We start from the raw sequence: 115343 nt of genomic DNA, 5'->3' as shown, positions 1-115343 counted from the left end.
GGAAACTGGGCGCCAATAAAAAAGCCAACGAAGCCAAAACGGAATTTGTAAAGACGAGCAATGCAGGGGAAGTACCCGTACTGGTGGAAAAAGTGGCAAAATCTGATTTCTCTCAAGGCTTTCTGGCCAATGGTAACTTCACGCCTTTCCGTGAACTGACCTATCTCTCCGAAGTAACCGGCCGTATCAATAAACTGTTGGTAGATGAGGGAAGTGTTGTAAGACAAGGGCAGGCAATTGCGAATGTTGATGGTGAAATCCTGGGTACAGATCTGCAGGCGGCTAAAACCAATCTGGAGCAACTGAGAGTGGATAAAGAAAGATATGAAGCGGCCTTTAAAACAGGTGGTGTAACCAAAAAACAGGTAGACGACGCTACGTTGCAATACGACCTGGCAAAAACAAAATATGCGGCTGCCAGCCGTCGTGTGGGTGATACCTATATCAAAGCGCCTATCAGTGGTGTGATCAACAAAAAATACATAGAGCAGGGTGCTTACCTCTCTCCTGGTAATAAAATGTTTGATATCGTGGACGTTTCCCGCCTGAAACTGGCAGTATCTGTTCCGGAATTACAGGTGGTAAACCTGAAAGAAGGTGATAAAGTACGGGTGACTTCCAGCGTATTCCCGGAAGTGAGCTACGATGGTCATGTGACTTTCATCGCTGCAAAAGGTGATAATACCCTCAACTACCCAGTTGAAATGGAAGTGACTAACAACGGTGGCAAACAACTCAGAGCAGGTATGTATGGTACCGCACACTTCGAAATGAAAGACGCGATCCCGACTATCCTGGTAGCGCGTACCGCATTCATCGGTGGAGTGAACAGCAACCAGGTATATGTACTGGAGAATAATACAGCTAAAGTGCGTAAGGTAGTAGCCGGACGTATCTATGGCGACAAAGTGGAAATAAGAGAAGGTCTGAATGAAGGCGAAACCGTTATCACCAGCGGACAAATCAACCTGGTAGACGGATCTAAAGTATCCGTACAAAAATAATCAACTATGAAGATCACAGAAGTATCCATAAAGCGACCCACAATAGTGGTGGTAGTCTTTACCATCCTGACGCTGCTGGGTGTGATGAGCTATAAGTCACTCAACTATGAGCTGCTGCCGAAGTTTACTTCGCCGGTAGTAACCATTGCCACCGTATATCCCGGTGCTTCCCCTAAAGAGGTGGAAAGTACCATCACCAAAAAGATTGAGGATGCGGTAGCATCAATGGAGAAGATCAAAAAAATCATCTCCAAATCTTCAGAGAGTTTATCTACCGTAACGGTTGAATTGAATAACGATGCGAACGTAGACATTGCCCTGCAGGATGCACAGCGTAAAGTGAACGCAATCCTCTCAGACCTGCCTACTGATGCAAAAGCGCCTTCGCTGAACAAATTCTCCCTGGATGACTTACCGATCATGACACTGTCCGCCACTGCCAGTATGGACAGCAAGCAGTTCTATGACCTGATCGATAAAAAATTGCAACCACTCTTATCCCGTTTACCGGGTGTGGCCCAGATCTCCCTGATCGGTGGTCAGGAGCGTGAGATCCAGGTGAACATCGATCCTAAGAAACTGGAAGCATATAAACTGTCCATCCTGCAGGTAAGACAGCTCATTACCAATGCGAATCTGGACTTCCCCACCGGTAAGGTGAAAACCCAGGATCAGCAGATACTGGTACGTCTGGCTGGTAAGTATAAAGACGTGGATCAGCTGCGTAACCTGGTACTGGCTACTACAGCTACCGGTACCCAGATCCGTCTGAAAGATGTAGCGGATGTACAGGATGCACAGAAAGATGTGGATCGTCTGGCCCGTGTGGATGGTACCAGCTCCATTGCATTGATGGTACAGAAACAGAATGATGCGAATGCGGTAACCGTGAGTGAGGAAATGAAGAAAGCCATCGCATCTATCGAAAAAGACTATGTTTCCGCTAACCTGAAGATATTTATTGCAAACGATTCGTCTGACTTTACGCTGGAATCAGCTGATTCCGTGATACATGACCTGATCATTGCGATTGTGCTGGTGGCTGCCGTGATGCTGTTGTTCCTGCACAGTATCCGTAGTGCGATCTTCGTAATGATCTCAATCCCGGCTTCCCTGGTAGCTACATTCATCGGTATGAAGCTATTCGGCTTCTCCCTCAACCTGATGTCCTTACTGGGGCTGTCACTGGTCGTAGGTATCCTGGTGGATGATGCAATCGTGGTACTGGAGAATATTTACCGTCACATGGAAATGGGTAAGAACAGAGTACGTGCGGCATTTGATGGAGTGAAAGAGATCGGATTTACCGTAACCTCTATTACCCTGGTAATCGTGGTGGTGTTCCTGCCTATCTCACTGACCAATGAACTTGTATCAAAGATCCTGCGTGAATTCTGTGTGGTGGTGATGATATCAACCATGCTTAGTTTGCTGTCTTCCTTTATGATCGTACCGCTGCTTTCCTCCCGTTTTGGAAAGCTGGAACATATCACCGGTAAGAATTTCTTCGAAAAATTCATTCTCTGGTTTGAGGCACAGCTGCAGAAATTCACTGACTGGATGACTTCTATCCTGAAATGGGCACTGACGCACAAACGCTATACCCTGATCGTTGCGATCGGTCTGCTGATACTGTCTTTCATGCTGGTAGGTAAAGGTTATATCGGTGGTGAGTTCATTCCGAAAGGCGACCGCGGACAGTTCATTGTTGTACTGGAAATGCCGAAAGATGCATCTGTCGAACAGACGAATCAGGCTACCCGTAAAGCGGAAGCATACCTCTCTAAAAAACCGGAGATCACCCGTCTGATTACAACCGTAGGTCAGACCAGTGAGGATGGTTTTGGTGTGTCCCAGTCTACTGCCTATAAATCAGAAATCACAGTGATGCTGGTAGATGCAGAAGAACGTTTAGATGGTTCTGATATCTATGCTGCAAAGACAAAAGTTGAGCTGAGAAAACTGCTGCCAGGTGTGAAACTGAAAACAATGGACGTGAGTATCCTGGGTACTGCAGAAGCTTCTCCTGTAGAGCTGGTGGTGATGGGTACTGATATGGACAGTGTAATGAGTTATGCGAAATCAGCCATGGGCGTACTGGCGACTATTGATGGTACCAGTGACGTGAAACTGTCAGTAGAAGAAGGTAACCCGGAAATCAATGTACAGGTAGACAGGGATAAGATGTCTGCACTGGGATTGACGCTGGAAGGTGTGGGTGGAACGATGCAAACGGCGTTCAGCGGTACGGCAGATGATTCCAAAGTGAAATTTCGTCAGGGTGACTACGAATATGATATCAATATCCGTTTTGATGATTTCGACCGTAAGAACCTGGATGACGTGTCCAATATTGAGTTTATCAACAGCCAGGGACAACTGATCCGCTTATCACAATTTGCGACGATCACGGAAGGTTCTGGCCCGAGCAGACTGGAAAGAAGGGATAAGAATACATCTATTTCCGTGAAATCGCTGGTAGTAGGACGTCCTTCCGGTTCTGTACAACAGGAATTTGCGCAAAAACTGGAGACATTGCGTAAGCCGGTAGGTATCAGTTACCTGTGGGCAGGTGATGCGGAAAACCAGGGTGATTCCTTTGGAACACTGGGTGCAGCACTGCTGATCTCTATCGTAATGGTATACCTGATCATGGTGGCACTGTATGATAACTACATCTATCCTTTCGTGGTATTGTTCTCTATCCCGCTGGCAATCATTGGTGCATTGCTGGCACTGGCTCTGACAAATAATACACTGAATATCTTCACCATCCTGGGTATGATTATGTTGATTGGTCTGGTGGCGAAGAACGCGATCATTCTTGTGGACTTTACCAACCAGATGAAAGAACAGGGACAGAGTACGATGGAGGCATTGATCCATGCGAACAATGCACGTCTGCGTCCGATCCTGATGACGACTATCGCGATGGTGATCGGTATGTTGCCAATAGCATTGGCTACCGGTGGTGTGGCTGCGACTAAGAATGGTCTGGCCTGGGTAATCATCGGTGGTCTGATCAGTTCCATGTTCCTGACGCTGATCGTGGTACCGGTAGTGTACAAGATTGTGGATGGTATTATGGACCGCTTTGGCTGGAACAAGCCATCTGCTAAACGACTGATCCGTCAGCGACTTGTAGCGCCATATGCGGCCGAAATTGAAGAAGCTTCATTGAATTAATCATAAAGATTTTAGTTACTAATAGTGTAACAGTTGTAGGTTTAAACAATAGGCCGGAGTATTCCTACTCCGGCCTTTTTTATGTATGGGGGCAACAATGAAGATGGTTTAAATAGTTGCGTTCTTTCTGATCTGTTCAAAAGAGTATGCTTTTTTGATCTCTCCGTCTTCGAAGACAGTTACCAGCTGGTCAGCCAGTGCAGGTGCTTCATTTTCAGGTAGAGAAGTATAAATACCGTTTTCTACTACCAGTTTCTGTTTACCGGATTTAGACTTCTTGAAGGATACACGGGTATTACCGTTCGCATCCAGTTCCAGCGGGTTTTTCTGTACGTTGATGGCTTTACCGTTCACCTGTGCAAAAGAGCATTTCAGGGCGTATTCCTGTGTATCTCTGTTTACACGTTGCAGCAAGGCTCCTCCCATACCCAGCACCAGGTTTTCAGCGCTGATACCGGCCTGTTTAAGAGCTTCGAAGATCGGAGGAATGGAAGAATAGCTAATACCATCACCCTGGATCACTCTCACCTGTGGAGGTAATACTTTATAGCCTTTTTCATTGACGGTATAACCGAAGGTTTCCATCAGAATTTCAAATACTTTCAGTAGGGTCTGAATGGCGTCACCGCTGTCGGGACGGATCACCAGGGTACCTTGTCTGCTGAGGATCTGTTCTTTCAGTTCAGTACCCCAGTATTCGCGGCAGGCACGGAGGATATTGTAAGAGTCAGATACACAGGCGATAGTACCGGTAGGGAACGCATTCAGTATGTGACGGAAGATTTCCAGTTCTCCTTCTTCACCCAGCATAGTCACGATAGAGTGTTCTGTAGCGGGGATAGAGAGACCGGGAGCTACCGGCGCCTGGTAATAACGTTTGGCAAAAGTGGAACCGATCAGGGTATCGCTACCGGAGAAGTTGATCAGGTGAGCGCTACCGCCTATACCTGCACTTTCTACAGAGCTGGCGCCACGGAAACCGAAGTCGTTCAGTACGAAATCAATTCCTGCGAAAGCCGCTTCACTGGCCGTCTCGTTATAGTATTGTTTAACAGTTTTTTTGATCTCTCTGGAAAGCGTGGCTACTGTACATGGATACCATATCTGCATCAGGAGCGTTTCCAGGAAGTTGGTCACCCAGTAACAATTAGGATCTGTATTTTCAATGGTCATCAGCACGTTACGTACGCCGGTTACTGTTCCTTCCGGTACTGCTTTGATACGTACAGGGAGGCGGCCTCCGTGTTTCTCGATGATATATTCGAAGCGGGTGCGGTCGAATACATCGTTACGACCGAAGACTTCCAGCAAGGTAGCTTCTGCTTCGTCAAGTTTTTCTTTGGTGATAACAGCACCCTGGAGGTATTCCATCAGGAAATACTGGAGTCCGTAGAAGACGGTTTCATTGAATTTACCGCCTCTGCTTTCGAAATAAGAATAGATATATTCTGTACCGGGGATGTAAAGTTTGTGGTGGGAGTATTTGTAGGCATCAGCTAACAAAATGAGGTTTTCCTTTGTCATGATTCTTCAGTTTAGTCGTTTGTAGAATATTTTTCAGCTAATTTTTTTAACAGTGGGATGTGGGTGCTAACGATTTCACCCTGGGTGATCATAGTGGTGATTGCGTCCACTTTTACCCATTTCATATCGGCCAGGTCATCATCAGCGGCAGGTTCTCCAAACAGCAGGTCGGTGCTGAACAGGGTAGTAATGATCTTATCAACTTCAGAGCGATAGCGCCAGTCGTCCATTTGTAAAGACAGTTCATATTGCATCGGACTGGTCTCTACGGGGCCACATTCTTCCAGTAATTCTCTTTTGGCAGCGATATCGAAGCTCATATCTCCGGGATCGGTAAAGCCACCGGGCAGGCGCCATCCGCTTTCTGCTGATTTACGGCCGAGAAGCAGTTCGCTGCGGTTGTTACGGAATAATGCGATATCAACAGTCGGATATACTTTCGGATACAGGTTATATGTACTGTAGATGATACCGGCACGGAATTCTTCTGTATCAAACACTTTATCGGAGATCGCTTCTCTTTGGGCGGTGGCATTAAAATCCTGAACCGGGGGTAAGTCCGCTGTTGGGAAACGACCGGAATAGAATGGAATGAAACTATCGCGGCTGCCGTACAGGATGAATGTTTCGTTATTGAAGTTATTGCTGAGCATTTCGTCCAGTTTACGAGACCATCCTTTATCAGAAGGCTGATCGCTTAAAGGCAGCACAATTACTTCCGGAAACAACTTTTTGATCATGCGTTCGCGGGTATAATAATCCAGCGGGTTTTTACGGCCACCCTTGATCGGGCTAACGCCAAGTACGATGATCAGCCTGTTATGTTTGGCTTTTACTTCTTTGATCAGTTGCAGATGCCCTTCGTGCAGGGAAGGTGTCTGGAACCTTGCTATTATTACTCCTGTAGGCCTTAGCGTTGTCATAGAATGTTGTTTTGTGTATTTGTTACACAAATGTATGCAAGTTTGTTATATGAGCAAAATATTTTCCGTAATTTTTACACAAATACCCTGTTCAGGGAGGATGAAATGGCACTGGATTCATTTTAAAGGGTTGTTTTTGAGATGCTTGTGAATATAAAATTTTTTTTTGTTTTCTTCTCCTCACCTGAGCTTCTCACTAAAGTAAATTTGAGCTTTATACGAAAACGCCGTGACGGAATAATCTTCAACTTTGTGGTGTGCTTAAACGCCGGATATGGAAAAGCAGATTTATGCGGAGGATAAATTACCAGGAATTCTATACTCTCACCTTGATTGCAAGGAGATGGTGGGGGAACAGTTTGTGATAGAACATGGCGTGTGTTATATGTTTTCCGGTGTGTTTAAGGTCGCAGATGTGATGTCCAGCACCGCCTTCAGAGCGGGTGAGATGCTGTTTTTCCGGAAGAACTTCCTGGCTAAGTTTGTGAAGCATCCTGAAGATGGGGCTGATTTCAGATCTATTGCGGTTGTCTTTGACAGAGACTTTTTACTGGAATTCAGCAAGGAACATGGCTATGTCTTTGAGACGGCCTACCCTACCAATCGTGCGGTGCTGAAACTGGAACCTGATATCCTGATACGGAACTTCTTTGAAACGTTGGCGCATTATTTTGACTCATCTCTGCATGATCATCTTGCCAAACTAAAGAAAAAGGAACTGCTGCTTTTATTACTCCAGCTGCAACCGGAACTGAAGAACGTGTTTTTTGATTTCAGTACACCCGGCAAGATAGACCTGGAAGTTTTTATGCAGCAGAACTATCGTTTTAATGTAGATATGAAAAGGCTGGCTTTCCTGACGGGTAGAAGTCTGGCCACCTTTAAACGCGATTTTCAGAAAGTATTCCATACTACGCCTAATCGCTGGCTGCAGCAGCGAAGGCTGGAAGAGGCGCATTACCTGCTGAAGGAGAAGCAGAAACGCCCGTCGGACGTATACCAGGAAGTCGGCTTTGAAAGCCTCTCCCACTTCTCGTATGCTTTTAAACAGTTTTTTGGCGTCAATCCATCCAGTATTCATTAACTAATCCATCATTAAATAATGGCAGACCTGCCGGGAGATGATCATTTCCCGAATGGAAAAGGTATGCCTGATTCTTTAAAAAATAAGCAGATCACATATGAAAAAGGTCATTTTTATCACCGGTGCATCCACCGGATTAGGAAAGGTAACAGCGCAATTATTTGCAGCAAAAGGTTGGACGGTGATCGCTACTATGCGTGATCCTTCACAGGGCAAAGATCTGGATCATGCGAATATCCAGGTATTACAGCTGGATGTGACAAATCCGGCACAGATTGCAGCAACAGCGAAGAAAGTAGCAGAAAGCGGACCTGTGGACGTTGTATTCAACAATGCCGGTTACGGATTAGTAGGCGCATTAGAGGCATTGACAGATGAACAGATCGTACGACAAATGGACACCAACGCGCTGGGCGTAATAAGGGTAACAAAAGCGTTTGTGCCTTATCTGCGTGCCCAGGGAAGAGGATTGATTATTAATACCACTTCCATCGCCGGATTGACAACATATCCATTGGGCTCCCTGTATCATGCCAGTAAATGGGCAATAGAAGGTTGGAGCGAAAGCATGTCATTTGAACTGGCATCACATAATATCCGCATTAAAACGGTATCTCCGGGCGGTATCACCACCGATTTTATGGGCCGCTCCCTGGACCTGGCGCAGCATGACGCCTATATGCCTTTGTTCAATAAACTTATGGCAGGTATGGACGGCGATAACTCGATCATACATTTCAGTACGCCTGAACAGATCGCAGAAGTTGTGTATGAAGCGGCTACGGATGATAAAGACCAGCTACGATACCTGGCCGGACCAGATGCAAAAGCAGCTTATGCCCGCCGGGTGGAAATCGGTGCTGAAGCATTCAGACAGGAAGTTGCAGAAAGATTTGCCGTTTAATCTTTCTCCATATAGGTATAGCAAGCCGGGACATTGTTCCGGCTTGCTGCATTATATTATATTGCTGTTCGAAACCGAACATGCGTTGTCCGGTAAACGCACATGATCAGCTATCTGTTTAGTTGTATTTTGTTGATAATGAACCAATTTTGTTTTTGACCTGTTTTTTGCACAGTTAGTGGTAATTCCCCTGATTATGATGAACAGCAACTTCAAACTCTCCTTCCGCGCCATTTGGAAGAATAAGTCATTCTCCCTCATTAATATACTGGGATTGGCTGTTGGTATTGCAGCCAGCTTACTCATATTCCTGGTTATTCACTATGAAAAGAGCTATGATACTTATCAGAGCCGGTACGATCGTATTGCCAGAATGGTGACGATAGACCATAACCCTACTACCGGAGAGGTGACGGGCTCGCATAGTATGGCTCCTCGTCCGCTGGCGGATGCTCTACGCCGGGACTTTCCGGGATTGGAGAAGGTTGCTGCGATGCAGGGTGTTGGTTCCGCACAGTTTTATATACCCGTGCAGGGACAGGAAGAAAAGAAATACAAGGTAGACAGAGGCGTCTTTTTCGCTGAACAATCCCTGTATGACATTTTTGATTTCAGCTGGATAGTTGGTAATACAAAAGGGCTGGAAGAACCGAATACCGCTGTGATCAATGAGTCTATCGCCCGGAGGTTTTTTGGTACGCCCGAAAGTGCCATAGGTAAAACCGTTCAGATGTGGTCGTACCGGGTGCCTTTGCGTGTTACCGGCGTCTTTAAAGACCTGCCGGAAAACACGGACGTGCCGGTATGTATTGGCGCTTCTTACCCGACATTCAAAAACTTGATAGGAAAAGATTGGGACAGCTGGCGGAGCCTGGGAGGTGGTACACAGCTGTTTGTATTACTATCCCCCAGCCAGGAGCTTGCTAAGCTACAGGCACAGAGTCCGGCTTTTGTGAAAAGGAATTACCGTGAAGAACAGGAACATGCGCTGACACGTATAGACCTGCGTTTTCAACCGATGCGTGAGGTACACGTGGACAAGCGTTTTGATACACTGAAGAAAGATAATCTGAGTCCGCAGGAATTGTGGGGTATGATGCTGATCGGCGCCTTTCTGCTAATGGTCGCTTGTGTGAATTTTATCAATCTGGCGACTGCGCAATCCATTAATCGTGCAAAAGAGATTGGTGTAAGAAAGGTGCTGGGTAGCGATCGCCCACAGCTGATCAGGCAATTCCTGCAAGAGACAGCACTGATCACAGCATTGGCAGTTGTATTAGGTAGTCTGATCGCCTTGATAGCGACGCCGTATCTGAGTGATCTTATGGGCAAGCAGTTGTCTATGAACGTATTGCATTCCCCGGTTATACTCCTGTTCCTGTTGATCATTGGTCTGGTGGTGACTTTACTGGCAGGCTTCTACCCTGCCCTGGTATTGTCTGGGTTTAATCCGCTGTTAGCGATTAAGAGCAGGATCAGTAACCGGACAGTAGGCGGTATATCCCTGCGTCGCGGACTGGTCGTGTTCCAGTTCGTCATTGCGCAGTTGCTGGTGATCGGTACGCTGGTCGTTATTAAACAGATGTCTTTCTTCCGGAATAAATCCTTGGGATTTGAGAAGGAGGCGGTGGTAATGGTGGATCTCCCCAGTGATAGCTCATTGAAAGTGAGATATCCTTACCTGGTAGCAGAGATGAATAAGCTGAAAGGTGTAGAAGCAACCAGTTTGTGCTGGACGGCGCCTGCCTCCAATGCAATACAGTTAAGTGACTTCTATTTTAACAATGACACCGAGAAACAGCCTTATTCTGCCAAGCGGCTGTATGGCGACTCTGCTTATTATAACCTGTTCAGAATGAGTCTGGCTGTGGGCCGGCTACCGTTCCCGAGTGATACGATCAGGGAGTTGTTGATCAATGAAACACTGGTTAAAAAACTGGGTCTGGGATCATCTGAAGATGCATTGGGTAAAACGATCAGGTTTACCGGAGGGCAAGCCTATCCTATCGTGGGTGTCGTGAAAGATTTTAATGACAATTCCCTACGGGATGGTATTTCGCCTGTGGTGATTGCGCCGGATTTTAACGGTTATGGTACCCTGGCATTGCGTCTTCGTAAGGATGATGTGAATACAACTCTGAAGGCGGTAGAAAAACGATTCAAGGAGATCTACCCGACCTATATGTATGATCTGACATTCGTCGATGATAGTATCAGGAGCTTTTATAGCAATGAAGCGCTGATAGCCAAGCTGTTCCAGATATTCGCGATACTGGCTATTTTCATATCTAGTCTGGGGCTTTATGGGCTGGTATCGTTCATGGCGGTGCAGAAAACGAAGGAGGTGGGTATCCGGAAAGTACTGGGAGCTTCTATTCAAAGTATTCTATACCTGTTTTCCCGGGAGTTTACCATCCTGATAGGAGTTGCATTTCTGATTGCTACACCGGCGGCATACTATTTTATGCATCGCTGGCTGTCAGGATTCCATTATCACACAGATATGGGCTGGGAAATCTTCCTGTTGGCGATTGTAATGTCGCTGGTGATTGCTTGGCTGACAGTAGGATACAAAGCGGTAAGGGCCGCTACGGCCAATCCGGTAAAGAGTCTGAGGGCGGAATAGATCTTTCCTCAGATTTCGAATGTGATACCTTCTTTTTTCAGTTGGAAATAACGCTCTTCATTGAAGCTATAGAGCTTTGCGGGTCTACCGGCAGAAGGGTGTTTCTGCTTCTCATTATGACCTTTCAGGATGCCCAGGTGATTGATCTTTTTCTGGAAATTCCGGCGGTCAATGGGCCTGTCAAGTACTGTTTCGTACAGTTTTTCCAGGTCAGAGATGGGAAATTTATTATCCAGGAGTTCGAAGCCGATAGGTTCGTACCTGATCTTGGCGCGTAGCCTTTGTATGGCGGCATCGACTACGATAGCGTGGTCAAAAGCAAGATCGGGCAGTTTTTTAATATCGAACCAGTTCGCATCTTCTGCATCAGAGCTGGCGGCCAGTTTGAAGTTGGTCGGATTTACAAGACCGAAGTAGGCGACAGAAACGATTCTGCCACGAGGGTCTCTTTCCGGCTGACCAAATGTATAGAGTTGTTCAAGGTAGTTGATGTGCACACCCGCTTCCGTCAGTAATTCACGGGTCACTGCTTCTTCCAGTGTTTCCCCGTCAATGACGAAGCCTCCGGGCAGTGCCCAGCGGTGCATAAATGGTGGAATGGTGCGTTTGATGAGCAGTACGGAAATACTTTCTTTGGCCGTGTAGCCGAAGACCACCGCGTCCACACAGAGTCTTATGTTTTGCTTAGGTTCCAAATCCAGTTCTAAAAATTATCGCCGGTGATAGTAGCCCGGCATAAAAACCTACATATTGATATAGTGTTCCACCTGTGTTGTGTCTCTTTTTAAATTAAGGAACAGGGGATTTTTCATCGGGTCGAAAATGATGATCACATTTGCTGCTGCCGGGGTTGTTGGCTCCGGCATATCGATACTCACCTGCTGCCTGTTATTCCTGCGGAATTGCAGAACGTCTTTATCAGCTACGTGACGCACAAAACCATGACGTTCCAGGTAGGATATCAGCTGTTGTTTACGCACCAGGATCGAGTCTGTTTCCGGATTGCCGGCGACAGGCTTTACCTCGCGCACAACGTAGCATTTTTCTGTAATCACATCGAGTTTGGTTTCATCATTGTTCTCTTCACGCGTACGTGTCTGATTACACGAAAAGCTAAATACTGCCAGACCCAATATGAACAAAACAGGCTTCATACAATGATATTAAGGGCTGCAAGATATTATAAAACGGTCAGAATTGGATATCAAATACTTTTTCGCTGTCTTCCCTCCTGACTTTTACAGTGGTTTTGTCGCCTTTTTTAAAGCCAGACAATGCCTGCATATAATCTTCCAGGTTAACAATCGCATGAGGGCCCAGTTCGATGATCACATCATTTGCAAGTATGCCTGCTTTGCTGGCGGGTTTGTTATCTGACACGCCATCTACTTTTACACCTGGTTTCTGCCAGGTATAATCCGGCATGATACCCAACGTAACAGTAAAACGCGCACTGGTGGAAGTTTGTTTATCGCGGGTTTTGGTAAACGCCAGTTTTTCCATACTGTTCGTTTTTTCTACCAGCTCGTATACAACTTTCAGTACGGTGAGCTCTCCGTCGTAATTGATCTTGGCCGCTTCATCTGAAGGTTTATGGTAGTCGCTGTGCGTACCGGTAAAGAAGAACAGCACAGGGACATTTTTAAGGTAGAAAGAAGTATGATCAGACGGGCCGGTCCCGGAAGAGTCGTAGGTAGTACGGATGCTGGCGGGAATAGTTTGTTGCAGCAGTGCCGGCCATACCGGCGAGGTACCGATCCCTGCTACTTCCAGTCCTTTGGCTGGGTCCAGTCTTCCTATCATATCCATATTGATCATGTAGTTAAAGGAAGATGGCGGTATGGTACTGTGTTCTGTAAAATATTTAGATCCAAAGAGTCCCAGTTCTTCGCCGGAGAAGGCGACAAACAGGTAGTTATACTTTTCGAGTTTTGATGCTTTCAGTTGTCTGGCCAGTTCCAGGAGGGCGGCGGTACCGCTGGCATTGTCATCGGCTCCATGGTGAATGGTCTGGTCATTGGGTGCCAGGGAGTTATGATCTTCACCATGTCCCAGGTGATCGAAGTGTGCGCCAATGACGATGGTGCTGGCTGCCTTGTTGTCTATATGACCGACAACGTTGGTACCTGTACGTCTGCCGGAGGCAAAATCCACCTGCATATCGATTCTGAGATCTTCTGCATCATCCAGCACTTTGCTGATTTCGCTGTTTACCCACATAACGGGAATTTTCAACGGCTCAACAGGGATGGATAACCACTTTTGTACTTCTTTGGGTGTTTCCGTTCCGTTATAAAATATCACCCCTGTAGCGCCCGCTTTTGCTGCTTCTCTTGCGTTCTGTCTGTAGATTTCAAGCGGATCGGCATGAGGAGACATTTCAAAATCTTTTACGTTGAAGAGCCAGATATTATCCGGTTCATTAACATCGGGAAGTACATCGCCTTTCGCGCTCTTTTGTGCACTGAAGGGCAATGGAATGAATTGTTCGCCAGGTGTGAGTGTGGATCTGTTGACGGTCAGATGGGACGTGGTGGCAATCAGTTTGCCTTCACTTACCAGGAATGTCTGGAGATAACCGCTGTCACCAGCGGGCGACAGACCGGCCAGTTTCATCTGACTTGCGATATATTCAGCAGCGAGTTGTTCCCCGGGAGTGCCGGTACGGCGGCCTTCCAGTTTATCGCTGGCGAGATAGGTGATATGTGTTTGTAGGTTGCCTAATGTTTTACGATCGGCCTTTTTCTGGGCGTTAAGCTGCGTAGTAAAGGGTAATAACAGTGCCAACAGGCATGTGGTGTGCTTCACAGTTGTTGATTTTTTAAAGTCCACGGATAGTGCCGGCAGACCTGGTTCCATTTGCAAAGATACGTATCTAAGTAGCTGGTTAGCAACGAACGCTTTGATTTACCGGCAATGCACTGGTTACGGGGAGGCAATTATTGCACCAAAAACACTATTTGCCCGCCGAATTTGGAAAATCAACCTATTTTTGCGGGGCTTAAACAAAACTTGAACCTAAAAGCATACCCAAAACAGAACCGATCATTAGTTTATTTATGAAGAACACACCATTTACACACAAGCACACAGCGCTGGGCGCTAAAATGGCTCCTTTTGCGGGGTATAACATGCCTATTTCCTACACTGGTATTAACGAAGAACACCTGACAGTCAGGAATAATGCAGGGGTGTTTGATGTAAGCCATATGGGTGAGTTCATCCTGAAGGGAGAGCATGCGCTGGACCTTATCCAGCGGGTAACCACCAATGACGCTTCCAAACTGACGGTAGGTAAGGCGCAATACAGCTGTCTGCCTAATGAAGAGGGGGGTATTGTGGATGATTTGCTGGTATATTGTATTGAAGAGAACAATGTATATATGCTGGTCGTGAATGCGAGCAATATAGAAAAGGACTGGAACTGGATAAGCAAGTTCAACACGAAGGGTGTGGAAATGCACAACATTTCTGATAAAACCTGTCTGCTGGCTATACAAGGTCCTAATGCCGCAAGCATTTTACAACCGCTGACAACTGTGGAGCTGGTGAATCTGAAATATTATACTTTCGCCAAAGGCGAATTTGCAGGTGTGCCTAATGTGGTGATCAGTGCAACTGGTTATACTGGTGCAGGTGGTATTGAGATCTATTTTGAAGATAAGGATGGTGCAGCTGATAAGATCTGGGATGCTATTTTTGAGGTAGGTGGTCCAAAGGGCCTGAAGCCGATCGGTCTGGCAGCACGCGACACCCTGCGTCTGGAAATGGGTTTCTGTCTGTATGGTAACGATATCGACGATACCACTTCCCCAATGGAAGCTGGTCTGGGTTGGATCACCAAATTCACCAAGGAATTTACTTCCCGTGAGAAATTCGAACAGCAGAAAGCAGCTGGCGTGACCCGCAAACTGGTTGGTTTTGAAATGGTTGACAAGGGTATTCCGCGTCACGATTACGAAATCAAGGATGCATCAGGTCAGGTGATCGGTAAAGTTACCTCTGGTACACAGTCTCCTTCTATGCAGAAAGCGATTGGTCTGGGATACGTAAATACCGAGTTTGCGGCCCAGGATTCGGAAATTTTTATTGCCGTAAGGGATAAATTACTGAAAGCCAAAGTTGTGAAGGTGCCATTTTTGAGTTAAGTTGGCTAAATTGCAAAAAACCATATCTATTCTATGCCGACAATTCATGTCACAACCGTAATTTATGCTCCTCTGGAGCGGGTCTTTGACCTGAGCCGGAGTATAACTGTGCATAAGCGCAGTATGTCGCATATGCAGGAAGCAGCAATCAAAGGCCGTTCAAACGGACTCATAGAGAAGGATGAAACGGTAACCTGGCAGGCTAAACACCTGGGTAAGCTGCGTCAGCTAACCACCCGTATCACAGAAATGCGTAAAAAAGAGTATTTCTGCGATGAAATGGTGGCTGGTGATTTTACCTATATGAAACATGAGCATCACTTTAAGGAGATAGGGAATGGTACAGTAGCAATTGACATCATGGAATTTGGTTTGCCATATGGCTGGTTCGGAAGATTGTTAGAAAGGTTTTATGTGCATAAGTATATGACCGAACTATTAAGAATACGGAACAGCGTAATAAAAGATTATGCGGAGAGTGAAAAGTGGAGAGTAATATTAGATTAAATTAACAATTAGGAATTAAGAATTAAGAATGGGTTTCAATCGGCGTCAATTCTTAATCCTTAATTCCTAATTCATAATTGAATGAAATGGGAGAGCAGAAACCAGGACTGGAAGTGTGTTTATCACCGGCTTTATTGCATTTGTACGATGTGAAGAACAGTATTGTGGTGATTATTGACGTATTGAGAGCTACGTCTACAATTTGTACGGTATTGTATAATGGCGCGAGCCGTGTAATACCGGTAGCCACTGTACCGGAATGTGTCAGCATTGGCGCACAGCTGGGAGAGAATGCCATTACTGCCGGAGAAAGAGACGGAAAGATTGCGGAAGGTCTGCTGCACGGAAACTCCCCTTTTGAATACCCCAGAGAGTTTATACAGGATAAAACGCTGGTACTGACCACTACAAATGGTACCAAGCTGTTGCATATGGCAAAAGATGCCATAGCTATCATCACTGGATCCTTTCCAAACATTTCTGCTGTTTGTGATTACCTTGTTGCCCAGGGCAAACCAGTCATTCTTGGTTGCGCTGCCTGGAAAGACCGCGTTAATATGGAGGATACTTTATTCGCCGGAGCGGTGGTAAACCGTATCAAGGATCATTTTACGGTGGATTGTGATTCTGCTGTCGCAGCAGAGGCACTTTACATTACTTCAAAAGACAATATCCACGAAGTAATGAAGCAGGCATCCCACTACAAACGTCTCGCAAAATTTGGTCTGGAGAAGGATATCCGGTACTGTCTGACCCCGGATGGCGCCAATGTGCTGCCTATTTACCGGAATGGAGAGCTTGTAGCTGCGGAATAGCCGCAAGATAATTTCTTTTCTTAAAGTGTTTGTTTCTGGAAGTGATGCGATGTAGTGTAGACACTACTCAAGCTGTAGCTTTTTAGGATTTTTCTGCGTACTTTTGTGAATTGCCTTTTCATCAGCTGCTAAATATTTTAGCGTTTAACCCAGGCTGATAAATAAACCGGGCAATTTGAGAAACTATGTCGCTGCCCCAGTTGCTTAAATACGTTTATAATAACGGAACCGATGAGGTGATCCGTAGGGGGAAGCGCATCTTTGCGACTGGTGGTGTGGAATTGTTAGAAGCTGATCCGGTTTTGAAATCAGCCACGTTCCGGGTAAAGAGCGATACCCATGCGAATTATTATCGCGTTTCAATCAGCAAATATCACGAGACGAGCAATATGTCCGTCCGTTGTCAATGTCCTTACAACCTGGGAGACATCTGCAGGCATGAAGCCGCAGCCATGTTCCAGTTGCAGGAAATGCTGGACAAAAATCACTTCGAAAGCTACGATACGCAATATAACCAGCAACATACGCTGGTAAAGATGAAGTTTATTGATCTGAAATCGCTTAAACTGCTGACTTCCAACGAAATATTTGCGGAAGCAGAGAAAATGGCCAAACCGGCTAAAGCGTTTAAGATCGCATCCGCCAAGGATGAAAAGGTGGAAGCCACACTCAAATATGAAGGGCAGGAATATCCGATGATCATACAGCGGAATGAAGAACGCTTTTTCGATACCGCCTGTAACTGTGATGAAACAGAGCATGCCATCTGTAAACACAAGACAGCCCTGTTTCTCAATCTTTTAAATAATCACGGTCCATATTATTTCGATACCCTGCGTAACTGGGACAAGGAAAAGAATAAACTGCTTGCCTTGTACGGGTACTCACTGGATGATAACCTGGAAGGAAAATTTACTTTCACCTACATGGAGGGGAAACCCTACCTGCGTGTACTGGATCCCGCCATCAAAAGAGTGGATGGTGTGGCGATCAGCAAACAGGCAGCTGCTGCGGCTCCTCCCCCTCCAACGGAAGAAACGAATACTATTACCCAGCGTATCGGGGTAGTTTTCAATGCTAACGAACCACTATATCCGTTCTTCCGGATCGACCTGGTAAGTGGTGAAGTAAATGATGAACAACGTGAATTTGTATCATTAGTCAATAAACTGGATCTGACCAAGTATGTTGACTTCTATTTATATAAAGAATCTGACCGTGACCTGATCACGCCTGTGCGTAAGGTACAGGGTATGGAGGTTAGTAAATTCCTTAGTAAGAACTCCCCTTTTGCGGGTATCTGGGAGAATATCACACATGACCATAACGAATCTGACCTGCCAACAGAAACCAAGGAACTGATGCTGGAATACCTGCATCCGAAACTGGCGAAGCTGTTTCCGCAGATGGCAGCGCACGGTTTGTTATTTCTCCTGCCTAACAGACAACAATTCAAGACCAAAAATCTTCAGCAGATACACCTGGCCGGTGACAGATTACAGCCTGTGTTTAAAACACATACCCTGAATGATGCCATCGAGGTGACCTGTCATCTGGAGATCGAAGGTGAACTGGTAAATGTGTCTGAAAATGAATGGGATAGCTCTATCCTCTTCCTGAAGAACAAGGTGTTATACCTTTTCGAAAATCCACAGGATGCACTGCATATCGAATTATTCCGCGAAAGCGGTAAAATCCGTATCCCTGCCGATCAGTGGAGCACTTATTTACAGGATTATCTCTTACCGCTGAGCAAACAGTATCAGATACAGTTTGATAATTCGCTGCTGGCGGAAGTAGATGATATATTACCGGAATGCAGGGTGTTCCTGCGTGAGGTAGGCGAGACATTTATTATCCAACCAGGATTTGCTTACCATGGACAGGAAGTTGAATGGAATGATGACGGTAAGATCACGGTACAGGAGGGTAATAAGGTCCTGATCATCCACAGAAACAAGGAAGCCGAACAGCAATTCGTAGAAAAGCTGAGCGGACTGCATACCAACTTCTCACAGCCCAATACCAATAACTATTTCTACCTGAAGGCAAAAGAAGCGTTGAAGAACAACTGGTTCTTCCTTTTCTTCGATACCCTGAAGGAAATGAATGTGCGTGTATTCGGTTTTGAGAACCTGAAAAACTTTAAGTTCAGCGCTCATAAACCAGTTACCAATCTGCAGATCAGTTCCGGTATTGACTGGTTTGATGCGCAGATCGAAGTGACTTATGGCGATCAGAAAGTAAGTATCAGGGAAATCAAGCAGGCGCTGGCAGGTAAACAGAACTATGTGCAACTGGCTGACGGTTCACTTGGGCTGCTGCCGGAAGAGTGGCTGAAGAAATACTCCCTGTTATTCAAGATCGGGGAAGAAAAAGACAAAGGTGCGCTGAAGCTGAGCAAGTATAATTTCAGCGTGATCGATGAACTGTATGAGTTTATTGACGATGAGGCGGTATTGATGGAACTGGAACAGAAGCGTCGTAAGCTGCTTCAGTTTGACGAGATCCGCAATATATCGTTGCCGCATAACCTCCATGCTACTCTCCGTCCTTACCAGGAAAGTGGTTTCCAGTGGCTGAACTACCTTGATGAAGTGAAGTGGGGAGGTATCCTGGCCGATGATATGGGTCTTGGTAAGACAATTCAGGCGCTGACATTCATCCAGCATTATAAGAATAAGCACGATGATAAATGTCTGGCGCTGGTAGTATGTCCTACGACGCTGATCTATAACTGGGAAAATGAGATCCGCAAGTTTACGCCGAGTATGACGTATCATATTCATCACGGTCCTACCCGTCTGAAAACAGCGGAAGAACTGATGAAGTTTGATATCCTGATCACTACATATGGTACACTACGTAGTGATGTACAGACGCTGATGAAACTGGATCTGGATTATGTGGTACTGGATGAATCGCAGGCGATCAAAAACCCGCAGAGTAAAGTAACCAAAGCGGCGCAATTGCTGAATACCAGGAACAAACTGGCATTGAGTGGTACGCCGATGCAGAATAATACATTTGATATCTACGCGCAGATGAACTTCCTGAACCCGGGTATGCTGGGTAGTGTGGACTTCTTCCGTAATGAATTTGCTACGCCGATAGACAAATTCCAGGATGAAGAACGTAAGGACCATTTGCGTAAGCTGATCTATCCGTTTATCCTGCGCCGTACGAAAGAGCAGGTGGCAAAAGAACTGCCTGAGAAGATCGAAACTGTGATCTTCTGTGAAATGGATGCGGAACAGCGGCATATCTATGACGCATATCGTAACTCTTACCGCTCCAAGATCCTGGGTGTTATTGAAGATCAGGGTATGGAACGTTCGCAGCTGACGATCCTCCAGGGTCTGATGAAACTGCGCCAGATCTGTGACTCTCCGGCCATCCTGAATGAGGCGGAACAGTATCCGAACCATTCTGTGAAGCTGCATGAGCTGACCCGTGAGATGAGTGAGAATATCAGTAACCATAAGGTGTTGATCTTCTCCCAGTTCCTCGGTATGTTGGGGCTGATCCGTGAGAAACTGCAACATATGAAGGTGCCGTTTGAGTATTTTGATGGTAGTACTTCCGCTACTGAGCGTGAACGCGCGATTCAGAATTTCCAGACCAATGATGACTGCAGGGTATTCCTGATCTCGCTGAAAGCGGGGGGGGTGGGTCTGAACCTGACGGCGGCGGACTATGTATATATCGTTGATCCATGGTGGAACCCGGCAGTAGAGCAACAGGCGATTGACCGTACCCACCGTATTGGTCAGACGAAAAACATCTTCGCCTACAGGATGATCTGTAAAGATACAGTAGAGGAAAAGATCCTGCAATTACAGGAGCGTAAGAAATCACTGGTTAAAGAGATCATTGCAGATGATTCCGGATTTGTGAAGAAACTGACGAAAGAGGATGTATTGTATCTCTTCAGTTAGTACAGCATATTATTAAAGCAGCAAGGCGCCCGCTATCAGCGGGCGCCTTGCTGCTTTATGCAAAGTATCTGACAATAAGTATGGGAAGTCCGAATGCAATACCCATTCCATAGGCCAGGTTGAGCCAGACCATAGAACCCAGGGCGCCCAGGTAAATCAGCCCTACAATAGGAAGCGTTACGATCCTTAACCACAACGATACATTTTTTCCCAGCCATAACGTATCCCACAGGACTTTTGCATCGCCGGTACTTGGAAAGGCATGCATGCCGATAGACATGCCCAGGTATAAGAGCAGAAAGTCAAATACGGAGCCATCGTTAAACAGGAATACGGGGATAGCGGCAGGGAATGCGATCAGTAAGGCCAGGATGGTATTGATGAAGAAGGGGCCGGTACCGATAAACAACTGGTGTACGGGATTGCGCACCGGTTCGTGTTGCACATAACCTACCGGATCACCCATCTGAAAATATTTTACATCGAAGATGGCAACGCCAAACAAGCGACAGAAAAACTGGTGTGCAAATTCGTGTACTACTACACCGGGAGCAGTAACAAGCGCTATATAATTACCTTGTACGAGCATTGGAGTAATGGTTTATTCTCTGAAAGGAGCTTTATCTGTAATAATATTATGAAGGGCCGTCAGTTCGCTGCTATCCTGCACCGGATCATTCTTCAGCAGGGCAAAGACTTTGTCAGCATCCGCTTGCCGTTGGTTGAAGTGATAGGCGATACAAAGCATTGGCAGTAATGTCTTGTTATCAGGCGCGAGTGTATGGGCCCGCTGGATAGTCTTCAGCGCAGCTGCGTCCATTTTTAGTTTCAGCTGGAAGGTAGCCAGGGACGAGAGTGCATCAATGGATTCTGTGTTTTGTGTGAGCAGTTGCGCTGTAAGCTGATAGGCTTCCTTATACTTTCCTTGTTGTTTCAGTGCGCTGAGTCGCTGGAACCATGCTGGCCTGAAGGAGGGCGTTTTGCTGTTAATCTTTGCACAGATCGTCTCCACTGCTGCATAGTCATGTAGCTCATAATAGTGATTGGACAACATAATGGCGGCTGCGTAATCGTATGGATGTTCCTGAAGGTAGGTCTCCAGTGCATTACGATAAGCGGCGGTATCATCAGCCAGACCATCAAGATGGATGTCAAATGCTTTATCCTGGATATTATAATACCTGGCGTTATCTGTGAGCATAAGTAATTCTTCGCTCAGGGCATCGCCATATAAAGAAATTTCTGCCAGGTCTAGTAAAGCCAGCAGGCTATCTATTTTCGTGACGTCGTCATTATAGTAGGCGGCAGTGGCCATGTGTACGGCCGTAGCTTTGTGATCGGGAAAGCGTTGAAGTATATCCGCAAATGCTTTTTCTGCAGTAAGGTATTTGCGTTGTTCTGCCGCCTTGATGCCTTTCATGTAACCAATGCCGGCAGTGAAGTAAGCAGGCAGGCGAAACAGGGCGATGATTAATATAACGCCTACCCCTATGGCCGCCCATCTGACTTCTTTTTTGACAGGATAGCGGGACATCCGCTTACGGCAACTTTTGCAGAGGCGTACAGGATAACCAGGTTCAAAATTGGGATCGAAACAGGTTGAACAGCCACCAGAATTGGTATTGAAGTGGCCACTATATTCTCTCATAGGATATAATATATTATGCCAAAAGATATGTATTTAATCTGGAATCTGGAAGGATTAGCGCCTGCAAGGAGGCGGCGACAGATATTTTATAAATATTTTAACCCTTGGTTTTATTCCTATTCCATTAAATTTGCCTAATATTCTTTTTCAAGACTTTATACTTAAACATGAAGAAATTATTCTTTTCGATCGGATTGATGGCGGCTTCTCTCGGTGTTTTTGCACAGGATGCCAAGAATGCAGTTGCTAATAAGGCCATGGGAGCAGCATCACATTCCAAGGATTTCTTAGTGATTCAGTTAGGTTACGTTGGATTGTCAGGAACAGGAGCCAGCAATATTAACACTGGATTTAACCGCCAGCTCAATATTGCTTTCATGTATGATTTCCCGATGCAGAAAACTAATTTCAGTCTTGCCGCAGGTTTGGGAATAGGGTCTGATCACTATATGTTGAAAGACCAGAGTCTGGATCTGAGAAATACATCCGCTACTCCTGATTTCCAGGGAACCGATGCATACAGCAAGTTTAAACTGGCGACTACTTACCTGGAAATTCCATTGGAACTGCGGTATCGTCAGGTGCCTGAGAATGCTAACCATGGTTTCAAAGTGGGATTAGGTCTGAAGATCGGTAACCTGCTCAATGCGCATACCCGTTCTGTTGAGAATATCGCAGGATCTAAGCTGATTGAGAAGGAAGCCAGCAAACGTCAGTTCAATACATGGCGCTTTACAGGTACTGCAAGAGTGGGTTATGGTAACTTCGCGGTGTATGGTACTTATGCCATCACCACCTTATTTAAGGACAATGGTACTTACGATGTAAACCCATATTCTTTCGGATTTATGCTGAGCGGTTTATAAGCTGAGCTGATAATATTGAAAAGGGGCTGTCCGCAATATGCCGGACAGCCCCTTTTGATTTTATAAGGTATTATTTTCTCAGACGCCTTTAAAAACAGGTTTACGTTTCTCCAGAAATGCCTGTATCCCTTCTGTATTATCAGCGGTATTACCTGCTATTTCCTGGCAATAAGCCTCATAATCGAGCACTGCATCCAGGTTTTCTGTCATCCCCTTTGTGAGCATTTTCTTCAAAAGGGCGATTGCTTTCGTAGGTGCGTTGGCATAGAATGCTGCCTCCGCTTTTACAGTGGCTTCCAGTTCTCCGGCAGGGACCACTTTATTGATAAAACCCAGTTGCTGGGCTTCCAGGGCCGTCATTTTACTGGCTTTGGTAGCCAGTTCAAATGCCTTGTGATAGCCTACGGTACGTGGCAGGAAGTAAGAGGAACCTGAATCCAGCACCAGCGCAATGTTGATGAAGATCTCCACCATGGATGCCGTTTCGCTGGCGATGATCATATCACAGGCCAGCGCCAGGGAGCAGCCAGCGCCTGCGGCCACACCGTTTAACTGGCAGATGACAGGCTTCGGCATATTCCGGATGGCCCTGATGATAGGATTATAGCGTTTATGCAGGGATTCACTGAGATTACGTTTTTCGCCATTCATAGCGGCTTTGAGGTCCTGGCCGCTACAGAATGCTTTACCTGCACCAGTCAATACCACTACCCTGACGGCAGCATCTTTCTCTGCCTGTTTGAGGGCATCCTGTAATTCATAGCTCAGTGGATCATTAAATGCGTTGTAAACATCCGGGCGGTTGAGGGTGATCGTAGCAACACTATCCTGGATGTCGAGCAAGAGAGAGGTGAACATAACGTTGGGGAATTTTTATATGAATTGAAGGACCGCATTCAGCACCAATTGCGGTGCTGAATGCGGTTGCTTGATTAAAGTGTTTCTTTTAGCCACTGGAAGAACTCACGTTGCCATACCAGCGCATTCTGCGCTCTCAGTACCCAGTGATTTTCTTCAGGGAAATAGAGCAGTTTGCTCTTGATACCTTTCAGCTGTGCCAGCTGGAAAGCCTGTAAACCCTGCTCGATGCCTACACGGAAGTCGGTACCACCCTGGATGACCATGATAGGAGTATTCCATTTGTTGGCATATTCGCTTGGATTGAATTCTTTGTAGATTTTCGCGTTAGCCGGATCCCAGTAAGCTCCGATATCCCAATTGGCAAACCAGAGTTCTTCGGTAGTACCGTACCAGCTTTTCAGGTCAAACAGACCGTCATGCGCAATGAATGATTTGAAGCGATTGTTGTGAACGCCTGCCAGCATGTAAACAGAGTAACCGCCGTAGCTCGCGCCTACCGCACCAAGACGGTTTTTATCAACATAAGGTTCCTGACTTACGGCGTCAATGGCGCTCAGGTAATCACGGATCGGTTGTCCACCCCAGTCTTTACTGATAGCGGCGTTCCATTCTACGCCATGACCCGGCATACCGCGGCGGTTAGGCGCTACGACGATATATCCCTGGGAAGCCATCAGCTGGAAGTTCCAGCGGTAGGAATAGAACTGGGACAATGCTGACTGCGGACCACCCTGGCAATATAATAGGGTGGGGTATTTCTTTGCAGGATCGAAATCAGGTGGGAAGATCACCCAGGCCAGCATTTCTTTATTATCTGTGGTTTTGATCCAGCGTTTTTCCACTTTACACATACCCGTTTTGTCGTACACTTCTTTATTTACGGTGGTCAGTGGCTGCAGTATACCTTTTGGTAGCTGTACGGTGAAGAGTTCGGCAGCATGGTTCATATCAGTGCGGCTTACAACAAGGGTATTGCCAGACTGTCCGATGATGCCGCTGATATCAAATTCGCCGTCTGTTACCTGGCGGATATGTTTGGCATTGGTAGCAGCTACGTCTTTCTGCAGGGTGATTTCGTGCAGTTGCTCGGTGCCTTTTACTACAGCGAGGAAGAAGAGTTGTTTATTGTCTTTGCTCCAGGAGATAGAGGCTACGGTTCCATCCCAGTCTTTTGTAAGATTGGTACGGGCGCCGGTGGTACGGTTCAGTACAATGATATCGTTTTTATCCGCTTCAAAACCGTCTTTTGCCATACCGAGCCATGCCAGGTATTTACCGTCCGGACTGAATGCAGGGGCTACATTGTAGCCAGCGAGTCCTTCGGACAGGTTTTTGGTTGCATGGGATTCGAGATTGTATTCGTAGACATTGGTATTGGTGCTGGTCGCATACTCTTTACCGAATTTCTTCTTGGTAACGTAGAGGATGCTTTTACCGTCCGGGCTCCAGATGACGTCTTCAGCTCCGCCGAAAGGCATCTGCGGGCTATCATACAGTTCGCCTTCCATGATATCTACAGGTGTTCCAACCTGGCCATTTTCATAGGTGGCAAAGAAGATATGCTGGAAGTTACCGTCTTCCCAGGTGTCCCAATGGCGGTAGTTCAGGTTGTCATAGATCTGTACATTGGATTTTGGCAGGTCAGGGTAATGGTCGCTGCCGCTGATCTTTTTCAATTTCACTTCTTTGGAAAACAGGATATGTTTACCGTCCGGGGAGATACGCATGTTCTGCAGACCGCCTTCCACAGTAGTGATCTGTGTGGCGCCGGAGCCGTCAGCATTCATTTCCCAGCGTTGTCCTTTGAAGACGTAGGCGATTTTCTGGCCGCTGATCGCGCTCACCTCTCCTTCTGCACCTGGTTCTTTCGTGATCTGTATAGCGGTCCCTCCTGCTAATGGTATGGCGAATAGGTCTTTATCGCTCTTATTTTCAGCGATATTGTATTGTGATACGCCATAGATAACTGTCTTTCCGTCTGCCGTAATCGCCTCTCCGCTTACTCTGCCCAATTGCCAGAGCAGCTCGGGCGTCATTTTCTGCTGGGCCACTGCCATAGTTGATATAAAAAGTGATGTTAACAAAAGTGATTTATGCATGTTCAGATTCTGTTTGGACGCTAAAAGTAGGGAAAATAGTGCTATGGACTAATTCCATACCTTTGCAGTAAATTTTTATATACTTTGATTGAAAAGAAACAAGTTGTACAACAGGAAGAACGGGCCGTTATTGTGGGCGTAATCCACAAGGAGCAGTCAGACCGTCAGGTACAGGAGTATCTGGATGAGCTGGTTTTCCTCGCTGAGACGGCTGGTGCTATAACTGTAAAAAAGTTCACCCAAAAACTGGCCCGTCCCGACAGAGCGACCTTCGTTGGAAAGGGTAAGCTGGAAGAGATCAGGGATTTCATTGCAGGAAGAAATATCAATCTGGTCATTTTTGACGATGAACTGACCGGTTCTCAGATAGCGAACATAGAGAAAGTGCTGAATGTGAAGGTGATAGACCGTAGTGACCTCATTCTGGACATCTTTGCCCGCCGTGCCCGTACGGCTCAGGCGAAAGTGCAGGTAGAGCTGGCCCAGTACCAGTATATCCTGCCACGTCTGAAAGGTATGTGGAGTCACCTGGAAAGACAGGGAGGTGGTATCGGTAGCCGTGGTCCGGGTGAAACGGAGATTGAAACAGACCGTCGTATCATTAAGGAAAAGGTAGCCCTGCTCAGGAAAAGGCTGGCGGAAATTGATAAGCAGTCACTTACCCAGCGTAAGGACCGTGGTGAATACATCCGTGTAGCCCTGGTAGGATATACCAACGTGGGTAAGAGTACCATCATGAACCTGATGAGTAAAAGCGAGGTATTTGCCGAAAACAAGCTGTTTGCGACGCTGGATACGACTACCCGTAAGGTGGTATTTGACCAGACCGCATTCCTGCTGAGCGATACCGTAGGGTTTATCCGTAAACTCCCTCACCACCTGGTAGAGAGCTTCAAATCGACCCTGGATGAGGTAAGAGAAAGCGATATTCTGCTGCATGTAGTGGATGTTTCCCATCCACAGTATGAAGACCAGGTAGAGGTGGTAAACCGCACATTGCACGAACTGAAGGCCTTCGATAAGCCTATCATCATGGTCTTCAATAAGATGGACCTGTATGAAGAGCAGACGTTCGACAAATGGCTGACGGAGGATATCAAACAGGATATTCTGAATCAGCTGAAGGAAAACTGGCAGACCAGAACCCAGGGTAACTGTGTGTTTATTTCTGCAACGGAGCGCAAAAATGTCGAAGAACTGCGGGCGACTATCCTCAGTAAGGTAGTGGAACTGTATCGGGTACGTTATCCTTACAAGAGCGAATATTTCTATTAATTCTTAGCATGGCAAAGCAATACAACTGGCATCGTTTATCAGACCTGTACGCAAGAGAAGGTGAGATTGGCGTCCTGGAGGTCCAGGGTAAAAAGATCTGCTATACCAGATATGAAGAGCAGATCTTTGCCTTCGCCTATAAATGTCCTCACGCAAGCGGCATTATGGCGGATGGTTTTATGGATGATGCCGGTAATGTTGTTTGTCCCCTGCACCGTTACCGTTTTAATGTTAAAAACGGTTATAATAGCAGTGGAGAAGGGTTTTACCTCAAGACCTATCCCCTTGAGCAACGGGCAGATGGCCTTTATATCGGATTAGAGAAATCAAGCCTTTTCGGCTGGTAAGCCTGTTAATTTTCTATTAAAAGCCCCGGCTGTTTTGCGGAAATGCCAGCAGTGCTGTAATTTTTGCGCATGACAGTCTATTCTATCTCAGAGAAACAAGTCTGCCGGATGATGATCGGTCTGCTGATATTCATGCATATGACCGGTCTTCCCGTTACTATTATGGAACCCGATGGCGCCCTTTATGCCGGGATAGCCAAACATATGGTGCAGCATCATGACTACCTGAACCTGGTCGCTGATGGACATGACTGGCTGGATAAGCCACATTTTCCTTTCTGGATGGCTGCCCTCTCCTATCTGCTTTTCGGATTTACAAGTTTTGCCTATAAACTACCAGCGTTTTTATTGTTGATGCTGGGCGTGATCTATACTTATAAGTTTGCCAAAGACCTGTTGGTATACAGTGAAAAAGTAGCCCTCTGGGCAGTCTGTATCTTCCTCTCTGCGGAACACCTGGTCATATCCAGTACGGATGTACGAGCAGAGCCTTACCTGACAGGACTGATCATTGCCAGTGTTTATCACCTGTATAAACGGCAGCTGCTGCCGGGCGCTTTATTTGCTGCCTGCGCAGTGATGACAAAGGGGCCTTTTGCATTGGTTCCCATAGGGTTTGCTTTTATCGGTCAGTATACTTTTACCAGGCAATGGAAGGAGCTGTTTCACTGGCGCTGGCTAGTGGTAGCCCTGTTGATCGGTATTTTCATCACACCGGAATTATACGCGCTCTATCAACAGTTTGATGCGCATCCGGAGAAAGTAGTTTTTGGACAGACTGGCGTATCGGGTATCCGTTTCTTTTTCTGGGACAGCCAGTTTGGGCGTTTTATGAATAACGGACCCATTAAAGGGCATGGCGATCCCTCTTTTTTCCTGCATACCCTGTTATGGGCATTCCTGCCCTGGTCTATTTTCCTGTATGTTGCCGTCGTCAACTTTATCAGAAAAGGAAAATCAGCTCCTGAATATTATTGTATCAGCGCTGCTTTGTCGACCTTCCTGCTATTCTCTTTGTCGAAGTTCCAGTTACCACACTATCTGAATATCATCTTCCCTTTCTTTGCCATCTTAACGGCGAAGTATATTGTAGATGATGTGAAGGAAAAAGTGTTCCGGATTACGCAGTACATCCTGATGGGGATCATGGGTGTCGCTATTATCGCAATATGGGCGCTTTACAGACCTGAAATCCATTTTTGGGCCGTCGGGCTTATTGTGATAGGAACGGCCGTTTTTATATGGTTTCCGTTGAAAGGAATGCCACGTGTATTCTTCCGTACCTGCATAGCGGCATTTCTTTTAAATATTTTTCTCAATGGACTGTTCTATCCGGATGTGCTCCGATATCAAAGTGGAAGCACCGCCGCGTTCTATGCAAACAGTGAGCTGAAAGGTGGGGCGGTAGGTTTTTATGGGCTGAACTCATATGCGATGGAATATTACCTTGATGCTCCTCTCCTGCGATATGATACGATCCCTGCGGGGCCATCACTTGTTTTTACAACGGCGGAACACAGGGATTCTTTAATCGCAAAAGGATATGCCGTGAAGGAGATAAAATCATTTGCACAGTTCCCGGTGACCAGATTAGACTTGCAATTTGTAAATTTTTATACGCGGGAATCCTCGCTGGAAAAGCGTTTTCTGATATTGGTAAATTCTTTTTGAAGAAAAAGTTGAAAAATATTTGGCGGGAATAAGAAAAAATCTATCTTTGCAATCCCGAAACGGGAAAAACACTCCTCCTTAGCTCAGTTGGTTAGAGCATCTGACTGTTAATCAGAGGGTCGCTGGTTCAAGTCCAGCAGGGGGAGCGGAAAAGAAAAGGCAATCAGCAATGATTGCCTTTTTTGTTTTTATTTGGTGACCATTAACCCAAAAATGACACTAAATTATTTATATTGGAATAGTGCAACGAACTTTAACATAGCGAAACCGACATTGTCCCGTAGGGCTTTCTGGGACGTGGATTTAAAGCAATTAGATTTCGATCGGTATCCTGAGTTTACTCTTGTAAGAGCTATGGAACGAGGAACCTCGAATGATATTAGAGAAGTTATTCGTTGTTATGGCAGCGACAAAGTCCGGTTTATTCTCACGAACGCAGAGAGACTTTTGCCTCGGGCGCAAGTTATTTCACGCAGACTTTCCATCTTCACAATAGTGATTACAAATGCTCTACGGAACACAACGAGCGAAGAATTATTCAATGTTTTAAGTCGGTTAATGAGTTTACCTGAATTGTCTGACTTTAGATTAGTCGGAGGTACAGCACTCAGTTTGTTAAGAGGACACAGGGAATCTCCGTCCCTGTCCATTAAAAACTATTCAAAATTTCCTTTGTCAAATCAGTCAATTCCGGAAACGTACTCCTCCCGAGATCAATTACATTTAATCCCACAATAGCCGCCGAATACCAGGCGGGATAAGACGCAGTATGGGGTGTTAAAGCCCAGATCAAAGGGCTGTATGGACTTGTCCCCTCATCAGGGAGTCGATGTTGTAATTGCTCCCGGTAAGCGGTACATTCTTCTGATGATATATCACCAGCTGTAAGTTGCTGTACAAGTTTAAGCGCGCCTTTACCCAGGTCGTCCAGGTCCTTTTCGATAAGTAAACAAAAGTTATAGGCAATAGTCCGTTGCTGCCTTTCCGTGAGCGGCCGGACTTTAATTTCAAAGATTTCCCAGTATTGTTTTGATTCCTGTTGTTCCATTGAATGAGGGTGACTTTGGATGATTGATTGGCATATGTAATAGCAGCGAAGATACTTTTTCCTTTTTGGTGGAAACAGTCTGGCCATTCCGCCGCGTGTTTAGTAATTGTCTGGCTATGAGGTTGAAAGAAACAGACTTGTAGCAACACCGTCCTTTTTCTTTTGTATTTATCACGTTATCTGTATTTTTATAAAATTACAATTGCCGCTTTTTAAGAAGTTTTGGGTCTGATATCGGATTCGCCCCATCACTCGATTGTTTCTATAGCTTAACTATCAACTTTGATGAATGGAACTAAAATTTATAGGGCAAGGTTTGGATCCCGTTAATGATAATCCTGTAGGAAATCTGGTAATTGAAGCACTGGGTAATACAGCTCTTAATGTTTTTAATGCATTTGTCGCATTTTTGAGTATAGGAGGATTGAAGAACATACTTGATCAACTTACAGCTTTCCGTGCGAGAGAAGGACAGGTTTGTTTGTTTATCGGTGTTGACCTGAACGGCACCTCAAAGGAAGCACTTGAAAAGTTGCTTGAGCTGGATATTGAGACCTATGTTGTTTTTTCCCCCAATAATATTATCTATCACCCTAAGATATATATCTTTAAAGGACAGCAATATTCACAAGTCCTGATTGGTTCATCCAATCTTACAGAAAGAGGTCTCTTTCAGAGTATTGAATCTTCTATTGCTGTGAAAATAGGTAGCGATGATGCGGAAGGGATGGCATTTCTTGCAAGTATTTATAGCTACTATGGAAAAGTTATGGACAGGACTCATCCTAATTGTAAACGATTGACAGCGGATATACTGGCCCTGCTTGTAGCGAATAGGATTGTTCTACCTGAAGCGGAAAGCAGAAAAAAATTCAATAACATCAATAAAGAGTATGCGGAGAAAAAATCAGCCGATTATGATGCTTTATTAAAAACGTTCCAGAAGTTGACACCCAAGCGGCCTCCTAAAGGATTTAAGAATGTTGTTAATAAAGATGAAATAATCATTGAAGACGATGACAGCGTGAAAGTAGTCAATGAAGAGATTGAGTTGAAAACAGGTATGATGTGGGTAGAAACCGGAAAGATGACAGGAGGCTCAAAAAACCAGCTTGATGTATCTAAAAGAGGCGTTTTAAATGGACAGGACATAGACGGTAGTGTAAGTTATTTTGGAATTGATCCGGATGATACTGGCACAACGCTGGATTTTAGCGTACATCTGGCAAATAAAATCTATAAAGGAAATACGGTAAAGTATACCCCAGATAACAGTAACTGGAGAATACAATTGAAAGGCAGAACAGATGATGGGGAACGGTTAACGCGTATCTCCAGAATGGAGCTGGGCCACGAAGGCGGCTTTATCGATAAAATTCTTCTCTTTACAAGGATCGACGAAACTAATTACAAGTTGGAGATTCTTGATAAGCAGGAGATGGATCGATTAATTCAGTACTCATCAGCCTGGGGTAAGATGGGAAATGCTACTACCGGCAGAGCTTATGGTTTTATTTAAAGCGTTCAGATTTGTTTTGAACCACTCCAGGTCCTCCCGGGTATATTGTTTACTGAATTCTGAGAGAACCAATGTGAGTTCTGATTCGCTTAACCCGTAAAGAGACATAAAGAATAAGTCTACTTTTCTGATTAAAGACGCACGACTTTCTTCAACCGGAGCCTGTAGGTGTAGTATTTCGAAAAGTGGTTTCAACCGGATATCATCGTCTAAAAGTGAAAATACGAGTAAGGATATGTGGTCTTTAATACTGAGATTACGGCCGTCAAATGGAATAACAATAGCGGTCTTTTCGACTTCGGGCACCGGCATTTGATTGATTACAGACTGCGTCAGGTCAATTCCGCTAAGTTTTTTCTTCAGGATAAAATCAAAAGTAACTGCGTTAAACATCCCACATAAGTATAACAGATCGTGTGGAGATGTCGTTAGAAATTGCACTGATTGCAGCGCGGGGATAAATGGTAAGATCGTTGCAATACAGGTACGTGTATTAGAGGCAGAAGTCAGGCTTCTCCAGGCCAACATAAAGGACTCCGTATGATTTTTTGATAGCTGTATCCATTTTTCCGTGTCTATAAAGAATCTCGACTCAGGATAGTCTGCTCTTCCATTCGCCGCTATTTCGCTTAATACTGCCGATGATGACTTACTCCCATACCTTAATTCCTCCGGTACGTTATTGAAGCCGGAATATCTCCCGTTAAATTGATTGAAAAATTTACCTTCATACACTGGCGTATTTGTAGCAGATTGCTTTTTTGTGATGAATGTTGCATGACTGGTAAGATGAACAATCCTGCCGAATCGCACTTTAGTATATATCTGTCCGAAAAATGGGAATTCATTAGACGTTCTCAACAGAAATCTGATCTCTTCTTTTGTTGAAAAGTTAGGAAGCATACCAGTAAGCGGATTCAACATCTTCAGATCCTGATGGGAGATACTGACATTTGATTTGATCGAATGAATTGCTGATACCTGCACCAGGTTCATGGCTACATCGAATGTCGACTTAGTCGTTTTCCCCAAAAGAAGAAAGCAAAACCGTTCTCTGCTATCAATGGCAAATATTTTCTTACGGTTGATAAAGTCGTAAATAGCAATGATAAGTTGCTCCTTTGTTAAATACTGGAAGAGCGTTTTATTAATCTGACTGGTTACAATAGCACTCTTTAACACCAAGCCAATTATGCCTCTCTGCGTTTTTGATTTAATGGCGATATCAGTAAATAATGCATAAGTATTTAATTCTCCGTTGTTTGAGAGATTGAACACCGGGTTTTTCTTGATATCACTTTTTGCATTTTCTATTTCAGATTGAAAGTTTTGAGAAAACGCGGCTAAATGAGTATTATTCTCAATAGTTGTTTTTATTTCCTCTATGCGGCTTTCCTTAAAATGATTATTTGAAATGGAGGTAGCATAAAGGGCATAAAATTTCTTCTCTTCAAAACGGATCTTTTCCCAGGGTGGATTTCCCAGAATTACATCATATTTGCTCACCTTTTCTTTGAAAATTGAAAGCGCTTCGTGATAGATAAAACCGCTGGAGAAAATTTCTATTTTCTTTTTTTCATCGATTGGAAAGGTGCTTTGTAAAAGGAAGTTTCCATGTATAAAATTTTCCGATACAGTTGCATAAGCATGATGTAACCCCGTGGATAGCAATAAGTTTAACTTTGCCACTTCCAATGCAAGGCAATCAACATCAAAGGCAGAGATGTTTTTAGCGACCGATCTGAGTATTTGCAGCTTTTCTTCAGCAGTAACATTTAAATTGTTGGCAACCTGCTCAAAATACTTCAGTATTTCTATCAGAAAATTACCTCCTCCACAGGAAAAGTCCACGAAACTAATGCTTGAAATCTCTTTTAAAATAGCAGCATCTACATGGTTTGCCGTAGATAATTTGTTTATCCCAAAATTGGATGTAAAAAACGTGTCGATTGTTTTTTGTGTAATGGATTTCGCAAGCTCAGAAGGGGTATAATAACTCCCTAGTTTATTACGATAATTCTTACCGGTAGAGATTTCAACAAGATTATTTTCATTCCCTGTTTCGATACCTAACAGCGTTTCATAAAAGGTGGATATATCCAGTGACAATACATCCGTTGTGTCTATTTCGCTGAAATGTTTATTAACAAGATGAATGAGTAAAGGATTAACACTATCAATGAGCGTTGAAAGCAAATTCTCCTGTGCAAATTGGGTTTTCAGCCAGTCATTTGCTTCCTGCACTAATTTTGTCGGGGTTTTACCTGAGTGATTTTTCAGGAAGAATATGGTAGCAATAAATAAAGCTTTGGTTGCAAACCGTTCTCTATTTAACTCAACTGGATTGATATTTTGCTGTTTGTCAAAATAAGCAGAAAGATATTCCCTTAGTATGTGCTCATATAGTGCTAATGTTTTATCCATTGTGTGAATATCCGATAGTTAAACTTTCCCCGGAAAGTGATATCAGGGGTTTATTAAAAAAGCTTGTTTGGTGATGCTTTAACAAAATAGGGGTAATCAATGATAACAGATCGTCCCGTTTTGCCAGAAAAGTATATTTTTTCAAGGACCTGATTAAACTTTCTATACTTACCACCTGAGATTTATAAGTGAATATTTGTTTTACGCCCAATTCGTACAGCATGATTTTGTGTAACAGATCATTAAAATACTTTGCTTTGGTCGTTTTAAACTGCGATATATTCTTTTTTATAAAAGAAAGAATGAATGAAGGATTTGTGTCTAGTTTATAAGACAGGTCTTCCAATATAGACTCACTACCGACTGAAAACCCATTGATGGACTTACTTGACGAAAAACAATTTATATCCATAGTTTTCGACAAAAGCATATCTAATTTTTCAATGTCAGTTTCCTCCATCTTCTTTTTATTGAAGACGGCTAACTCTCCTACAACGCTATTCAGTTCCTTCAGCTCTTTTTCATCAAAATTATATTGCTTTCTGATGGCTGCTTCGATTTCTGACTCCAGTAACAGGCGTTGATAATCATTTTGCAGATCCGATAGTATACAATGTTTAAGGTGTGCATCCAGGTCTTTGATAAGATGGTATTCCTGATGCTCAAATTCAATGTTGGGCAACTTGCCCTTGAGGTATTCCTCTTTTAACGCAAGACATTTTCTGCTCAGGTCTGCAATAAATGTATCGTTAAGGATGTTCGGCGCTACAGGTATTTTTGAAATATAACCTGCACTAATGGTAAACTTAGGATTGATAAGTTTCAGCAGGAATGTTGCAACTTTTGAATTTAGAAAGGCAAGGTGTGCATACATGTCGCCGGACGAAACGATGATCCCTGGACCTGATGCAATGAAAACCTGGTTTTCTTTTAATATTCTTACATTTAACCCTAGTGTGCCTGTATCGCTATATACGAGTTGTGTGTTGGGGATTTTGTCAATGTTTCTCAACGCACTACCCTTATTAGATTTTATTTTTTCTGCATTTGTTCCCCAGTTTACCTTATAGTAGTTCAATCCCATCCACTTGCTGAACCCCCCTCCTTTACTTACAAGTTTCCAGTCAGGATTTCCATTGACTTCCCAGGCAAATTTCACAAACTCGGCATTGTTGCCCGTTGATGTACCCTGCATCGGGGAGCCAAAATTAGCGTATAAATCTAATTTTTGAATATTCTCAAATCTATGTTCAAGATGATAGTTGAACTCGAAATTGTTATTTTTTAAAAATTGGTGCTGTGCTAATGAAAAAGTTAAATCTATTGGGAAAGCTTTGTCCGATACCATTTTTTTCTTCTCATGGTAGCTGAGATTTTTTAAATTATAAAAGTGAGTCGTTTTGTCGGAAGAGTCGCCAATAATAAATAGCGCTATATTCGTTTTTTCACCCTTTATATCTTCAAATGCATTGCTTCCCAAATCAACACATTCTATGAGCGTTTCTTTTTCAAGAAACATTTTCCTGAAATCACTAAAGGAAGATAAATACAACCAATTGTTTTGAGATACAACGCCAAGTCTGTCATGGCCATTCATCTCCTGGATGATTCTCTGAATGAAGGATACACAAAGATCTCCCTTGCTTTCAGGAATGTTTTTTTGGAGATAGTTTTTTAGTGAAGTGTCCATATCCCTTTTGCCCATAAACGGAGGATTTGTTAAGAACACTTTTATTTTTCCAGCTTTATCGATTTTGTCTAACCGGGTTCTGAAAGTCAATGCTCCAATGGTATCAGAAATAATATCAGGGTTTAAAAAGCCCAGATTGTCATCCGCCTGTCCACCATAGATATTGATTGTAGTTGCCGGAGAAGGTATTGCATAAATTGATGCTTTCACAAACAGGGAGAGTGCTGCGATTTTTGATAAGTTATTATCTAAATCATAGCCTGTTATAGCCTCCTGCAATAATACATCTACGATAGCCTGGTTTGACCAGGAAGGGAATGTTTGTTGATAAAGCCTGAAAAGAATATTAAATCCGTAAGTCAGGAAATTTCCTCCTCCGGAGGCACAATCAATGAGAACAACATCACGAATACGCGCTCCCTTAAACCCGGAAAGCGCCTGGGTGACAATGTATTTTACCATGTACTTGTCAGTAAAAAACTGCGTTGTGAATAGTAAATCTGAATTTTTAATTTTTACATTGTCTTGTCCCACCTTTTTAAAAGCGGCTTTTTCCAAATCTCTTTTCAGGTATTGATAAGACCAGGAAATGATGTCATCAAGATCGCCGTCTTCTTCCTGATATATAGCGTCTAATTTTTCAAAAATATTGATAAGGAGTTCAGTTCTGATCTGGGATTCAATCAGAGAAAAAATATCCATCAGTTCCGGAAATCGCTGTTGTATAAGTTCAAATTCAGACGCAAATGCGGAACGATAAGATGCATACTCTGAGTCTATTTTTAAACCGCTATTTTTTCTGAGGGAGAAGGTGGCTAACAAAACAGAAAAGAAAATACTTAAATCTTTAACGGAGATTTTTTTCTCTTCAATATTTAAGTTTCCAATAAATTGATTAATGAGACTTCTGATTTTCTGCTTCAAGATTATTTCCCCATTTTTTAGTAACAAAACTATTCATTTACAAGTCAGATAGTTTCATTTATTTGTTCTTGCTTCACCTGGACTCTTTAACCAGCATATTGCTGATTATAATTCATTTGACAACCTTTTATCTTTAATTTATCTCAAGTGTAGTACAACAATAATTTTGAAAGTCCGATTTTAGAAGACCAGTTTGTTTAGTTGGTCGGGCAAAAATATTAATTCTTTGGGTCTAATCCCAATTGGGCCTGAAAACGTTAGCTGATCAGGGAATCGACCTCATCTTTTGTCCGGAGTCCCTTCTGTGTTGCTGCACAAGCCTGACTTATCTGAGGAACAGCTGCTCAGCACCTATTTATCGAAAGGTTTCAGTTTTTCCTGACCCTCGTCCTCGCTCCTACGTATGCACAGGTATCTTCTGTCCGCTAGTCCCAGGATACTTCTTCCCGGCTTTATCCAGTCTGTTTCTTTCAGGATATTGGGCAATGCCAGTAGCTTGTTATTATTAATTAGTAGTCTGAATATAGTTCTGGGTCGTTAATCTTTCGTCTTTGAACGAAAGATTAACGACCCAGAACTATATTCAGACTATTATTTTAAGCCTTTTCATATGTCGCAGGATACAGTTTCCTGAACATAGCATAAGTTACGGATAAAACTGTAAATGCAATAATGGCATCTATTGTTGCTGCGAAATTAAGTACAGCCAGTTTGGAGAAGAATGCGAAAATAATGTCGAAGAACATGCCGGCAAATACCCATTCTTTCAGTCGAACCAGTTTTTCTGGTGTTAATAGCACAACAACACCACAGATCTTCGCTACGCCGAGAATATAGATAAAGTGTGGAGGATAGCCCAGTTGTACTGTGATGTCCCATACAACAGGATTATGCGTTAACTCAAAGAAGCCGCTTGCACCGAACCATAAAGACATGAATACTGCACCTATCCAATAAATTAATTTTGATGTTTTTGCGTTCATAGTATTGTTGGTTTTTAGTTGTTTTTGTGTAATTGTTTGTTTGATGACACAAAGATGTTCTAAAACCAATGGGCGGCACAGTAGTATCTGTCGAGGTGGACAAATAGGGAGGGCGACCAGACAATCCGGCGCTTAAATGTTTTGGGTTATCGGGGTTTTGTCAATTGTCGGCTAATAATTGGAATTATAGGGCATTCAGTTTCTGCATATACCAGTGATGTAGTCCACCCTCGTCAAATACATCGCCCTGAAGAAAATGTGCCAGGAACTCGTGTAATGAAGCGCTTAATATGACCTCCTGTTTACCGTCCTCATAAAATATTTCATAGCGGTTGTCAGCTTTCTGACGTAATGTCCATGTTTCTGAAGCGATCATGTAATCCGCAAAATTATACCAGTTACTTCCGTAGTTTTTAGCATAATCTTGAATGGTTGCTAAACTAAATATAGTAAATATATCCTCTGTACACTCAAAGCCGTTACAGATGAAATAAAATTCCCGGAACTCAGCTGGTAGCTCAAATCCAATCCGTTCTTCAAAATCCGCTATCTCTTTCTGCGTGGCAGGCGGATGTATTATTATCCCTGGATATCGGTGCTTCTGCCCGATGGCATTTACTAGTTCCTTTATTGCTACGCTCCGAAGATAAATAAAAGCCCACGGCATTACACCGTGGGCCTGACTTAAAATAAACACAACCCAAAAAAGGCATGCCGGCACTCGCCGGCACGCCCGATCTGCTATACAGCCAAAACTTTTTCCTGTCGTTTCTTAAACTCCGAAAAATTATAGCCTGTCTCTTTCTTGAATAACTTGCTGAAGTAGCAGATATCCGTGAACCCTAAATCCCAGGCGACTTCTTTCATGCTGGCATCTGAATACGCAGCAGAGCGCTTGGCTTCAAGGATTACACGTTGGCGGATATGGTGGCCAGCGGTATACCCCGTGGCCTTTTTTATAGCTTCGTTCAGGTAACTGGGAGTCACGCACATTTGCTCTGCAAATTCAGATACCTTCTTGTGTGATCTGAAATTCTGGTCTACCAGCTGGATAAAACGTTTCGCTTGTCTGACGTTATGATGCTGCTGGCTAACTGGTTGCTGACTGTGCGACTGGCGGGACATGTGTATGAAAAATATGTTGAGATAGCGACTCAGGATATCCGGACTATACAGCTGCTGATGACTGAACTCCTGGATAAGTTTATCCATAATGGATCCCATCTCCTGACGGATTTCCCGGTTATATCTGATATTAGCGGATTGTATGAGAACCAGCAGCAGATCTGCATGATATACTGAGTTATACTCCTGGAGAAAAAGTTCATTGAAACGGATGATGTAACCCTCTGCATCTTCATCTTCATCAATAGAGAAATGATGCGTCTGGTTAGGCATGATACAGAAGATCTGATCGCCTTCAGGGGAATAAGTTTGCATGTCCACTTTCAGGAAACTATTGCCGGATACGGTCCAGATAATTTCTATGAGCTCGTGAGCATGTGGGGTGTTGCCGTTAAATTCATGGTTGTTCCTGATCTGTTCGAATGTATAGATTTCAAAGAATGGTTTGGTGGTAGTCATAACATCAATATTTAAGCGTTAAGGAGGAGGATTTTAGAATGCCATTTCTTTTAGCGTGATGGCGTAGCGACAGGTTTTGTAAAGACTGGCATAGTGAAGATGCCCGTTATATTTTTTGCCGTTGATGAAGATCGTAGGAGCAGCATCCACACCATTGCGGCTTGCGCCTTCATAGTCATTGATGATCTTGTGAAATACCTCCCGGTGTTTTCTGCCTTCTTCGAAGAATGCCATATCTACGCCAATAGCTGACGCGAGATAAGGAAATATGCTGCGTGACAGGCGGGTCTGGTTCTCGATGATAATATCATGCATTTCCCAGAACTTACCGTATTTGGCGGCTATTTCTGTCGCAATAGCTGCATCCAGTGATAACGGATGTTTATCTGGCGCCGGATAGTGACGCAACACAAATTTCAGATCATTACCCATCATACTGCGAAGGTGCTGGATGGCAGGATATATAGAGGCGCAGGCTGCGTTATGAAGATCAGAATACATCACCAACTCAACAGGGGCGAATGGATCTCCCTGATAGTGATCGCGAGCGGCGTTAAATATAGGACGTAGCATATGGGTCGCTTTAGATTTTAGTGAATTAATTGCTTGCTGTAAGTGTTGATATAAAACTACTTTAAATGAAAGCTGAACGAAAGCGTCGTTCGCTAAACAGGCAAAAACTGTCGCTGTCGGGGGAAACTTGATGGCACAAAAAAAGAGCAGTTGTGAGCTGCTCTCTTAAATGACCGGGTTAACGTTACACCTGTGAGTAAAAATCTTCTGCCTCCTTTATCGCATTGTCTGTGAATCTTTTCAACAGATCAATGTGAATCTGTAACGGCGGAGTGATGGCCGGTGCTGATTCCAGTTCATCTAATGTGGGAGATAAGCGCTCTGTCAGTCCCATAATCGAAATGGTCGTTTTCAGGTTGTGCGCTGTACTTCTTAATGTTGTAATATCGTTGTTGTGAAATGCCTGTTGTAACTGTTCCAATTCAACCGGCATGGCATCAATAAACTGCCTGGTAACCTTTTTCTCATATACCTTATTCCCTTGGCTGATCTCCTTCATGTAGTCCAGGTTGATATACTGATAAGCCGGTATTTGTGCCGTCGGAATAACCGGCGTTGCTTTCTCCTGTCTTACATTTGAAATAGCAGCAAAACGATTGATCAGCTGATAAAGCTCCTTTTCATTGATGGGCTTGGAGATGTATTCATTCATCCCGTTGCTCAGGCATTTTTCCCTTTCTCCTGCAAGCGCATGAGCGGTCATGGCCACTATCGGTATTTCCAGTTTCATTTCCTTGCGGATGACGCGGGTAGCGGTATAACCGTCCATCTCCGGCATCTGGATATCCATTAGTATCAGGTCGTAGCGGCTCTTTTTCAGACAGTCAAGTGCCTCCATACCATTGCTCGCCAAATCAAAGGAAAGCTCCCACTCGGTAAATAGATGTTTCATCAGACTGCGGTTCATCTCGTTATCATCTACTACCAGTATCTTAACTTCATTGTTGGTGGTGATCCTGAACTGACTGATATCAATGCTGTCAGGTATCGGCATTTGTCGGGAGGCAATGGCATAAGGAATAAAGAAACGGAATGTCGTTCCCTTACCCGGCTCGCTTTCCACACTAATATCTCCTCCCTGTAATATGACCAGGTCTTTTACTATAGAGAGTCCCAGACCTGTACCGCCATATTTCCGGGTGATAGAATCTTCTGCCTGATTGAAACGGTCAAAGATGGAACCCAGTTTGTCAGGCTCAATACCAATGCCCGTATCTGTAATGGCAAATGCCAGTTGAATGATATTTCCGTCGCTCTGCCTGTTACTGACAGAAATGACAATACCGCCTTTTTCTGTGAATTTCAGCGCATTTCCGATCAGGTTTACTAATACCTGTGTCAGACGGGTAGCATCGCCGATAAGCGTATCGGGTACGTCAGAAGCGATCTCTCCCTGTAATACCAGTTTCTTTTCCTTTACTTTCTCACTGAACAGCGTTTGTATAGAGTGTAGTAGGCCGCGTACACTGAACGGATTGGATTCTATCCTGACCATACCGGCTTCGATCTTGGAGAGATCCAGTATGTCGTTGATGATGGTCAATAGATTCTCGCCCGCCTTCTGGATAGAACCAACGAATTCGGTAGAAGAATCATCCAGTTTCCGGGATTTTAAGAGATTGGTAAAGCCAAGAATGGCATTCAGCGGGGTACGGATCTCATGGCTCATATTGGTCATGAAATTCTCCTTGATCATGGCAATCTCACGGATCTTTTTCTCCGATCTGTCCAGTTCCAGTATCAGCTGTTGCTGCCTGCGGATCCTGCTCATTACAAACCAGAGCATGCCAGCTGCTGTCATCAGGATCAGACAGATCAGGATGATACCCCAGTTTCTTGCTCTTCTACTACTTTCATTGATGCTGTTACTTAGTTCCGTCATTACATGCTGACGGCTGTCATAGATTTTCCTGGTTACGGAACTGATCTCATTAGAGATCTCCCTGGCCCGGGGATTGGCGATCAGACTGGTATCATCCATCCTGCCGGTACGGAAAAACTCATGCATCAACTGGTTCTTGTTGTGCAATTTCAGCCCTGCGAGGTATTGCAGGCGTTCTATATACATGACGGCGCTATCGTCCGTATTCATGTCCTTTAGTGTATCAACAAATGCTTCCACTTCGGCAATCTTGGCGTCTACCCCTTCGATATGAGAGGTGTCGTCAGTGGCAATTGCTGCCCTGATCCTGGATTCCACCCAGATGATATCACGTTCAAGCTCCCGCAGCTTATTTCCCGCCTGGAGTTCCCGTAACAGCTTCTGATTACCTGTGATCAGCTGATCGATATTTTTGGAGGAATTATACTGTATAAAGGCCAGTATAAGCGTACCAATCAGGAACGCGGTAAGGATCAGGTATGTAAAGCGGTTGTTATTCATGTCAATCCGTAAAAGTCATATACCAGGAGCACCCTGTCGGGCAGGTTTCGCCAGACGGGCAAAATTGATCGCCGGGAGCCTTATTCGGTTAGCCGGCTTATAGTACGTTCATTCGCTTATTAAGGGCCTTACGGTAGGCGTCTGCCACGGGCAGGCTCTTCTCTCCTATGAGGACGGCTCCGTCCTGCAGGGTGTCTATTTTATCGATGGCGACCATATAGGAACGGTGTATTCTCAGAAAACGAGATGCTGGCAGGCGTTCTTCCAGGGAACGTAAGGAGGTATGTACGGCGAAGAACTTCTTGGCAGTGAATAACTTGACATAATCGCCCATAGCCTCGGCGTAGAGAATTTCTTCCAGTTTCAGTCTTCTGACAATATTGGAATCCCGGATGAAGATAAATTCATCATTCTCCCAGCGGATTTCCTCTTTATTACTTTCAACCACTTGCCGGGCTTTTTCGATGGCCTGCAGGAACCGGCCTGGGGTAATTGGTTTGACGAGATAGTCTGCTACATTGAGCTCAAATGCCTCTACCGCATACTCCTTCTTGGAAGTTGTAAAGATGATAACAGGCTTCTTATTACCCATGTTTTTGATCAGTTCAAGTCCGGACATTCCCGGCATTTCTATGTCCAGCAGCAACAGGTCTACTGTATTTTCCTGGAGATAGTTATAGGCATCAATGGCATTTCCGCACTCACAGGCAACAACAACGCCCTTAATCTGGCTGGTAAGTTCCAGCAATGTAGTTCGTGCGATGGCATTGTCGTCAATAATAAGTGTGATCATATAGGTTGCTAATGCTTATTTGATTTATATGGTGTGTCTATGATAAGTGAATTTTGTGCCAATAGATAACTATTTGATTGTGAGTGATATGGAGTTTAGTTCCATATGATGATTTGCGAAATATCGTTAATCCACAAAAGGAATAGCTATTTAATGATGCTTAAGCAGTGGTATAATGCCCCGCTATAGTTCGTTACAGGTTGATCCGCATTTCTTTAGAGACGTCGGCAATGGGATAAAAGACAGCACAATTTTAATACAAAATAAGCTAAAGTCAGCATTCGTTCTCTGCTGATCAAGGGTAAGAATCAATAAAAATTGAAAATACCAGTGAAATAGTGAGGGCTGAAATGACCATAATATTACCCTCTTAAGCCAGCAGATCTGGGATAAGACAATACAATTTCCATCTGCGCCAGTTCAGATAACAGGGCAGTCCTAGTGATGCAGCAGCGATGGATATCCTCCATGAAGATCTCCTGTAAATATCATGTGATTGAATTAACATACAGAAAAGTTCATTGCAGGAATGTCTAATCATCCCGCACGATCGCAGGTAAAGTCACTACTCCCCTTTTGATCTTCACGTTACCGTTATCAACAAGATCTGCCTCCTCAAGCATTCTTGTTGTAGCCATCACAGTTGTTTTAAAACCGAGGATGTGTGCTGTGTTGCTAATATCTTTCTGTCTTGTTTCTGCAATGTCCGTCAGGACGCTTACATGAACCATATGATCTGATTTTTAGTGTACTATTTTATTTGCGCAGGAGGTACTTGCGAAGGCGTGAGGCTTTGCCCGAAAGGTAAAGCCCATTCCCATGATGTACCCCATTGCTTCTTTCAATGCATCATTACTCCTGAAGTTCGGATTGGTGTTGATGTCTGCATGTACTTCCATGTCCACATTATATGCTGTGAAAATGTGACACAATGAGTAAGCCACTTCTATACTTCTGCCCACTTCTTCCAGCATCCTTTCTTTGATGCTCATTTTTCGTTGTGTGCTGAAGTTGTGGATATACATGAATCCACCTTTACCTTTCCGGAGAAAAACGATAACGGTGGCGAATTCTGTGATTCGTCCCTTTACCTGGCTATCGGTGCCGATACAGACTTTGAGATCATTACCAGCTTCTCTTTCAGCGATCAGCATTTCAGTAATTTCATCTGCGATAGGCCGTTGTATTTCGTCTCCGTTAAGCCGCCTCCATTTGTTGATGTGTTGCATTGCTATGTCATATTTGTTGCTAATAATTTTTATGGGTGTCAGGGGGACTCGAACCCTCATATCCCGATTCACATTCGGGTATTCTGCCCTTGAATTACTGACACCATTTGTATGTTTCCGGACTCAGATTCGAACTGAGAACATCACAGTCAAAGTGTGATATGTTAACCATTACACTATCCGGAAAAGTGTTGATCTGACCGGATTTGAACCGGTAGCCTGCTGCGTATAAGGCAGTTGCTCTAACCGTTGAGCTACAGATCAATGAATATGTATGCGCACACGAATCCCTTATGCAATCTGCATTTGCTGGGTACAAGACATACCTTCTCCACCACGGGATATACGTTCCTGTGCAGATGAGGATATAAAAAACCCGGTCGTTGCAACGACCGGGTTTTTTATATCTGAACTGAATACAGCGATTGCTTCTTCAGACTATAAAAATTCGGTTCGTTGGTAAATGGGTCTCTCGGGATCATAGCCCACGTTTAGCCACGCACAATGCGTTAACCCGCTTTGCTGCTGGCCTTCGCTGATGTGTTTGAATCGTATGGACATTTTTCGTGTATGCATAAATTGACAATGGGGTGAAAAAAAAAGCCCTGCAATTCCTTGCAGGGCCTGAGTTATATCGAGTTAGTTTTATTAACTAATTGATAGCGTAAACAGCCCTGCATGCATCATAGTCCTCTATCGGACCAAATGAGCCTCTGCAATTTTTATGTAGCTGTGTGCGTTGCATTGTTTGTTCTTGTGTTTTGTTTTAACGATGCAAAGATGAAACTATTTTTTTAATATTAGCATTTTATGTAAGAAAATTTTTAAAAAAAATATACCTTGTTTCACATAAGAAAATAATCGCCCAAATGACGCTCGCGCAACTACAAACAGAAACAACAGATCTGCTGTTGAAAGCTATCAGTGGCAGCAGGGCACAACACTTACACTCACCTACTTCAGATACGGATATCAGAGGAATTTTTGTGCTGCCTGCGAAAGAATTGTATGGATTGAATTATACCACACAAGTGGCCAATGAAACAAATGATGAAGTGTATTATGAAGTGGGCCGGTTTATAGACCTGCTCACTAAAAACAACCCGAATATTATTGAGTTGCTAAGTACGCCGGATGATTGTGTACTTTATCGTCATCCCCTGATAGAGAAGACCAAGCCTGAAGACTTTCTTTCAAAACTATGTAAAGATACTTTCGCTGGTTATGCGGCTTCGCAGATTAAGAAAGCCAAAGGCCTGAATAAAAAGATACACAATCCGGTGGAGCCTGCCCGTAAATCTATTCTGGACTTCTGTTATATCATTGCCGGTAATGGAAGTATTCCTTTGAAGAAATGGTTAGACAACAATGGATATACACAGGAGGATTGTGGTCTTACGCAGGTAGATCATTTCAGGGATGTTTATCTGCTCTTTCATCAGCATCAGATAAATGATGGTTCTTATCTGAAAGGAATTGCATCTGGTGACACTGCCAATGATGTGCAACTCAGTTCTATCCCTGTTGGCGTGAAACACCTGGTTGTAATGAACTTCAATAAGGATGGTTATTCCGTTTATTGTCGTGAATACCTGGAATACTGGGAGTGGGTGGAAAAGAGAAATGACGCCCGCTATCAGAATACCATGAGTCATGGTAAAAATTACGATGCTAAGAACATGATGCACACATTCCGTTTGCTTAGCATGGCAGAAGAAATTGCCACGGAACATAAAGTGAATGTAAAACGTAAGGACCGGGAATTTTTATTACAGATCAAGGCAGGCGCTTTTGAATATGAAGATCTCCTGAAAATGGTGGATGAAAAAATGCAAAAGATGGATGGCCTTTATGCCCGCTCAGGTTTACCTGATGCTCCAGATCTGAACAAAGCAGAAGATATATTGGTGAACATCAGAGCGTCATTTTATAAACATAGTATATGAACGCTGCATTCCATCAACAAGAGATAGCCGATAAAGGGTTTACGGTCATCGGCAATATCTTCACAACGGAAGAAGTAGGCGCGTTGGCCGCCTGTATTCAGGAGGCAGATACTTCAAACGATACTTTTCGGAAAACAAAAGATCTTTTTGCTATCCGGCAATTTCTAAAAGAAATACCAGCGGTAACAGCAGCGGTGTTTAATGACAAGCTAAAGGACGTGATCAGCCGTTTGTTTGGGGAAGGATATTGTCCGGTAAAGTCTATCTACTTTGATAAACCGGGTGATTCTAACTGGTTTGTATCTTATCACCAGGACCTGACCATTTCCGTAAAAGAGAAAGCAGAAGTGCCTGGTTTCGGACCATGGACGGTCAAGCAACAGCAATATGCTGTACAGCCTCCCCTAAATATATTGGAGCAGAATTTTACGATTCGCATACATCTTGATCATACAGATGAACAAAACGGTGCATTAAGAGTAGTGCCTGGTTCTCATAGAAAGGGAATTTACCGGCCGGAAACAATTGACTGGACGGTGGAAACCGAAACCATCTGTGAGGTACCGGAAGGGGGTATTATGATTATGCGTCCTTTATTGCTACATGCATCCAGCAGAACGACTAACCATCACAGACGCAGGGTGATCCATATTGAGTTCAGTGATCAGTCTTTACCTGCGCCGCTTCAATGGTCTGAGTTATTACAATGATCGTTGTTTATATTTTCGGATGAAGTAGATAATACTGATAGTTGTTCCGACAATACCTATACCGCCTGCAATTAATACCAAATGTGTATAGAATTGCAGCCAGTCTGTCTGTATACGGAATATTGATTTGGTCAGTAACACCCCTACGCTGCCGAGGTATCCGAATGAATCTGCGAGGTAGATCAGGAAACCTACATTTCCCGAAAACCGAAACGTCGCAATAAAGCGATCAAACAGAATACTGTTGAAAGGAATATATACCATGAATAATCCCAGTCCTACCAATATCATCCACATATAGAGAGAAAGACTGTGTTGCAGATAGATGATGGTCGCGGTCAGGGATAAGATAAATCCTAACAGCATAATAACCTGTGTCAATAGAAATGCATGATAGTTATGTTGCAGGAAAATCATGGATGCGATCATAATAAGAATAACCAGTGAAATAATCGTTTCCGTCTGTGTGAAGGTAGCCGCATTGTAGGCTACTCCCGACACCCGCCACATATCTGCCATGAAGCTATCCCTCACTTCTCTTAGTATGGTAACCAGTATATAGATAACGATCAGGGTAACTAGTCCCGGGAGAAATTCAGCGAGTAGTTTTTTTCTTTCCTTTGCTTGCATGGGTAGCCGGTGCATACGCATGGCTTCATCTTCAGCGTCGGGAGCCGGTATTTTTTCCAGCAGAAAGATGAAGACGATCAGTGGGAGAAAGAAAATAGCTCCAACGGTAAAAGGCATCCAGTATTCGCTGACATGTAATGATTGCATCACCCATTGTGCCGTGGACTTTGCCAGTCCGGAGGCAAAGATAAAACTGACCGCCAGCGCAGCGCTGATCAGATCTGTCGTTTTTCGTCCTTCTACAAATGAAAAGACAACGCCCCACAGCATGCCTAAAGGGAATCCATTCAGGAATAAACACCAGGCGTTATATGGTGGCGGTACTAACGCAAATAGTAACCAGGATAACCAGGAGACTCCAACCAGGATTAGTATTAAGCGTCCTCTCCCAACGCGTTTCATTTCAGATATGAAGCGGATGCCGTAGAACTTGCTGCTCATATACCCCGCTACCTGGGTGATGACGAGCACGATCTTATAATCAATTCCCCAGACGCTATAGCCGTTGTAAGGCGCTACATTGAACGCTTTTCTGAAGGCAAAAATGCAGGTATATGCCGCAAAAGCGACAAATGCGGAGATTAGGGCGATGCCCAATTGCCTGGAAGATAAGCGGGTAGAAACTGGTTGATGCAAAGAAAACAGGTTGATTCCTGTTAAAAATAACCATTAATTGCGCTCCAGGAACACAGCCTTTTCCTGTATAGGGATCTGTTTCCGGAAAGAGGATTTGAAGCCGCCATTGACAATATCACCTTTGATAGTCAACATATAGCGTTTCGTGTGGAGCTTGCTGGTATTGAAGGTAAAAGTGAAATGTTGGTCCTGTTTCAGGGGTTCCAGCATTTTGGATTTGCAGGGCAGGGCGCTGTAACAGGAAGCCTGACAATTACTGCCATCCTCTCTGACGGCAACCGGCATAACTGGCGTAGCGTTGCCCGGTGCAATATTGATTTCAAGATTATTCAGGTATACGGACTCCCGGACACCTTCAAAACTGAGTACGACATCCAGTTCATTATCGTTTTTGACCAGAATTTCCGGAACAGCGGCAAAGTAGGGGGCGATAGTGGTATAAGCATCTGTGCGATCGTATAACACGATCGTATCCAACTTGTACGCTAACAGAAAGTAACTACAGATGGCGGTAGTGGTCACAATAAAGATGGTAATGCCATATTTGAGCATAAGTTAAAAATATCACTGATTACCCGGAATGCAAATCCCTGAAAACAGGGGTTTTATGCAAAAAAAGAAGGGATGATCTGCATCACCCCTTCTTAGCTGGTACGAATATTTGCTTCAGCTGTCCGACTATATCGCCTCCGCTTACCGAGATACTACTGATTTTATCAGCGATCTTTTCGACATATTCCATTTCTTTCAGCTTGAATAACATCTCATTTTCTTCCATCAGGCGTGCTGTATTCAGCAGGCTGCGCGTACTCGCGGTTTCTTCCCTTCTCATGATACTGTTGGCCTGTGCTTTCTTTTCAGCGATCAGTACCTGGTTCATGATTTCTTTTACATCGCCTGGCAGTATGATATCGCGGATACCACAGTCAAGCAGGGTAACCCCCAGTTGAAATGCCTTATCCTTTACCGCATTCATCACCATTGGTGATATATCGTCACGTTTATCCAGTAGTTCGTCGAGCGTATAACTGGATATCTGTTCTCTCAGGGCTAACTGCAGCAGTACATACAGTTGTTTCTCATAGTCTTTGTTCTCCAACAGCTTATAGATATCAGCATTGCTGTATCGTACGGTGAAGTTAAGACGGATGTTTGCCTTGTCTTTTGTCAGGATCTCCTGACCGTTGATTTCTAACTGGGCCTGACGGGTATCTGTTTTATACAGCGTTATTACCGCCTCGTTCTTCCAGAAATAGTGTGTACCTGCCGCCAGCTCTTTAGTGAATTTCCCATCCACATACAGGACTGCTTTCTCGTAGTTTTCTACGTTAAAGACTCTTCGGTACGCCTGTAATTCAGATTTAGCCAGTACCGCACGGTCAATTGTTTCGGTGATCTCATACTTGGACAGGTCCGCCATTACGACTTTACGCTTTACCAGACCTTTCCAGTAGGCATACTGACCGGCAGGCAATGCCGTTTTGATCAGACCATTTTCATACACCAGTGCCAGTTCTTCCTGCTCCACGTTGATGATTTGCAGTCTTTCCGCCAGGTCGTTATGCGCCAGCAGTAAGTTCAGGTCAATGAAAGGCTGGAATGGCTTCGCCATATCACAGATGGAATAGGTACGTTCTACCGCTCCTTTCCAGTAGGCGTATTTACCGGTATTCAAGACGGTTTGCAACAGGTTATTTTCATATACCAGGCCAACCTCCTGCTGTTTGATGATCAGTATATCCAGCATGCTGGCCAGTACTTTGTTTTGCAGCAATACATTCAGGTCGGTAGCAGGTGTGAACGCTTTATACATATCATAGATATCGTATTTACGTTCTACCAGTCCTTTCCAGAAGGCGTATTTACCATTTGTCAGTACGGTATATAACTGACCGTTTTCGTATACCAGTGCAACTTCCTGCTGGTTGACAGTAATAACGTCCAGCGCATCCGCCAGGTCTTTATTTTGCAATAATATATTCAGATCAGTAGCAGGAGTGAATGGTTTGAACATATCACACAGTACAACGTCTTCCCCGGATTTCTTCCAGTGGCTTCCTTCATTTAACAGCTTTACGTAACGGTTTTCTTTGAAAACCAGTCCTTTATTGTATGCTGCTATTTTTACACGTGATATCATAGTTGAATAATTTAAAGTTATAGGGTATTTATAAGGACTCCTGCGGATTGTTAGTGAATAAATAATAGGATCAGCACCGTTAAAACTGGTACCTGCGGAAGCGGGCTTGAGTTGGTGGCGGTGTAACGTGATGCAGGTGATGATAACCGGTGTGCTACATAGTACAGGGATATCAGGGGTATAGGGATGAACCGGTTACCAGCCGGCTATCAGTTACACGTTCAGCAACGGTATCTGCCTTTTTCAAGGCGGTAGCAATCGGATATAATAGCCTTTTGCTATCGATCCAGGTCGCTGATCCTGTTGTGTGGGGCGCATTGTTATAAGGCAGTTTCGCCATCTGCCTGGCTTGTTTTTCTGATTAGAGAAAAGTGAATGAACCCGAAGGTCCGGTGCTAATCAATTGCTCTACCAACTGAGCTACCCTGTTTCCAGGGACAGGAATCGAACCTGTGACCCATAGATCCCTCACAATCTTTCGCTCTACCAACTGAGCTACCCCGTTTCCGGGAACAGGACTCGAACCTGTGACGCTTAGATTGCGCAGCAACAATTGCGACCTGCTTTGGAAGCATATTACCATCCATCGGAGGCAATACTACGGAGCTCTCAAAAGCTCTCATCCGGCCCGCCACATCATCTGCAATTGTATCATCAACGATGACAATACAAAGATGAAACCCATGTGCGCACTTTTTTTGCGCATTAGAATTTTTTTTCTACTTTTTGAAAAAATAGTCCCGATGCCCGTTAATAAGAATGCCCTTATCCGTTACAGAACGATAGATGCCTGCCTCCGGAACCGCAGGCGTAAATGGACCCTGCAGGATCTGATCGATGCAGTGGGCGATGCGCTGTACGAATATGAAGACATCAATAAAGGCATCAGTCGCAGGGCTATTCAGATGGATCTACAGGCGATGCGTAGTGACAAACTGGGATATAGTGCACCTATTATTGTGGTGGACAAGAAGTATTATACCTACGAAGACCCGGAATACAGTATCACCAATATCCCATTGAGTGAAGTAGACCTGAGCCGTATGAACGAAGCCGTGGAGGTCCTGAAACAGTTTAAGGGCTTTTCTCATTTCAATAGCCTCAATGAGGTGGTACAGAAACTGGAAGACCACGTATATGCCGCCTCTCATAATACACGCTCCGTAATAGAATTTGAAAAGAACGAACGCCTGAAAGGACTGGAACACCTGGAGCTTTTGTACCAGTCTGTTGTACAGAAGAAAGCGATACGGATCGCTTATCAGTCTTTCAAGGCCAAAACCGGTAACTCATTTGAGTATCATGTATGGTGGCTGAAAGAGTTCAAAAACCGTTGGTTTGCCGTGGGGGTCAAGGGTAAATCACTTGCAATGTACCATCTGGCGTTGGACAGAATATCAGAATTAGAACTTTTGGACGGCCCTTTGTATATTGAGAATGAACATATAGAACCGGTAGATTATTATAAGCACGTGATAGGTGTAACTGTTTCTGATAATGTGCGTCCACGAAATGTTAAATTACTAGTCAGCCATGAACATGCGCCATATATACTTACAAAGCCCATGCATCACTCCCAGGAACTCCTGGAGAGCCGGGAAGATGGTATCATTATTAACCTGAAGGTCCAACAGAATTTTGAGCTCGAAAGAGAAATTCTGGGTTATGGCGATGGTATGATCGTGCTGAGCCCACATTCTCTCAGGGACAGAATTCATAAAAAATTTCAGCGGGGCATACAGAATTACAATGACCCCGAACTGTTCCACAAATCTGAAAAATGAAATCGAAGCTTATTTGTTTGTTATTGCTGTTTGCGTGTAAAATATCATTTGCCGGATCCTCCCGGGATACTTTATTGGACAGGCTGAATCAGACAATTGAAAATGCACACGTTTATGATGCGGACAGGGTTAAGCAGATCAATGTCCTGAGACAGGCATTGTCCACCAGCAGACACCTGTCTACAGAAGAACAATTTAATATATGCCAGCAACTTTACGAACAATTCAAGGTTTTTAAATATGACTCGGCTTTTGCCTATGCCCGGAAATTACAGGAGCTGGCAAAGCAAATGAATGATTCTCAACGGGTAAACTATGCCGTTGTTAAACTGGGGTTTGTACTGCTTTCTTCCGGCATGTTCCGGGAGGCGGGCGACTATCTGCTGACTGTCAACGTTCATTCACTGCCTGACACCGCACGTGCTGAATACTACTCCCTGATGGGGCGTTATTACTATGACATGTCTGATTATAGCAGCGATACCTACTTCGCCCCTTCCTATACCCGGCAGGGAAATATCTACATAGATTCTGCACTGATGCTATATAAACCTCATTCCTTTAACTATGACTATAGTTATGGATTAATGTATCAGAAAAAGCAGATGCTGGATAGTGCGAAGCACTATTACACCCTTACGGTAGCCCATCAGGACCTGACCATGCATCAACAGGCGATTGCTACTTCCTCGCTTGGTAATATATATATACGTATAGGCAAACAGGACAGTGCTATTATTATGATGACCCGGGCGGCAATGGCGGATATTATGTCCAGTACCAAAGAAACAACGGCCATGTTTATCCTGGCCGAACTGCTGTTTAAGGAACGTGATGTAAAACATGCCTCCCGTTATATAGAATATGCGGTTGCGGATGCCTCTTTTTATGGCGCCCGGCTCAGAAAAGTGCAGGTAAGCGCCATACTACCTATCATTGAGGTGGAGAAGATCAATACGGTGGAAGCACAGAAAACGCTGCTATTCGTTTACTCGGCTATCGCTACCTTATTATTACTGGCACTCATCTGGCTGGCTGTAATCATCTTCCGGCAGTATAAAAAGTTGCAGGCGGCTCAGCAGGTCATTACTTCCGCCCATGCATTGCAGCAGGAAATCAATTATAAGTTGATGGAGGCGAATAAGATTAAAGAGGAATATATCGGCTATTGTTTTCAGATCAACTCTTCTTACCTCGACAAAATCAAAAAATTCAAAAAGCTGGCTGATCAGAAACTGACTGATAATAAATATGCCGAAGTCAGGTATCTGGTGAATAACATCGACCTTAAAGAGGAAAGAGATGAATTGTTCCGTAATTTTGACCGTATCTTCCTGAAGATATTTCCCAACTTTGTAACGGTCTTTAACTCCTTCTTTAAAGAAGAGGATAGGATCAAACTAAAAGACAACGAACTACTAAATACCGATCTCAGGATTTTCGCACTGATCAGGATCGGAATCAGTGACAATGTAAAAATTGCCCAGATTCTTGAATATTCAGTGAACACTATTTACACTTACAAAACGAAGATCAAAAACAAGGCAATTATACCAAAAGATGAGTTTGAAGAGCGACTCATGGATATTAAAGCCCTCTGAAAATCGCTCTGAAATGTTAAGAAAACCTGGTTATTATCGTTATATATAAATAACGATAATATAAATACAAAGCATTGTTAATCAGTAAATTGATTCTTATGAAAACATGTTTTAAAGCAATATTTTCTATATAAGGACCATATAAATTGTTAACCTGTTTCAGGCAGGCTTACTTTGACTTATCGACCGCAGCCGTAATCTATCCGACGCCGTTGAAACCAGTGAGACCACGTTACGATCAATGTCAGAAAAATCCGTTATGAATCAAATATGCCAAGCCCTAATTCAACTTGGTCAGGACTTATAGTGTGACATTATCCACGTTGATGATATGCCATCGGCGCAAAGAAATATTCCACGTTTGGCAGGCCGCCCAGGCCTACCGAACCCATTCATGCAGGCATCATTATTCCACAAAACCAATAAAAACTGATCTATGACCAATCTTCTATTTCGCAAGGTGCGTCTGTTATGCTCGTTATTACTGCTCATTGCAGGTATAGCCAGCGCACAGACCAAACCCGTGACCGGTAAGATCACGGATGAAAATGGCAGCGCTGTTCCGGGCGCCACTGTGCAGGTAAAAGGTACCAGCACAGGTACGGCTACCGGAGCGGACGGTACATTTAAGTTAAATGTACCTGCCACTGCTACTACACTGGTCGTTTCCTTTGTCGGTTATGTACAGCAGGAGGTTCCGCTGGCCGGCAAATCAGAATTTTCCATTGCATTGGTACCCACCAGTACTACCCTCACTGACGTGGTAGTAGTAGGTTATGGTACTACCCGTAAAAAAGACCTCACGGGTTCGGTAGTCTCTATTAAGTCCGCCGACTTTAACCGTGGTATCGTTACTGCACCTGATCAGCTGATCCAGGGTAAAGTAGCCGGTCTCATGGTAATCGCCAACAGTGGTGCGCCAGGTGGTGCTACTACTGTAAGGATCCGAGGTAACTCTTCCGTAAGGACGGGCAACCAGCCATTGTACGTAATAGATGGTATGCCGCTTGACGGCCGTACCGCTAAGCCTTCTGTTAGCGCCAACGGTCTTGGTCAGACCCCGGATGCTAACCCGCTTAACTTCATCAACTCCTTTGACATTCAGTCAATGGATGTACTGAAAGATGCGTCGGCAACCGCCATCTACGGTGCGAGAGGTGCTAACGGTGTGGTAATTATCACTACTAAGAAAGGCGCTGTCGGTGCTCCTCGTCTGGATGTCAGCTATTCTGCCGGTATGAGTAAGATCCTGAAGAAACTGGATGTACTGAATGCGGACGAGTACAGAAGTGCCCTGAAGCAATATAGTCTTACCGGCGGTGATAATGGCTCCAGCGTTAACGCGATGGAGAGCATCCTGCGCACCGGTACCACGCACAACGTCAATGTAGGCGTTAGCGGCGGTAATGAAAATGGCGTTTACAGAGCGTCTTTCGGTATGCTGGATCAGCAGGGTATCGTAAAGAAAACCGGTCTGAAGAAATACACTGCCAACCTGAACGGTCAGTATAAATTGATGGAAAATAAAAGACTGGGACTGGATTACTCTATCCAGGCAGCACATACTACCGAACAGATCGCACCTATTACCAATAACGCTGGTTTTACGGGTAGTCTGGTCGGTCAGGCACTCCAGTGGAATCCAACATTGGCACTGCGTAAGGCGGATGGCTCATTTAATATCCTGGGTGAAGGTTCTGCCATCAACCCGGAAGCAATGTCAGCTGCTTATGATGATAAAGTGAATATCAACAGTATCGTAGCCAGCATTTCTCCTTCTTACAAGATCACTGACAACCTGGAATACCGTTTTACTTATAGTATCAATCATCAGGTAGGAGAAAGAGAAACCCAGATAGCCTCCTTTATCAACATCGCTCAGGTAATGAATAACGGACAGGCTTATTATGGTACCACTACCCTGACATCTCAGCTGATGACACATACCCTGAACTATAGCAAACAGCTCACACCAGCATTATTCCTGGGTGCTGTGATCGGGTATGAGCGCCAGGATTTTGACTATAAAGGCAGAAATCTGGGGGGACTTGGTTTCACCACAGATGTGCTGAAATATACTGACATCCTCCAGAACCCTTCCCAAACGAATACTTTTATCAACTCCTTCCGCAATCCTGAATCAAAACTCCAGTCCTATTTCGGTAGGGCTAACCTGAATTTCCTGGACAAATACCTGTTGACAGCAACCCTGAGAGCAGATGGTTCCAGTAAGTTTGGTTCCAATAACAGATATGGTTACTTCCCGTCTTTCGCTGCAAAATGGAATATCAGTAATGAGGCTTTCCTGAAAGACAATAAAACCATTAACCAGTTAGCACTGCGTGTAGGCTGGGGTATCACCGGTAACCAGGAGTTCCCTGCAGGTGCTGCACAGGAACAGTATACACTTAACTCAAATGGCGGCGCCAGTCTGAGCAATGTAGCTAACCCTAACCTGAAATGGGAAAGCTCTAAACAGCTGAACGCCGGTATCGATTATACCTTCTTTGGCGGCAGATTATATGGTAGTGTAGACTACTTCCATAAAAATACCTCCGACCTGCTGTTCAACTTCCCGGCTATCCAGCCTGCACCTGCATCCAACTACTGGATCAATCTGCCAGCTAACGTGATCAACAAGGGTATTGAAGTGGTATTACGCGGAGACGTCGTTTCTACCAAGGATTTCAACTGGAATCTCGGTGTGAACGCTACATTCCTGAAGAACAGACTGGAAAATTATGATGGTCCGCCGGTATTAACAGGTTCGATTAGTGGTCAGGGGGTATCTGATGCGTATGCACAGCGTCTGGCAAACAACGAACCACTTAACACATTCTATCTGAGAAGATTCGAAGGATTTGATGCCAATGGTCAGGGTCAGTATACAGATGGAGGTAACACCCTGTTCTTCAAGGGAGATCCGAACCCTAAAACCATGTTGGGTATCATCACTGCTGTGAATTATAAAAAATGGGCATTGAATGTGAGCGCGCATGGTGCTTACGGATTTGATGTCTATAATAACACTGCTAACACTGTATTACCGCTGAATAACCTGGGTTCCAGGAACGTGGCTAAAGATGTGATAGGGACCAAAGAAAATCTCTCCAATCCGATTACAGTATCCAGCCGCTATCTGGAAAAGGGCAATTTCATGAAATTGGATAATGCCACCATCAGTTATAGTATCGGGAACATAGGTAAGGTGATCAAGAATGCATCCATTTACATCACCGGACAAAATCTCTTCATCATCACGAAGTATTCAGGATTTGACCCGGAAGTGAATACGGATAAAAGTATCAATGGCGTAACCTCCTTTGGTATTGAGTATTCCCCTTATCCTACCGCCAGGAACTTTCTGGCAGGCATCAATTTCTCGTTATAATTCACTGATTTAAAAACTACTACTATGCGATTGAATAGAATAGTCATCATATTATCACTTGCATTCGGATGTGGATTATCCTCCTGCTCTCTCGACGAGCAGCTGGGATCTACACTGACCCGCGAGCAGGCAGATTCACTGATCGAGGTGCCAGCGCTGCTGGTATCTGCCTATAATGGTCTTCAGTTACCTTATCAGGACCAGTCTAACTTCTGGGCACTCCAGGAAATGACCGCAGATGAAGCGGTGGCCCCTACCCGTGGTGGTGACTGGGATGATAACGGTGTATGGCGTGCATTGAAACTGCACAACTGGACACCAGATCATACTTATATCAGCAATACCTTTTCAAATATCCTGCAGCTGCAGTTCCTCGCTTCGAATGTACTCAGCTTCAAACCTTCCGCTCAACAGGCGGCTGAAGCGCGCTTCCTGCGTGCATATGCGATGTATACAATCCTGGATGGATGGGGACAGGTGCCTTTCCGTAATCCGGGAGATACCTTGCTGAATGCGCCTAAGGTGATGAATTCGACGGAGGCGACTACTTATATTATCGGTGAACTGACCGAGATAATAAATGTACTCGACGAAAACGTGCCTGCTTACACCGCCAACAAGAATGCCGCAAGAGCCCTGCTGATGAAGTGTTATCTGAATAAAGGTGCATTTGCCAACAGGCAGTCGCCAACATTTGACGCTGGTGATATGCAGAAGGTAATCGAACTGGCAGATGCGATCACGGCCAGTGGTAAGTATAGTCTGACGAACTACTTCGACAACTTTGCTTATAATAATGATGCCGTGTCAAAAGAAAACATCTTCACACAGCGTAACGGACCTGGCTTCAGTACAGTGAGAAGTGGTAATGCTGTATACTGTCACTGGGCGCCTACCCTTCATTACAACCAGGATCCCAGTGGATGGAATGGATATGCGACGATTTCTGACTTCTATGACAAGTTTGAAGCAACAGACGTACGTCGTGGCGGCGCTTATCCGGGCGTTACAGATAAGAGTGGTCTGAAAGTAGGTTTCCTGGTTGGCCAGCAGGTAAATGCAGCCGGTACCCCGTTGAAAGACAGAAAAGGTAATCTGTTGATCTTTACCCGTGAGTTGAAATTACAGGAAACAGATCCGAACACGCTGGAAGTAACCGGTATCAGGGTCGTGAAATATCCACCGGATATGACGAATAATGAAACCAAGGGAGGTAATAATGCGAATAATGATTACGTGTTCCTTCGTTATGCAGATGTACTGTTGATGAAAGCGGAAGCCCAGTTGCGGACATCTAATGCCAGCGGAGCGCTAACCATTGTTAATGATATAAGAGCACATCGTCACGCGAGTACCTGGACTTCCATCGATCTGAATAAACTGATCGATGAAAGAGGCCGTGAACTGTACTGGGAAGGATGGCGCAGAGAAGATCTGATCCGCTTTGGTAAGTTCCTTGAACCATGGCAGCTGAAACCATCAGACAACCCTAAAAACCTGTTGTTCCCAATACCCACTAAAGACCTGGCTGTTAATAAGAACCTTAAACAAAACGACGGCTATTAATTTCTTCAGGAGAGACTGTTTTTAAGCAGTCTCTCCTGATTTTTTTTCATATGCCTGCGTGTCTGATTGATCATGCATATGATCATAAAGGATATTGTATGTTCAGAGATGTAATGTCTTCGTGTTACTAACCCTTAATAAAGTTTCCTATGCATTGAAATTTACATCTTACACTGATGCCGCATGATTATCATCCTGCGCTTATCAGATCATCATGAAGGGGGGATATGTTGCTGCCGACGCAGTGATCTGCTGGCAGACATAAAGATAGTGTAGTTTGGAAATGTGGTGGAATTTTGATGCAGCTTATTGCCCGGTTGGGGGTAGAGATTGGTTACCTCCACCGGGAATAGGCATTTTACAGACTATAGTGTCATAATTTTTTTGAAAACCTATCTGCAATAATTCTCCTGTTAAATCTGTTTTCTTCCTGCTTTCTGCAAAAACTGTTCAGTCATTCCTTCGCTACTGAACGAAAAATCCATCTTCATACCTGGATAAACGTTAGTTGTTCAGTGATAAGCGGCAACTAATGTCACTATAGACCTCCATTTTTATCGCTACAAATTTTCCAGCTGAAACCCTTGTGTATCCTTAAACTGAATGAAATGAATGTCGGTGTTTTAATGAATGTAATGACGTAAGGTTAATTAAAAAAGGCACTTTACTTTTGTTCTGTCATGCAAATGTGAGTGGCAGAATAATAATCGTTTTTCAGTTAACCATATCAGTTAGTAAATGCAACAGCTTATCCACCTGTCAATGAGAATAAAATATTACACTAGCTATCACTTGTTAGAAAGGATGATGTGTTATGTCATAGGAATAATGAGAAGTGCCTAATGATTATAGGAGCCGCAAGGTTGCTTTGTTTTCATGGTTATTTATTTAGGGGTTAAACAAACAATCGCATACCCGGGTGTCATTCCTGATACCTGGTCTTTAAATCTTTGTGTCGGCAATTTACTTGTTCATTTTTTAAGATTTCATCTATAGTTAATGTTTGAAGTTACAATCAGAGGGTTTAACATCAATAGACATTAATCCTTTTCCCGGGCGCTATTCCTGGCGCCTGGCTTTAATTGCTATGACGACGGGAGCATGAGTGCGGATAAGGTATTGGCTGCTGTTAGAAGGTGTGCTGATGGGCATAGTTGTATAAAGCATTAACTACTGAAACTGATGAAAAATTTAAGTTGATATCTCCTGTCTATATATACATCTATACTGTAGGATAGGTAAGCGGCGTGCCGGTAAGGTAGCGTGAGTGAAAGAAGAACGGCCGCCGTACCTCTTTTAGGAAGTCGCCGTTATTTGTTTGAGTATTTCAATTCTGAAGAAACCCAGGAGCTATTTCTGGCACCTGGAAATTTTTAAATAACTGGAGATAAAGATTTGCACTATCCAATTATGAATCGCTCTAACCGCATAATAGTAGGTTATTAGATTGAGTCCGGACGCCATTCCTGGCGTCTGGTAATTTATTGATTGTTGCGTGTGATATTAGTCAGGTGTGGTAGAAAAGATGAACGATTGTGTCAACATGAGGATGATGCAATGGAAGTGAGAATTGATTGTTGACACTAATAATAGAGCGGTGTTGGGTGAATAGTGCAGCGGCATTGAGTGAATAATGTAGTGCCGTTGAGTGAATAATGCAGAGATGTTGAGTGACTAATGTGGTGGTGTTGAGAAAGTAATGTAACAGTGTTGAGGGAATAGTGTAGTGATATTGAGGAATAATGTGATGGTATTGAGAAAGTAATGTAACAGTGTTGAGGGAATAGTGTAGTGATGTTGAGGAATAATGTGATGGTATTGAGGGGCTAATGTAGCGGTGTTGATCGATCATATAAACGCAGTATATCAATGTAAAATTATCAATGTGATGATTAACAATAAATCATAGCGAAACATGGGGTTAAAATTGAATACCGGGGATCATTCATGATCCCCGGTTATTTTACAGTATGTTATCTGAAGAATCTTTTATCAAAGTAACAGGAATAACAGTTAAACACTGGCCTTTTGCAACGTGCTCAATACTGCGTCATCTATGCCGCCAAACAGGGACACACCTGCTGCACCATTCTGTATGGCCAGACGAATACCTTTTTCCAGATCAGCCATATTACCATGGAAATCCGGCAGGTATAAACCTGCGTATAATGGGAATTTACCATGCAGACCGCCTACGCCTTCAGCTACCGCCTCTCCTATCCAGTTTACATCTTCTTTATAGAAGCCGTGATAGATCATCGGATTTACAGAATCCAGCGGCCAGTTTGTCCAATCCTGTCTCACAATACGTTTAGCGATATCTGGTGTAGGGAATACTGCTGCGGAGATTGGCTTTTTGTGTTGTTTGGCTACTGCTGCCAGATTGTTCACCACATTGGTAATGCGGTTGTACCTGAATCTTCTCCAGGAAGGAATCTGATCAGGATGTTCCATATCCAGCGGATCAACCCCTTTTTGCTCTTTATATTTTTCCCGGCAGGTTTCGCAATAGCAGAAATCATATTCAGGCAGTTCTTTTGACTGATCGATACCGTAGTTGCTCCAGAGGTTTACCGGCAATACCACATCACAATAACGCACATAATCCAGGTGTAAACCGTCTACATAGTCTTTAGACAATACGGCTTCTGCCTGTTCTTTCAGGTAGTTGATCACTTCTGGTTTGCTCGGACAAAGCCAGCGGTAATAACCTACATATGGTGGATGTGTTGCACAGGATTCTCCTTTTCTGTTTTTAGCATACCATTCAGGATGGCTGGCCAGCAATTCCTTCTCACCGCGATTCATTGTCCAGATCCATCGGTGTGCCTGGATACCATTTTCTTTAGCCGCTCTGAAATGTTTTTCACTGTCTGCTTCGAAGAAAATAAGTCCGATACCTGCTTTTTTATAGGCAGCATAACGCTTTTGCAGATCGGCAGTAGTGTCTTTTTCATCCGGATTGATCCAGACACGGTGTTTCGCTTTAGCTGCAGGCAGGGTTGCTGCTTTCGCTGTTGCGGACAGGGTTGGTAAGCCGGGTTGCATGATAGCCAGACTACCAAGACCGATTGATTTCAGGAAATTGCGTTTATTCATTTGATGAGTTTTGGGAAATTTTACCTTCCTGGTTAATAGCGCAACGTTGTTTGGTGTTCTTGTCGAGCAGTGTTGCGGTGAATTGATTCGTAATACCTTCCAGTGCTAATGTATAGGAAACGCCCTGTTCTTTAATGTTCGTATTAGTGATGCCTAAAGCCTGCAGATTGGTAGCATAACGGCCATTTTTTCTGCGGTATTGTTGTTGTCTTGCGTAGACATCCCAGAGATATTCTTTTGCTGCTTCGATAGCAGGTAATGTGATTGTTACAGGTGCACTACCCGCTGGTTTGCTGATGAAATTCAGATATCCCCATTTCTCAGGTGCGTGCATATTGATGATGCCCTGTGGTGACCATACCCAGTTATGTTCAGGTAAAGATTTGCCTGTTTTAGGATCTTTCCGTTTCACGTATTGCCCTTTCACGATATCGGTATCCCATTCTACCCTGGAAAAATTGATTCTCCAGCGCGCACCGTCCTTGGGGGTAAGTCCTTCGTTGAAAAACGCGAATGCACTGAAAGGGATGGCCATTTCTACCGTCCATTTCCTGTCTTTATCAGCAGGATTGTTCAATGTACCGTCTATCTGCACGGCGGTCTGTATACCTCGGGTATCCCAGGTCATCAGGGCATCGCCACCAACACGGTAAGGTTTGTTCATGAACAGATCCATGACAGTGTTATGCGCATTGATCTCAATTTCGAAGTATTTTTCGCCATCTCCATCAGGATCTACAAATACTTCAAAATCATTATCCTGAAAGATGATGGTATCATGTTGATGTAAGGTGGCCCAGATGTGCTGGTCTTCCAGTTCTGCCAGTATATACAGATTCTCCTGATCCCACAACATTTTCAGGCGGGTACGCATTGCAGGCGTAGGTTGTTTATCTCCTTCGATGTCGGTGAAGTCGTCACTCCACACGACTTTGGACCATGCGTCTTCATTGCCTGCACCGTCTATTTTGATCGGAGTAGAGGTTTGATAAGAATTATACTGCCTGGGTGGCACATAGGCCGGTTTCTGTTGTGCATAGGATGGAAGGTACAGGCATACCATTCCTAATCCTGTAATCACATGACGAATAAGTTGAGACATGCCTTAAATATAGGAAAGACGCCTGCTATTTTTACATTTTTTTCAATGGATGGTCTTATCGGATGATTAAATTGCAAAAAAAGAGCATAATATTAAATTATGCTCTTTCAAAATCAATATATCCCGCTTTAATGCGCTGCCATCAATGTAGTTATCTCTACACGTTGGTAATCAGGGCAACCACCATGATAGGATGCTACGAGTGCGCCCATGGCACAAGCAAATGATAAGGTATCTGCCGGTGAATATTTTTTGATGATGCTATACAGACATCCTGCTAGAAAGGCGTCTCCACTGCCGATTGTATCTGCCACTTTTACTTTATAACCGGGATGCTGATAGAATTTTCCTTCTGTGAATAGTGCCGCGCCATTTTCACCCAATGTGACAATGATCGTTGGAATCGCATATTGAAGACTTAATGCTTTTACCTGTGCTTCCATGGTATCCGGCCATTGGTGCCAGCTGCCGATGATAGACAATTCTGATTCATTCAGTTTCAGGATATGGCATTGATGCAGCAGGCTGACAAGTAGTTCCTGTTCAAAATGCGGCGGACGCAGATTGATATCCAATACGAAAGTGCGGTTGCCTTCCAGGAGTGATTGTAAGGTTTGCCGGCTGTCTGCATTTCTTGCCGCAAGACTGCCGAATACGAGAAAGGTATTATCGGTCTGTTGTGCGAGTTCTTTCAAGGCAGGCGTAAAGGCAATATAATCCCATGCTACCGGTTGAACAATCTCGTATTTCATTTCCAGCGGATTATCCGGGGAAGGACGTGCATATACTTTACCCGTTTCATGTACCGGATCTATCTGGACAAAGTCGGTTGTGAGCTGATATCGCTTCATCAGCTCCAACAGGGATTTTCCCTGTTCATCATCTCCGATACCGGATATCATTGCTGCGGGAACAGACAATTTCTGAAGATGATAGGCCACATTCATAGGAGCTCCTCCGGGTAGGGCCTTATCCGGCAAAATATCCCAGAGCACTTCTCCAAAACAGGCAACTTTGTATTGTGTCATAACTAACGTGTTTGCGCTCAATAAATTATATTTTGACTATATAATAATACTCTTTCTGTTCAAATTGAGAATTATTATTCTATAGATCATATCCGGCGATTTAATCGCAATGTTTCCTGCTATCGGCTCATTATCCGACATTCTCTTCTCATTAACCGGCATCTCTCTTTTTGTTGAGGGTAGAATGCCTGTTTCCTCGTATATCTGCTCCGTTTCTCCGTATTAACAGGCCATTATACCGTTATTATGCCCATATTTATCCGTTCATGAACGAAGAGATATCGGTGTAATATCGGCGTAATAAGGTGATACATCGAAGAATTGTCGTCCGGTTAATGATCCTTTTCAGAAAGACTAATCATAACCGACTATTCCTCAATATACTACTCTCTAAAGGAGATATAAAAGACCAGAGCGCTGGACAACGCTCCGGGTTTCAACGTTATCAACCTTGGATGTAATCGGAAGACCGAAAAAACACAGTCTCAGGGCATTATAAATGATTTATAACGCCTCAGATACAAGCAATGGATGTGCTCACAACATTGTTGACCAATGCCGCTTTGCAAACAGAAAAAAGTGTATTAAAAGCCGGATTGACTGGTTTTTGAACCGATACAGGTTTTTCAGAAAATGGATATGGACAAGAAATTGTACAGATATCTGATCATATCAGGATATAACAGCAGATAGAGATCGGATAAAGCAGACTTACTGTCTGACAAATAATGGATTATGGTATTAACAATCATAAAATGTCGGTTCAGGATAATAAAGATGACTGGTTTGGTTAACTACAATCAGAATTGCTCTGATAATGGTTTGTATAGATATAGCATATCAAAATGAATGAGTTGGAAGCATTTCCGCTCTCAACAGTTCAAAAGTAAAATGAAAAGATCACAATTGCTGAGTCCATTATGTTCATTTTAATTTTAATAGTTCGTTCCGTTCATTTTCTCAGTAGTTGAAATTTCAACTGTTGGAAATCAATGATTTAGTCGTAAATGCTCATATACTATTATCACCTTAAAGTGGTATGTCGCCTTAAAATCTGCTTAAAAAGGTATTAATATCTATAAAAATTTAAACGGTCGTTTGATTAAATTAAATGTTTGTTTAACTTTGTACCCACAATTCGATTTACACATGGAATACAATCCGAAGCAATTATTAATCCTGGAGTCTGCTGAGAAGCTATTCGCTTCCCACGGTTTTCACGCTACTTCAGTGAGAGATATTGCGCATGAGGCAGGTGTGAACATCGCAATGATATCTTACTACTTCGGTTCAAAAGAGAAATTGATTGAATCCATTTTCCTGAAAAGGATCATCAACTGGAAAGCAATCCTCAATGAAACGCTGAAAGATAATTCCAAGACATATATAGAAAGACTGGATTCACTTATTGAGAATTTTGTGCGCAGGATTATCGGTAATCCTTGTTTTAATCTTATGATGATGAGGGCACAGATCCAGGCGGATATGCTGGTAAATGATCTGATTCACGAAAGTAAAAAGGAAGTATACGAAGTAATCGGCGCTTTTATTAACGCCGGTCAGGAACAGGGGGTATTCAATAAAGATGTGGATGTGCTGATGATGGTCGCTACGCTTACTGGTACAACCAACCATATTATGTCGACCAGGCACCACTTCCAGCGCATGAGCAATCTCGAACATCTGTCAGATAGTGAACTACAGGAATATTTAATTATTCATACAAGCAATCATTTGAAAAATTTGTTTAAAGCCATTCTAATCCATGAAGCTTAATAGCACATACAGGCGTTTATGGTCTCTGGCAGTTTGCGTAATACTGGCTATACCATATACCAGTCAGGCGCAGGACAAGAAGAGCCTGTCTTTGAAAGAAGCCATAACGCTTAGTATACAGAACAGTAAAGAACTTAAACTTAGCAAAACAAGGATCGACGCAGCACTTGCATCTGTAAAAACAGCAAACAATGCACAGTTACCGGATGTTAGTGTTTCTGGCTCATATCTCAGAATCAACGAACCAAATGTAGATCTGAAAATTAAACTCGGAGGTGACAGCACAAGTTCAGGTGGAGGTTCTACTCCGAAAGTAAACTCTCTGGCATACGCTATGGCTACCGTGTCAGTTCCTATCTTCTCCGGATTTATCCTCCAGAGCCAGAAGGAATCCGCCCGTTACCTGGCTGAAGCTGCAAAACTCGACGCAGATAAAGACCGCGAAGCAGTTATCCAGAACACGATCAATGCCTACAGCAATCTGTATAAATCACAGCAGGCAGTAGAACTGGTACGTGAGAATCTGAAACAACAGCAGCAGCGTGTAACTGATTTCGCCAATCTCGAAAAGAACGGCCTCGTAGCGCGCAACGACTTATTAAAAGTACAGTTACAGCAGTCAAATGTGGAAGTGTCCCTGGTAGAAGCTGAAAGCAACCTGAAACTGGCTAATGTAGCGATGGACCTGCTGTTAGGTCTGCCTGAAACAACAGAACTGGTAGCAGATAACAATACTTTCGATCAGTCTGCCCCTGTTGCTTCAAAAGCAGCCGCTGAATGGGAACAGATCGCATTACAGAACCGTAAGGATGCCGCTTCACTGTCCGCCCGTGAAAAAGCTGCCACTGCAGGTATCAAAGCAGCTAAAGGTGAATATTATCCTTCTGTTGGTCTGACCGGTGGTTACGCTGCTATCTCAGTACCTAACGCACTGACGGTAACAAATGCACTCAACGTAGGTATCGGTGTTAAATACTCCCCTTCCGCTTTCTGGAAGTCAGGTTCAAAAGTAACAGAAGCAAAAGTAAGACTGCAGGAAGTACAGGTGAATGAGGAACTGCTGGTGGATAACATCCACTTGTCTATCAACAGAGCATATCAGGAATACCTGGTAAACCAGAAGAAGATTGAAGCTTATCAGAAAGCAATCGACCAGGCGGGTGAGAATTATAAGATAGTAAAGAATAAACAGGAGAACAATCTCGCAACAACTACCGACCTGCTCGAAGCGGACGTAGCCAATGTTCAGGCAAAACTGAACTTCGCTTTCGCAAAAGCCGATGCAGTTGTAGCTTATACCAAACTGCTGGAAACCGCAGGTGTATTAACAGAGACAGGAGCAGAAGCCGTTAAATAACGCATCTATCTAATTCAGGATTTTAAAAAAAGTAACAATCATATATATACTATATGGAAACGCAATCAGCTACAGCTACTAATAAAGGTGCCAATAATGTACAGGAGGCTCCCAAAAAGAGGAACTATCGTTTCATCATCGTATTGGCAGTCCTTGTTATCGGTGGTGGTGCATTCGGTATCTCAAAATATATTCACTCCCTTCACCATGAAGAAACCGACAACGCACAGGTAGAAGCAAACGTGAGCCCTGTCATCCCTCGTGTAACAGGATATGTAAAAGAAGTTCGTGTAAAAGATAACCAGGTTGTAAAGCAAGGCGATACACTGGTAGTGCTGGATGACAGAGATCTGCAGATCAAAGTTCAACAGGCAGAAGCTGCACTCGCTGCTGCTGAAGTAAACGTTCAGGTAGCAGTTGCTACTACAAACGCTGCCCGCTCAAATATATCTTCTTCTCAGGCAAACATCTCTGCAGTAGATGCACAGATCGAAGCTGGTAAAGTAAATGTATGGCGTGCAAATCAGGATTACGAGCGTTACGCTAACCTGATTAAAGATCACTCTATCACACAACAGCAATATGAGCAGGCACTGGCTGCGAAACAAACTGCTGAACGTCAGCTGAACGTTCTGCAGGAGCAGAAAAAAGTAGCTGCCCGTCAGACAAGCGCCGTATCTACACAGAGCGATGCTACCGCTGAACAGATCAACGCTGCTAAAGCAATCATCAAAGAACGTCAGGCTGAACTTGACAATGCTAAACTGACTGCAAGCTATGCGGTGATCCTGGCGCCTGAAAATGGTGTGGTATCCAAGATCTATGTACAGCCAGGACAGCTGGTACAGGCTGGTCAGTCCCTGTTCAGTGTCGTATTATCTAACGATGTATGGGTAGTAGCTAACTTTAAAGAAACACAGCTGGATAAAATGAAACTTGGCCAGAAAGTAAGCGTACATATTGACGCATTCCCTGGTAAGTCCCTGGAAGGTAAAATTACCTCCTTCTCTCCTGCTACAGGTGCTCGTTTTGCACTGCTGCCTCCGGATAACGCTTCTGGTAACTTCGTGAAAGTAGTACAGCGTCTGCCAGTGAAGATCGAATTCAATGATCTCAATCAGGCTGAAGTAAAACAACTCCGCCCAGGTATGAACGTACTGGTGGATGTACATCTTGACTAATAGCAGTTACGAATGACCCCGCTAGAGTGGTGCGGTGATAATTAAATTGGAACTACTCTCAGACTGGCATACTATTAATGCATGTTTCGTGTCACCTGGCGGGAACATTCGGTAACTGACCTTCATATAAAAACTAATAAACGTGTTACTACAACAAGAATCATTGGTAGAGTATGGCGCCCGCAGGGTGATCATTACCATAACTGCCATACTCTGTGCCTTGCTGGAGATCGTAGATACGACCATCGTAAACGTGGCATTGAATGAAATGCGCGGTAACATGGGAGCTACACTGAGTGAGATTGGCTGGGTAATCACAGCTTATGCGATCGGTAACGTTATCATCGTTCCGATGACAAGCTGGTTATCCCAACAGTTCGGACGTCGTAACTACTTTGCAGTATCAGTTGTAATATTTACTATATCTTCTTTCCTCTGTGGTAATGCCACAAGTATGTGGGAACTCGTATTGTTCCGCTTCATACAGGGTCTTGGCGGTGGTGCATTGCTGGTAACTTCCCAGACAATTATCACCGAAAGTTATCCTCCGGAAAAAAGAGGTATGGCGCAGGCGATTTACGGTTTAGGTGTGATTATCGGACCAACACTAGGTCCTCCTCTGGGTGGTTATATCGTTGACCACTATACCTGGCCGTACATCTTTTACATCAACATTCCTATCGGTGTAGTAGCAACTCTGCTGACACTGCAATTCGTAAGAAGTCCGAAATACGGAGAAAAGAAATCAGCGAACGAAATTGACTGGCTGGGTATCGGATTCCTTGCACTGGCGGTTGGTTCCCTTCAATATGTACTGGAACGCGGACAGGAAGATGACTGGTTTAATGATACGACAATACTGATATTGGGAATACTGGCAGTGATGGGCATCTTCTTCTTTATATGGAGAGAGCTCGTATATAAGAATCCGATCGTGAACGTAAGAGTGTTATCAAATGGTAACCTCAGAGTGGGCACACTCCTCTCCTTCCTGATGGGCTTCGGATTGTACGGATCCACCTTTATCATCCCGCTGTATACACAGAGTTTGCTGGGATGGACCGCTACACAGTCGGGTATGCTGATGATACCAGCCGCACTCACCACGGCGTTTATGATGCCGATCATTGGTAAGATGCTGGAAAAAGGGATACCGCAACAGTATCTGGTAGCAGCAGGTATGTTCCTTTTCTTTGTCTTCTGTTTCTGGGGGTATAAAATCATTACGCCTGACACCGGTTCAGAAGCCTTCTTCTGGATGCTGATCGTACGCGGTGTTGGTATGGGTATGTTGTTTATTCCGATCACAACACTTTCCCTGTCTACATTGAAAGGTAAGGAAATTGGAGAAGGTGCGGCATTTACCGGTATGATGAGACAGCTGGGTGGATCTTTTGGGGTGGCATTGATTACAACATTTGTATCACGCCGGAATGAGTTACACAGAATGGACCTTGTCAGCAAATTGGATACAAATAACCCGGATGTGATGAAGAGAGTGGCCGGAGCAACCGCTAATTTTGCTTCAAAAGGTATGGATACAAGAAGGGCGCTGGGTAGCGCTTATCAGTCACTGGAATACAGTGTCACCAAGCAGGCCACCGTTATGTCTTACATGGATGTATTCCTCTACCTCGGTGTACTGTTCCTGATCTGTGTGCCTTTTGTGATGATGGTGAAAGGAAAGAAAGCCGCAAAACTGGATCCAAGTGCGATGCACTAAAGATATTAAAGATATGTTACTAACAGTGTAACAGTTGTAGGTTTAGGTAATGAGCCGGAATAATCTTATTCCGGCTTTTTTTATTTGTAGTAAATGACAATCATAAACCCTATCGCCAGCTGTTGTTGAGCTGGCGTTCCATCACATAGTGGTAAAGTTCGAGCTGTAAAAAAAGGGCCATTACTAAAATGAAAATGGCCGGTTTCATTTTCTAGGTGTGTTGTAGCTCTGGCGATTAAGAAACTAAAATGCTGATAGTAAGTTTAGTACAGGTTAGTGATAAAAAAGGACTGATAAATTAAAAGACCCGAGGCCTGGAAAAGCCCACCGGGTATCTCTTTCCCTCAAATTAATCCCATACGGGTGCTTAACGCACCTGCGCATGGCTCGTCTTGATAAAACAGACAAGATTATAACATTTTAATGTCTATAGTTATTCACAACATATGTTTTTTAGTTGCAATGACTGTGGGGCATTTGAATGGCGGTGTAATCATTAATTAGGATAAAATTAAAGTAAAAAAGTTTACAAATGATGCTGTTATGTAAGAATTATCAATATGATAGATGTCATTTCAATCGGCATAGCCGGATGTAATAAAAAGCCGTGGTTATTCACATTTCCAAGCTTCCCGGAAATGTGGAAAAATATCTACGCGAAAACCCGCGTTGATAGTAACTTTGCAGCGCTAACGCCATGGCATTTTGTTTGCCCCCTAGACAATAGGACATAACCAAAAGAAAAAAAACGGACAATTACGATCAATTAATTCGAGAAGATTAAACGGATCCCAAAACGTACCCTTTATGAAGAGAATTGCATTCGCATTTGCGATCATCGGAACAATGCTGGCTGTTGTAGGACAGTATGCTATTATTAATGACTGGAACCTGTTCTGGTTATTTCACACACTCGGCTTTATCGGCTATATACTGATTATCAGCGCAGCCGCGTATTTTTCCCTGTTAGGCATTCATCAGCTTTCCAGAGAGGAGAAAATACGCATCCGTAATAAAAGCTTTTAATAAGTATATCTTTACGTGCTAACTGAAGAATTATGGAAGGAATGGATGAACCGTTTATACTCAAATTCGAATTCAAAGGGAAACCGCATATCCTGGAAATACATCCATGGATACAGCAATACAGGGTCTCCTTCAAGGTAGTTGTGGAAGGCCACGATATTACTTTTGAAAGAGATGAAGAAGGTGAATATCGTGCGATCAGCGACGTCAATGTCAATGCCGGTAAACCGGTTGACGCTGAATTGTTGCAGGAGATCGCACGTCGTATAGAAGAAGCGCTGAACGTTTAATCCTGGTTTGCCTCGTCAATAAGGGATTGTTCATCCCATCCCTGCGTAGCCGGGTTCCACCTGGTAACCCTGTCATTGGACATCAGCTTTTCCAGTTCTTCAATCCTTTCTTTTACGGTATTGATGTACAGCTTTTTATCATTACGGATAGCTGATAGCCCCTTCAGTGCTTTTTCGTCCTGCTTCCTGAATGTACTCACGTTACGTTGCGCCTGATAGGCTCTTACGCCCAGCAGCTGTAACGCATCCGCTCCCATACGGAGGGACGTGTCCAGCGTTTCACGATAGATATGCAGTACCCCCAGGTCCATCAGCTCATAGGTATCAGGGATATTCTCTGCTTTAACGAGCATCTGGAGATGCGGAAAATGTTTTCGTACCACTTTCACTACTTCCAGCGTCTGCTCAACAGTGTCCATCGCGATAATGATCACCTTTGCATCTGCCGCACCGGCAGATGCAAGCAGGTCATGCCTGGAAGCATCGCCGTAATAGACTTTGATACCCAGGTTGTGCAGTGCATCTACCCTGTCTGAATCAAGGTCAAGAATGGTAGCCTGTATGCCGTTAACGCGCAGGAAACGACCCACTATATTGCCGAAACGTCCAAAGCCCGCAATGATCACCGGATGCTTTTCCTGGATCTCATCCGCTTCACGTGTGTCATCAGTATTGGTTTTATTGAATCGTGGCTGGATAATACGTTCATGCAGCAGTAACAGTAACGGTGTAAGCGCCATGCTCAAAGCAACGACAGCGGTCATAATACTGACCGTCTCCGGGGAAAGTATATTGTTCTGTTGTGTAAACGATAAGAGGACAAATGCAAACTCTCCCACCTGCGAGAGTGCCATCGCGAATAAGAGATTCTGCTCGATACTGATGCGGAAGGTCTTACCCAGTATAAATAGTGTCAGTGCTTTAACCAGCATTAGCGCTGCTACAAGACCGAGTATGACCCAGGGCATAGAAAGTACCAGCCTGAAGTCAATAGAAGCGCCTACGGCCATAAAAAACAGTCCTAGCAGCAATCCTTTGAATGGTTCTATATCGCTTTCCAGTTCATGACGGTATTCACTGTTGGCTAATACAATACCGCCCAGGAAGGCGCCTAATGCCGGACTGAGTCCGACAAGACTCATTAATACCGATATAGACACCACCAGCAATAAGGCAAAAGCGGTGAACAGTTCTCTTACACGTGCCCTGGCCACTACCCTTAGCAGTGGTCTTACCAGGTATCTTCCTGCTACGACGATTACTGTTACGGCGCCTAATACCATCAGGGTCTGTGCCCAGGCAGGCAGATTATCCCGAAAGGTCTGCTCATGGGCAGCCGTATTCCCGGTGTCAGCGCCTGCCAGTAAAGGGAAGATAGCCAGCATCGGGATCACCGCGATATCCTGGAATAAGAGTACGGAAAACGCACTTTGTCCTGCGGCGGAAGAAAGTTGTCCCTTCTCTTTCAGACTTTGTAACACGATCGCTGTGGACGATAAGGACAAGGTCATACCTAATGCAAGTGAGGCATTCAGAGGTTGTCCGAGTAATAGCGCGAGACCGGTGACAATCGCCGTGGTGATCAATACCTGCAAACCACCCAGTCCCAGTATCGGCGCCCGCATATTCCATAATAAGGCAGGTTCCAGTTCGATACCTATCAGGAAGAGCATCATCACCACACCAAACTCCGCGAAATGCATAATATCCTGTCCTTCATGCCCGATGAAGCCTAACAGCGAAGGCCCGATCACGATACCTGCCAGCAGATAACCCAATACAGAACCTAAGCCCAGTTTTCTGGCAATGGGAATGAAGATCACCGCCGCCGCCAGATAAATCATTGTTATAAAAAAGTAAGAGTGCTCCATGTCATTGAAGTTTTAATTGTCCATCCCATCCCGTAAGCTTTCAAGCATTTGTCTGTAACTGATAGCCGCCTCGCTGATCTCCTGATGGCTTAACTTATGCGTACCATAAACAACAAAAGGATCCAGGTATTGCATGTTGCAGAGTGCAGCCGTCTGTCTGAAAGGCAACAGGAAATCATTCACCGAGTGCCGGTGCCAGCCTTCTTTGTGATAGGCTGCTTCCTGAGAACCGGCGGAAATAGCATTCCCTGCTATCTTACCTCTCAATGCATTTCCGGTATGGCCATAAGCCCAGCCATGTTCCAGTACAAGATCCATCCATTGTTTGATCATTGCCGGAGCGCTGTACCAGTAAAACGGATGTTGAAACAGTATGATATCATGCTGTAAGAGCAGCGATTGCTCATGCCTTACGTCTATATTGAGGTCCGGATATATTTCATAGAGATCATGTAGCGTAACTCCCTGCATACCCCGGATGGCACGCACCAGTTGTGCATGTACCCTTGACTTCTCGAATGCAGGATGTGCAAATAAGATCAGAATTTTGGCCATAGATCAGATTAAATGTCGTTGGTGTTACTGACTAACAGATCAGGAGTATTCCTGTAATAATAGTCTGTACTGATTAAGGATCCCTGATTTTGAAACAAACCCTACCAGTTTATTATCCTCCAGTACCGGCAGGTTCCATGTATGTACTTCTTCAAATTTATTAATTACATCAGCAACATTATCGTGCAACTGGACGGTCACCGGTGACGGCTTCATAAACTGACTGACAGTCGTGATGTCATATAGGGAAGCATTAAACATGATCGGGCGGATATCATCCAGTGTGATGATGCCGTCCAGTCCGCCTGCTGCGTTGACAACACCGATCATATTGCGGTGTCCCTCCTTGATCAGCTCAATGAGCGCCCGTAGTTTCTGATCGGCCGCGATAGTTTGTACGTCTTTTTCTATAAGGTTCTCCAGCTTTAAGAGCGACAGGATATTTTTGTCATGGGCTTTGGTAAATATTTTTCCTTCTTCCGCCAGATGTTTCAGTTCGGGGGAGATCGGAGAAAACCATTTGGCCACCACAAAAGATATGGTAGACACAATCATCAGTGGAATGAACAGATCATATCCAAAACTGGACTCTGCGATGAGGAAAATAGCTGTCAGCGGTGCATACATCACGCCGCTCATTACACCGGCCATACCTACAAGAACCAGGTTGGCAAAGGGTACATCCTGAAATCCGAAATTAGTACAGAGGAGGGCGAAGAAATAACCCAGGAAGCCTCCGGCAAACAGGGACGGCGCAAAGTTACCACCATTCCCGCCTCCCTGGATGGTAAAGCTGGTGGCAAATACTTTCAGCAAACAGGTGAAACCTGTGAAAGCCAGTAATATCCAGCTTTTTTCAGGGAGATACCGGAAGAAACTATTTTGAATAATTTGGTCTGAGAAGCCACCCGTCAGGAGTTTGAGGCTGGAATAACCTTCCCCGAACAACGGTGGCATCAGCACACAAAGGATGGATACAATCACACCTCCAAGTATCGCCTTACGAAGCGCAGGCCATTTTAATTTTACCATGAAATGCTCGACATGCTGCGATATGACGATGTAGTAGCGGGCATATAGTGCTGATAATAAACCCAGCGCAATGTAGAAGGGGACATTATGATAGTTAAAGGGCTGTCTTGTTTCAAAGTGAAAAAGTACCTCTTCCTGAAGAATGATTTTAGACAATAAACTACCACATATTGCTGCCAGTATCAACGGAATGAAATCTGAAAACACAACACCGGTGAGCAATATTTCAAATGCAAACATCACCCCTGCTATCGGGGCATTGAAAGAGGCGGCTATACCGGCTGTGGCGCCGGCAGCTAATAACAGCGTTCTTTCCTTGTATCCAAGATTATAATTTGTAGCATAGTTACTACCGATTGCTGCACCAGTTACTGCAATCGGGCTTTCCAATCCGGCAGAACCGCCTAATCCGACGGTAATGGCGCTTTGCAGGATCTGGGAATACATTTTTACGGATGGAATTTTACTGGAGTTCTGCGCGATCTCATAAAGAATCAGACCAATTCCTTTTCTGGATTGCCCTTTAAAGACCCAGACTACCAATATGGTTGTCAGCAGAATTCCCAGAAACGGGAATAATGCATAAAAGATGACCTGTGTGCTGAAATGCACCCTGTACGTAATAAAGTAGTGGATATAGTGCACCAATACTTTAAGGATGACACCGGCCATACCGGCAACCAGCCCTACAAGAATACCTGAGAGAATCAGGAACTGGCTTCTGCTTAAAACTTTGTGCAGCCAGTGAATAATAATTTCGTAACTCCTTACTTTCCTTAAGCTATAACGTTCAAAATCCCGTTTAAACCTGAAAAATGAGTGATAACGTCTGATTGTTTTGATTTGGCTCATGGCAAATGCGTTCTAGTATCATAATTCAATCAATGCATAAACCTTGTCGTTCATGTACTTACCACCAGGGTGGCGAGCCGTGTAGTCAAGGTTTATCCAATATTCGCCTTTCATTTCGTGGTAGTGGATTTCTTTTATCGGTGGATGTGGAAATAGCGTGACGATCGCCTGTTTGATGATCTCAAATTCTTCTTTGCTGCCGCAGTAAAGCTCCGGATAGGCATGTCCCTGTATCAGTACAATACGGCAGCGTGCACCGATAGATTGCAGGCAGGACGCCATCAGAATAGAATGGTCGTCACAATCCCCTCCCAATCCGTTCTGGATGGTTTCCATGGGGGTAGCAAAGTATTCATCTCGGTGAGTATCCGGTACATATTTAAAATGCCGGTTCAGATAATGGAATAATGCCAGGTAGCGAGAGATTTTTCCATACTTGGGAAAGTATTCATCGAAATCTTCCAGGGAGTGTGCCACAGAGAAGTTTCTGACAAGAGAGTCTTTATAGTTCACCTTATCCCTGATGCCGCGTACGGTTTTGTCCCGATAGGTTTCTACCCTTCTGGGATAAAGGCTAAGGATGTCAAATTGTTTGTTATTCTTGGCGCCCCAGTTCCCCTGTACCATCCCCTTATAATCATTCAATACATTGTTGAATGAATAATTGTCGTTGAAATAGTTGATGCAAAGAATAGTGCATACCAGGAAAAAAGCCGGGATAATTAATGGTCTGAATACCCAGAGTAGCAGACGGGTAAAAAGAAAGGTAACCAGTACGGCAACGACCATATCCATGTGCCAGCCATTCATTACCAGCGGCGGAATAAAGCGGTTCAGGTAAGGTGCTAATGGTATAATAGTAAGCAGGCTCAGTAAATTGAGCAGAAATCGTTGGAATGTAGTGTATTTGCTTTCATCAATCGCCATTATGGTATGCAATAACGCAAAATTATGCCAGAAGACTTCTAAAAATTTGCAAATACGATCGGAAATGGTCTTTTTTTCTCTGAATTTGTGCTTTTAATGTATTGAATGTTAATTAGTTAGTTTTTGCGGCAGCTGTCAGTATCCTGTCAAAGTGCTTAAATGAGGTGCTTTTATTGATCAGTGTGATTTGTTGTTGTGCCTGATTATATTGTTTTTCGAAACGTGCCTGTGGATACATTTTACCAAGTAGTTTGTAGCCGGTCAGCAATAGCAGTTTGAAGTCCATCTTCTGTGAAATTTCGATAGCAGTTTCTGCTGTGCGGATAGCTCTGTTCAATTCATTTTCCTCATAATACACTTCTGCCATGATCAGTTTCTGTAAAACTTCAATATGGCGTCCGTTGGTAAAGTCAAAGGAATAATTGCGTATCAGTTTTTCGGTGTGCAGACATATTTTGCTGGCCATAGGCAGGTTATTCAGGCCCAGGTGGGCATATGCCTGCCAGCACAAAAGTGACAATCTTAACGGGTTCGTGCGCTGATGTGCCAGTGATGGATAACATTCAAATATCCGTTTGGTATAATTGAACATATGGGTGTAGTCTGTGAGCATGGCGAAAGCCAGACCGCTCAGACGAAATACCATCTCCTGTGCGACAGTCGGTGCATGGCGTGTACTACCGGTCAGGTAGCGTGGATAATTATATATTTTGTCTTTAATGCTCTCGTTGATGATCCCGAATTTCATGTATTCGTAGATAAATAGATAGAGGTCATAGGGAGACACCCATATTTCATCATCTATGGTATCGCGTGGGATCAGCTTTTTGATACTGTTCAGTTCCATCTCACAATGTTCTGCATCCAGCTGCAGCATGGACATAGTGAAAAGGATACTACGGATCTTCAGTTTGTCTTCCGCTACTTCTGAAAGGTCGAGCAGGGCGGTTAGTACCCGTTTTTTTCCGAAGTGCAGGAAGTTGTCATTAATGATACGGCTCAATGGATTTTTACGGAAGTACCCTTGAGGGAATACGGCGCTGAGCTGCATCTGTTTTTCTCCTTCATGCTGGTAATGAACGGCAAGGTATTCCAACAGGTAGGACTTTTCCATCGTGCTCAGCGGCAGGTAGAATATTTTGTGAATACCTTCCAGTTGTCCATTATTAATAGCATACCGCACGATCCATTTGAAAACCCCTACCCTATAGGACGATGCAGGTAGTTGTCTGGTGATCTTTTGCAGCATGGTATCTTCTATCACGTCATTGGCGTGTTTGATATAATGCATTGCGGCAAAATATTCCAGCAGGAACTGGTGGGCAAACCGCACTTTTACCAGGAACATGACCTCCTGACTGAGGTTCTCTTCTACCAATATATTATCGGCGAGTAATTCTTTATAGGCGGGGAACAGGTCGGCGTTTTTATTGAGCAGCAGATTTTTATCTGTGTATTGTCCCGCTTTACCCAGGTCCAGCAACCATAAAAGCTTTTCTATGATCTTGACCTTGAAGGTATTGGTAGGGGAATTGAATACCTTGATCTGCACAAATTTGGAGATCATCTCAAAAAGGCTGAGATGTTCATTGACAAACGTTTGTCCGGGGCCCGTATTCAACTGACAGAACAGCTGGAGATAGTAAGGATACCGCAGTTTTTGCAGGAATCCCTCACTAAAGGTCCGTACGGTAGCCGGATCAATACGGTGATTATATAATACGGACTTGACTTCCTGTTCTGTCAGATAAGGGACATTGATGCTGGTTTCTTCGTCCATTTCGGGGCCGAGGTACCAATATCTGCGGAAGGCAGGGTATTGTAGTGAATGCTGGAATATGTCTGACCAAGTACTGCTGCGGATGGACAGGATCACTTTTACCCAAGGGAAAAGATCGTTCGAATAAACGAATTCCTCCAGTTTGGTATATAGCAGTTTCAGTTTATCACCAGCTACTGCGATCTCGTCAAATCCGTCAATAATTAAGATCAGCCTTCCCCGTATCTTATCAAAATGGCTGGCAAAATATTCACGGAAGTTTTCTCCTGTACCGAGGTTCAGCTGATTATCGAGCCAGGTGGCCAGTGAGAATCCTCTTAGCAGGAGACTACCGGCAGCGTGTGCATGAATAAACCAGCAGATATCCTTTTTATACTTGGCGTCTTTACTGAACCAGAAGTGTTCTGCCATATGTACGAGGGTCACTGATTTACCCCAGCCGGAAGGAGCGATCAGCGCTGTGGCAGCATAGTCGCTTTCCAGGAAACGTTCAATATGGGCAAAGCAGGATGGCCTTGGCACCGTTAGTGCGAATGGGATACCTGATCTGTTTTTCAGTGTGAGGATTGTATAGTGGGAGATGGTGACAGCCTTATTTTTAAGGTCGAGCCATTTGCTGTCGTTCAGTTCATTACCATCGGTCTGCACATAGTGCTGTGCCTGGAAATCGTCCCAGTCGCGGTAATTACAGTACTGCGCTAAGGTATTTAGCGTATAACGTGAAAAACTATGTTTGGTCGTTGCAAAACCGAATACTCTTTTTAGAGTGGTCTCGCTGACGGCCTTGGTAGTTTCATCCCTAATGAGATCAGAGAGTCTTTTGCAATCGCTGGGCGTAATTGTGTCAGCGCCGAACTTTCTTGATACTTCATTTTGCAGAGTTATGATAAAGTCATAGGAGAGATCTATCATATGGGGACAAGAAAATGGATTTTGAGTAAATGGATTTCGGTTCTCGAAAGTAAACATACGTATCCATTTTTAGTTCAGATTTATTTGAATAAAAAATGGATGAAATGAACAAAACAGATTAGAATGAACGGAATATAATATTGCTTGATAGTTAATTAACTATCTGAAAATTAATTGTTTCTGGCACGGCTCGCTAAAGTCACTGGTAACATTATCAGGCTGGAATATTTTTTTTGTTTGATTAGTACTGCTTATCTATTTGAGTGTGTTTAATAGCAAGGACTACCCTGGTAAAAATAATGAGTAGTCATACCAGGCAATTTTTCGCATGATCTATCGTTTGATAATGAACTTCTTCCCTGACTGACAACCCCCTTATCATAGTAATAATTTCCGTTACCATTAGCTTTTGAATGAAAATGAACGTTCGAAAACCAACGAATGAACGAAATGAACGGTATTTTCTATACTGAATAAAAAGAACCTCCTTTAAATCGTAGCCCCTACATACTTTCGCTTTGTTGTTTTACATTTTTTTAACAAAAACAACTGTATAAGGACGACCTACGTGTTTCATGCAATTGTTAAATCAGCCTTGGTAGCTCACTTATCCTTATCCCCAAGTTTCATAGCCTGCCTATAAAGAGTTCAAAAACCAGAATCCGTGGTACGAGAAACTGTATTTCAAACCGTGAAAAACATACACGCTTTATAACCCGAACCAATTGATTGCTATGCATTTCAAAGCTACTCCTAAAAGCCCGTTAAGAGCTTTTATTCTTATTTTCTTTTGCCTGGTCTGGCTGGTTGGGTTACCGGTGGGTAAGGCTTCCTATAAGAAGCTCCCCGTAACTAAAGCCGTCCCCAAAGATGGCGCAATCTCCAGGTTGGACAATTACCTATTGCATCACCCCTATGCACCATTACTACCAAATGCCTGGCGTAATGCCGGCGCTGCCGATGGGCCACTATGGAGCTACGCCGGCAGTCAGTCCTTTGTCACCTTCGGCCTTGCCTGTGCATTGTGTCGTGTTGACGATGGGGCTAATGCCATTGACGCCAATCCCAATACTGCCGCTACACTCGTACTACCGGTAGGCGCTGCAGGAGGGGTTGGATTAAAGCTAAAGTTCAGTGGTAGTTATCAGGCTGGTGACCAGGTGGCCTTCGACCTGGAAATACCTGACCAGATCTACTCCCAGCAGTTACTTTCCGCACTTTCTGTGACCTCCTTTAATGGAGGCGTATCTAATAATGACGCTACCCCGCTGAATAGTTCCCAGATCCGCCTCGACCTCTTAGGTCTCGGTCTTGGTTCTACGCCGAAATTTCGCGTAACAGCTCCTGTCACGCATGCTTTTGATGAAGTACAGATCAGTTTATCAACGCTGGTCAGCACCTTTACTTCTCTGCGTGTATATGAAGCTGCCGCATTTATTCCTGTAACAGTAAGTCCTGCGAATCCTGCTATCACTTCCAATGCTACTGTTACCTTCTCTCCTTCTATCAGAATTCCTAACGCCACCTATTCATGGTATACCACCCCCGAAGGTGGTACGCCCGTGTTTAATGGCGCCGGATTTACCACGCCTCCGCTGAAACGCAGTACTACTTATTACGTGGCAGCCACCAATCCCCTGGATGGTCTGGTTAGTCCGGTACGTACCCCTGTTACAGTGCGTGTGAGCGGTGGCGTCGGTCCTATCTGGACATATGCTGATCAGCAGGTAAGCCCTATCACCGGTGGTATTGCCTGTGCGCTCTGCTATGTAGATAACCCTGCCGCAGCTGTTGACGCGGATACCACCACAGCTTCCATGCTGCAATTACCGGTAGGTGCACTGACTGCTGTCGGACAACTCCTGAAGTTTCCCGGCGACTACAAAGCCGGCGATGTCATTGTACTGGACGTGGATATTCCGGGTCAGATCGTTTCACTCGGCGCATTGTCCGCTATCCAGATACAAACATTTAATAATGATGTCGCTAATAACGATGTGATCAATCTGGGTGCTACTACTGTTGGTGTTAATGTACTGGGTCTCGGACTCGGTACTTCGCCTAAAGTGCGTCTCACCATTCCCGTTACCAAAGATTTTGATGCCGCTCAGGTAAGTCTGACCACCGCATTCACTGCGTTTGGTTCTTTACGCATTTATGAAGCGGTAGCTACCATACCGGTAAAAGTTAGCCCTGCGGCTCCGCTGATCACTGCTGGTAGCAGCGTAACGCTGTCTGCTACTACCGACGGCCGTATTGCAAGTCCTGTATACAGATGGTACACAACGCCTGCTGGCGGTACCCCTGTCGCTACCGGCAACAGCTTCCCTACTCCCATGCTGAACCGTACCACTACCTATTATGCCGAAGCATATAGCGCTGCGGATAATCTGAGCAGTTATGTACGTACGCCTGTAACAGTAAAAGTAGCAGGTGGTCCTGGTACCATCTGGAGCTATGGCCAGGAAGAAGATGGTCCTTTCACCAGTGGTGTAGCCTGTGCGGCCTGTGCGATCAGCACACCGGAAGCCGCCGCCGATGGTGATACCACAACGGCATCCACCCTCACCGTTCCTTTAGGACTGGCAGCCTACGTCGGTCAGCTGGTTAAATTGCCAGGTGTATACCAGGCGGGCGATAGTATTGTCCTGTTCCTGGAAGCGCCAACAGAGAATCTGGTAGCTGTTGTGTTGCCCAAAGTAAGAGTTACTACCTTCAATAATAGCATCGCAGGTCCGGCGGTCTCCAACAATGACGCCGTGACTCTGGATGCACCAACTGTAAAACTCCAGTTGCTGGGCGCTGGTCTGAATAATGCCCGCAAATTCCGTGTAACGATTCCGGCCACCAAAACCTTTGATGGGGTACAGGTGGATTTCGGAGGACTGGTAGGGGCATCCGGCTCACTTAAATTATATGAAGTAGCCGCGATGATCCCGGTGTCGGTATTGCCCAACCCCGCAAAAACACCTTACAATACCGGTGTTACCTTAACACCTTCTATACGGATCACTAATCCTACTTATAACTGGTATACCACCCCTACGGGTGGTTCCCCTGTATTCACCGGTTCCGGCGCTTTCATAACGCCTGCGCTGATCCGCAACACAACGTACTATGTTGAAGCGAAAGATCCTGCGGGTACTGCCAGCCTGGTAAGAACGGCGGTACCGGTAACGATAGGTGGTGGTACAGGTCCGCTGTGGACATATGGTACTGGGCAGACAGGTCCTATTACCGGTGGTGTAGCCTGCGCGCTTTGTACGATTACAGATCCTGTATTTGCTGCTGATGGCGATTCCACAACAGCATCCAGACTGTCACTGCCACTGGGTATTGCCTCTACGGTAGGACAAAAGATCAACTTTCCCGGTATTTATCATAGTGGAGATAGCATCATTCTGATACTCGGCAGCAAACCTGGTTTCCTGGCGGATGCCTCCCTCCTGGGTAGTATTCGTATAACCACTTCTCTGAATAATGTCAGCAACAATGATCCGCAGACATTGAATAATCCACTCTTAAAGGTGAATCTGCTGCAAACAACGGCAGGTATTAGTAAATTCCGTGTAGCAATACCGGTGTCTAAAACGTTTGATGCGGCACAGGTCGATATCAGTAGTCTGCTGGCGGTTGACAATAGTCTATATATCTACGAGGCGATTGCAATGACGCCTGTAACAGTAACACCTAGTCCTGCTACGATCACCGCAGGACAGACAGCTACGCTGAATGCATCTCTTCCCAGCATTCCTGGTGTGATCTTCAACTGGTATGAAACCAAAGAAGGAGGATCTCCTGTTCATACCGGCAATAGTCTGACAACACCTCCGCTGTTCCAGGATAAGACTTATTATGTAGAAGCTGTGTCTCCTACTGATGGTCTGATCAGTATTACAAGAACTGCCGTGGAAGTAGACGTGAATGGCGCTACCGGTAACGGTCCGCTGAGCTGTAGTGGCGCAACGACCGAGAGCAGTGGTACAGGTGGTTTAGCCTGTCTGCTGTGTGGTACACAAAATGCTGCGCTGGCGGTAGATAATAATACCGCAACAGCCTCTACTATCCGTCTGGGTGTTGGTGCATTGGGTTATGCTTACCAGGATGTCGTATTTCCTTTCAAAGGAAAAGCCGGCGATTCTGTACGTATCGGTCTTGGTACTACTAATGGTCTGCTGGATCTCGGTGTGATCAGTGGTATCGGTGTAGGTCTGGGCAATGGAGCAAGACCAACGGATGCAGAAATGGCAGGTCTTTCCAGCCCGCTGCTAACGATCCGTTTGCTCGATGGTGTACAGCAGAATGCCTATACATTTGTAGCTAATAAAGACTTTGACAGAATTGAAATAAGGGTGAATGCAGTAGTGGGTGCACTGACTTCACTGAACCTCTATTATGCCCAGGTAGTAACTCCGATCGTACAACCCGCGGTAGCAACTGCTTATGTATGTACCGGTAGTCCGGCTACTTTGAGTGTTGTCGCTCCGACCGGTTATACTTACCGTTGGTATACTGCTTATACAGGCGGTTCTCCGGTTGGTTATGGTGCAACATTCGTGACGCCTGCTATTACCAAAGACACCACTTACTTTGTAGAAGCGGCTGGCGCTGATAGTTGCGGCAGCGAAAGACGTACGCCTGTTCAGATCAAAACGGGTCTGCCAGGTGTAACCGTTACACCGTCTTCTGCTTCTGTAGAAGAAGGTACTACACCGACCTTCAATATTGTTTCTCCGAATCCTACTTATCAGTATAACTGGTATAGCGCACCAACAGGTGGCACACCGGTATTTGTAGGTACCCAGTTCACCGTTCCTCCGGTTACAGGTAATGTGACCTACTATGCGGAAGCGGTGGCACAGGGTAATACGAACTGTCGCAGTTTACGTACTCCGGTATCTATTACCCTGAATGGGGACGGCGGACCGTCAAATCCTGGTGATATTGATTGTGGCGGCGCTACCAGCCAGCAGAGTATCACAAGTGGTATCTGTGTGGGTTGTTATGTAGAGAAACAGGATTCTGCGGTAGATAACAGTTCTCAGACAGCTTCTATTATTCACACCATCCTGGGTGTGGGCGCCAATATCCAGCAGTCCCTGATCTTCCCGGCTCCGGGTGTCAAAGGCGACAGTATCCGGATCAAACTTGGTTTTACTACCGGATTGGCTGACCTGAATGCATTAGCTGGTATCCAGATTTCCTCTTCTAACGGAGGTACGTTAAATGCTGACCAGGTAACTCTGAATGCGGGTACGCTGAATCTGCAGCTGTTGAACGGTAACAGGGACCTGGTTTACTCCTTTGCACCGGGAGCTGCTTTTGACAGGGTGAATATCAAACTCAATGGATTGGCCACCGCATTAACTGCGCTGAAAGTATATTCTGCACAGATCTACGCAGGTACGCCGACTGTTGAGAAAGACACTGTTTATATCTGTCAGGGTACTACCGGTACGCTCCGCGCTACCGGTCCTGGTACTACTTTCCGTTGGTATAATCAGCCTGCAGGTGGCACGGTGTTAGGCACTGGCGCAACCTTCCAGGTAAGCGATATGACCAACGCGATCTATTATGTTGAGTCAATTTCTTCTGCAGGATGTGTGAATCCTGTGAGAAAACCTGTATATGTGATTGTTGGTCTGCCTCAGCCACTGGTTTCACCAACAGTGAGAACCATTAACGCCGGTCAGACAGCTACCTTCACCGTTACCAGCCCGAATCCGGCTTACCAATATACCTGGTATGACGCGCCTGCAGGCGGTAATGTGGTACAAAGCAATTCATCCACCTTTACGACGCCAGCACTTTCAGCGGCTGCTGTATATTATGTAGAGGTGAAAGATCCTTCTAACAATTGTACCAGCTCTGCCCGTACAAGAGTACAGGTAGATATCAATCTGCCAACGGAGCCGACACCATGTAGCTATGCGAAACAGCAGGTGAGCCCTGTTATCTCCGGCGTATGTCTGCTGTGCTCTGTAGCAGATCCTGCGCTGGCAGTGGATGAGAATTCCAATTCTGCTTCTACGATCACGGCTACTGTCAGTGCATTGGGTTATGTGGGTCAGCTGTTACAGTTTGACAACACCTATCCTGCCGGTGACAGTGTGACACTGGACCTGGAAATTCCGGGTCAGCTGGCAGACGTTACATTGCTAGGTGGCATCAGACTGGAAACTTATAATGGCAGCACTCCAAACGCAGATGCTGTTTTCCTGAATAATCCTACTGTACATCTTACCCTGCTGAATACCGGTAACAAGTTCCGTGTAACACTGCCTGTATCCAAAGCTTTCAACGGCGTTATGATCAGCATCAATGGTGTGCTGGCAGCGCTGACGAGTGTGAAAATATATTTTGCGGCAGTGGTGACACCTCGTCCGGTGGTAACTGTTGCAAGTGTAGACGTCTGCAGTGGCAGTACGGCAACACTGAATGCAACTACTGCAAATGGTGCAGATCTTGCCTGGTACGCGGCTGCTGTTGGTGGTACGGCTTTACAGACCGGACCTACCTATACAACTGGTGCGCTGACTGCATCTGCTACCTACTATGTTGCAGCAGGTCGTTTCGGTTGTGCTAATCCGACCAGGGTGCCGGTAAGAGTAAATGTAGGTGCCGCGCCTGCAGCTCCGACAGCCGCCGGTAGATCAGTTTGTACCGGTAGTCCTGCCTCTCTGCTGGCAACAGCTCCTGCAGGTGCTACCTTCCGTTGGTACACAGCGCCAACTGGTGGCACATTACTGTCATCTACTGCAAACTATACCACTAATGCGCTGACTGCGGATACCGCATTCTATGTAGAAGCTGACAACAATGGTTGTAAGAGCGTTACCAGAACCAGGGTACCGGTGACGGTGAGCCCCGCTCCGGCCAATCTTACCGTAACGCCGCTAAACACAACAGTGAGCGTTGGTCAGGGTGCGATCTTCACCGCATTCGCGACCGGTACGAATGTGATCTACAAATGGTATAACGCTGCCGGTGATTCTATCTATACCGGTGCGGTATTCAATACGGGTCCGCTGACGGCTACTACGACCTTCTCTGTTGTGGCAGTGAATACCAGCGGCTGTATCAGTGGTCCGAGAGTATCTGTAACCGCTACGGTAGTACCAGGTGGTAATGATATTCCTTGTGATGCTGCTACCAGCGAACAACATACTTCCAATGGCGTATGTGTAGGTTGCTTTGTTGAAAATCCTGCCCTGGCAGTAGATAACAGCACGGCTACTAAATCTACGCTCCATGTGGCACTGGGATTGCTGAACGGTTATGTACAGCAATCACTGGTATTCCCGCAGATCAGTGAACTGAATGACAGCACAGTAATTGGCCTGTCCTTCGATGCTTCCCTGGCTGATATTGGTCTGCTTTCTACAGTTGAAATAGGCTCCTATAATGGTGCTACTTCAAATAATGACTTTGTGTCGCTGAATAGTCCGCTGGTGAAAGTTGCCCTGTTGGGTGGCAGTCAGCAGGCGCTCGTAGGTTTCAAACCGAAAGCGTTGTTTGACAGGATTGTGGTGCGTCTGAATTCAGGTGTGGCGACAGCCCTGAGTGCTGTAAGTGTGAACTTCGCGAGTCGTGTGGTTGGTCTGCCTGTAGTACAGGGAGATACGATCTGCGCAGGCAATCGTGCAAACCTGACAGCAAGCGGTCCGGCGAATGTATCCTTCCGTTGGTATACTACCGCTACAGGAGGTACTGCTATCTTCACCGGTACAGCTTATCAGACACCAGCTCTGACTGCGAATACCACTTATTATGTGGAAGCAGTGAAGACAAGTCTGAACTGTCCGAACCTGCAACGTGTGCCGGTAACAGCTATCGTTGATCCTGTTCCGGATGCACCAGCACTGGATACGACGGCGTTGACGATTTGTAGTGGCAGCACTGCTACCTTTAATGTGAAACCTGTTGCAGGTATTACCTATCGCTGGTATACTGCTTTGACAGGTGGTACGGCCTTCTTTACAGGTACATCTTATACTACACCGGCGCTGACAGCGACGACTGTATACTATATCGAAGCATCAAACGCTACTGGCTGTGCGACTACAACCCGCACAAGGGTAACTGCCAATGTGATCGATCAACCGGCTGTTCCGGTGGTGACACCAACCAGTGCTAGTATCTGTGCTAATAACAGCACGCAGCTGGTAGCTACATCTGCAACGCCGGGTGTGATATTCCGCTGGTACACAACAGCGACTGGCGGTACATCTGTATTTGAAGGAGCTTCCTTCCAGACGCCGGTGCTGACAGCTACTACTACTTATTATGTGGCGGCGGTAACAGGTGCTTGTTCAAGCGCTTCCAGAACGGCTGCTACAGTTACTGTAAATGCAGTTCCAGCTGCTCCGACGGTAACAACCGTACCTGCGAATGGTCAGGTAGTATCTGGTCAGACAGCTACGCTGACAGCCAGCTCCACAACACCAGGTGTGACTTACGCATGGTTTACAGTGGCTACCGGTGGTAGTTCAGTGGCAACAGGTCCGACATTCACTACGCCGGCACTGACCAGCAACATTACTTATTATGTAGAAGCGGTAGCTGTCGCAGGTAGCTGTCCGAGCCAGCGTACAGCAGTACCGCTGACAGTGACCGTTGCGCCCAATACAGCATGTGATTTTGCAAATGCACAAACAAACAGTACAACAGCGGTATGTGTACTCTGCTCTGTACAGGATGCAGCGAATACAACAGATGCTGATATCAATAATTTCTCGATACTTTCTGTACCATTGGCTGCCGGCAGCGGTAGCGTACAGCAAAGTCTCATCTTCCCGGATGCAGCAGCTGCCGGCGATAGCGTACGCATCGTGCTGGAACTGCCTGCTCAGGTAGTAGATGCAGGTTTACTGAGTTCTCTGGAAGTATCCAGCTTCAATGGCGCTAACCCGAATAACGACGCCGTATTACTGAATAACAGCAGCGTAAGTGTTCGTCTGCTGACAGGTTCCAGCAAATTCACGGTAGCATTTGCGCCAGGTGGTACTTATGACCGTGTTCAGGTTCGCCTGAGAGCTGGTATCATTGCCGCACTGGTGAAAGCGAACGTCTACTATGCTACAAGACAGGTATCCGCTCCGGCTGTCGCCGTTCGTAACGTTACGATCTGTAGCGGTAATACAGCGACGCTGACAGCAACAGGCAGTGCTGTTTCTTCACTTGAATGGTATACACAACCAGTGGGTGGTACGAAAGTAGGTGATGGCGGAAGCTTCACTACACCACAGCTGACGGCTACTACGACTTATTATGTACAGAGCGTACGTACAAGCAATAATTGCGCGAATCCCAACAGGGTATCTGTCACAGTAAGTGTGGTGCCTGGTCTGGTAACGCCGACTGTCACCAACGCAACTATCTGCGCGGGCCAGCAGGCAACCCTTACAGCAACTGTAACAGGTCAGAACATCCAGACCCGTTGGTACAGTGCACCAATAGGTGGTACACTCCTCTTTACAGGTACAACCTATGTGACGAATGCACTGAATACAGATACTGCATTTTATGTAGAAACAGGTAATGGTTCCTGCATACTCTCTGCAAGAGTAAGGGCAACCGTAAGCGTAGGTGCAGCAGCTCCGACTCCTGTATTGGAAGCACAGAATGTCGATATCTGTTCAGGTAGTACTGCTACATTCCGTGTAGTATCTCCGGCAGCAGGTGTCACCTACAGATGGTATACAGCGCTGACTGGCGGTACGCCGGTATCAACAGGTGCTACCTTCACTACAGGCGCCCTCACAGCGACTACAGTTTACTATGTAGAAGCAATTAATAATGCATCACAATGTGGCGCTGCCAGTGCAAGAGTCGCTGCTACTGCAAGTGTGGCCCTGAATCCGGGTACACCTGTATTGCAAACGGCAAGTGTACAGGTTTGTGCCGGTCAGGACGCAACCCTCGCCATTCTGAATCCACAGGGCACCCTTACCTATCAGTGGTATGATGCCGCTACTGGCGGTACACTGTTAGCTACCGGTCCGACTTTCGTGGTAAGAGCTGCAAACGCGAGTGCAGATTACTATGTACAGGCAGTCAACAGCAATGGCTGTATCAGCACCGGCGTCCGTGCAAAAGCAAGTGTGGTGGTAACACCAGCTCCGGGTACGCCAACAGTGGTCAGCACTGCTGTGAATATCTGTCGTGGTGCAACTGCGGCACTGGCTGTACAAAATCCGAATAACAGCTTTACCTATCGCTGGTATACTACCGCTACCGGTGGTACAGCTGCAGGTACAGGCGCAACCTTTACAACGCCTGTTATCAATGCAGATACTGATTATTATGTGGAAGCTACCAGTGGTAACTGTAGCAGCGCTGTAAGAGCAAGAGTGAGTGTGGTGGTAAGCGATCCTGCGCCTACTCCGACCCTGGAATCCGCCAATCTCTCTGTATGTACAGGTGCGGCTGCAACCCTGCGTGTAACTTCCCTGACTACAGGTATTACCTATAACTGGTATACTACGGCTACAGGTGGCACACCGGTATTCTCCGGTCCTGAGTTCACAACAGCGCCGCTGACAACTACCACTGTATACTATGTAGAGGCAGTGAATACCGCCTCCGGTTGTGGTGCTTCCGGTGCAAGAGTGTCCGCTACAGTAACTGTAGTGCCAAGACCAGTTACTACTGCTGTGGTAAGCAACAGTATAGATGTATGTTCAGGTCAGAATACGATCCTGTTCATACAGGATCCGCAGGATAATCTGGCTTACCAGTGGTATGACGCTCCTACCGGCGGTACGCTGGTATCTACGGGTCCGGTATTCGTAGTATATGCGATAACCAGCAATATCACCTACTATGTGCAGGCGGTAAATGCAAATGGTTGTGCAAATGCAGGCGCCCGTGTTGCTGTAGCAATCAATGTTACACCAGCCCCTGCTACACCGGTGACGGCTTCAGATGTGACAGCATGTCCGGGTACAACCATTGATCTGGCGGTACAGAATCCGAATGCAGCACTGACTTATAACTGGTATACTACCGCTACTGGTGGTACGGCAGCAGGCACAGGTGCCACCTTTACAACGCCTGTCATCAATGCGGCTACTACCTACTATGTGGAAGCAAGCAATGGTAACTGTAGCAGTGCGACAAGAGCGGCTGTTAACATTACACTGTCCAGCGCTCCGCCTGTTCCGACCCTTGAATCCAATAATGTAAATATCTGTACAGGTGCCTCCGCAACATTACGTGTGACATCCAGTACAACAGGTGTGACTTATAACTGGTACACTGCAGCAACAGGCGGTACACCTGCCTTCAGCGGTCCTGAATTTGTAACGCCAAACCTGACGGCAAGTACTACTTATTATGTACAGGCGGTTAGTACCAATAGTCAATGTGCGGGAACAAGCGCAAGAGTCGCTGTGACAGTAACAGTCAATCAGATCCCTGGTACACCGGTACTGACAGCTGCAAACGTAAGCATCTGTGCTGGTCGGGATGTGACGCTGTCAGTACAGAGTCCGCAGACAGGTGTAGACTACCAGTGGTTTAATGCAGCGACCAACGGTACGCTTGTGTTTACCGGTAACAGCTTCACTATCACGGGCGTGACGGCTACCGCGAACTACTATGTACAGGCTGTAAATGCAGGTGGTTGTGTGAATGCAGGCGCCCGTGCAACAGCAACGATCACAGTTACGCCGGCACCGGCCACACCGGTAACCGCGTCTGCTGTCAATACATGTCCAGGTACAACAGTTGACCTGACTGTACAGAATCCGGATGCAGCACTGACCTATAACTGGTATACTGCCGCTACGGGTGGTACCCTGGCTGGTACAGGCAGCACGTTCACTACACCAGTGATCACAGCGCCGACTACCTACTATGTAGAAGCGACCAACGGTAATTGTAGCAGTGCGACAAGAGCGGCTGTAAGCGTGACAGTGTCCAGCGTTCCGCCTGTTCCGACCCTTGAATCCAATAATGTAAACACCTGTACAGGCGGTACCGCAAGACTGCGTGTCACCTCCTCTACAACAGGTGTAACCTATAACTGGTACACAACAGCAACAGGTGGTACCGCAGTATTCAGTGGTCCTGAATTCGTAACACCAAACCTGAATGCAAGCACTACCTACTATGTGGAAGCTGTCAGCACTAACAGCCAGTGTGCTGGTTCCAGTGCAAGAGCAGCTGTTACGGTAACTGTAGGTCAGTCCCCTGATGTGCCGGTACTGACTGCCGCAAGCGTAAGAGTATGTGCGGGTCAGGATGTAACGCTGTCAGTACAGAGTCCGCAGGCGGGTATCGATTACCAGTGGTTTGACGCAGCGAATGGTGGTACGCTTGTATTCACAGGCACTACGTTCACCGCAACCGCTGTAACGGCAAATGTCAGCTACTATGTGCAGGCTGCTTCAGGTACTACCTGTGTAAGTGCAAGCCGCGCAACAGGAAGCATCGTGGTAGATGCTGCTGCGCCAACGCCGGATGTCGTTTCTGCAAATGTGGTGACTTGTGTAGGCGGTACGGCTACTCTCAATGTACTCAACCCGGATGCAGCGCTGACCTATCGCTGGTACGATGCGCCGGATAATGGTACCCTGCTGGCTACCGGTCCTGAGTACACCACTACATCGCTGAACGGTAATACTACCTTCTATGTGGAAGCCCTGAATGGTTCCGGTTGCAGCAGCCAGGCAAGAAAAGGCGTGACTGTCACCATCGTGAATACGATTGATGCGCCGCTGGCAGATGGTGCGACGATCTGTGCCGGAACTTCTGCCCTGCTTTCTGTGAAGAATGCGCAGGCTGGTATCAGCTACAAATGGTACGAAGCTGCAATAGGTGGTACTGCCGGCTTCACCGGTGCAGAGTTTACCACTCCGCAGCTGAATACAAGCATGACTTACTATGTGGAAGCATCTTCCGGTGGTTGTGTGAGCCAGAGCCGTACGATTGTACAGGTAACTGTGAATACTACGCCTACTGCTCCTGTAGTGGCAAGTGCAAGTGTAACGGCTTGTCAGGGTCAGACAGCTACGCTGAGCGTACAGAATCCGAATGCGGCCCTCACCTATCGCTGGTACACCACTCCGACCGGTGGTACAGCGGCTGGCACAGGCAGCACATTTATCACTCCTCCAATTAATGCAAACGTCACATATTATGTAGAAGCACTAAATGCATCTGGTTGTGCAAGTGCAGCACGTACCACAGTCAATGTGAATGTAGGTGCGCCGGCGAATAACGCCACAGTAACCGGCAATGAAGCTGGTATTTGTCCGGGTGCTACCGCAACACTTACTGCGTCTTCAACAACACCAAATGCAGGCTTCCGCTGGTATACAACAGCAACAGGTGGTACAGCAGTCGCTACAACGGCAGCATTTACCACACCAGCACTGAATCAGAACACTACCTACTATGTGGAAGTAGTAAGCGCCGGTGGTTGTACCAGCAGCAGCAGAATAGCGGTACAGGTGAATATCCTGGAAGCCCTGGATGCTCCGGTTGTAACTGTCAGCGAAACAACACCAACACAGGTGACCTTCCAGTGGGCGGCTGTTCCAGGTGCAGTATCTTATGAGGTAACACTTGACAATGGCATTACTTATATCGTTCCAAGCGCTGGTGCTGCGGGTCTCACACATGTCGTATCGGGTCTGACGCCTACGCAGTCAGTAACTATACGTGTAAGAGCACTGGGTGATGCTGATTGTGAAACCAGCGCACTCTCTGCAGCGGTGACCGGTAAAGCGGAGAACCCACAGGGTAACAAGATCTTCGTACCGAACCTCTTCACGCCAAACGGTGATGGCTTCAACGATGTACACTATGTATACGGCAACACAATTGCCAACGTGGTGGTGAGATACTACAACCAGTTTGGTCAGCAGATCTTCGAAACAAAAGATCAGCGTACCGGATGGGATGGTACAATGGGTGGCCGCCAGCAACCGGTAGGTGTATATATCTGGGTGCTTCGCGCTACGCTTCAGGATGGTTCAGTTGTTAACATGAAGGGAACCGTCACTATCGTACGCTAACGGGTTAGAAACTACATAAGGCCGGGGTAGACCCCTATCCCGGCCATTCCTTAAAAAACGTCAAAAAAGTCTTCCTATGAAGAATAAGAATATACTCTTTGTTGTCGGAACCGTGCTGATTGCATTGATGCCAGGCTGGGTAAAGGCACAGGTAGATCCTCACTTCTCCCAGTATTATGCTTATCCCATGTGGCTGAACCCTGCGTTGACAGGTATTGTTGATGGGGATTATCGTGTCAGTGCCAATTATCGTAACCAATGGGTAAACATCGGAAAGCCTTTTTCCACAGTAGGCGTATCGTTTGATGCAGCTGCGGCCAATAACATCGGTGTAGGTCTGAATATCACAAACATGTCTGCCGGTGATGCAGGGTATAACTATCTCAATGCAATGGCCAGTTTCTCATACCGTGGTGTACGCTTTGGCGAAACCGGTACCAGCCAGCTGGTATTTGGTATCCAGGCGGGTATGATCAACCGTAAAATAGATCCTGCGAAATGGCAATTGGGTAGTCAGTATGATCCGGTGATGGGATTTGATCCCTCTAAACCAAGTGGAGAGAATATCAGTACGACATCTTCCAACTCTTTTGATGCCGCTGCAGGTGTCATGTTCTTCGATGGTAACCCTAACCACCAGTTCAATCCATTTGCAGGTTTCTCTGCCGGACACCTTACACAGCCGCAGGATCCATTTGTATCTGCCGGCTCTAATAAACGGCTGCCGGTAAGATATATCGGACATGGTGGTACACGTATCAAGCTGAATGAGATATTCAGTCTTACGCCACACGGTTTATACATGCGCCAGGGAAATGCGCATGAGACAGTGGTGGGCTTATATGGTCAGGCATACCTGAATGAGGAGTTTGACTTCCTGCTGGGAGCAAACTACCGTATCAATGACTCCGCGATTCCTTTTGCAGGTTTCCACTTCAAAAATTTTGTGCTGGGTCTCAGTTATGATGTGAACGCATCTAATCTCAGAAGATTAGTGAACGGTAGTAACAGCTTTGAACTATCCTTATCCTTCATAAGCAGGAAGAAGAAAGTTTATTCTGAAGAGAATTTCTTTTGCCCGCGGTTGTAAAAACAAAAAATACACGGATGAAAAAAAATGTACGCTACTGGCTGGTTATCGCGCTATTATGGACTGTTAGCACTGCAAGAGCGCAGTATGTATACGATTATAAGCGGACCGGTGATATTTATTTCGAAGCAAAGGATTATTACTCTGCAGCTCAATATTACAACAGGGCCCTGGGTACTTTTAAGATAAAACCCGAACAGATATTGCCTTACACCGTAGAATTGCGTGGTAAGGAGTCTGGTAAACTGAAGGACTACGAAACAGTCATCTACAAGCTGGCTGAATCATACAGGCATTATTACGACTACGGCAATGCTGAAAAATACTATGAGCAGGCGGTAGGTTTCAATAACAATACACTGTTTCCGCTTGCACGTTTCTGGTATGGCGTGTGTCTGCGGGCCAATGGTAAGTATACCACCGCCCTGGAACAGTTTACGAAGTTTAAACAGGAGTATAACAAAACAGATGATATCAGTGCAAGGGCAACACTGGAAATCGCCAGTTGTGAATTTGCGGTATCAGAAGCCAGCAGAATGCCTGGTTACACGATCAGTAAGTTATCCGGTGATGTGAATGCTGGTGGTGCGAACTACGCTCCTGCTGTATTGGCTAAGAATACATTGTTGTATACGTCTTCCCGTCCTGATAGCAGTGACCTGGAAAAAGAGAAGAAGTCAAAGAAGGTAAACCCGTATATCAATAACCTGTTTGTCGCAACCGGTGAAGGCAGTAACTTCAGTAACAGCCGTCCGGTAACCATTCCGGAAGCCAGCGGTATTGATCAGGGGGTGGCTACTGTCAGTCCGGATGGAAATACTATTTACCTGACCCGCTGGACGACAAAAAATGGCATTAAAGCTGCTGCTATCTATAGTAGTAAACGCAAAGGAAATGATTGGGAAGATCCTAAGGTGTTAGGTGTAAATGTAAATGTGGATGGATATAGTTCCATGCAGCCTTTCGTTACCAGTGACGGTAAGTATTTATTGTTTGCGTCTAACAGGCCGGGCGGTATGGGTAAAAATGATCTCTGGTATTGTGCACTGGAGAATGGCGTTGCCGGTCCGGCAAAGAATTTTGGTACCAATATCAATACCCGTGATGAGGAGCAGGCGCCTTTTTACGATGGAGAAAAGAAAGCGCTTATATTCAGTACGGACGGCAGAGTTGGCTTGGGTGGTTTGGATTTCTTTATCAGTGATGGCGATTTCAGCAGCTGGGGTTCTCCTAAGAACCTGGGTTTGCCGCTCAACTCCCCTAAGGATGACGTTTACTTTACAGCAGCTGACAGCGAGCATCCGATGGCGGGAGGTTATATCAGTTCTGACAGGGAATCTGTTTGTTGTCTGGAAGTATTCACGATTAAAAAGATCTCTAAAATCATCAGTGGTTTAGTATTGGATTGCGATGGAGATCTGCCGCTGACGGGTGCGAAAGTTACACTGCTGGACACAATTGTGCAGCGTGTAATTGGCCAGGTCACACTGGATGAAACAGGCCGCTACCGTTTTGAAGCAGAGCCGCTTAAACATTACAAGATCATGGCAGAGAAAGAGAATTATTTCTCAAAAGCGATCTATGTAAATACAGACGATCTGACAAAAGTTGACTCCATGGTGAACCCAACTATATGTCTGAAGCGTTATGAAATAGGAAAGCCTATCATCCTGAAAGATATCTACTATGATTTCGACAAAGCAACGCTTCGTCCGCAATCACTGATCGTACTGGATACGGTAGTATCTATCATGCAGGATAACCCGAATATCATCATTGAGATGAGTGCGCATACGGATAGCAAGGGTAAGGATGAATACAACATGAAACTGTCTCAGAAGAGAGCGCAGTCCTGTGTTGATTACCTTATCAGCAAAGGGATTTCGAGTGAGCGTATGATCGCGAAAGGGTACGGAGAAACACGGCCTATAGCGCCAAACACCCTGCCTAATGGCAAGGATAATCCGGAAGGCAGACAACTGAACAGAAGAACAGAATTTAAAGTGTTACGTGTAACGCAGTTAAATCAATAGCGATCACGTTAACCTCTTTATAAAGTCGGTTTTTCCGATCTACGGATTGGAGCCATATCCTAATGACGAGCGAAGACCATCATGATAATGGCCGGAAATTTTCCGGCCATTATTACATTTAGTTGAACCAGTGAGTCTCTAATTTCTTAGCAAAATATCTGCTTACTGCGCAACACTTTTCAGGATGTTGCCGATAGCAATTGTGCTGTCTTTAGTAGCGCTGTAGCGTACTTTGGCGAAAGCATTGATCTTAAGCGCACTGTCAAAATTGAATTTACGAGTGCTGCCATTTACTACTACTGTCTTGATTTTATTCCAGATCACTTTAGTAGCTTCTGCGCCATTACCAGCGAGTGTGTCTCTGATCAGTGTATCTGTTACTGGTGAAGCAACGTTACCACCGATCAGGTAGAAAGGATGTTTGATGTCTTTAGCAGAAGCCTTCAGCGTGATAGCCAGGTTTACACTGCTATCCGCATTTTCAGACAGGGTGATAGTACCTACCTGAGTTGCATCAGTAGCGCTTTTAGAGAGTTTATACTCTTTAGTACGTCCAGGCGCAGGTGTTGGATTGTCATCATCATCGCTGCAAGCTGCAAAAGTAATACCCATAGCAAGGGCTAATGCTCCCATTTTAAGAGCATGTTTTTTAATCGTAAGCATGGTTTCCGTTTAATTGAGTTTTTAGAACTTAGGTTTCCGTTTTCCGTATTTTAAATACAATAATGGTTTCTCAGCGCTGATGCAATTGTTAAACGAGCGCGTTAAAGAAAAGTTACAATCACTGTAAAAAAATTATTTAATGTGTTTTGGTCATGCAATGAATTGCTTACCCGTATTGAATTTGATGCCCTTAAAAAAATAGAAGAAATCAGATGCTTGTTGCCACACCTTATAAAAAAACAAAGTGGTTTAAAAAAACATCTTTAGCTTTGTAGCCTACAATTTTAAACGCCATGAAAAGCATCATGTAATACCTGGTCGTCCCAGGTATCCCCCACGCCACTTTGTTAAGGATGTACTCCATACAGTACAACCTGTTCCCATTTTCTAATAGTTTCTAATCGTTTTTAACATGCAACATACACAGGCAGGTTCCCGCCTGGGCAAGGCATTCCGGCTGTTTATAATGGCTGTGTCAGGTACGGAAAAAGAATTTACCAGTGGTAATATCAACCGTGCTATTTTTTTATTATCTGTTCCGATGATACTGGAAATGGTGATGGAGTCACTGTTTGCAGTTGTTGATATATTTTTTGTAAGTAAACTGGGTAAACATGCGATTACTACTGTTGGACTGACAGAGTCTATCATGACGCTGGTATACACTGCTGCATTCGGTTTAAGCATGGCGGCTACGGCTGTTGTGGCACGCCGCACAGGTGAAAAGGACAATGATGCAGCTGCACATACTGCTGTACAGTCATTGTACGTCGCGCTTGTACTGGCAGTTATTATCGCTTTCATCGGTATTGTATTTGCCAGTGAAATACTTGCTTTAATGGGTGCCTCTGATGAGGTGATCTATAACGGATATATTTACACGCAGATTATGCTAGGAGGTAACCTGATTGTTATCCTCATATTTCTGATCAATGGTATATTCAGAGGTGCTGGTGATGCAGCTGTCGCCATGCGTTCCTTATGGATTGCGAATATTCTGAATATCCTGCTGTGTCCTTTACTGATTAATGGATTCGGACCTGTTCCGGCCTTAGGCCTGAAAGGCGCTGCACTGGCCACTACGATTGGCAGAGGTATTGGTGTCTGTTATCAGTTATATCACCTGTTTGGAGGTAAAGGACTGATAAAAATAAACAGTCGTCACTTGCTGCCTGATATGAGCGTGATCATAAGATTACTTAAAATAGCAGCAGGTGGTACTGCGCAGTTGCTGATCAATACTGCCAGCTGGATATTCCTGGTCAGGTTAATTGCCCGGTTTGGAGAAGATGCCGTTGCCGGTTATACGATAGCAGTGCGTATTATTATTTTTACCCTGTTACCTGCTTCCGGTATGGCGAATGCGGCCGCGGCACTTGTGGGACAGAACCTTGGCGCCGGACAACCAGACAGAGCGGAAACCTCGGTGTGGAGAGCCGCATTTTTCAACATGCTTTTCCTGGGATTTGTATCGGTATTTTTCCTGCTGGCAGCAAGACCTATCGTTATGTTGTTTACACAGGATACGGGTATTATCGCTTATGCTGCCCAGTGTTTGCAGCTGGTCAGCGTGGGTTATATATTCTACGCCTATGGCATGGTGCTTTCGCAGTCCTTTAACGGCGCTGGTGATACGCGTACGCCTACGCTGATCAATCTTGTCGGTTTCTGGATGTTGCAGGTCCCGATGGCCTGGATGATGGCGGTGAATTATAATATGGGCCCTGCAGGCGTGTTCTGGGCGATTGCTATCGCCGAGTCCTGTGTAGCGGTTGCAGCAATATTTATATTCAGGAAAGGATGGTGGAAGCGGGTAAAAGTTTAGTTACATTTGCGCTGTTTTGTTTTGAACTAACTAAAACCCAATAAAAAAAGATAAGCATGTCGCTAACTGTTGTAGGTACGATGGCGTTCGATGATATTGAGACGCCCTTTGGTAAATCCGGACGAATCATCGGTGGTTCAGCCACTTATATCGCATGGGCCGCTTCTAATTTTGTGAAGCCCATCAATCAGGTATCTGTAATCGGAGGAGATTTTCCTCAGGATGAATTGAACGCGTTGACCGCCAAGGGTGTTGCGTTGGATGGTGTGCAGGTGAAAAAAGACGAAAAGTCCTTCTACTGGGCGGGTAAATACCATATGGATATGAACACCCGTGATACACTGGCTACAGAGCTGAACGTATTGGGTGAGTTTCAGCCGGTAATACCTGACAGTTACCAGGGCAGCGAATTCCTGATTCTGGGTAACCTGACCCCACAGGTACAGCTGAGCGTTATCAAACAAATGAAAACACGGCCTAAACTGATCGTAATGGATACCATGAACTTCTGGATGGAGGTTGCAATGGACGATCTGAAGAAGGTACTGAAAGAAGTAGATGTGCTCCTGGTGAATGATGGTGAAGCGCGTCAGCTGACAGGCGAAGTATCCCTGGTGAAAGCTGCCCGTACGATCCTGACCACTATGGGACCAAAATACCTGATCATTAAGAAAGGTGAGCATGGCGCCCTGCTGTTCCATGAAAATCACGTATTCTTCGCTCCTGCCCTGCCACTGGAAGAGGTATTTGACCCAACCGGTGCTGGCGATACTTTTGCCGGCGGTTTTATTGGCCACCTCGCGAAGACGAAGGACATCTCTTTTGAGAATATGAAAACTGCGATCATCGTAGGTTCTGCAATGGCTTCCTTCTGTGTGGAGCGCTTCGGTGTAGGCCGTCTGCGTGAAATCTCCCAGGACGATATCAATGCACGTCTCGATCAGTTCGTACAACTGGTAAACTTCGATATCGATCTGATCTAGTCAGTTCGTATCTGCTATAAAAGAAAAAGCATCCGCTGCGGCGGATGCTTTTTCTTTTATACTGTAACCCATTATTTGTAGATCTGATTCAGGAGTGCCGCCAGACGAAGGCCTCCTTTCAGCAGCTGGCCATTCAGGTCAGCGATAAACCAGTAGTTATAACGATAACTCAGTTTGTCGTTGGCATGTGTCAGCGCATATACTTTATTGGACAGCTGATTGGAATCGTACATCCAGTCGGCAATACTACCACTTTGTAATTTACGCACTTCTGCGGCTGATGCCGTGTCCAGCGCCTGTGTATATTCGGTATAGCTGAGTTGCTGGAATTCTATCAGTTGCTCGTCCCATACACGGTGCAGGTTACTTTGTTTGTCAAACCACATTACAGGGATCTTATTGCCTCCCTGATCTTCATCACGGCCTATGTGTAAAGGCTGGTGCATGTCTCCTATCATATGTATGAGGAAAGTCAGTGCAAACACCTTATCCGCTTTGGATGTAGCCGGATCCTTCAGCTTTTTGATCAGCGCTTCGGTCTGCGCATACAGATTTTCACCTGTAGTGTGCTCTTTCAGTACTTCATCAAAGTGCACGCGATCAACGTTGGCAGGAAAATCCAGGTAATGCCATGGAGAGGTGTGATCATATTTATGGGTGGTATCTGACTTGATGAAATCAGGCCAGTTGGCGACCATTGCCATACTTTGCGGACCGAGCAGTGCTATAATTGCCTTGCGTGCCTGCGGAGTAAGATGACGGCTGGCAATCTCTGCCACAACACGATGGCCTGTAACGCCCCAGGCAAAGCCTGTCATGGGAATCAATGGCAATATGACACCCAGTAAAACATGGTACAATTTTTTAAACATAAAGCATGTCAAGGTTAATAATATACAAGTATGTAAAGGTGGGCCAGTTTTTTCAAATGAAAAAGCACTCTCCGATAATTTGTACATTTGATAACGCCATAAATTAAGATATGCCCTTCAAGATACAAGCACCATACGCCCCTGCGGGCGACCAGCCAACAGCGATCAGACAGCTGGTGGAAGGTATTCAGGATGGAGCCCCCGCCCAGACATTGCTGGGGGTAACAGGTTCCGGTAAAACATTCACAGTTGCCAATGTTATCCAGCAGGTACAGCGCCCGACACTGGTCCTGACGCATAACAAAACACTGGTAGCCCAGTTATACGGAGAATTCAGGCAGTTCTTCCCGGATAATGCCGTGGAGTACTTCGTGTCTTACTATGACTACTACCAGCCGGAGGCTTACATGCCTGTGAGTGATACCTATATAGAAAAAGACCTCTCTATTAACGAGGAACTGGATAAGTTACGGCTCCGGGCTACTACCAGTCTGTTATCCGGCCGTAGGGACATTATCGTAGTAGCAAGTGTGTCCTGTATCTATGGTATGGGGAACCCGACAGATTACGAAAATGGTATCATCCGCCTGCATAAAGGCCAGACCATTGGCCGTAATACCGTGTTACACGGACTGGTTAACTCCCTCTATTCCCGTACGACCGGTGATTTTAACCGTGGTAATTTCCGGGTACAGGGAGATACGGTTGATATCAATCTGCCCTACGTGGACTTTGGATACCGTATTACCTTCTTCGGAGATGAGATCGAAGAGATCGAAAGCTTCGACGTACAGAACGGGAAACGTATCGGCACAATGGAAAATGCAGCGATCTTCCCTGCCAATCTCTATATGGCACCTAAAGATATGATGGCCCAGATCACCTTTGAGATCCAGGATGAACTGATGGCCCAGGTAGAGTATTTCCGCTCTATCGGCAAACACCTGGAGGCACAGCGGCTGTCTGAAAGAGTGAACTATGACCTGGAGATGATACGCGAACTGGGCTATTGCAGTGGTATTGAAAACTACTCCCGTTTCCTGGACAGACGTGCACCGGGTACCCGCCCATTCTGCTTGCTGGATTATTTCCCGAAAGACTTCTTATTAGTAATAGATGAGAGCCACGTCACCATCCCCCAGATTGGTGGTATGTATGGTGGTGACAGATCCCGGAAACTGACCCTGGTAGACTTCGGTTTCAGGTTGCCATCCGCAATGGATAACCGGCCGCTGAACTTCTATGAATTTGAGAACCTGGTGAATCAGGCCATCTTCGTCAGTGCTACACCAGGTGAATATGAACTGCGACAGACTGAAGGGGTGGTGGTAGAACAGGTTGTAAGACCTACCGGATTGCTGGAACCTCCCATCGAGATAAGACCGAGTGTTAACCAGGTAGACGACCTGCTGGATGAAATAGACAAGCGCGTATTAAAAGGAGGCCGTGTACTGGTAACCACCCTGACCAAGCGAATGGCGGAAGAGATGGATAAATACCTGCACCGTATTAATGTGAAGTCCCGCTATATTCACTCAGAGGTCGATACGCTGGAACGTATTGAGATATTAAGAGACCTCCGCCTTGGTAATATAGATGTACTCGTCGGTGTGAACCTCTTACGTGAGGGGCTTGACTTACCGGAAGTAACGTTGGTGGCCATACTGGATGCGGATAAAGAAGGCTTCCTGAGAGATGAACGTTCCCTGACACAGACAGCAGGACGTGCGGCGAGAAACGCCGAAGGACTTGTTATATTCTATGCTGACAAGATTACCGACAGTATGCAGCGTACGATAGACGAGACAGACCGTCGCCGGGAAAAACAGGTTGCCTATAATACAGCTCATAATATTACACCACGGACCGTACTGAAAAGTAAGGAACAGATCCTCGGACAGACATCTGTGCTGGAAATCAAGCAGTTCGATGAAAATTCGCCTTATGCGGTACATGATGAGGTAAGTCTAGTAGCAGAAGATGCGATGGGTTATGCGAAACAGGAAGCGGTAACGGCTAAAACGATCCCTCAGATGGAGAAGGCCATCAGTAAGGTAAAGAAGGATATGGAGAAGGCTGCGAAGGATTTAGACTTCATGGAAGCGGCCCGTTTACGCGATCAGATGTTTGCTATGCAACGGGAATTAGAAAGTATGAAGCAATAATGTCGCAGTAAGACCCATTTTTATGTCCTGGATCATAAAATTCACATGTATTTATTTGTAATATATCAATATTCTTCAACGCGGATCAAAAACCTAGTAAAATCAGCCTAATATATAATAGGCTGATTTTTATTTTATTATATGCCTTGTGACATATTTGCAATAGCAACCGTCTCTCCAATGTTAGAAAATTGTTAAACGGCCCCTTTCTCCTTCTTTAAAATATTGATATTTAAATGTTTGCGAGATGATTACACCGCTTTTTCAGGCACCATTTCATGCAAATTTTAATGCATATATTATAAATAATAATAATATAGTTAATTTTTGCCCGTTGAACCCATATTTTTGTTCAATCATTTCTATTTTTTGCCTTTTCTATTTGATGACTTGAATATCCTTCATACTTTTATTGAAGAAATTTAAAAATCAATTGCTATGAAGAAAACATCATTTCAAGACTATTTGCCCTTCATTGTGCTGGCATTGGTCGCGATAGTTGCACTTTTCGTCCCAGGTGAGCTGCCTTTTGCTGATCCTGAAGGAAAATACAATTATGGTGATATTGCCTGGATCCTGGTGGCATCCTGCCTCGTATTCCTGATGACTCCCGGATTGTCATTCTTCTACGGTGGTATGGTGAATCGTAAGAATGTGATCTCAACATTGGTACAGAGCTTTATTGCTACCGGTGTGGTGAGCATAGTATGGGTTGCCGTTGGATTCAGCCTTTCCTTCGGTACATCAATAAATGGTCTGATTGGTGATCCTTCAACCTTCCTGTTCTTTAAAGGAGTGCCTTCCGGCCAGCCTTGGTCTCTGGGAACGACTATTCCTTTATTGTTATTCGCCCTGTTCCAGATGAAATTCGCGGTAATCACTCCTGCGCTGGTAGTAGGTGCTGTTGCAGAAAGGATCCGCTTCACATCTTACGTATTATTCATGGTGTTATTCAGTCTGCTGGTATATGCGCCGATCGCGCACTGGACCTGGCATCCTGATGGTATCCTGTTCAAACTCGGTGTACTTGACTTTGCAGGTGGTACAGTAGTACACATCTCTGCTGGTTGCGCTGCCCTGGCAGGTGTACTGGTACTGAAACGCCGTAAAGATCATATTGAAAAGAAAGAACTGCAACCTGCAAACATTCCTTTCGTACTGTTAGGTACAGGTCTGCTGTGGTTCGGCTGGTTCGGTTTCAACGCAGGTTCTGCCCTGGGTGCTAACGGCCTCGCTGCTTCCGCTTTCGCTACTACAAATACTGCCGCTGCTGCTGCTGGTCTTTCCTGGATCTTCTTCGATGTGATCCGTGGTCGTAAAGCTTCTGCGCTCGGTTTCTGTATCGGTGCTGTAGTTGGTCTTGTAGCTATCACCCCTGCTGCTGGTTTCGTAGGAATTCCACAGAGTATTATGATAGGTTTCGCTTCCGCTATCGTATCTAATCTGGTAGCACACTACAAATCCAAAACTGCGATCGATGATACCCTCGACGTATTCCCTTGCCATGGCGTAGGCGGTATGGTAGGTATGCTGCTGACAGGTATTTTCGCCAGCAAAAATGTAAACGGTGCTATCTCTGACGGTCTGTTCTACGGTGGTTTTGAACTCTTCAAAAACCAGGTAATCGGCCTCGTGATCGTAGTAGTATACAGCTTCTCTGTGTCTTATGGCATCTTCAAGCTGATCAACCTGATCCACCCACTCCGTGTAAGCGAAGAAGAAGAAGAACTGGGTCTGGATGCTACACAGCACAACGAACAGTACCATCCTGCAATGCTGAGTGTACAAGACAACGGTGCACTGAAAGAAGAGCAGATGGCGCACTAAGCCACAATAACTAAGAGATTTACATAGTTTGACACCCAAAAGTCGAATAGCTAATAATTATTCTGGGAAATAAAGAACGTAGACAGAATTATATTTTATCAACCAGAATTTTTTATCAACCAATATCAATTATTCCATGTAGGATTTTCCTTCCCGGATAATTATTAGCTATTCTTTTCCCTTCATTTCCGGCTATAGAACAGTACGAGCAAAGAACTTCGAAAAACAACACACGCACACCATTTTATCAACCAAATTTCGTTTCATGAAAAAAGTTCTATTGGTAGCTTTCGCTGCCTGCCAGGGATTTATTGCCTATTCCCAGACCGCTACTGATACGACGCAAGCTCCGCTGGTTAAGATTTCAGGGTCTGCGGATGTGTATTACCGGTATAATTTCAATGGCAACAACACTGACAACAAAACCAGTTTCACAAACTCTCACAATAGTTTTGAACTGGGTATGATCTCTCTCAAAGCCGAGCATGAATTCAAGAAGGGAAGCATCGTAGCGGACCTCGGTTTTGGTAAAAGAGCTGCTGAATTTTCCTATAACGAGACTACCGATAAAACAAATACAGCTGAATTAGCCATCAAACAGTTATACATAGGTTATCAGGTGCTTGACAAACTGAAGATCAGCATGGGTAGCTTTGGTACACACGTTGGCTATGAACTGCTGGATGCTTACCTGAACCGTAACTACAGCATGAGTTACATGTTCAGTAATGGCCCGTTCTTCAGTACAGGTGTGAAAGCTGATTTCACTATCAGCCAGGCCTGGACAGCGATGATCGGCGTATTCAATCCAACCGATTTTAAGTCCGCCTCCTGGACCAATAATAAATATGTAGGTGCACAATTGGGCTATTCCTCTACCAAAGCACCACTGAAACTCTACCTCAATTACCTGGAAGGAAAAGACACAACTGGTGTTCAGAACCATCAGATCGACTTCGTCGCTACTTATCAGATCAATTCTGTATTGGGACTGGGGTATAATGGTACCGTCAGCACTTACAATGATACCCGCGACAAAGAACCTGGTGAAGGTTCTAAAAAATGGTGGGGCTCTGCGCTGTATGTCAATGTTGACTTCAATGACAAGCTGGGAATGACTGTACGTGGTGAATATTTCGATGATAAAGATGGTCTTAAAACCTTTGCTACTGCCGGCGGTGGCCATGTTGTGGCCGGTACGCTGTCAATGAATTATAAAGTAGGTAACCTTACAATCATACCTGAATTCAGAATAGACAATGCATCTGTAGATATCTTCAATAAGAAATCAGGGACTCCTGTTGCGACATCTCCAAGTGTCCTCTTAGCTGCAACATATCATTTCTAGCAAATAAAAATTACTGCCTGCGCTCTTCGTTCCTGGCTTTCCGGCCAGGGATGAAGGGCATAGTGCATTTGTAGATTACTGGAGAACGGAAAATAATTTTTATATTTTGTGTACAAAACTGGTTACATGTTACAGCCCCCCACGTTGAAGTTCTTAAAATCATTGGCTAAGAATAATAATAAGGTATGGTTTGATGAACATAAATCCGATTATCAAAATGCGAAAGCAGATTACGAGAGTGTAGTACAACAGATCCTGGACGGTTTAGCTAAACAGGAGCCCGTATTGATAGGTTTGCAGGTAAAAGACTGTACGTTCCGTATTTATAAAGACACCCGTTTTTCGAAAGATAAAACGCCTTATAAAACCAATATGGGTGCATCTTTTGCCCCAGGTGGCCGTAAGACGCCACGTCCTGGTTATTATTTTCATCTTGAACCTGGAGGCAATAGTTTTGCCGGTGGCGGATTGTGGATGCCGGAAGCGCCTGTGCTCAAAAAAGTGAGACAGGAAATAGATTATAATTTTGAAGAGTTTCAGCAGATCATTTCCAATAAGGAATTCATCCGCTACTTCGGTAAGATCGAAGGCGAATCATTAAAGACAGCACCACAGGGCTATCTGCCGGATAATCCTGCCATCGCATACCTGAAATTGAAAAGCTTCACTGTATGGCATCATATATCCGACGATGCCGCTTTACAGCCTGCATTAGTCAGGGAGATCCTTAAAATATTTTCTGTAATGCAGCCTTTTGTCAAATTTATGGACAGGGCACTGGATCTGGAATAGTTAGTTAGTTTCCCGTGGTGAAAATACTATCATTAGTCACTGTCCGCCGTCGGCGGATGGGTAAGCCACAATGCACTGTGATTTTCTCTGGGAGTAACACCGTTTCAACACGTAAGCCATATGTACATCTGCCGGGCGTATAATTCGACCGTATGCACATTCACCGGCCGGCAGATGACTACAGCACAATAATTTTCAGCGGATTAGTTCTTGTGGATCAGGAATTCGAATGGTCTTGCCTTGCGGTTCTTCAACAGGTTTTCCTTGTCTGTCTTAGTGTGCGCAAAACGTTGATTATACACGTTGGCTACCTCAATAATCGGGATAATGCCGTCCAGTGTATCATGTTGATCCACAATGTTCATGATGCGGGACACCTGTGAAGAAAAATTAGTACTCCACTCTTCTGTAAATTTGTGCATCAGTAAAAGCTCACGATTGGCGTTGGTTTTCATAGGACTTTAAGGGTGTTTACGGATTTGTGAATTTTTAGTTCTTCGCACCTTACTTGCTCACAAAGATAGTTTTTTGGAATCAGTAAGTTGGCATAGGATTATTGATACCAAAATTGGATTTTATCTTTCACAAAGCAATACTACTTCTGTGTAATTTTTGTTAAACTGATACTTATTTCGCATCAAATCGATACTAAAAGAGCAAGTGTACCCACACTTGCTCTTGTCAGTTTAAATAAATCGTTTATACGTTCGCGAAATTATCACCCTAAAGGATAAAGTCAACGGCTATTTTTTACTAAATCCATTTCTGCGCGTGGAGATATTCTGCTATCTGCACCGCATTTGTTGCAGCACCTTTACGCAGATTGTCTGCCACGATCCACATATTCAACGTTTTTTCCTGTGTTTCATCACGACGGATACGACCTACGAATACTTCATCTTTCTCATGTGCATCTTTCGGCATCGGATACAGTGCTTTGGAAGGATCGTCCACTACAATAACACCTGGTGTATTTTCCAGGATACTACGTACTTCTGCCAGCTCGTATTCATTGTCAAAAGCGATGTTTACAGACTCACTGTGACCGCCAATTACAGGGATACGCACAGTCGTCGCTGTTACACGGATGTTGCTGTCGCCCATAATCTTCACGGTCTCTTTCACCATCTTCATTTCTTCTTTCGTGTAACCATTATCGAGGAATACATCGATCTGTGGTATCACGTTCAGGTCAATACGGTGTGCATATGCTTTTTCACCTTCAATACCCTGACGCTCATTCATCAGCTGATCTACCGCTTTTACACCTGTACCAGTTACTGACTGATAAGTTGAAACAACTACACGGTTGATTTTGTACTTATCGTGTAATGGATGCAGTACAAGCACCATCTGGATAGTAGAACAGTTAGGGTTAGCGATGATCTTATCTTCAGGTGTTAATGTTTTACCATTGATCTCAGGCACCACCAGTTTCTTGGTGGGATCCATTCTCCATGCAGAAGAGTTGTCAATGACAGTAATACCTGCTGCAGCAAATTTTGGCGCCCACTCCAGGGAAGTGCTGCCACCTGCAGAAAACAATGCTACATCCGGTTTCATGGAAATTGCGGTATCTGCATTAACCACCTTATAAGGCTTGCCCTTAAATGTTACTTCCTTACCAACGGACTTCTCTGAAGCCACGGGAATCAGTTCTGTAACCGGAAAATCTCTTTCGGTCAATACTTGTAACATTTTTGAGCCTACCAGTCCGGTAGCTCCTACTACGGCAACTTTCATTGTTTTTACATTTTAATTTTTTGGAAATGCAAATTTAACACAAGCATTGCGGTTTTCAATGTCTTGGCCAGAATCATAGAAAATCACTAAATTTCTGTCCAAACCAACCCAATTTTTTTAAGACATGCGTACTACCATTGTTTGTGTATGCCTGCTGATGCAGGTAGCTTTCTCATTTGCTCAGGTGAGCGAATCTTTTGATTATCAGAATATTAATGAAGCAGTCGCCTGGAAAGGAACAGATACTGCATGGACCGTAGAGCAAGGCCGTCTCCGCAGTCGTCTCTCCCGAAGCAGCAGCACTTTCTATCTTTCAACCAGTTCTTCCCTGTCACGTAATGCAATATGGGAGTGCTGGCTGCAACTGGATTTCAATACCTCCTCTCTCAATTATGCAGACATATTCCTTACCGCAGATAGTGCCAACCTTTCCGCACCAGGCAGCAAAGGTTATTTCGTGCGTATCGGTAATACAAAAGATGAGGTCTGTCTTTACCGGAAAGACGGCAATCTCCCTCCCGTACTACTGATAGATGGACGTGATGGTATCACTGATCATACCTCTTCCACCCTGAAAATAAAAGTGATCCGAAAAGAGGATAACTGGGAATTGTGGACCGACGAAAATGGCAATGGCACTGCTTATACCCGGGAAGGTATAGCAAAAGATAATATGTATAATACGAGCCGCTTTATGGGATTCGCCGTGCGTCAGTCTACTGCTTCTTTCTTTCGCCGTCACTATTTTGATGATGTGTCCGTTCATCCGCTGGTAGCAGATACCATACCGCCCTCCTTGTTGTCTGTTCAGCTGCTCAACGCACATACTATCAGTTGCTGTTTTAGTGAAACGCCCGATAGTAACAGTCTTCGCGACTATCACAATTTTCAGCTACCCGGAACCGACAATCTGCCTTTGCGCATCTGGCAGGATAATAATAGTCCCTTTTGTGTCAATGTGCAGTTTGAGCAGGCATTTCCCAACGGGGACAGCTGTCACTTACTGATAAATGGGATAAGAGATCTTGCAGGTAATATATCGTCCATGTTAAAGGCGTCGTTCCTGTATTATCTCCCTACAGGATATGATGTGCTGATACATGAATTCCTTCCAAAGGCGTTGCCTTCCGCAGGCTTACAGGCCGCGCGTTTTGTAGAACTGAAGAATAACAGTCCGTTTACCCTGCAACTAAAAGACTGGCGTCTGGCCAACAGCAACAGGGAGGTGATATTACCTGCCCGCCTCTTCCCGCCGGATACTTATCTGGTGTTGTGTGACAGGCAAGCTGTGAATCAGTTTCCCGTAGATATCGCCGTGATGGGTATCAGCAATTTTCCTGCACCCGGGGATAGTGATATGATCATTCTTCGTAATAACAGTGGTATGCTGGTACATGCAGTTGGTTATGATCGCAGCTGGTATCATAATCCGGTGAAAGAGAAAGGAGGTTGGAGTCTTGAAATGGTAGATGTACACTGGCCCTGTGCGGGTAGTACTAACTGGCGTCCCTCGCTGGCAAAAGAAGGTGCTACACCCGGTAAAGCAAATACAGTCAGCGGACCAGGCAGCATACCGCCACCCGTATCCCTGGTACATGCACATGCTGCCGATAGTATGAACGTCGGACTATCCTTTTCCGGTATCATGGATAGTATGGCGGTAAGTACTACTGCTCATTACCATTTTGATCCGGCATTGCCTGTCATCAAAGTTACTGCGCAAGCTCCGCTATATAATAATGTATCTCTTCGCTTAGGTAGCCCCCTCCTGCCGGGTACTATTTATCAGATAGCCGTGGAGGGGCTGAATGACTGTACGGGACAGGAAGTAAGCGTCGCCCCTGATCTGGCGGTGGCCAGGGTTTCTGAGGCAGATAGTTTTGATATTGTCTTCAATGAAATATTATATGATCCGGCTTCGGGTGTGCCGGAGTTTATCGAGATCTTTAACAGAAGTCCTAAAGCGCTTGACTTTTCCCGTTTATTCCTGACAAGAAGAAAAACGGATGGCCAATTAGACGAAGTGGTCTCCCTATCGGGTACTGTCCATGTGTTATTACCTGGTGCTTATGCAGCTTTTACGACAGATCCGGCTGCTTTATGTGCACAATATGATTGTCTGTCACCGGAAAGCATTTATAAAATAAATCTGCCGGCACTGATCAATGGGGAGGGCATAGTTGTATTATTAAACGCTGCCGGCAATATTATTGATGAATTGCATTATTCGGACGCAATGCATCTATCCCTGGCGGGGAATACCCGGGGTGTTTCGCTGGAACGTTTACAGGCGGATGGTCCTACACAAGATAAGTATAACTGGCATTCTGCAGCAGGATCGGCAAAATATGCAACTCCCGGGAGAGCGAATTCCCAGCAGCTTCCGGCAGGAGGTGTTCAGGGGATGTTGTCGGTCCGTCCGGGTATTTTTTCTCCGGATAATGACGGATTTGAGGATGTGGCGGTACTCAGTTATAAATTTCCGGTCCCGGGTTTTGTCATAAATGTCACGATTTTTGATGCAGAAGGGCGAACTGTCAGGCAATTAGCACGAAATATGGCCTTGTCTGCCGAAGGGTATATGATCTGGGATGGCCGGGGGCTGCAGAACCGCGAACTGGTAACAGGTATATACGTCATCTTTGCCGAGGTGATAAGTCCCGTGGGACAGGTGCGACAATGGAAATTGCCTGTGGTATTAGGAAAAAAGTTAAATAGTTGATGCCGTCAAAAAAAAAGGTTGTTTTTGTCAATTATCAAGAATAATTAAATGAACAGCCTCTCCAATTTGTCGGATAGAAACGATTTTTTATATTTGCGCTTCTTAAAAATTTGAACATGCAGTATAGAGAAATAGTTGCAGTAACCGGTTTGAGTGGTTTGTTTCAATTAATTGCCAGCAAACAGGATGGCGCTATCGTAAGATCTCTGGAAGACAAGAGCACAAAATTTGTGAGCTCCCGCATCCATAATTTTACTCCGCTGGAAAGCATCGAGGTGTTTACAACCGGAGAAAATGTAAACCTGGCTGAAGTATTTAAAGCCATGCAGGACCAGGAAGCTAAAACAGCTCCGGTTGGTGCCAAAGCTGACAATAATGCGATCAAGTCTTATTTCAAAAGTGTGTTCCCTACTTTCGACGAGGACAGGGTTTACGTTAGCGATATGAAGAAGATGGTGAAATGGTATGCCATTCTCAAGACTAACGATCTGTTGAGATTCGAAGAAGTAGCGGAAGATGCTCCGGAAGCTGCTGCAGAAGAAGTAGCACTTGCTGCTGATGCAGAAGTTGCTGAAAAGCCAGCTAAAAAAGCTGCTAAACCTAAGAAAGCTGCCGCTAAAGAAGGCGCTGACGAAGTAGCAACTGAAGAAGCTCCGGCTGAAAAACCTAAAAAAGCGAGAGCTAAGAAAGAAGACGCTCCTGCTGCTGAAGGTGAAGAAGCGCCTAAGAAAAAGGCTGCTCCTAAGAAAAAGAAAACTGAAGAGTAATTCTTAGATAATTTATTGGTTTCTAATGCCAGACGCTTTGTGTTTATCGTATGCAGCGTCTGGTTTTTTATTGCCCGTACAGAAGCTAAGTCGTATCTTTCCCCTGGTATTACACCCCGAAAACAATCATTTTCTATTAGTCAGACTATAGTTATCCTGCATTGATCCTTCGTTGCGAAAGGCAGCTGTAACGAAGCATGACTATAGTTTAGATAACTAAACAGACCTTCTTATTTCCACCTCAGGTCTTTGCACTGGAATTTCTTATTTTAGTAAAATGAAGACTTTAGACGCAAATATTGAGAAACAGCCACGTAAACTGTTACCTGAAGACTTTACGGTAACAACGTGGGAGGCATTGCAGCCATATTTTGAGGAGTTGCAGCAAAGGCCGCTCGAAAGTGTAGCGGCGCTGGAGCAGTGGCTGAAGGATATCAGTGAACTGGAGGCGGTCATCAGTGAGGATGCCTGCTGGCGCCAGATACGCATGACCTGCGATACAACCGACAAATCCCTGGAAGAGGCATTCGCTTACTTCTGTATGGAAATACAGCCCAAACTGCAACCTTATGCAGATGCACTGAATAAAAAGCTGCTGGCCAGTGAATGGGTAAAGAACCTGGATCAGGATCTGTATGCTACTTACCTGCGGAGTGTGCGTAAACAGGTAAAACTGTTCCGTGAAGAGAACGTGCCACTGCTGGCAGAACTGAGTGTTCAGTCACAGCAATATGGCGCTATTGCCGGTAAGATGACTATTACCGTCAATGGACAGGAATATACCCTGCAACAGGCGGCCCGCTTCCTGGAAGACAGCAACCGCGAATTAAGGGAAGAAGTATTTACAAAAACGGCGAAGCGTCGTCTGGAAGATAAAGACACCCTTGATCAGCTCTTTACTAATCTGATTACCAAGAGAGACCAGGTGGCAAAGAATGCCGGTTTTGCCAATTACCGTGATTATAAATTCGAAGATCTCGGACGTTTCGACTATACAAAAGAAGACTGTTTCCAGTTTCACACTGCCGTAAAGGAACACATTGTGCCATTGGTAAAAAGTCTGCAGGAGAAACATCGCGCTAAACTGGGACTGGATGTACTGAAACCCTGGGATTCCGATGCGGAGCCACAGGGGGTGAAACCACTGTCCCCTTTCCAGACCGGAGACGAGCTGGTTAACAAGGCGATTGAGTGTTTTGATCAACTGGGACCTTTCTTTGGTAACTGTCTGCGGGTAATGCAGCAATTAGGACGGCTGGATCTGGAAAGCCGTAAGGGTAAAGCACCAGGTGGTTATAACTGTCCGCTGGCAGAAACCGGGGTGCCTTTCATCTTTATGAATGCAGCCGGTCAGATGAAAGACCTGACTACCATGGTACATGAAGGAGGTCATGCGGTACATTCTTTCCTGAGTCATAATCTGTCACTGAGTGCTTTCAAGGAGTATCCGATGGAGATCGCGGAAGTGGCGAGCATGAGTATGGAGTTGTTCACGATGGACTACTGGAATATATTCTTTAGTAATGAGGAGGAACTGCGCAGAGCCAAACTGCAGCAGCTGGAACGGGCGATCGTGATTTTCCCATGGATCGCTATCATTGATAAATTCCAGCACTGGTTGTACGAAAACCCGCAACATACGGTAGAAGAGCGTACAGCTGCATGGGTAGCCATACAGGATGAATTTGCTACCGGAGTAGTTGACTGGAGCGGCTGGGAAGATTATAAAGCGATTGGCTGGCAGCGACAATTACACCTGTTTGAGGTACCATTCTATTATATAGAATATGGTATTGCGCAGTTAGGGGCCATTGCTATGTGGAAACAGTTCAAAGAGAACAAGCAGCAGGCGCTGGATAATTATGTCAATGCACTCAGTCTGGGTAGCACCCGTACTTTGCCGGAACTGTATAAAGCGGCGGGTATCAAATTTGACTTCTCCCCTGCTTATGTGCAGGAGCTGGCGGCTTTTGTACAGGCTGAGATAGAAAAGGTGAGCGAGGAAAATTAGGAATTAGGAATTAGGAATTATTTGTATTAATTGACTTTTTATAAAACAATAGGGCGCTTCATTAACGAAGTGCCCTATTATTTTATATCTATCCGGAACGATGTTAACCTGATTAAGTAAATGGAAGGCTATTAGTCAACAATTCTTAATTCTTAATTCCTAATTCCTAATTTATTTACATTCCTTGCACACTCCACTCACTACGACATCCACGTTATGTGCGGCATATCCTTTTGGTAGGTGGATATCGGGGACTTCCGTATCCAGGCAGGTGGTATTACCACACTCTTCACATTTAAAATGCACGTGATGATCATGGTGATCATGTTCCGAGCACTCCGATCGGCAGAGTGCATAACGGATGGAGGTATCTGTGGTTGGGATGCTATGGATGATCCCTTTATCCAGGAAGGTTTGTAATGTGCGGTAAACTGTTACGCGGTCAAAGCTCTGACCGGCCAGTTTTTCAAAACTGCTGTGTTCAAGTGCACCATTGCTGTTCATGAACAGTTCCAGTATCTTCACCCGGGTATCCGTAATGCTCAGCTTACTTTCCCTGAGCAGTTCGGTAATACTTGCTTTGTTCTTGTTGCTCATGATAATTTATAATGAGTTATTGTTTTTCCTTTAGCAACCGGTTGATGTCAACGATCATTTTGTCTACATCACTTTTTTTCGTGCCTTCATATAATCCTCTTACACGGGCTTCGCCATCTACCAGGGCGAACCATTGGGTGTGCACGAAGTCATCATCACCGGTGAATGTTCCATTATCCACCATATAACCGGCTCTGGCCAGTTTATAGAGTTCTTTTTTGCTACCGGTGAGGAACCACCAGTTACTGGGATCTGCGCCGTGTTCTTCTGCATATTTTTTCAATACAGGGATACTGTCGGTTTCCGGATCTACGGTGTGAGATAATATGCGGAAACGGGGTTCATCTTTATAGGCGGCATAGACTTTCATCATATTTGCATTCATCTTGG

Annotated in this window: 77 protein-coding genes, 3 tRNA genes and 1 pseudogene (2 of these 81 running past the window's edge); 40 read left to right on the top strand and 41 right to left on the bottom strand. The window is 44.9% G+C overall.

The window, feature by feature from the left end; all coding sequences use genetic code 11:
- On the top strand, window positions 1-1004 hold the 3' portion of the coding sequence (locus tag CPIN_RS03005) for an efflux RND transporter periplasmic adaptor subunit (RefSeq protein ID WP_012788283.1). It extends 58 nt beyond the left edge of the window; only the last 1004 of its 1062 coding nucleotides appear in the window; its start codon lies off the left edge, out of view; its stop codon occupies window positions 1002-1004.
- A gap of 6 nt (window positions 1005-1010) precedes the next feature.
- Window positions 1011-4190, top strand: coding sequence for an efflux RND transporter permease subunit (locus CPIN_RS03000; protein WP_012788282.1), 3180 nt, complete (start codon window positions 1011-1013; stop codon window positions 4188-4190).
- A gap of 108 nt (window positions 4191-4298) precedes the next feature.
- Here CPIN_RS03000 and CPIN_RS02995 read toward each other — a convergent pair whose 3' ends face one another.
- Complete coding sequence (locus tag CPIN_RS02995; RefSeq protein ID WP_012788281.1) at window positions 4299-5714, bottom strand: nicotinate phosphoribosyltransferase; 1416 nt, start codon at window positions 5712-5714, stop codon at window positions 4299-4301.
- Window positions 5715-5725: 11 nt separating this feature from the next.
- Window positions 5726-6637 carry an NUDIX domain-containing protein gene (locus CPIN_RS36265; RefSeq protein ID WP_012788280.1) on the bottom strand — a complete coding sequence of 304 codons (912 nt, stop codon included), beginning with the start codon at window positions 6635-6637 and terminating at the stop codon, window positions 5726-5728.
- Between the two features lie 274 nt (window positions 6638-6911).
- On the opposite strand from CPIN_RS36265, the gene CPIN_RS02985 reads away from it, so the two are divergent.
- From CPIN_RS02985 to CPIN_RS02975, 3 genes are all read left to right on the top strand, one after another.
- On the top strand, window positions 6912-7721 hold the full coding sequence (locus CPIN_RS02985) for a helix-turn-helix transcriptional regulator (RefSeq protein ID WP_012788279.1): 810 nt from the start codon (window positions 6912-6914) through the stop codon (window positions 7719-7721).
- Between the two features lie 97 nt (window positions 7722-7818).
- Window positions 7819-8625, top strand: coding sequence for an SDR family oxidoreductase (locus tag CPIN_RS02980; RefSeq protein ID WP_012788278.1), 807 nt, complete (start codon window positions 7819-7821; stop codon window positions 8623-8625).
- 196 nt (window positions 8626-8821) lie between these two features.
- Window positions 8822-11251 (top strand): FtsX-like permease family protein, encoded by a 2430-nt coding sequence (locus CPIN_RS02975; protein ID WP_012788277.1) that lies wholly within the window; start codon window positions 8822-8824, stop codon window positions 11249-11251.
- An 8-nt stretch (window positions 11252-11259) separates the two neighbouring features.
- Here CPIN_RS02975 and CPIN_RS02970 read toward each other — a convergent pair whose 3' ends face one another.
- The 3 genes from CPIN_RS02970 to CPIN_RS36260 form a co-directional block, all read right to left on the bottom strand.
- Complete coding sequence (locus CPIN_RS02970; RefSeq protein WP_245552078.1) at window positions 11260-11916, bottom strand: NUDIX hydrolase; 657 nt, start codon at window positions 11914-11916, stop codon at window positions 11260-11262.
- Window positions 11917-11994: 78 nt separating this feature from the next.
- The gene (locus CPIN_RS02965; RefSeq protein ID WP_012788275.1) at window positions 11995-12405 is read right to left on the bottom strand and encodes a hypothetical protein; all 411 of its coding nucleotides are present in this window, start codon (window positions 12403-12405) and stop codon (window positions 11995-11997) included.
- A gap of 37 nt (window positions 12406-12442) precedes the next feature.
- Window positions 12443-14059: a M20/M25/M40 family metallo-hydrolase gene (locus CPIN_RS36260; RefSeq protein ID WP_148230498.1), complete on the bottom strand. Its 1617-nt coding sequence runs from the start codon at window positions 14057-14059 to the stop codon at window positions 12443-12445.
- A 251-nt stretch (window positions 14060-14310) separates the two neighbouring features.
- On the opposite strand from CPIN_RS36260, the gene gcvT reads away from it, so the two are divergent.
- From gcvT to CPIN_RS02940, 4 genes are all read left to right on the top strand, one after another.
- Window positions 14311-15399, top strand: a complete 1089-nt coding sequence (gcvT, locus tag CPIN_RS02955; RefSeq protein ID WP_012788273.1) for a glycine cleavage system aminomethyltransferase GcvT — start codon at window positions 14311-14313, stop codon at window positions 15397-15399.
- A gap of 33 nt (window positions 15400-15432) precedes the next feature.
- Window positions 15433-15906 carry an SRPBCC family protein gene (locus tag CPIN_RS02950; RefSeq protein WP_012788272.1) on the top strand — a complete coding sequence of 158 codons (474 nt, stop codon included), beginning with the start codon at window positions 15433-15435 and terminating at the stop codon, window positions 15904-15906.
- A gap of 86 nt (window positions 15907-15992) precedes the next feature.
- Entirely contained in the window at window positions 15993-16721 is a 729-nt protein-coding gene (locus CPIN_RS02945) for a 2-phosphosulfolactate phosphatase (RefSeq protein WP_012788271.1), read from the top strand.
- Between the two features lie 185 nt (window positions 16722-16906).
- Window positions 16907-20659 (top strand): DEAD/DEAH box helicase, encoded by a 3753-nt coding sequence (locus tag CPIN_RS02940; RefSeq protein WP_012788270.1) that lies wholly within the window; start codon window positions 16907-16909, stop codon window positions 20657-20659.
- Window positions 20660-20714: 55 nt separating this feature from the next.
- Here CPIN_RS02940 and CPIN_RS02935 read toward each other — a convergent pair whose 3' ends face one another.
- Window positions 20715-21248, bottom strand: coding sequence for a metalloprotease family protein (locus CPIN_RS02935; RefSeq protein WP_012788269.1), 534 nt, complete (start codon window positions 21246-21248; stop codon window positions 20715-20717).
- Window positions 21249-21260: 12 nt separating this feature from the next.
- Complete coding sequence (locus tag CPIN_RS02930; RefSeq protein ID WP_012788268.1) at window positions 21261-22307, bottom strand: tetratricopeptide repeat protein; 1047 nt, start codon at window positions 22305-22307, stop codon at window positions 21261-21263.
- A 167-nt stretch (window positions 22308-22474) separates the two neighbouring features.
- Between CPIN_RS02930 and CPIN_RS02925 the strand changes: the two genes are divergently transcribed.
- The gene (locus CPIN_RS02925; RefSeq protein WP_012788267.1) at window positions 22475-23173 is read left to right on the top strand and encodes an outer membrane beta-barrel protein; all 699 of its coding nucleotides are present in this window, start codon (window positions 22475-22477) and stop codon (window positions 23171-23173) included.
- Between the two features lie 78 nt (window positions 23174-23251).
- Here CPIN_RS02925 and CPIN_RS02920 read toward each other — a convergent pair whose 3' ends face one another.
- Both CPIN_RS02920 and CPIN_RS02915 read right to left on the bottom strand, forming a co-directional pair.
- Complete coding sequence (locus CPIN_RS02920; protein WP_012788266.1) at window positions 23252-24031, bottom strand: enoyl-CoA hydratase-related protein; 780 nt, start codon at window positions 24029-24031, stop codon at window positions 23252-23254.
- 74 nt (window positions 24032-24105) lie between these two features.
- Entirely contained in the window at window positions 24106-26133 is a 2028-nt protein-coding gene (locus CPIN_RS02915) for a S9 family peptidase (protein ID WP_012788265.1), read from the bottom strand.
- Between the two features lie 84 nt (window positions 26134-26217).
- Here CPIN_RS02915 and hflX point away from each other — a divergent pair, with 84 nt between their 5' ends.
- The 5 genes from hflX (at window position 26218) to CPIN_RS39765 (ending at window position 30164) form a co-directional block, all read left to right on the top strand.
- Window positions 26218-27408, top strand: coding sequence for a GTPase HflX (gene hflX / locus CPIN_RS02910; RefSeq protein ID WP_012788264.1), 1191 nt, complete (start codon window positions 26218-26220; stop codon window positions 27406-27408).
- A gap of 8 nt (window positions 27409-27416) precedes the next feature.
- The gene (locus CPIN_RS02905; RefSeq protein WP_012788263.1) at window positions 27417-27755 is read left to right on the top strand and encodes a Rieske (2Fe-2S) protein; all 339 of its coding nucleotides are present in this window, start codon (window positions 27417-27419) and stop codon (window positions 27753-27755) included.
- A 69-nt stretch (window positions 27756-27824) separates the two neighbouring features.
- The gene (locus CPIN_RS02900) at window positions 27825-29426 is read left to right on the top strand and encodes an ArnT family glycosyltransferase (RefSeq protein WP_148230497.1); all 1602 of its coding nucleotides are present in this window, start codon (window positions 27825-27827) and stop codon (window positions 29424-29426) included.
- 72 nt (window positions 29427-29498) lie between these two features.
- Window positions 29499-29572: transfer RNA gene (locus tag CPIN_RS02895), tRNA-Asn, on the top strand.
- A 67-nt stretch (window positions 29573-29639) separates the two neighbouring features.
- Complete coding sequence (locus CPIN_RS39765) at window positions 29640-30164, top strand: DUF6922 domain-containing protein (RefSeq protein ID WP_012788261.1); 525 nt, start codon at window positions 29640-29642, stop codon at window positions 30162-30164.
- On the opposite strand, the gene CPIN_RS02890 is transcribed toward CPIN_RS39765, so the two are convergent.
- Entirely contained in the window at window positions 30076-30474 is a 399-nt protein-coding gene (locus CPIN_RS02890; protein ID WP_148230496.1) for a hypothetical protein, read from the bottom strand. The two genes, CPIN_RS39765 and CPIN_RS02890, sit on opposite strands and share 89 nt — an antisense overlap.
- Before the next feature lie 289 nt (window positions 30475-30763).
- Here CPIN_RS02890 and CPIN_RS02885 point away from each other — a divergent pair, with 289 nt between their 5' ends.
- Window positions 30764-31993, top strand: coding sequence for a restriction endonuclease PLD domain-containing protein (locus CPIN_RS02885; RefSeq protein ID WP_012788259.1), 1230 nt, complete (start codon window positions 30764-30766; stop codon window positions 31991-31993).
- On the opposite strand, the gene CPIN_RS02880 is transcribed toward CPIN_RS02885, so the two are convergent.
- From CPIN_RS02880 to CPIN_RS02820, 12 genes are all read right to left on the bottom strand, one after another.
- A complete protein-coding gene (locus CPIN_RS02880) occupies window positions 31937-34417 on the bottom strand; it encodes an Eco57I restriction-modification methylase domain-containing protein (protein ID WP_012788258.1) in 2481 nt (826 codons plus the stop codon). The two genes, CPIN_RS02885 and CPIN_RS02880, sit on opposite strands and share 57 nt — an antisense overlap.
- A complete protein-coding gene (locus tag CPIN_RS02875; protein WP_044217729.1) occupies window positions 34410-37031 on the bottom strand; it encodes an Eco57I restriction-modification methylase domain-containing protein in 2622 nt (873 codons plus the stop codon). Before CPIN_RS02875 ends, CPIN_RS02880 begins: the two co-directional genes overlap by 8 nt.
- Before the next feature lie 596 nt (window positions 37032-37627).
- Window positions 37628-38014, bottom strand: a complete 387-nt coding sequence (locus CPIN_RS02870; protein ID WP_012788256.1) for a DoxX family protein — start codon at window positions 38012-38014, stop codon at window positions 37628-37630.
- Window positions 38015-38198: 184 nt separating this feature from the next.
- A complete protein-coding gene (locus CPIN_RS02865; protein WP_012788255.1) occupies window positions 38199-38681 on the bottom strand; it encodes an SMI1/KNR4 family protein in 483 nt (160 codons plus the stop codon).
- A gap of 74 nt (window positions 38682-38755) precedes the next feature.
- On the bottom strand, window positions 38756-39598 hold the full coding sequence (locus CPIN_RS02860) for an AraC family transcriptional regulator (RefSeq protein ID WP_012788254.1): 843 nt from the start codon (window positions 39596-39598) through the stop codon (window positions 38756-38758).
- A 33-nt stretch (window positions 39599-39631) separates the two neighbouring features.
- Window positions 39632-40171: a DsbA family protein gene (locus CPIN_RS02855; RefSeq protein ID WP_012788253.1), complete on the bottom strand. Its 540-nt coding sequence runs from the start codon at window positions 40169-40171 to the stop codon at window positions 39632-39634.
- A gap of 184 nt (window positions 40172-40355) precedes the next feature.
- Window positions 40356-42554, bottom strand: coding sequence for an ATP-binding protein (locus CPIN_RS02850; protein ID WP_012788252.1), 2199 nt, complete (start codon window positions 42552-42554; stop codon window positions 40356-40358).
- Window positions 42555-42651: 97 nt separating this feature from the next.
- On the bottom strand, window positions 42652-43347 hold the full coding sequence (locus CPIN_RS02845; protein WP_012788251.1) for a LytR/AlgR family response regulator transcription factor: 696 nt from the start codon (window positions 43345-43347) through the stop codon (window positions 42652-42654).
- A gap of 533 nt (window positions 43348-43880) precedes the next feature.
- Entirely contained in the window at window positions 43881-44078 is a 198-nt protein-coding gene (locus CPIN_RS02840; RefSeq protein ID WP_012788250.1) for a hypothetical protein, read from the bottom strand.
- A gap of 12 nt (window positions 44079-44090) precedes the next feature.
- The gene (locus tag CPIN_RS02835; RefSeq protein WP_012788249.1) at window positions 44091-44576 is read right to left on the bottom strand and encodes a ribonuclease H-like YkuK family protein; all 486 of its coding nucleotides are present in this window, start codon (window positions 44574-44576) and stop codon (window positions 44091-44093) included.
- A 33-nt stretch (window positions 44577-44609) separates the two neighbouring features.
- Window positions 44610-44681, bottom strand: a tRNA-His gene (locus CPIN_RS02830).
- An 86-nt stretch (window positions 44682-44767) separates the two neighbouring features.
- Window positions 44768-44840 (bottom strand) — tRNA-Ile (locus CPIN_RS02820).
- A 605-nt stretch (window positions 44841-45445) separates the two neighbouring features.
- On the opposite strand from CPIN_RS02820, the gene CPIN_RS02815 reads away from it, so the two are divergent.
- Window positions 45446-46522, top strand: a complete 1077-nt coding sequence (locus CPIN_RS02815) for a DNA polymerase beta superfamily protein (protein ID WP_012788248.1) — start codon at window positions 45446-45448, stop codon at window positions 46520-46522.
- Window positions 46519-47232, top strand: coding sequence for a phytanoyl-CoA dioxygenase family protein (locus tag CPIN_RS02810; protein WP_012788247.1), 714 nt, complete (start codon window positions 46519-46521; stop codon window positions 47230-47232). The genes CPIN_RS02815 and CPIN_RS02810 overlap by 4 nt, the downstream gene beginning before the upstream one ends.
- On the opposite strand, the gene CPIN_RS02805 is transcribed toward CPIN_RS02810, so the two are convergent.
- The 5 genes and pseudogenes from CPIN_RS02805 to CPIN_RS02790 form a co-directional block, all read right to left on the bottom strand.
- A complete protein-coding gene (locus CPIN_RS02805; RefSeq protein ID WP_063715233.1) occupies window positions 47224-48498 on the bottom strand; it encodes a DUF5690 family protein in 1275 nt (424 codons plus the stop codon). The two genes, CPIN_RS02810 and CPIN_RS02805, sit on opposite strands and share 9 nt — an antisense overlap.
- A 33-nt stretch (window positions 48499-48531) precedes the next feature.
- Window positions 48532-49050 carry a hypothetical protein gene (locus CPIN_RS02800; RefSeq protein ID WP_012788245.1) on the bottom strand — a complete coding sequence of 173 codons (519 nt, stop codon included), beginning with the start codon at window positions 49048-49050 and terminating at the stop codon, window positions 48532-48534.
- Between the two features lie 82 nt (window positions 49051-49132).
- Entirely contained in the window at window positions 49133-50638 is a 1506-nt protein-coding gene (locus tag CPIN_RS02795) for a slipin family protein (RefSeq protein WP_012788244.1), read from the bottom strand.
- Between the two features lie 172 nt (window positions 50639-50810).
- Window positions 50811-50978, bottom strand: a complete 168-nt coding sequence (locus tag CPIN_RS38875) for a hypothetical protein (protein WP_012788243.1) — start codon at window positions 50976-50978, stop codon at window positions 50811-50813.
- A gap of 92 nt (window positions 50979-51070) precedes the next feature.
- Window positions 51071-51143, bottom strand: a pseudogene (locus CPIN_RS02790).
- Between the two features lie 238 nt (window positions 51144-51381).
- Here CPIN_RS02790 and CPIN_RS02785 point away from each other — a divergent pair.
- From CPIN_RS02785 to CPIN_RS02770, 4 genes are all read left to right on the top strand, one after another.
- The gene (locus tag CPIN_RS02785; protein ID WP_012788242.1) at window positions 51382-52422 is read left to right on the top strand and encodes a helix-turn-helix transcriptional regulator; all 1041 of its coding nucleotides are present in this window, start codon (window positions 51382-51384) and stop codon (window positions 52420-52422) included.
- Complete coding sequence (locus CPIN_RS02780; protein WP_012788241.1) at window positions 52419-54023, top strand: SusR family glycan utilization regulator; 1605 nt, start codon at window positions 52419-52421, stop codon at window positions 54021-54023. Before CPIN_RS02785 ends, CPIN_RS02780 begins: the two co-directional genes overlap by 4 nt.
- 436 nt (window positions 54024-54459) lie before the next feature.
- Window positions 54460-57414, top strand: coding sequence for a SusC/RagA family TonB-linked outer membrane protein (locus tag CPIN_RS02775; RefSeq protein WP_012788240.1), 2955 nt, complete (start codon window positions 54460-54462; stop codon window positions 57412-57414).
- A gap of 24 nt (window positions 57415-57438) precedes the next feature.
- Complete coding sequence (locus CPIN_RS02770; RefSeq protein WP_012788239.1) at window positions 57439-58980, top strand: RagB/SusD family nutrient uptake outer membrane protein; 1542 nt, start codon at window positions 57439-57441, stop codon at window positions 58978-58980.
- A 2013-nt stretch (window positions 58981-60993) separates the two neighbouring features.
- Here CPIN_RS02770 and CPIN_RS02765 read toward each other — a convergent pair.
- The 3 genes from CPIN_RS02765 to CPIN_RS02755 form a co-directional block, all read right to left on the bottom strand.
- Window positions 60994-62079 (bottom strand): family 10 glycosylhydrolase, encoded by a 1086-nt coding sequence (locus CPIN_RS02765; RefSeq protein WP_012788238.1) that lies wholly within the window; start codon window positions 62077-62079, stop codon window positions 60994-60996.
- Window positions 62072-63181 carry a carbohydrate-binding family 9-like protein gene (locus tag CPIN_RS02760; protein ID WP_012788237.1) on the bottom strand — a complete coding sequence of 370 codons (1110 nt, stop codon included), beginning with the start codon at window positions 63179-63181 and terminating at the stop codon, window positions 62072-62074. The genes CPIN_RS02765 and CPIN_RS02760 overlap by 8 nt, the downstream gene beginning before the upstream one ends.
- A gap of 128 nt (window positions 63182-63309) precedes the next feature.
- A complete protein-coding gene (locus CPIN_RS02755) occupies window positions 63310-64209 on the bottom strand; it encodes a carbohydrate kinase family protein (RefSeq protein ID WP_012788236.1) in 900 nt (299 codons plus the stop codon).
- A gap of 1149 nt (window positions 64210-65358) precedes the next feature.
- On the opposite strand from CPIN_RS02755, the gene CPIN_RS39440 reads away from it, so the two are divergent.
- The 6 genes from CPIN_RS39440 to CPIN_RS02725 all read left to right on the top strand — a co-directional run bounded on the left by CPIN_RS39440 (window position 65359) and on the right by CPIN_RS02725 (window position 71562).
- On the top strand, window positions 65359-65985 hold the full coding sequence (locus CPIN_RS39440) for a TetR/AcrR family transcriptional regulator (protein WP_012788234.1): 627 nt from the start codon (window positions 65359-65361) through the stop codon (window positions 65983-65985).
- Window positions 65975-67342, top strand: a complete 1368-nt coding sequence (locus CPIN_RS02745) for a TolC family protein (RefSeq protein ID WP_012788233.1) — start codon at window positions 65975-65977, stop codon at window positions 67340-67342. Before CPIN_RS39440 ends, CPIN_RS02745 begins: the two co-directional genes overlap by 11 nt.
- Window positions 67343-67395: 53 nt before the next feature.
- On the top strand, window positions 67396-68523 hold the full coding sequence (locus tag CPIN_RS02740; RefSeq protein ID WP_012788232.1) for an HlyD family secretion protein: 1128 nt from the start codon (window positions 67396-67398) through the stop codon (window positions 68521-68523).
- A gap of 142 nt (window positions 68524-68665) precedes the next feature.
- Entirely contained in the window at window positions 68666-70246 is a 1581-nt protein-coding gene (locus tag CPIN_RS02735) for a DHA2 family efflux MFS transporter permease subunit (RefSeq protein WP_012788231.1), read from the top strand.
- 807 nt (window positions 70247-71053) lie between these two features.
- Entirely contained in the window at window positions 71054-71272 is a 219-nt protein-coding gene (locus CPIN_RS02730; protein WP_012788230.1) for a hypothetical protein, read from the top strand.
- A gap of 32 nt (window positions 71273-71304) precedes the next feature.
- Window positions 71305-71562 carry a hypothetical protein gene (locus tag CPIN_RS02725; protein ID WP_012788229.1) on the top strand — a complete coding sequence of 86 codons (258 nt, stop codon included), beginning with the start codon at window positions 71305-71307 and terminating at the stop codon, window positions 71560-71562.
- Here CPIN_RS02725 and CPIN_RS02720 read toward each other — a convergent pair.
- The 5 genes from CPIN_RS02720 to CPIN_RS02700 all read right to left on the bottom strand — a co-directional run bounded on the left by CPIN_RS02720 (window position 71559) and on the right by CPIN_RS02700 (window position 79491).
- Window positions 71559-73433 carry a monovalent cation:proton antiporter-2 (CPA2) family protein gene (locus CPIN_RS02720; protein ID WP_012788228.1) on the bottom strand — a complete coding sequence of 625 codons (1875 nt, stop codon included), beginning with the start codon at window positions 73431-73433 and terminating at the stop codon, window positions 71559-71561. The genes CPIN_RS02725 and CPIN_RS02720 overlap by 4 nt on opposite strands.
- A gap of 12 nt (window positions 73434-73445) precedes the next feature.
- On the bottom strand, window positions 73446-73988 hold the full coding sequence (gene kefF / locus CPIN_RS02715; protein ID WP_012788227.1) for a glutathione-regulated potassium-efflux system oxidoreductase KefF: 543 nt from the start codon (window positions 73986-73988) through the stop codon (window positions 73446-73448).
- 39 nt (window positions 73989-74027) lie between these two features.
- A complete protein-coding gene (locus tag CPIN_RS02710; protein ID WP_012788226.1) occupies window positions 74028-75872 on the bottom strand; it encodes a chloride channel protein in 1845 nt (614 codons plus the stop codon).
- 18 nt (window positions 75873-75890) lie between these two features.
- On the bottom strand, window positions 75891-76811 hold the full coding sequence (locus tag CPIN_RS02705) for a transglutaminase domain-containing protein (RefSeq protein WP_245552077.1): 921 nt from the start codon (window positions 76809-76811) through the stop codon (window positions 75891-75893).
- A 100-nt stretch (window positions 76812-76911) separates the two neighbouring features.
- Window positions 76912-79491: an NACHT domain-containing protein gene (locus CPIN_RS02700; protein WP_044217716.1), complete on the bottom strand. Its 2580-nt coding sequence runs from the start codon at window positions 79489-79491 to the stop codon at window positions 76912-76914.
- A 734-nt stretch (window positions 79492-80225) separates the two neighbouring features.
- On the opposite strand from CPIN_RS02700, the gene CPIN_RS02695 reads away from it, so the two are divergent.
- The 3 genes from CPIN_RS02695 (at window position 80226) to CPIN_RS02685 (ending at window position 96638) form a co-directional block, all read left to right on the top strand.
- Window positions 80226-93515, top strand: coding sequence for a T9SS type B sorting domain-containing protein (locus CPIN_RS02695; RefSeq protein WP_012788223.1), 13290 nt, complete (start codon window positions 80226-80228; stop codon window positions 93513-93515).
- Window positions 93516-93591: 76 nt separating this feature from the next.
- The gene (locus CPIN_RS02690) at window positions 93592-94605 is read left to right on the top strand and encodes a PorP/SprF family type IX secretion system membrane protein (RefSeq protein ID WP_012788222.1); all 1014 of its coding nucleotides are present in this window, start codon (window positions 93592-93594) and stop codon (window positions 94603-94605) included.
- A gap of 17 nt (window positions 94606-94622) precedes the next feature.
- A complete protein-coding gene (locus CPIN_RS02685) occupies window positions 94623-96638 on the top strand; it encodes an OmpA family protein (RefSeq protein ID WP_012788221.1) in 2016 nt (671 codons plus the stop codon).
- Between the two features lie 162 nt (window positions 96639-96800).
- Here the strand turns inward: CPIN_RS02685 and CPIN_RS02680 are convergent, their stop codons facing one another.
- Window positions 96801-97301 (bottom strand): hypothetical protein, encoded by a 501-nt coding sequence (locus CPIN_RS02680; protein WP_012788220.1) that lies wholly within the window; start codon window positions 97299-97301, stop codon window positions 96801-96803.
- A gap of 412 nt (window positions 97302-97713) precedes the next feature.
- Between CPIN_RS02680 and CPIN_RS02675 the strand changes: the two genes are divergently transcribed.
- A complete protein-coding gene (locus CPIN_RS02675; protein WP_012788219.1) occupies window positions 97714-99126 on the top strand; it encodes an MATE family efflux transporter in 1413 nt (470 codons plus the stop codon).
- A 56-nt stretch (window positions 99127-99182) separates the two neighbouring features.
- Window positions 99183-100109 carry a PfkB family carbohydrate kinase gene (locus CPIN_RS02670; RefSeq protein ID WP_012788218.1) on the top strand — a complete coding sequence of 309 codons (927 nt, stop codon included), beginning with the start codon at window positions 99183-99185 and terminating at the stop codon, window positions 100107-100109.
- Window positions 100110-100180: 71 nt separating this feature from the next.
- Here CPIN_RS02670 and CPIN_RS02665 read toward each other — a convergent pair whose 3' ends face one another.
- On the bottom strand, window positions 100181-100981 hold the full coding sequence (locus CPIN_RS02665; protein WP_012788217.1) for a S1/P1 nuclease: 801 nt from the start codon (window positions 100979-100981) through the stop codon (window positions 100181-100183).
- Window positions 100982-101091: 110 nt separating this feature from the next.
- Between CPIN_RS02665 and uvrB the strand changes: the two genes are divergently transcribed.
- The 4 genes from uvrB to CPIN_RS02645 all read left to right on the top strand — a co-directional run bounded on the left by uvrB (window position 101092) and on the right by CPIN_RS02645 (window position 107113).
- Entirely contained in the window at window positions 101092-103146 is a 2055-nt protein-coding gene (uvrB, locus tag CPIN_RS02660) for an excinuclease ABC subunit UvrB (RefSeq protein WP_012788216.1), read from the top strand.
- 438 nt (window positions 103147-103584) lie between these two features.
- Complete coding sequence (locus CPIN_RS02655) at window positions 103585-104973, top strand: ammonium transporter (protein ID WP_012788215.1); 1389 nt, start codon at window positions 103585-103587, stop codon at window positions 104971-104973.
- Between the two features lie 265 nt (window positions 104974-105238).
- On the top strand, window positions 105239-106321 hold the full coding sequence (locus tag CPIN_RS02650; protein WP_012788214.1) for a porin: 1083 nt from the start codon (window positions 105239-105241) through the stop codon (window positions 106319-106321).
- 126 nt (window positions 106322-106447) lie between these two features.
- A complete protein-coding gene (locus CPIN_RS02645; protein ID WP_012788213.1) occupies window positions 106448-107113 on the top strand; it encodes a DUF2461 domain-containing protein in 666 nt (221 codons plus the stop codon).
- A gap of 203 nt (window positions 107114-107316) precedes the next feature.
- Here the strand turns inward: CPIN_RS02645 and CPIN_RS02640 are convergent, their stop codons facing one another.
- Together CPIN_RS02640 and CPIN_RS02635 are read right to left on the bottom strand one after the other, a co-directional pair.
- A complete protein-coding gene (locus tag CPIN_RS02640) occupies window positions 107317-107568 on the bottom strand; it encodes a hypothetical protein (protein ID WP_012788212.1) in 252 nt (83 codons plus the stop codon).
- A 298-nt stretch (window positions 107569-107866) separates the two neighbouring features.
- On the bottom strand, window positions 107867-108856 hold the full coding sequence (locus CPIN_RS02635; protein WP_012788211.1) for an aspartate-semialdehyde dehydrogenase: 990 nt from the start codon (window positions 108854-108856) through the stop codon (window positions 107867-107869).
- 124 nt (window positions 108857-108980) lie between these two features.
- Between CPIN_RS02635 and CPIN_RS02630 the strand changes: the two genes are divergently transcribed.
- The 3 genes from CPIN_RS02630 (at window position 108981) to CPIN_RS02620 (ending at window position 114356) form a co-directional block, all read left to right on the top strand.
- Window positions 108981-111578, top strand: a complete 2598-nt coding sequence (locus CPIN_RS02630) for a lamin tail domain-containing protein (RefSeq protein WP_012788210.1) — start codon at window positions 108981-108983, stop codon at window positions 111576-111578.
- 116 nt (window positions 111579-111694) lie between these two features.
- Complete coding sequence (locus CPIN_RS02625; RefSeq protein ID WP_012788209.1) at window positions 111695-112345, top strand: DUF5606 family protein; 651 nt, start codon at window positions 111695-111697, stop codon at window positions 112343-112345.
- A gap of 277 nt (window positions 112346-112622) precedes the next feature.
- Window positions 112623-114356, top strand: coding sequence for a M3 family oligoendopeptidase (locus tag CPIN_RS02620; RefSeq protein WP_012788208.1), 1734 nt, complete (start codon window positions 112623-112625; stop codon window positions 114354-114356).
- Window positions 114357-114527: 171 nt separating this feature from the next.
- Here the strand turns inward: CPIN_RS02620 and CPIN_RS02615 are convergent, their stop codons facing one another.
- Window positions 114528-114953, bottom strand: coding sequence for a Fur family transcriptional regulator (locus tag CPIN_RS02615; RefSeq protein WP_012788207.1), 426 nt, complete (start codon window positions 114951-114953; stop codon window positions 114528-114530).
- Window positions 114954-114969: 16 nt separating this feature from the next.
- Window positions 114970-115343, bottom strand: the 3' portion of a protein-coding gene (locus CPIN_RS02610; RefSeq protein WP_012788206.1) for an SCO family protein. 259 nt of this gene lie beyond the right edge of the window; 374 of the gene's 633 nt are visible here — the last part of the coding sequence; the start codon falls outside the window, past its right edge; the stop codon is at window positions 114970-114972.

It is taken from the genome of Chitinophaga pinensis DSM 2588 (assembly GCF_000024005.1).
GTDB lineage: Bacteria > Bacteroidota > Bacteroidia > Chitinophagales > Chitinophagaceae > Chitinophaga > Chitinophaga pinensis.
The sequence above is the reverse complement of the archived record's forward strand: the minus strand, read 5'-3'. Positions and strand labels throughout refer to the sequence as shown.

Excerpts from the sequence above, each read along its gene's own strand:
- CPIN_RS02725 (WP_012788229.1), top strand. The coding sequence starts at position 71,305 with ATGGAAGGAATGGATGAACCGTTTATACTCAAATTCGAATTCAAAGGG.
- CPIN_RS02760 (WP_012788237.1), bottom strand. The coding sequence starts at position 63,181 with ATGTCTCAACTTATTCGTCATGTGATTACAGGATTAGGAATGGTATGC.
- CPIN_RS02700 (WP_044217716.1), bottom strand. The coding sequence starts at position 79,491 with ATGATAGATCTCTCCTATGACTTTATCATAACTCTGCAAAATGAAGTA.
- uvrB (WP_012788216.1), top strand. The coding sequence starts at position 101,092 with ATGCCCTTCAAGATACAAGCACCATACGCCCCTGCGGGCGACCAGCCA.
- CPIN_RS02640 (WP_012788212.1), bottom strand. The coding sequence starts at position 107,568 with ATGAAAACCAACGCCAATCGTGAGCTTTTACTGATGCACAAATTTACA.
- CPIN_RS02730 (WP_012788230.1), top strand. The coding sequence starts at position 71,054 with ATGAAGAGAATTGCATTCGCATTTGCGATCATCGGAACAATGCTGGCT.
- CPIN_RS02685 (WP_012788221.1), top strand. The coding sequence starts at position 94,623 with ATGAAAAAAAATGTACGCTACTGGCTGGTTATCGCGCTATTATGGACT.
- CPIN_RS02835 (WP_012788249.1), bottom strand. The coding sequence starts at position 44,576 with ATGCAACACATCAACAAATGGAGGCGGCTTAACGGAGACGAAATACAA.
- CPIN_RS02630 (WP_012788210.1), top strand. The coding sequence starts at position 108,981 with ATGCGTACTACCATTGTTTGTGTATGCCTGCTGATGCAGGTAGCTTTC.
- CPIN_RS02740 (WP_012788232.1), top strand. The coding sequence starts at position 67,396 with ATGGAAACGCAATCAGCTACAGCTACTAATAAAGGTGCCAATAATGTA.
- CPIN_RS02720 (WP_012788228.1), bottom strand. The coding sequence starts at position 73,433 with ATGGAGCACTCTTACTTTTTTATAACAATGATTTATCTGGCGGCGGCG.
- CPIN_RS02945 (WP_012788271.1), top strand. The coding sequence starts at position 15,993 with ATGGGAGAGCAGAAACCAGGACTGGAAGTGTGTTTATCACCGGCTTTA.
- CPIN_RS02890 (WP_148230496.1), bottom strand. The coding sequence starts at position 30,474 with ATGGAACAACAGGAATCAAAACAATACTGGGAAATCTTTGAAATTAAA.
- CPIN_RS02980 (WP_012788278.1), top strand. The coding sequence starts at position 7,819 with ATGAAAAAGGTCATTTTTATCACCGGTGCATCCACCGGATTAGGAAAG.
- CPIN_RS02885 (WP_012788259.1), top strand. The coding sequence starts at position 30,764 with ATGGAACTAAAATTTATAGGGCAAGGTTTGGATCCCGTTAATGATAAT.
- CPIN_RS02915 (WP_012788265.1), bottom strand. The coding sequence starts at position 26,133 with ATGCATAAATCACTTTTGTTAACATCACTTTTTATATCAACTATGGCA.
- CPIN_RS02810 (WP_012788247.1), top strand. The coding sequence starts at position 46,519 with ATGAACGCTGCATTCCATCAACAAGAGATAGCCGATAAAGGGTTTACG.
- CPIN_RS02930 (WP_012788268.1), bottom strand. The coding sequence starts at position 22,307 with ATGAGAGAATATAGTGGCCACTTCAATACCAATTCTGGTGGCTGTTCA.
- CPIN_RS02935 (WP_012788269.1), bottom strand. The coding sequence starts at position 21,248 with ATGCTCGTACAAGGTAATTATATAGCGCTTGTTACTGCTCCCGGTGTA.
- CPIN_RS02925 (WP_012788267.1), top strand. The coding sequence starts at position 22,475 with ATGAAGAAATTATTCTTTTCGATCGGATTGATGGCGGCTTCTCTCGGT.
- CPIN_RS38875 (WP_012788243.1), bottom strand. The coding sequence starts at position 50,978 with ATGGCGAAACTGCCTTATAACAATGCGCCCCACACAACAGGATCAGCG.
- CPIN_RS36265 (WP_012788280.1), bottom strand. The coding sequence starts at position 6,637 with ATGACAACGCTAAGGCCTACAGGAGTAATAATAGCAAGGTTCCAGACA.
- CPIN_RS02675 (WP_012788219.1), top strand. The coding sequence starts at position 97,714 with ATGCAACATACACAGGCAGGTTCCCGCCTGGGCAAGGCATTCCGGCTG.
- CPIN_RS02620 (WP_012788208.1), top strand. The coding sequence starts at position 112,623 with ATGAAGACTTTAGACGCAAATATTGAGAAACAGCCACGTAAACTGTTA.
- CPIN_RS39765 (WP_012788261.1), top strand. The coding sequence starts at position 29,640 with ATGACACTAAATTATTTATATTGGAATAGTGCAACGAACTTTAACATA.
- CPIN_RS02780 (WP_012788241.1), top strand. The coding sequence starts at position 52,419 with ATGAAATCGAAGCTTATTTGTTTGTTATTGCTGTTTGCGTGTAAAATA.
- CPIN_RS02795 (WP_012788244.1), bottom strand. The coding sequence starts at position 50,638 with ATGATATCACGTGTAAAAATAGCAGCATACAATAAAGGACTGGTTTTC.
- CPIN_RS02985 (WP_012788279.1), top strand. The coding sequence starts at position 6,912 with ATGGAAAAGCAGATTTATGCGGAGGATAAATTACCAGGAATTCTATAC.
- CPIN_RS02920 (WP_012788266.1), bottom strand. The coding sequence starts at position 24,031 with ATGTTCACCTCTCTCTTGCTCGACATCCAGGATAGTGTTGCTACGATC.
- CPIN_RS02950 (WP_012788272.1), top strand. The coding sequence starts at position 15,433 with ATGCCGACAATTCATGTCACAACCGTAATTTATGCTCCTCTGGAGCGG.
- CPIN_RS02650 (WP_012788214.1), top strand. The coding sequence starts at position 105,239 with ATGAAAAAAGTTCTATTGGTAGCTTTCGCTGCCTGCCAGGGATTTATT.
- CPIN_RS02665 (WP_012788217.1), bottom strand. The coding sequence starts at position 100,981 with ATGTTTAAAAAATTGTACCATGTTTTACTGGGTGTCATATTGCCATTG.
- CPIN_RS02965 (WP_012788275.1), bottom strand. The coding sequence starts at position 12,405 with ATGAAGCCTGTTTTGTTCATATTGGGTCTGGCAGTATTTAGCTTTTCG.
- CPIN_RS02800 (WP_012788245.1), bottom strand. The coding sequence starts at position 49,050 with ATGCTCAAATATGGCATTACCATCTTTATTGTGACCACTACCGCCATC.
- CPIN_RS02815 (WP_012788248.1), top strand. The coding sequence starts at position 45,446 with ATGACGCTCGCGCAACTACAAACAGAAACAACAGATCTGCTGTTGAAA.
- CPIN_RS02755 (WP_012788236.1), bottom strand. The coding sequence starts at position 64,209 with ATGACACAATACAAAGTTGCCTGTTTTGGAGAAGTGCTCTGGGATATT.
- CPIN_RS02645 (WP_012788213.1), top strand. The coding sequence starts at position 106,448 with ATGTTACAGCCCCCCACGTTGAAGTTCTTAAAATCATTGGCTAAGAAT.
- CPIN_RS02880 (WP_012788258.1), bottom strand. The coding sequence starts at position 34,417 with ATGGATAAAACATTAGCACTATATGAGCACATACTAAGGGAATATCTT.
- CPIN_RS02680 (WP_012788220.1), bottom strand. The coding sequence starts at position 97,301 with ATGCTTACGATTAAAAAACATGCTCTTAAAATGGGAGCATTAGCCCTT.
- CPIN_RS02785 (WP_012788242.1), top strand. The coding sequence starts at position 51,382 with ATGCCCGTTAATAAGAATGCCCTTATCCGTTACAGAACGATAGATGCC.
- CPIN_RS02710 (WP_012788226.1), bottom strand. The coding sequence starts at position 75,872 with ATGAGCCAAATCAAAACAATCAGACGTTATCACTCATTTTTCAGGTTT.
- CPIN_RS02765 (WP_012788238.1), bottom strand. The coding sequence starts at position 62,079 with ATGAATAAACGCAATTTCCTGAAATCAATCGGTCTTGGTAGTCTGGCT.
- CPIN_RS02695 (WP_012788223.1), top strand. The coding sequence starts at position 80,226 with ATGCATTTCAAAGCTACTCCTAAAAGCCCGTTAAGAGCTTTTATTCTT.
- CPIN_RS02770 (WP_012788239.1), top strand. The coding sequence starts at position 57,439 with ATGCGATTGAATAGAATAGTCATCATATTATCACTTGCATTCGGATGT.
- CPIN_RS02860 (WP_012788254.1), bottom strand. The coding sequence starts at position 39,598 with ATGACTACCACCAAACCATTCTTTGAAATCTATACATTCGAACAGATC.
- CPIN_RS39440 (WP_012788234.1), top strand. The coding sequence starts at position 65,359 with ATGGAATACAATCCGAAGCAATTATTAATCCTGGAGTCTGCTGAGAAG.
- gcvT (WP_012788273.1), top strand. The coding sequence starts at position 14,311 with ATGAAGAACACACCATTTACACACAAGCACACAGCGCTGGGCGCTAAA.
- CPIN_RS02940 (WP_012788270.1), top strand. The coding sequence starts at position 16,907 with ATGTCGCTGCCCCAGTTGCTTAAATACGTTTATAATAACGGAACCGAT.
- CPIN_RS02865 (WP_012788255.1), bottom strand. The coding sequence starts at position 38,681 with ATGCCGTGGGCTTTTATTTATCTTCGGAGCGTAGCAATAAAGGAACTA.
- CPIN_RS02870 (WP_012788256.1), bottom strand. The coding sequence starts at position 38,014 with ATGAACGCAAAAACATCAAAATTAATTTATTGGATAGGTGCAGTATTC.
- CPIN_RS03000 (WP_012788282.1), top strand. The coding sequence starts at position 1,011 with ATGAAGATCACAGAAGTATCCATAAAGCGACCCACAATAGTGGTGGTA.
- CPIN_RS02975 (WP_012788277.1), top strand. The coding sequence starts at position 8,822 with ATGATGAACAGCAACTTCAAACTCTCCTTCCGCGCCATTTGGAAGAAT.
- CPIN_RS02840 (WP_012788250.1), bottom strand. The coding sequence starts at position 44,078 with ATGGTTCATGTAAGCGTCCTGACGGACATTGCAGAAACAAGACAGAAA.
- CPIN_RS02690 (WP_012788222.1), top strand. The coding sequence starts at position 93,592 with ATGAAGAATAAGAATATACTCTTTGTTGTCGGAACCGTGCTGATTGCA.
- CPIN_RS02900 (WP_148230497.1), top strand. The coding sequence starts at position 27,825 with ATGACAGTCTATTCTATCTCAGAGAAACAAGTCTGCCGGATGATGATC.
- kefF (WP_012788227.1), bottom strand. The coding sequence starts at position 73,988 with ATGGCCAAAATTCTGATCTTATTTGCACATCCTGCATTCGAGAAGTCA.
- CPIN_RS02775 (WP_012788240.1), top strand. The coding sequence starts at position 54,460 with ATGACCAATCTTCTATTTCGCAAGGTGCGTCTGTTATGCTCGTTATTA.
- CPIN_RS02635 (WP_012788211.1), bottom strand. The coding sequence starts at position 108,856 with ATGAAAGTTGCCGTAGTAGGAGCTACCGGACTGGTAGGCTCAAAAATG.
- CPIN_RS02855 (WP_012788253.1), bottom strand. The coding sequence starts at position 40,171 with ATGCTACGTCCTATATTTAACGCCGCTCGCGATCACTATCAGGGAGAT.
- CPIN_RS02615 (WP_012788207.1), bottom strand. The coding sequence starts at position 114,953 with ATGAGCAACAAGAACAAAGCAAGTATTACCGAACTGCTCAGGGAAAGT.
- CPIN_RS02655 (WP_012788215.1), top strand. The coding sequence starts at position 103,585 with ATGAAGAAAACATCATTTCAAGACTATTTGCCCTTCATTGTGCTGGCA.
- CPIN_RS02995 (WP_012788281.1), bottom strand. The coding sequence starts at position 5,714 with ATGACAAAGGAAAACCTCATTTTGTTAGCTGATGCCTACAAATACTCC.
- CPIN_RS02745 (WP_012788233.1), top strand. The coding sequence starts at position 65,975 with ATGAAGCTTAATAGCACATACAGGCGTTTATGGTCTCTGGCAGTTTGC.
- CPIN_RS02905 (WP_012788263.1), top strand. The coding sequence starts at position 27,417 with ATGGCAAAGCAATACAACTGGCATCGTTTATCAGACCTGTACGCAAGA.
- CPIN_RS02845 (WP_012788251.1), bottom strand. The coding sequence starts at position 43,347 with ATGATCACACTTATTATTGACGACAATGCCATCGCACGAACTACATTG.
- CPIN_RS02625 (WP_012788209.1), top strand. The coding sequence starts at position 111,695 with ATGCAGTATAGAGAAATAGTTGCAGTAACCGGTTTGAGTGGTTTGTTT.
- CPIN_RS02670 (WP_012788218.1), top strand. The coding sequence starts at position 99,183 with ATGTCGCTAACTGTTGTAGGTACGATGGCGTTCGATGATATTGAGACG.
- CPIN_RS02850 (WP_012788252.1), bottom strand. The coding sequence starts at position 42,554 with ATGAATAACAACCGCTTTACATACCTGATCCTTACCGCGTTCCTGATT.